The sequence below is a fragment of the Aestuariibaculum suncheonense genome, assembly GCF_014596935.1.
Lineage (GTDB): Bacteria > Bacteroidota > Bacteroidia > Flavobacteriales > Flavobacteriaceae > Aestuariibaculum > Aestuariibaculum suncheonense.
On record NZ_JACVXC010000005.1, the window covers coordinates 18621 to 133963 of the forward strand.

The window sequence follows — 115343 nt, forward strand, 5'->3', positions numbered from 1 at the left end:
AGTGGTACCTCCAGGAATCGAACCAGGGACACAAGGATTTTCAGTCCTTTGCTCTACCAACTGAGCTAAGGTACCTCTGTTAAGCGGTTGCAAATATATATGCTTTTTAGATTTCTACCAAAAGAAAAGTGAAAAGATAATGGACTTTATTTTAATCTAAGATAGGATATGGTTGGTGCTATGGTAAATCAACTGTATTTAAAATAATAACTTCAATTTGGTTTAAAGGTTTTAATGTTAGTTAATGTCCCGTGTGGAGTAATGTGTAAAATAACTAAATGAAGATTGAAATGTTAGCATAAATTAGCTTTTAATAGATTGTTGTGAGATGGAGTTCATGTTGACCTGATTAGTTTTTAAAAAGTAAGAGTAATAGCTTTAAAACAAAAAATCCCGAAACTAAAGTTTCAGGATTTTTGTAGTGGTACCTCCAGGAATCGAACCAGGGACACAAGGATTTTCAGTCCTTTGCTCTACCAACTGAGCTAAGGTACCTCTGTTAAGCGGATGCAAATTTATGTTCTTTTTAGGTTTTCACCAAATGAAATGTGATAAAAATGTGATTTTTTTCCGCTGTTGTTTTTATTTCATTAATAATCAATTGAGTACTAAAAATAAAATTTTATTAATTCTTGTTTTGTAAATTTACAGCTTTAATAAAAAGGATGAATTTAGTCATAGATGTTGGGAATACGCTAGTTAAACTGGCCGTTTTTAGTGAAAACAAGCTGATAGAAAAGCAGACTGTTGAGTTGAGTAATATTATTGAAGCGATTAAAGGTTTAAAGGCTGTTTATAAAAGCATTAAGCAAGCCATAGTATCATCGGTAGGGAAGTTAGACGATAAGACATTAGAGGAGATTAAAAATCTATTCAGTTTGTTCGTTGTAGACGCTAATACCAGGTTGCCCTTTATAAATAAATACCAAACCCCAAAAACTTTGGGAGTCGATCGCATAGGATTGGTATGTGCAGCCGTAAATCAGTTTCCAAAAACCAATACTTTAATTATAGATGCAGGCACTTGTATTACCTACGATTTTGTAACCAGTAGTGAGGAGTATCTGGGTGGTGCCATTTCTCCAGGTCTAAGAATGCGTTATAAAGCTTTAAATAATTTAACCGCCAAGTTACCGTTATTAGATACAGAGATGCCAGAAAGTATTATTGGAGACTCGACAATAACCTCAATACATTCCGGTGTTGTTTACGGTGTTTTAAAGGAAATGGAAGGAATTATTCTTAATTATCAAGAAAAATATTCAGATTTAACAGTTATTTTAACAGGCGGTGATTGTAATTTCTTGTCTAAACAATTAAAAAGTACCATATTTGTCAACCTGAATTTTCTTTTAGAAGGTTTAAATCAAATATTACAATTTAATTCAAACGAATGATCAAAAAACTTGTATTAATTTTTATTGCAGTTATTGCAATTAAAAGTTACGGGCAAGAGGGAACAGCCTCGCCATATTCATTTTACGGTATTGGTAGCTTAAAATTTAAAGGTACTGTAGAAAACCGTAGCATGGGAGGTCTTAGTATTTATTCAGATAGTATACATGTGAATTTAAGAAACCCTGCATCTTATGCCGGGAATAATTTTAAAGGACTTAACGATGGGAGCAGTCTGGTGAAGTATACTGTGGGGGGGACTTATTCTAACATAAACTTAAAAAGTGATTCTGGGAGCGATAAAGCATCGTCTACAACTTTCGATTACTTGGCGATGAATATCCCTATGGGGAAATTTGGTGTTGGTTTCGGGTTGATGCCTTATACTTCTGTAGGCTATAAATTAGAATCTTTAAATGATTCTGGAAATTTATCTCATCGATTTACCGGAAAAGGTGGGTTAAATAAAGTGTTTATGGGCTTAGGTTATCAAATTGTGGATGGATTAAGTATTGGGGTTGATTTTCAATACAACTTTGGGAATATTCAGAACAGTACTGTTGCCTTTAATTACGACGATGATGGTATCCCGACACAATACCAGTCCAGAGAAAATAACCGATCAGATTTAAGCGGATTGAATGTGAATTTAGGTGTGAACTATAAAACCATGTTAACTGAAAAACTGGAATTTGTTTCAGCATTAACGTATACACCACAAAGCGATTTAGCATCAGAAAACGAACGTTCGTACTCTACAATTACATTGTCTAGTACCGGACAAGAATTTGTAGTAGATACTATAGATGAAGATTTAGAGGCTGAAGGCTTACAACAAACCGATTTAATCATGCCTTCAAAATTATCTTTTGGTGCAGGTATCGGGCAACCATTAAAGTGGTTTGTAGGTGTTGAAACAGAGTTTTTAAGCTCCAGTAAATTTTCAAACGAATTATACAGAACAGGAACTTCAGCTTACGAAGATTCTAAGAAATATACCATTGGAGGATTTTTTATTCCGCAGTATAACTCCTTCAATAATTACTTTAAACGTGTAACTTACAGAGCCGGAATGCATTTTGAAAATACAGGTTTACAGTTTGAAGATGAGTCTATAAACGAGTTTGGCATATCTTTTGGAGTAGGATTACCAGTTGGTACATTTTTCTCTAATGCAAACTTAGGTCTAGAACTAGGAAAAAGAGGTACAACTAACAGCAATTTAATACAAGAGAATTTTATTAATTTCCAATTAAGTTTATCTTTGAACGATAGATGGTTTCAGAAAAGGAAATATGACTAACAGAAAAAGAGAAAAATTAAGAAACATGAAAACGAAAATTACATTTTTATTTGCTTTATTATTTGTTGGCTTCGCAGGATTTGCACAACAAGATGAGGAATGTATGACTAAGCTTTCTATATTCCATGAGTATGTAAAAGCAAAAAATTATGACGCTGCTTACGAACCTTGGAAGGCTGTAAGAGAAAAATGCCCGAAATTTAATATAGCTATCTATATTGATGGAGAGAAAATTTTAGAGGATAAATTATATAAAGTTGAAGGTGACGAAAAAGTAGCAGTAATAAACGATTTATTAAAGCTTTGGGAGCAACGTGTTGAATATTTCCCAAGTAAAACGCCTAAAGGAGAATTTGCTGCACAGGCTTGTCAATTACAATATGACAACTATAAGTTATTAAATAAATCTGCAGAAGATTTATATGCTTGTTTTGATGCAGCTTATAAATTAGATAAAGCAACATTTACAAACCCAAAAAGTTTATATACTTATTTTTCTTTAATGGTGGATTTATATGATGCTAAAAAGAAAACTGATGCGGAGTTATTTGATAAGTATGATGATGTTGCAGAAAAGATAGAAAGCGAGGTTAAAAACTACTCTGAAAAGTTAAACCCAATTATCGAAAAAGAAGAGGCAGGAACTGAGTTATCAAGTAAAGACAAGCAGTATAAAAAATACTACGAAAGTTATTTAGGAGCTTACGATCAGGTATCTGGTGCTATGGATAAAAAATTAGGTGACCGTGCAAACTGCGAAAACTTAATTCCTTTATATGAAAAAGATTTTGAAGCTAACAAAACAAACATTACTTGGGTGCGTAGAGCTGTAGCTAAAATGTATGAGAAAGAATGTACAGATAGCCCGCTATTTGTTAAATTGGTAAATGCTCAGCATGAATTAAATCCTTCAGCAAACTCTGCTTACTATTTAGGAGTATTAAAAGATAAGGAAGGAAAATCTGACGAGGCACTTACTTTCTATAAAGAAGCAATCAGTTTAGAAACTGATAATTTTGAGAAATCTAAAATAACTTATAAATTAGGTAGATCTTTCCAAAAGAAAGGAAGTTTTGGTACCGCAAGAGATTATTACAGACAAACACTTAGATTGAACCCTTCAAATGGTCGCCCTCACTTAGCAATTGCAGCAATGTATGCAGCAAGTGCTAACAGTTGTGGAGATACGCCATTTAATAAAAGAGCGGTATATTGGTTAGCAGCTCAGGAAGCAGCTAAGGCTGGGAATGTTGATGCTACGTTAAAGAAATCTGCTGCACAATCGGTAGCGAGTTACAATGCTAAAGCACCGCAAAGATCTGAAATTTTTAGTTCAGGTAGTGCAGGGAAAGTAATCAATATTGGATGTTGGATTAATGGTTCTGTAACAGTTCCAAGTATTTAATGAATACAAGAATAGTAAATAATATTTTCTACATAGTCACCGCATTTACGGTGACTATGTTTTTTTCATGTAACAACAGTTATAATGAGGTGCAGCAATTGGGAATGTCTGAAAACGAACCTATAGGTGTTGCCGAGCATATCAATTTAAAGTATACCGATTCTGGTCGAGTAACCGCCAATTTGCTGAGCGCGAAAATGCTGGATTATAGCAATCGTGATTTTCCGTTTAATGAATTTCAGGATGGTATTACCTTGTATCTGTATGACGAAAATAACAAACGAAGTACCGTTGTGGCTGATTATGCCATAGTATACAATAAAACCGATTTAATCGATTTACAAGGAAATGTTGTGATTACTACTGTTGATAACCGTGAACTAAAAACCGATCAGTTGTATTACGATCAAAAAAAAGAATGGTTGTTTACCAACAAACCCGTAGTTTTTGCTTCAGAAACGGATATTATTAATGGTAACGGTTTTGATTCGAATTCAAAATTCACAAATGCCGAAGTATTAGAAGTAACGGGGATCATCACCGTTGAAGATTAGATTTAGTTTTAATCTTCTGAAATTAAAATTCGGCTTACTTCAAATTTAATTATCTTTACATTATAAAAATTAACAATTACTCCAATGTATTTTTTATAAAAAGGACGCATTTGAGAATTAATATACGTTTATGACATACTCTAAAATTTTTCAATACGCTTATCTGGTTTTCGCCGTGTTATTTCTTTACGATGGTTTAACTAAACTAGGTAAAGGTACCGGTGCTTATGTATCGTTCGCTTTGGCAGGATTAGCTGTTTTTATCTTTTTCTTTAGAAGAAAGTTTGCAAACAAATACAATAACAAAAACGATAAGAAATAGATGAGCATTTATGTTGTAATCATAATTGTATCATTATTATTGTCTGCTTTTTTCTCAGGAATGGAGATTGCTTATGTGTCTTCAAATAAAATTCATATTGAAATAGAAAAAAAGCAGGAAGGTTTACTTTCCAATGTATTAAAAAAACTTACCGCAAAACCTTCTAAGTTTATAGCGACCATGCTTATTGGTAACAATATAGCTTTGGTTATTTACGGGTTTTTTATGGGCGATTTGTTGGTGGAGTGGTTCCAGTCTTTATTGCCATCACCATACAATTTTGTCAACATTATGTTAGACGATTTTAGTTTGTTAGCCCAAACCATTATCTCAACACTGGTGATTTTAATTACGGCGGAATTTTTGCCTAAAGTGTTTTTTCAGATTTATGCGAACACTTTAATTAAAACCTTAGCTGTTCCGGCTTATGTGTTTTACCTTTTATTCAGTGTCATTTCAGAATTTGTGATCTGGATTTCCGATTTTGTGTTGAAATATGTTTTTAAAACCGAAGGCGATCAAATTCAGCTAGCTTTTACAAAGTTAGAGCTTGGTAATTACATCAGTGAGCAAATGGAATCGGTAGAGGCACATGAAGAAGTCGATTCTGAAATTCAGATTTTTCAAAATGCACTGGAATTTTCAGAAGTCAAAGCTCGTGAGGTGATGGTGCCGCGTACCGAAATTACCGCAATTGAAATAAAAGATTCGCTGAAAAATTTAAACGCCTTATTTACTGAAACCGGTTTTACCAAAATTTTGGTTTATAAAGAAACCATAGACGATATTGTAGGCTATGTACACTCGTTCGAGTTGTTTAAAAAACCAAAGGATATTAAAGCCATGGTGTTGCCGGTAGAGTTTGTACCTGAAACGGTTTTAATTAAGGATGTGCTGAGTTTACTTATTAAAAAACGCAAAAGTATCGCGGTGGTTTTAGATGAATACGGTGGAACATCAGGAATTATGTCGGTTGAAGATATTGTTGAAGAATTATTTGGTGAAATTGAAGACGAACACGATACGATAGATTTAATAGAAGAAAAGCATGAAGATGATACTTACACGTTTTCAGCGCGTCTGGAAGTCGATTATATTAATGAAACCTATAAATTAAACTTGCCGGAAGGTGATAATTACGAGACTTTAGGCGGACTTATTGTGAATCACACTCAGGAAATTCCTTCACAGGACGAGGTTGTCAAAATCGATTCTTTTCAATTCTCTATTCTGGAAGTATCGAACACCAAAATAGACCTTATTCAGCTTAAAATAATAGATGAAGATTAATGCTTAATTAAAACATCTAACTCCTTTTATTATTAAATAGAAAATAGTATTTTCGCCCACGATGTATGTGCGAGAGTTACATATGTAGAACTTAACAAGCTAAATCCCAACAAGGATTTTTTAAAAATTTTTAATTACAGATGGCAGTTTTAAATAAGATTAGACAACGCTCACTATTTTTAATAGTGGTCATAGCATTAGCGTTATTTTCTTTTGTATTAGCAGATTTATTTAAAAGCGGAAGTGCTTTAACAGGTAGCGAAAATGTAGTAGCGACAATTAATGGAAAAGAGATTACCCGTGAAGATTTTCTTCAAAAAGTAGAAATAGCACAACGTCAGTTAGGACCAAATGCAACAACTACGCAGGTTATGAACCGTGTTTGGGAACAAGAAGTGAGAAAAGCAGTGATGGAAACTCAATTTGAAGAGTTAGGGATTACTGTAGAAAAAGATCAAATGCGTGATTTATTAAGAACGGCATTGGCGAATAGCCCTGAATTTTTAAATGAAGCTGGTTTATTTGATGAAAACAAGTTAAATGAGTACATCGCTAACTTAAAAGAAACCTCTCCGGAAGGATACGCTCAGTGGATCGAGTATGAGAAAACTGTAGCATCTAATGCCTTACAACAAAACTACTTTAACATGGTTAAAGCTGGTTTAACAGGAACTTTAGCTGAAGGTGAGTTGGAATATAAATTAGAAGGAAACAAAGTTGATATTAAATATGTACAACTGCCATACAGTTCTATTGCTGATAGCTTGGTTGAAGTATCGAAATCTGATATTTCAAGCTACATTAGTAAAAACAAAAAGAAATACGAGGTTGAAGCTTCTAGAGATATCAAATTTGTTCAGTTTAATGAAGTAGCATCTGTTGAAGATGAAAACGAAATTAAAGCAGAATTAACAGATCTTTTAAAAGACAGCGAAGAGTATAACAGCGTAACGAAAGCTAATGAAACTAGAAAAGGCTTTTTAAATACAACCGATAATGAAGGGTTTGTGAATTCAAACTCAGATATTAAGTTCGACGATCGTTTTCTATTCAAATCAAGTTTACCATCTACAATTGCTGATAGTATTTTTAAACGAAATGTAGGTGACGTTTACGGTCCTTATAAAGATAACGGATATTATAAAATTTCAAAAGTAGTAGCAGTTAAGCAAGTACCAGATTCAGCAAAAGTAAGACACATTTTAGTTCCGTTTATCGGAGCGCAAAGCGCACAACCTGATGTTACTCAAACTGATGCACAGGCTAAAGCAACAGCCGATAGTTTATTAACAGTAATTAAAGGAGATCGTTCTAGATTTGAATCTTTAGTAACTGAGTTTTCTTCAGATCAGGGAAGTGTAGAAAACGGAGGTCGTTATGACTGGCACCCATACAACACTATGGTTCCAGAATTTAATGATTTCGAATTCGAAGGTAATGTAGGTGATTTAGGTGTTGTTAAAACCGTATTCGGTTACCACATCATCGAGATTGAAGGGCTTAAAGAAAAGCAAAAAGCGGTTCAAGTAGGAACTATTGCTAGAAAGATTGAGCCTTCTGAAGCTACAGTTGATAAAGTGTTCAGAGATGCATCAAGTTTTGAGTTAGCGGTTTTAGCCGATAAAGATTTCGAAACTGAAGCAAAAGACAAAAACTTTGTAGTTAGACCAGTTAACGGTATTAAAGTTTTAGACGAAAATATTCCAGGTGTTGGAAACCAAAGAGCAATTGTGCGTTGGGCATTTGAAGAAGGTAGCGAAGTTGGAGCTATCAAACGTTTCTCTATTCCTAACGGATATGTAATTGCTCAGTTAGTAGCTAAACATGAAAAAGGGTTAATGTCTGTTGAAGAAGCAACAGCTAGCGTTTTACCAATTGTTCGTAAAGAGAAAAAAGCAGAAATGCTTAGAGATAAAGTATCTGCAACTAACTTAGATGATTTAGCCGCAAGTCAGAATACATCAGTTAGAACGGCATCTGCGATTAATATGAAGAACCCAACAATTTCTGGTGCTGGTAGAGAGCCTTTAGTGGTTGGAGCTGCTTTTGGATTAAACGAAGGTGAAACTTCAGAATTAATTGATGGAAATAATGGTGTTTACATGATTCAGGTGACTAAAATAGAACCTGCTGTAGCTTTAGATAATTATCAAGGTGCTGCTAATCGTGTTGAACAGCAAAAAGTAAATGTGGTAACTTCTAAGTTATATAACGCATTAAAAGAAGCTGCTGATATTGAAGATAACCGAGTAGAAACTCAGATTCAATAAGAAGCTTATAGATAAGTTAAAAAGCGGGACAATTACTTGTCCCGCTTTTTTTTTGTGCCTGTTTGAGATTTATAGAATTGACCGTAGTTTAATATTGGCAGTGTTTTGTTGAGATATTCTTAATTTTAAAAAATCAGTTATTCGAGATTTTAAAGAATCATTTCTCTGTATGGGAGTATGGTATAATAGCCTTTGTCTTTAAAATATACTGTTGGATCATTTTCACTAGTCACTAAAATAAAATCGCCGCCCCAAGCACCTAGACTTTTTACAGAGCCATTAAAGTCAGGAAACAAACGGTCTTTAACAGGTTGCTGTTTAATAACTTTTGAAATAATCGATTCATGTTGCGTTAATAAGTCTTCAAATTCTGATAGTGAAGTACAATTAATTAATAGAGAAGTAATGGTGTTTATTTCAGAAATAACAGGTTGAATATTCGATTTGTTATTGTTATATATTGCAATGCCTTCACGGCTGTTTTGCTTTTCATTTAAATACACAAAATAAATATGTTCTTTAAAGTCAGGATTGAAAATTAAAGTGTTCACTTCAATATAATCTTCAGTTCTATGAAAAAGGAGTGGTTGGTTGTTTTGCGCACAGGCAATATCGTAGCCGCTACCGCCAAAGGTGTTTTTTAACAAGTCGTAAGCATCAACCCTTGCCCAGTCTGCAATGTTATTAATTAATGTGGATGATGTTCCTAATCCCCAGTTTTTAGGAAAAGTTAACTCTGTTGAAATATTGTACCCTTGGTTCGTGCTTAAAAAATCAGGGTTTAAGGTTTTGGCGATATTTATAATTTGAACAATTCTATTGGACGTGTCATTATTCTGTAGCGGTTTGATGTTGTCGTTTTCAAAATAAAAATGTCCTTCAAACCATAACGATTTATCACTATTGTAACTTCTCCAAATGAGTTTAGGTTCATCGATAGGTGTAATGGTTAAAGACTGTCCGAACTTTGTTGGTAAAGCTAATGCTTTCGCACCGTCAAGCACAACATATTCTCCCGAAACTAAAAGTTTACCATTACTATAGAATTCCTGCATGGTTTAGTTACTTTTAGAACGTAAAGTTTCAATAGCTTCCACTACCGCGCTATGCGAAACTGTTTGGTTTTTAAACTGCTCGGTCAAAATCAGTTTTTCATCATTAGTAGCTTCAAACTGATTTAAAATATTCATTAAGTGCATTTTCATATGTCCTTGTTGAATACCTGTAGTCGTAAGTGAACGAAGAGCAGCAAAGTTTTGTGCCAATCCTGCAACAGCAACAATCTGCATCAATTCTTTAGCACTTGGATGATGTAATAACTCTAATGATAATTTTACCAAGGGATGTAATCCTGTTAAACCGCCAACAGTTCCTAAAGCCAGTGGCATTTCAATCCAAAAGGTAAATATACCATCTTCTACTTTAGCATGCGATAAGCTACTGTATTTTCCGTTTCGTGAAGCGTAGGCATGCGCACAGGCTTCAATAGCTCTAAAATCGTTCCCAGTAGCCAACACAACTGCGTCGATACCGTTCATAATACCTTTGTTGTGGGTTACAGCACGATAAGGTTCAATTTCAGCAATGTTAACCGCCTGAACGAATTTAGTAGCAAACTCATTTGCTGAAATGTTGTCGTTTTCGGTTAAGTCTTCAACTTTACAACTCACTTCGGCACGAACCAAACATTCCGGAACGTAATTCGATAAAATACTCATCACAATTTGAATGTCTTTTTCTGTTTCAGAAAAGGCATCAAAAGTTAAAGCTTCAGTTTTAAAGGTTTTTGCAAATTGCTCTAAACAGGAATTGATAAAGTTCGCACCCATAGCGTCCAACGTTTCAAAAGAGGCGTGTAATTGGTAGTAGCCTTCAATATCGTTGGTTTTATCACGAAGCTCAATATCTAAAATGCCACCCCCGCGTTTTTGCATATTTTTGGTAATCGGGTTGGCATCCTGGATTAGTTTAGGTTTTATATGAGAAAAATACTGTTGTAAAGTTTCTGTATTTCCTTGATACATAAAGTGCACTTGACCAATTTTAGTGGTCGAAATCACCCGAGTTTTAAATCCGCCACGATCCAGCCAGAATTTAGCAGCTTTACTGGCTGCAGCCACTACCGAACTTTCTTCGATAGCCATAGGAATGGTATATAATTTATCGTTTATTAAAAAGTTAGGAGCCACTCCAAGCGGTAAATAGTAATTGGTGATGGTGTTTTCAATAAACTCGTCGTGTAGGTTTTGCAATTTTTCGTTGGTATTCCAGTACTGTTTTAACACCGTTTTAGCTTGTTCGGCATTAGAAAAATAGGTTTCAACCATCCAATCAATTTTCTTTGATTTCGATAATTTTGAAAAACCGGCGATAGATTTACTCATAGAATGTTTATTAACTCGATAACCGAGATTTAAACTTTCGAGATTTCCCTCGAAAGTTGTATTATTAATCATATCCGTCCTCGTGCGTTTAAAGCATCTGGTTTGTTTCGCAAAGATACTACTCTTAAATGCAATATTGAAACATGTTTATTTTATTTGAAGACGTTATTAAAGTGTTAATAAAAAGGGTGTTTTGTATTATTTTTAGTAAAATTGGGCTCTCTTTACGAAATAAATATTTTTTTTAATGAAATACTTACAATTATCGTTTTATGTCTGCGTACTGTTCGTGGCTAGTTTAACTGCTCAAAATAAGCAAATTACCCTTGAAGAAATATGGAATGGTACGTTTAGAACAGAGCGTATGGATGTCCTTCATTCTATGGCAAATGGTCAGCAGTATTCTGTTTTTAACTTCGATAGATCCACCCGTTCAACTTCAGTAGATATCTACGATTACAAAACACTTGAAAAAGTTAAGACTTTAGTCGATTCCAGAGATATTCAGGAATTAAATTACTTTACCAATTACACCTTCAGTAAAGACGAAACCAAAGTGCTTTTAGCAACCAATGAAGAATCTATTTATCGTCATTCGGTATTAGGAAATTATTTTGTTTACAATGTAGTCGATAAATCGGTGGTTTCAATTTCAGATGAACGTATTCAGGAACCAACATTCTCGCCAGATGGTTCGAAAGTTGCTTATGTTTTTAACAATAATATTTACGTAAAAGATTTAACCTCTGGTGCTACAACTCAGGTAACGAAAGATGGAGAAAAGAATAAAATTATAAACGGTGTGACCGACTGGGTTTACGAAGAAGAATTTGCTTTTGTTCGCGCTTTCGAATGGAATGTTGATGGAACTAAAATTGCCTTTATCCGTTTTGATGAAACCAATGTACCTGAATTTTCTATGGATGTTTACGGAGAAAGTCTGTACCCAACACAACAAGTATTTAAATATCCTAAAGCAGGTGAGACTAACTCAGCTGTATCGCTTCATTTATATGATTTAAATTCAAACGCTATTGAAGCTGTTAAGGTAGGTAAAGATTACAACGATTTTTACATTCCAAGAATCAAGTGGACAAACGATGCTAATGTATTAAGTGCACATTATTTAAATAGAAAGCAAAACGCGTTGGATTTATGGTTGATTGATGCTTCTAAAAACACATCGTCTCTAGTGTTAGCAGAAACCGATAAAGCTTATGTAGACGTTACAGATAACTTAACTTTTTTAGAAGACAACAGTTTTATTTGGACAAGTGAAAAGGACGGCTACAACCATATTTATCACTATTCAAAAAAAGGAGAGTTAATCAATCAGGTAACAACTGGAAACTGGGAAGTGACAGCATATTATGGTTACGATGAAAAGAGCGATAGAATTTTTTATCAGTCGGTAGAAAATGGTTCAATTAATCGTGATGTGTATTCTGTGAAATTAAACGGGCGAAGCAAAAAACGTTTATCACAAGCTGTAGGTACAAATAATGCCGATTTTAGTGCAGATTTCTCATATTTCATCAATACATTTTCAAACACAACAACACCACCGGTATATACTTTAAACAAAGCGTCGACTGGAGATGTTATTAAAAATATAAAAGACAATAAAGCACTTGTTAATCAATTAGCAAACTATACAATTTCAGAAAAGGAATTCAGTACTATTAATGTTAATGGGAATGACTTAAACATGTGGATGATTAAACCGGCTAAATTCGATGCGAACAAAGAATATCCGGTTTTAATGTTTCAGTATTCAGGACCGGGTTCTCAGCAGGTAGCTAATACATGGAATGCATCTAACGATTACTGGTATCAGCATTTAGCACAAGAGGGATATATTATTGTTTGTGTTGATGGTCGTGGAACAGGATATAAGGGGGCTGCCTTTAAAAAAGTGACTTATGAGCAATTAGGGAAATATGAAGTTGAAGATCAGATTTCCGCAGCAAAACAATTAGCAGAATTACCATATGTAGATGAAACCCGAATTGGAATCTGGGGATGGAGTTTTGGTGGTTTCATGAGTAGTAACTGTTTGTTTAAAGGTAATGATGTATTTAAAATGGCAATAGCAGTTGCTCCGGTAACTAGCTGGCGTTTTTACGATTCAGTATATACTGAGCGTTACAACGGATTACCTCAAGAGAATGCAAGTGGCTATGATGATAACTCTCCTATTAATCATGTTAGCAAATTAAAAGGTGATTTTCTTCTAGTTCATGGTACTGCCGATGATAATGTACACGTGCAAAACACAATGCGTTTGGTAGAGAGTTTGGTGCAGGCCGATAAGCAGTTTGACTGGGCGATTTACCCGGATAAAAATCATGGCATTTATGGAGGTAACACGAGGTTACATCTTTACAAAAAAATGACTAACTTCCTGAACGAAAATTTAGGAGATAAATTAAAATAAATCAACTAAGCTGTATTCGTACAGCTTAGTTTGTATAAATAACTAACACAAAATTTATGTCAGACACAATCACTACAACTAAACACAAAGAATTATTTGGACATCCAATAGGACTGTATGTTCTGTTTTTTACCGAAATGTGGGAACGTTTCTCTTACTATGGAATGCGAGCTATTTTGGTATTGTATTTAGTAGCTGAAGCTCAAGGTGCTAATGCAGGTTTAGGCTGGTCTAATGGAGAAGCTTTAGCTTTATATGGCTGGTATACGATGCTAGTTTACGTAGCATCTATTCCTGGAGGATGGATTGCTGATAAAATTCTTGGGCAAAAGAAAGCAGTGCTTTACGGAGGTATTCTGTTAGTGGCAGGACACAGTATTTTAGCTATTGAACAAATGTGGGCATTTTACACTGGTTTAGGATTAATTATAGCTGGTGTAGGAATGCTAAAACCAAATATTTCAACTATGGTTGGAGGACTTTATAAACAAGGTGATGTAAGACGTGACAAAGGTTTTACTATTTTTTATATCGGAATTAACGTTGGAGCTTTCTTAGCCAGTTTAATTGTTGGTTATGTAGGTGAAGTTTACGGATGGCATTATGGATTTGGTTTAGCTGGTATTGGAATGGCTTTAGGGCTTATTCAATATTTAGCGGGACAAAAGCATTTAAAGCATGTTGGAAACTTTTTAGGAGGTTCTGAAAATTCTTCTGATAATGAAAGCATGAATAAACCGCTTACTAAAGTGGAAAAAGACAGAGTTGTGGTTTTGTTCATTTCGTTCTTACTAGTAATAGTATTCTGGGGTGCTTTTGAGCAAGCCGGAGGATTAATGAATATTTATGCGATGGATAATACCAATAGAAATTTATTAGGTTGGGAAGTGCCAGCATCTTGGTTCCAGTCGTTAAACGCAATGTTTATTATTTTCCTAGGAACAACTGTTGCAGGATTTTGGGCTAAGCGTAAATTAAAGGGTAAAGTAGCTACCTCTCTTTTCAAAATGATTATTGGATTAATTATTATGGGAACAGGATTTTTCTTCATGACGGCTGCAGCAGCGCAATACCAAACAACCGGAAGTTCTGCTATGTATTGGTTGGTGTTAGCTTATTTATTTCATACAGTTGGAGAACTTTGTATTTCGCCTGTGGCATTATCTTATATTACAAAATTAGCGCCGGTTAAGTATGCGTCTTTAATGATGGGTATTTATTTTGCAATGACCGGTTTTGGTAATAAGTTAGCTGGATTGTTAGGGGAAGCTTCTGAGAGTTTAGGTGAGTACGCCATTTTTACAGGTATTGCCGTGTTTTGTGTAATATTTGGTTCTCTGGTTATGATGTTTAGAAATAAATTAGAAGCCTTAACACACGGAGCCGAAGACAACGAGCGTGAAATGCATGATGAATAAGAGATAAATATTAAGAAAGAATTAAATTATAATTTTATTAAATGAGTACTGAGAACTTTAGATTTGAAGGTTCAGATATGAACCGTAAGTTATTAATGGGGCATCCATCTGGATTGTTTGTGTTGTTTTTTACTGAAATGTGGGAGCGTTTTTCATATTATGGAATGCGTGCTATTTTGGTTCTATTTTTAACTTCAGCTATTATTGATGGTGGTTGGGCTTGGAGTAGAGAAGATGCTTTAGGACTTTATGGAACTTATACGATGCTAGTTTACTTCTCCCCAATTTTGGGAGGTTTTCTGGCAGACAAAATATTTGGATACCGTAGAGCAGTAGCTTTAGGTGCATTAATTATGACACTTGGGCATGCAGCAATGGCACTTGATACGCCTTGGAGTTTGTATCTTGGTATAGGACTTTTAGTCGCAGGTAATGGTCTGTTCAAGCCAAATATTACTTCTATTATTAATGGAGTTTATAAAAATGCTCAAGATAAAAAAGATGGTGCGTTCACTATTTTTTACATGGGTGTAAATGCAGGAGCATTCTTAGGAATATTACTTTGTGGATACATTGGTGAATCTGTCGGATGGCATTATGGATTTGGTCTAGCTGGAGTGTTCATGTTTTTAGGAATGATTCAGTTTTGGTTAGCTCAAAGTATTTTTGGCAGAATTGGTTTATCTCCTAAAGCAACAATAGGATTTGATGAGGAAAATAAACAATTAGGGAATTCAGAAGATTCAGAAGAAGTTGTGCCAGCTAATGTTCAAAGAGATCGCTATATTGTGGTAGGGGTCTTAGCCTTTTTTACCATTTTCTTTTGGGCAGCTTTTGAACAAGCCGGGGGATCTATGACTATTTTTGCCTCAGATTATACGAATAGAGTCTTGGAAGGTAATGCAGCTACAGCTTTTAGAATAGCCAATACGCTTTTAACAGTCGTTCCATTGTTAATTATTACATATGTGTTATTTCAATTATTTAAAATAACGTTTAGCAAGTATAAATTTTCGAACATAGCTTTAGCATCCAGTTTTGCTATTATTTGGGCTATTGTAATTTATATGTTAAAAGAACAATTTGCACAAGAAGATACTGAAATCCCTGCATCATGGTTCGGTATTTTAAATTCCTTTTATATTATTGCTTTTGCTCCTTTAGTATCAAAAATTTGGGAAAGTAAGTTTAATCCCCCAGCAACCGTTAAGTTTGGAGTTGGCTTAGTACTTTTAGGCTTAGGTTTCGGAGTTTTAGCTTATGGTTCAGCGAGTATTCCTCAGGGAGCTCAAACGGCTTCAGTAAGTATAATCTGGTTGATTTTAGCTTATTTGCTACACACTCTAGGGGAATTATCATTATCACCAGTAGGGTTGTCTTATGTTAGTAAATTAGTGCCAGCAGCTAAAATAGGTATGATGTTTGGTTTATGGTATATTGCTATTGGTTTAGGAAATAAAGCAGCAGGAACTATGGGAGGACTTATCGATAAAATTACTGCAGCTTACGATATGAGTACATTCTTTTTAATTTTTACAATTGTACCTATTGTTGCGGGGCTTATAGTAATGAGTTTAACACCCGTTATGAAAAAACTAATGCACGGTGTACGTTAAGCGAATATAATCGTTAAAAACATTGAAAAAGCTCCAGTTTTGGAGCTTTTTTTGTAAGTTAGGCATACGTTTTGATATTTAGTAGTTATGAAAAAAATAGGATTTATAATGCTTTTAGCTGTTTTAACATCGGTTGGCAGCATAGCTCAGGAAATAAAATGGGTGACTTTAGAGCAGGCACTGGAGCTGCAAAAGAAAACCCCGAAAAAGATTATGATGGATGTCTATACCAGCTGGTGTGGCCCTTGTAAAATGTTAGATAAAAACACGTTTCAAAATCCAGATGTTGCCGACTATGTGAACAAAAATTATTATGCGGTTAAATTTAATGCCGAAGGTAGCGATGAGGTTAGTTATAAAGGGAAAACCTTTTCTAATCCAGGATATAAACCAGAATTGGCAAGCAGACGAAATTCAGCTCACGAATTAACCAGATACTTTCAGGTGAGTGCGTACCCAACTATTATTTTTATGGATGAAAAAGGGGAGTTGATAGCTCCAATTCGTGGATATCAACAACCGAATCAGTTGGAGCTTTATTTAAAATTGTTTAAAAATGATGACCATAAGACTATGGATTCTCAGGAAAAATTCAACGAATATTATAAAGCATTCAAGCCGGAATTTAAAAGTTAGAAATTAATAACGAATACTATAAGCTCCCTTTTCGCCTGTGTAGTGAAAAGGGAGTTTTCTTTTTGAACAAACATTTCCCCATTGTTCTATATACGATTTGTAATTGCTGCCATCAGCGATAATGGTTTTGGGTTTAATAGAATCTATAAGTCGGTTTAAGTTTAGTTGTGGTGATTGCCGGAGTAAAACATAATCTGGTTGAACTGATTTTATATTATAAATTCCTAAGCTGTCTATTATCAAAATTGTTTTGGTGTCAAGTAAATAAATAGGTTTTAAGCTATCTCTTTTAGTCGTTTCAATATGTTTTGAAATCTGATAATTATTAACAATGTTTTGGAATAAAGGCATGCTATCTACATCAGTTGCAAAAGTTAGTTGATGATTTATTGTATTCCCAATTAAAGTATGTCTGCTTTTATGAAAAATGATAAATTCCTGGTGGGGTTTATTGTAAGATATAAAAATGAAGGCCAATTGTATAACTATAATACCAGATAGAAGTAATTTAAAAGAAGTGTAGTTTCTTTTTTTGAACAGTAGAACGCTAGCTATAATTAAAATATAAGCCGCTAAGGTTTGTGACAAGCTAAAAGCAATAGTTTCATATATAAATTGACTTTGCTGAGCCACCCAGGAAATAAATGTATTCATGGAAGTAATAATATAACCAAAGCAACTGTTTAAAACATTTGAAGGTATATTTAGCAATGCCTGAATGAGTATTAGAATACCAAATCCAAGAATAAAGCCAAGTGGCGGAATGATGACTAAGTTGGATATAAAAAACAGACCAGAGAATTGATGAAAGTAATATAAACTTATGGGAAAAATTCCAAGTTGGGCAGAAATGGTAACGGTGAGCGTGTGCCAATAAAAATTTAAAATTTTATTCTTCGGTATCCATAGTTTGTAGAGTATCGGGTCAATGGTTACAATAGAAAAAACGGCCAGATAACTCAATTGAAAACCCACATCGAATAGAAACAAGGGTTTAACCAGCAATATGGCGAGCATACTTAAGGCAAGAGTATTGTAAATATTGGTTGGGCGTTTTAAATTCATAGCAATGGCCAAAACACTAAACATGGTAACGGCTCTGGTTACCGAGGCTGATAACCCAGCGATAACAGCAAAGCTCCATAATAGAAGCACAAGTAAAATGATTTTACAGGTCTTGCCATGCTTTATGGACTCCATAGGTTTTAAAATGAAGTTTAAAAACATCAGGATGATGCCTACATGCAGACCCGAAACAGCCAGAATATGAATAACTCCAGCATTTACATAGCTGGAGTAAATGTCTTCACTAATATCTTGGCGTTGTCCAAGTAAGAGAGCATTTATTATCGCAAGTTCGTCAGGTTTGAAATGGTAGACTTTTAGTTTGTTGTTAATGTGTTTTCTAAGGCCATCGGCAAGTCCTAAAAGTGTTTTTGTATTTGATTTTATTTTGAAAAGTTCATTGTAATTTGAAGTGATTTGATGATAAATATATTTCTTCTTTAAATAAGCTTTGTAATCAAATTGTCCCGGGTTTAAAGGTGCCGATATACTTTGAAAATACCCTTTACTAATGTAAACGTCATCGATATGAAGTTCTGTGTTCGTAGAGTCTTTTGAGATATTCAATAGTGTTTTTCCAGAAGCTATGGAGTCATCTATTTCAAGAATATCTACAATGTATTTATTGTAATAGGTATTGGGTTTTAAAATCTCCCGAATTCTAAAAGTGGTTGTAGGTACTGAATCTGTATTGAGAATTTTTGTATAATGATTTTTAAAAAGACTTTGATCATGCAGACTAACCGTTAGGATTCCAATACAAATCATGCAGAAGTGGCTAATCAGTCCAAACCAAATGGTTTTCATGAATTGTTTTCTGGCAATAAGATAACTGATGAATAGTAAAAACAGGCTAGCAAGTGTTAAAAACAGACTTGATGAAGCAGAGAATGTATAAAAATAAGCCATTGTTATACCTGTAGTCAGGCATAAGGTTAGCTTAATTATTGTGAAATTGAGTACATTCATACTCAATAAATATAAGAAATATCTTATAGAATTCTACGGGCTTCTACAAAACTATCTGTCCAGTAGTCCTCAGAGAGTCTCGAAACAATCACTCCGGCACGTGTTGTGGCATGAATAAATTGAATATCATCTTCGGTAGTGATGATTAATCCAACATGATTAATATCATTTCTTCGGTTTTGAGTTCTAAAGAAAAGCAGGTCGCCTTCCTGAACTTTTTTCAAGGGAATTTTGTCTCCCTGTTTAGCCATATCTCTGGAAATGCGCGGTAAAATAATGTCGTGCGCTCTGAAGGATTCAAAAACCAAACCTGAGCAATCCATGCCAGCGTTAGTGGTACCTCCCCATTTATAACGCACGCCTTCAAATTGTAAAGCATAGTGGGTTATGGCATCAGCTTTACTTTTTTCTTCGTTATCTTCTTCAACAGGCTTAGCAGGTTCTTCAGCGTATTCTATTTCGGCAGTTTTACTATCGTAAGTATTTAATGCACGCTTGGCATCAATAATAACCTGTGAATCGTTAGAGGTTTTATGTTTAGCATGTTTTGATGATTTACAACTGCTAAGACCAAGAGTTAAAATAAGTAGGGTGCAAATACTCCTCATAAAGTATTTTAGTTTTTTAATGAATTGTAAATTAATTGCGCTGTTTTTTTACTCGCTCCTTTTCCGCCAAGGGTCTTTTCTAGCTCGTAATAATTTAAGAACATTTTTTTACGTTCTGTTTCGTCCAAAATACGAGTTAATTCTTGTTTTAGCCTTTTCTTGTTGAAATCATTCTGAATTAATTCGGTTACCACTTCTTTATCCATAATTAAGTTTACTAACGAAATAAACTTTAAAGTTATTATTCGTTTTGCAATATGATAGGAAATGGCACTGGCTTTATAACACACCACTTGAGGAATTTTGAATAAAGCGGTTTCCAAAGTAGCTGTCCCTGAAGTCACTAAAGCGGCAGTTGAAATGCTCAATAAATCGTAGGTTTTATTCGCTATGTATTTTACGTTGTTTGATTTAATGAAGGTTTCATAAAAACTGTAATCCTGACTAGGAGCACCGGCAATAACGAATTGATAATCTTTAAAATCATCAACCATTTCTAACATAACCGAAAGCATATTTTTAATTTCTTGTTTTCGGCTGCCGGGTAATAAGGCAATGATAGGTTTGTTTCCCAGATCATGCGTTTTTCTGAAATTACTTTCGTTTACCTGTTCGCGATTAGCAATGGCATCAATTAGCGGATGCCCAACAAAGTTGACTTTAAAATCATACTTTTTATAAAAATCTTCAACAAAAGGTAAAATGACATACATGGCGTCGATATCGCGTTTAATATCGAAAACACGTTTCGCGCGCGAAGCCCAAACCTGCGGAGAAATGTAATAGTTTGTTCGAATGCCTTCCTGTTTTGCCCATTTGGCTATGCGGAGATTGAATCCGGAATTATCGATAAAAATAAGCACATCCGGTTTATAAGATTTAATATCTTCCTTGCAAAAAGCAATCAGTTTGAAGATTTTATTTAAATTCATAATCACTTCAGCGAAGCCCATGAATGCGCGTTCTTTGTAGTGTTTTACTAAAGTACCTCCAACAGCCTGCATAAGATCGCCACCCCAAAACCTGATTTCAGCATTAGAATCTACTTCTAATAAAGCTTTCATTAGGTTTGAGCCGTGTAAATCGCCCGATGCTTCTCCTGCTAAAATATAATACTTCATTTAAAACAGTTTAAAAATAAAGGTAGATACCGCTATAAAAATGGTAATAACCAACACACCTCGTGCCCTGTAATCCTGACGCTTTCTTATAAAGATAAAAAATGCAATTAAGTTTAAAACAGCACCTAAACTAATTAGTTTTCCTAAAAAGCCTTCTCTGTATGCTGCTTTTATTACGGTTGTAAAATCTTGGCCTTGCCCTAAAAGGGTTGCAATTAATATGAGGCCAACAACGTTAGCGATTAGTCCAACGGCGATGCCAATAAAAAGTTCTTTTTTAATCATTTAAATTCCAGGAGTTTAAATTTTGAATGTAATGGTGTGCCGTTAAATCGAATTGTACGGGCACGACAGAAACATAACCGTGCTCTAAAGCCCACTCATCTGTATCTTCTCCGCCATCTAAATTCACAAAACGACCGGTAAGCCAGTAGTAATCTTTGCCTTGGGGCGTTTTGCGTTTGTCGAATTCTTCAACCCAATTGGCTCTGGCTTGCCTGCAAACTTTAATACCTTTAATACCTTCTTTCGGTAAATTTGGCAGATTGACATTTAATACAACACCTGTGGGTAAACCGTGTTTTAATACATTTTCGGCAATAGTTTTTACAAAACTTTTAGCGGCTTCAAAGTTGGCGCTCCATTTGTAATCCAATAGTGAAAAACCAATGGCAGGAATCCCTTCAATGCCAGCTTCAATAGCAGCGCTCATAGTGCCTGAATAAATTACGTTTATAGAAGAGTTTGAGCCGTGATTGATTCCGGAAACGCATATGTCGGGTTTTCGGTCTAATTTTTCACGGATGGCTAGCTTTACGCAGTCGGCAGGAGTTCCTGAGCAGCTGTATTCTGTTTGTGGGCCATCATCAACTTTTACCTGTTCCACATACAAAGTCGAATCGATGGTAATGGCATGTCCCATACCGCTTTGCGGACTGTCTGGAGCTACAACTACCACATCTCCAATGGTATTCATAATTGAAATAAGTGTGCGAATACCGGGAGCTGTTATGCCGTCGTCATTCGTTACAAGTATAAGAGGTCGTTCTGTCATTTTCATTCTTAAAATTGTAGTGCTAAAATACATAATTTCCGCAGGATACGCTTTATTTATTCGGTTTAACAAAAAATTAGTAGCAAATGCCGGTGTTGGCATAGTTTTTTCTTTATTTTAGTAAAAAAATGTCGGGCATGCTATGTGTCGTTGAATATTAACCGAATGAAAAATATTATGAGAAGGAAATATAAAGTGCTGTTGCTAGCGTTACTTTTAGGGTTTGCATCTTGCAGTTTTACTACGAAAAAGTTTGATAATCCTGATAAAGATAAATTACTAATTCAAGTAATCACTTTTGTTTTAGAAAATGGACATTACGATCCTGTGGTGTTTGATGATGCGTTTTCAGAAGAATTTTTTAAAGATTATTTAGATGTTTTAGATCCTGTAAAACGTTATTTTTATCAATCGGATTATGAGGATTTCGCGAAATATAAACTAACGATAGACGATCAGATTAAAGCGACCGATATTACTTTTTTTAATGTCGTACACGAACGTTTGGTAAAACGTATTGCTGAAGCTAAAGAAATTTATACCGAAGTATTGTCTAAGCCATTTGATTACGGTAAAGATGAATCTTTTAATACGGATTATGAGCAAATAGGATTTGTGAAAAATAAGTCTGAAATGAAAGATCGATGGAGAAAGCAACTTAAATTTTCAGCCCTTTCAAATTACGATGATATTTATGAGGAAGAGTTAAGAGCTAAAGAAAAGGATCCTTCTTATGTAATGAAAACTGATGTTGAAATTGAGAAGGAAGCTCGCGAATCGACCTTGCGCTCTATTGAAATTTATTTCAATGATAACTTAGATGATTTTCAGCGTGAAGACTGGTTTGCTATTTATGTGAATACGATTGTTGAGGAGTTCGATCCGCATACGTATTATTTGGCTCCAAATAGTAAAGAGGATTTCGATCAACGAATGTCTGGTAAGTTAGAAGGTATTGGTGCGCAGCTTCAAAAGCGTAACGATTATATTAAAGTTGTGGCTTTAATTTCTGGAGGGCCGGCTTGGAGAAGTCAGGAACTGGAAGTTGAGGATTTAATTTTAAAAGTAAAGCAGGAAGACGAAGACCAACCGGTAAATATTGTTGGTATGCGTATTAACGATGCAATAAAATATATTAAAGGTCCTAAAGGCACAAAAGTAACCTTAACGGTTAAAAAAGTTGATGGTACCATTAAAGATATAACTTTAACCAGAGACGTGATTGAGTTAGTAGATACCTATGCGAAATCATCAGTAGTTAAAAAAGACGGGATGACGTTTGGAGTTATCGATTTACCTTCGTTTTATGTCGATTTCAAAGATTACAAAAATATCAACGCTGCAAAAGATGTTAAAACGGAAATTGCTCGTTTAAAATCGGAAGGTATTGAAGGTCTGGTTTTAGATTTACGTAATAATGGCGGAGGCTCTTTGCCTACCGTTGTAGAAATGGCCGGATTGTTTATTAAAGAAGGACCTGTAGTACAGGTGCGTTCTACAGGGAAAGCTAAAGAGGTTTTAGAAGATCGCGATAGTTCTATTTCTTGGGATGGGCCGCTTGTAATTTTAGTTAATGAAATATCAGCTTCAGCTTCAGAAATTATGGCTGCTGCGATGCAGGATTATAAGCGAGCGATTATTATCGGAGGCAAACAGACCTATGGAAAAGGAACTGTTCAGAATGTAATTAATCTGAATACGATGTTACGAAATAATACCAGTGGCGATTTAGGAGCTTTAGCTTTAACAACGCAAAAGTATTACAGAATTAACGGAGGTTCCGTGCAGTTGGAAGGAGTAAAGAGTGATGTAAAAGTGCCAGGACGTTTTAGTTTTATTGAAGTAGGAGAGAAGGATAAAGAAAATCCGTTACCTTGGGATGAAATTGATTCGGCTAAATACACACCTTGGAATTATTTTGATTACGATCTTGTTGTGAAAAACAGCGAAAATCGCATGAAAAACAATCAGCAATTAAAATTAATTGAAGAAAACGCCAAATGGGTTAAAGGTAAAATTGATGAGACTCAGGTGTCTTTAAACTTTAAAAAATATAAAGCTGAGTTAGATTTAAATGAAGAAGAAGCGAAGCGTTTTGAATCCATTTCAGATTACAAAACAAACTTAACTTTTAATTCAACATCTTACGAAAGATCATTATTTGAAAAAGATACAACCGATTTAAAAGAAAAGCGCAGACGCTGGCATGAAAGCTTAAGTCAGGATGTTTATGTGGAAGAAGCACTAAATGTTCTAGAAGACATGAAAGCATCACAACGTCTTAAAAAAATAGCTACAGCCAACGCAGAGGTTAAAAAATAATTCATGTATGAGTTATAAATCAAACTCGTTGAAATACTTAGCGCTCCAAAAGTTTAAAAAGAACTTTTGGGGCGTTTTTAGTTTTGGTTTTGTTGTTTTTGTGGGGATTATTTCTGTGTTTGCTTATGTATTTGCACCAGACAATTCCCAGTACGCAAATCAAATGCATCTGTCAATTCATTCTAAACAACCTGGATTTAAAGTATTGATGTTGATTATTCCATCACAGTTAAAAATCGAGCAAAGTCTTGTTGATAAAATATTCTTTGGAACAAAAATAACCGATACCGAAACTCCTATTTCAGAATATAATGTAGTTGAAAGAAAGCTTACCTATACTGAATATGCCTCTGATGGTTTAAAAGGTGTTGAAAAGAGTGTGGATTTAGAGGTGTTTCCGAACCAATCTGTAGATGGCTTTATCAAAGAAAGGACATTTTTGTTTGGGACTGATAAATACGGCCGCGATTTATTAAGTCGTATTTTAGTTGGGGCTAGAATTTCCTTTTTTATTGGTTTTGTAGCCGTATTTATTTCTCTGCTTTTAGGAATACTTATGGGAAGTATTGCAGGCTATTTTGGAGGTAAAATCGATGCGATGATTATGTGGATAATAAATGTTACCTGGTCCATTCCGACTCTACTCCTAGTGATAGCTATTACACTGGCATTAGGCAAAGGCTTCTGGCAGGTGTTTATAGCTGTTGGATTAACCATGTGGGTTGAAGTTGCCAGAGTTGTCAGAGGGCAGGTAATAAGTGTTAAGGAACAACAATACGTTACGGCTGCGAGAGCGCTAGGATTTAATGATTTTAGAATCATTACAAAGCATATTTTACCTAATATCATGGCGCCGGTTATCGTGATTTCGGCTGCTAATTTTGCTTCAGCAATTCTAATAGAAAGCGGATTGAGCTTTTTAGGTATTGGAGCGCAACCACCTATGGCAAGCTGGGGAGCTATGATTAAAGATCACTATAATTATATTATCTTGGGAAAACCTTATTTAGCAATTATACCTGGACTTTGTATTATGAGTTTGGTTATGGCGTTTATGTTAATTGGTAATGCCCTTCGAGATGCTTTAGATGTAAAGAGTTAATTAGAACTTAATTGCATGTTTTCGTTAAGCTGATCGATGTAATTTAAAACGTCATCTTTACCAATTTCTTTACTAGATGAAGTTACGAAGTAATTAGGCATATCTTCCCAGGTTTCCAGAAGGATGTTTTGGTAAGCTTCAACATGATTTTCAATGGCTTTAGGTTTTAATTTATCTGCTTTTGTAAATATGATTGAAAACGGAATGCCATTCTCGCCAAGCCATTGCATGAATTCTAAATCGATAGATTGAGGTTCGTGTCGAATATCAACTAAAACAAAGGCGGTAACCAATTGTTCTCTTTTACTGAAGTATTCGGTAATGAATTTTTGGAATACTTTTTTTGTGCTTTTAGAAACACGTGCATAACCGTATCCGGGTAAATCCACCAAATGCCAGTTTTTGTTAATTAAAAAGTGATTAATTAATTGAGTTTTTCCTGGTCTTCCTGATGTTTTTGCTAAACTTTTTCGATTGGTTAGCATGTTAATAAGCGATGATTTTCCAACGTTACTTCTTCCAATAAAAGCGTATTCGGGTAACATGCTTTTTGGACATTTAGCAACATCAGAGTTGCTCATAACAAATTCTGCTGTTTTTATTTGCATGAGAGTAATTTATATTAGTCTACACCTTGTCGTGTTAAATCTAAGTCTTTTTTTAAGGCTATAACTTTTTATCGTTTAGCCATGCTTCCAGAATACTGTTGAATTCTTCCGGATGCTCCATCATGGCAGCATGTCCGCATTTGTCAATCCAGAATAATTCAGAATTTGGTAGTAATTCATTAAATTCTTCGGCAACATCAGGAGGTGTAACCGTGTCGTTTTTACCCCAAATAATGCAGGTTGGTGTTTGCATTTTAGGTAAATCTTTAGCCATGTTGTGTCGTATGGCACTTTTAGCAATAGCTAAAGTTTTAATTAATTTGTTGCGGTCGTTTACTGTAGCGTAAACCTCGTCTACAATCTCTTTAGTAGCGACTTCAGGGTCGTAAAATACGTCCTGAGCTTTTTTCTTAATCACTTCGTAATCACTACGCTTGGTGTAGCCACTACCCATGGCGCTTTCATATAATCCAGAGCTTCCGGTTATAATCAAAGCTTTAACTTTTTTCGGGAATAGTTTGGTGTAGTATAAGCCAATATGTCCGCCCAGAGAATTTCCAAGTAAAATAACTTCATCGTAGCCTTTAAACTCAATAAAATCATTCAGGTAACTTGCAAAACTTTTTACATTGGTTTTAAGCAGGGGTTTAGTATAAATTGGTAATTCAGGGATGATTACTTTATAGCTTTTTTGGCTGAAATGTTTAGTTACCGAATTAAAATTACTTAATCCGCCCATTAAGCCGTGTAAAACAATAATTGGCGTACCTTCGCCGGCTTCAATATAGCTGTAGTTCTTTTCTTTTTTTAAACGATGCGTCATTAATCAGGTGTCGTTACTTTAGAAACAAATATAGTTATTTCATCTATACTTACGACGTTTTTCAGCAATTCTAAACAATAATAGTTTTAGAGAAAGATGTTAACAAATAATACTGCGTTGTATGAATTTGTCTAACGTGCTGATTATAAGTGGGCATTGGGTTTTCGGCTACATGAAAACGTTTTTTAGTTTCATTTCGTCAAAAAATTATCAACAAAGTGGTAAAATGTGGTAAAATGTGGTAAAATTTTCAATATATTTGAAACACAAACCGTTAACGTATTTGTAAACCACAGTGGACTTATTGACAGGAACATACGATTGTAAAGTAGACGCCAAAGGTAGATTGATGATGCCTGCGCCGTTGAAAAAGCAGTTGTCTTCTATCTTAGAAGACGGTTTTGTGCTGCGTCGTTCGGTGTTTCAAAAATGTTTAGAGTTGTATCCTATGGCTGAATGGCAACTGCTAATGCAGAAGATGAACAAGTTAAACCGGTTTAAAAAACGCAATAACGATTTTATTCGTCGTTTTACGGCCGGGGTTAAAGTTGTTGAAATAGATGCTAACGGGCGTTTATTAATTCCAAAAGACTTAACGGTGTTTGCAAATATTTCAAAAGATATTGTGGTGGCTTCGGCGATAAACATTGTTGAAATATGGGATAAAGATTTATATGAACAAGCCATTGATGATGCAGCTGATGATTTTGCTGATTTAGCTGAAGAGGTAATGGGACAAGATGATGAAGATTATGGAATATCATAACCCAGTATTGTTAAAGGAAACGGTTGATGGATTAAATATTAATCCGGATGGTATCTATGTGGATGTGACTTTTGGAGGTGGCGGACATAGTAGAGAAATATTAAGCAGACTGAGCGAGAAAGGAAAGTTATTTGCTTTCGATCAGGATTTGGACGCTCTTGAAAATAAAATTGATGATCCGAGATTTACATTGATTAATGAGAATTTCAGACATATTAAACGCTTTTTAAGATTTCATGGTGTAAGAAAGGTTGATGGAATCTTGGCGGACTTCGGCGTGTCATCTCATCAGTTTGATGTGGCAGAACGTGGGTTTTCAACACGTTTTGATGCGGATTTGGATATGCGAATGAATCAGAAGAATGCATTGTCTGCGTATCATGTGGTAAATGAATATGATGAAGAACAATTAAGAGCGGTGTTGGCTCAATATGGTGAGTTGCGTTCGGCACCGACCATGGCGAGGTTGATTATTGAAAAACGAGAAGAAGCACCAATCGTAACTAGTGAGCAGTTAAAAACGGTGTTGAAAAAGTTTTTATCGCCTAAACATGAGAATAAAATTCTGGCACAAATCTATCAGGCCATTCGAATTGAAGTGAATCAGGAGATTGAAGTAATAAAAGAATTGTTGTTGCAGGCGCCGGAAATATTAAATGAAAAAGGGCGATTAAGTTTGATTTCGTACCACTCGTTAGAGGATCGTTTAGTAAAACGCTTTATAAGAAACGGGATGTTTGAAGGGGAGCCGGAGCGCGATATGTTTGGAAATTTCGAAGTGCCTTTTAAAAAAGTAGGCGGTTTAATTGTTCCGACAAAAGAAGAAATAAAAATTAATAGTAGAGCTAGAAGTGCAAAATTAAGAATAGCCGAAAAGATATAAATGAAAAAAAATATCTATAGAATATTAAAAGGAACATTTTTAGTTAGTGATGATGCTTTTAAAAACTGGAGGTTCATCATTTTTGTTTCCGTTTTAGCTATAGTAATGATTGCAAGTTCGCATAGTGCAGATAAAAAGGTATATGAAATTGCACGGTTGAAAAATGAAGTTAACGAAATGCGTTCAGCGTTTATAGATGGCCGATCGAGGTTGATGAAACTTAAAATGGAATCGGCAGTAATTAATGTAATGAAAGATAAAGGAATTGCGCCATCGGTAATTCCGCCAAAAAAAATAAGAATTAAATCACAAAACTAACCAACACTTGGCAGTAAACGAGAAAAACATATTAAACCGCTTGTATTTCATATCAGGATGTATGTTCGTCTTTGGTGTTGCTGTGTTGTTCAAATTGTTTAGCATACAGTTTCTTCAGGGAGAAAAATATCGTGCGCTTGCCGATACCCGAGTGGTTAAAAATGTTAAGATTCCAGCGAATAGAGGTAATGTATATTCTGTTAAAGGAAACTTATTAGCGACATCGGTGCCTAAATACGATGTACGTATTGATTTATTGACGCCAACCACATCGACGTTCGAGGAGTATCTTATTCCGCTTAGTGATTCCTTAGCAAAGTATTCCGGACGTTCTTCAGGTTATTATCAAAAAACCTTACGGAAAGAGCGTGCCAATAGAAACCGGTATTTTTTACTGGCCAGAAATGTGGGATATGGCGATTATATACGTTTAAGAAATTTTCCGCTGTTGCGATTAGGTGCATTTAAAGGCGGTCTGATTGTGGAGCAAACCACCAAACGGGAACATCCTATGGGGGCTATTGCACAACGTTCTATAGGTTATGAAAGATTTGATGAAGATGGAAATGTAACTCGCGCCGGAATTGATGGCGCTTTTGGCGTTAAATACCTGAGAGGAACTGACGGGCAACGAAGAAAGCAGAAAATAGGAAAAGGACAGTGGAAACCACTAAGTGATGCCAACGAAATAGAGCCTAAAGATGGCTATGATGTGTATACGACTATCGATGTGAATATTCAGGATATAGCGCATCATGCTTTATTGAAGCAGTTAGAAGAATACGAGGCTGATCATGGTTGTGTAGTTGTTATGGAGGCGAAAACCGGTGAAATTCGTGCGATTTCTAATTTAGGTAGAAATGAAAATGGTAAATATTACGAGCGCTTAAACTATGCGGTTGGTGAGGCGCACGAACCAGGTTCAACCTTCAAAGTGATGGCTTTAATGGCGGCTTTAGAAGATAAAGTGGTTGATACATCAACGGTTATTAATACAGGGCTAGGGTATAAACAGTTTTATGGTCGAGGTATTTATGATACCCACGGTCACGGAAAAATCTCTGTAGCAAGGACTTTAGAAGTGTCTTCTAATATTGGTTTGGCAACAATTGTTGATCAAGGGTACGCTAAGCAGCCACAAAAATTTGTGAATCATCTTCAGGATTGGGGTTTAGATAAACCTCTTGGTTTGCCAATTCTTGGCGAAGGCGAGCCTGTGATTCCGAAACCGGGAGATAAACTATGGAGTAGAAATGCACTGCCATCTATGGCATATGGCTATAATTTAAAATTAACGCCATTACAAACCTTAACATTTTATAATGCCATTGCAAATAATGGGGTCATGGTAAAACCTAGATTTATTCGTGAAGTGAAGGAATTAGATCAGGTGGTGGAATCGTTTGATGAGGTTGAAGAAGGTGATAAAATTTGTTCGGAAAAAACGCTGAAAGAAATTCAAAATATTTTGAAGCATGTTGTTGAACGGGGAACCGGACGTTCCTTATATTCGCCGTATTTTTCTATGGCGGGTAAAACGGGTACAGCACAGACGGAATATTGGATGAAAGACTGGAAAGAAAATAGAAGATATATTTCTTCGTTTGCCGGATATTTTCCTGCCGATAATCCTAAATATTCCTGCATTGTAGTGATTCATAAGCCTAGTGTGAAAAAAGGGTATTATGGAGCCGATGTTACTGGGCCTGTATTCAAAAGAATTGCGCAAAAGATTCATACCGACACACCAATAATTGATGAAGTGCAGACTTTAGAAGTAAAGCGTGCTTCGGTAGAAAAAGAATTTAATAGTTTCTATGAAACGGCACAAACCTACAAAACCATAATGCCTAATGTAGTTGGTTTACCAGCTATGGATGCTGTGGCGCTGTTAGAAAATATGCAGGTAAGTATAAAAGTGAAATTGCAAGGTAGCGGCGTTGTAAAAAGTCAGTCTATCGATAAAAATATAAAGTTAAAGGATAATCAAACCATTGTGTTAACAGCTTCATGATAGCTTTAAAAGACATATTATATAAAGTAACTATAAACGCAGTAGTGGGTAACACGGCTGTGAATGTTGCGGCTATTGATTTTGATTCTCGAAGCATCAAAAGTGGTGATGTGTTTGTGGCTATAGCAGGAAGTGTAGTTGATGGACATCAATATATAGATGTTGCTATCAAGCAAGGCGCAGTTGCGGTTATTTGTGAAACTTTACCGGATAATTTAGAGGAAGGCGTGACTTATGTTGAGGTTGATAATTCGCATAAGGCTTTGGCAATTATGGCATCGAATTATTACGGTGTACCATCCGAAAATTTAAAATTGGTTGGTGTTACCGGAACCAACGGAAAGACAACCGTAACCAGTTTGTTGTATCAGCTATTTAAAAAAGCGGGGTATAAAGTTGGATTGTTATCAACGGTGAAAATTATGGTTGATGAAAAGGAATATAAAGCGACACATACCACGCCAGATTCCTTAACAATCAACAAATATTTAAAAATGATGAATGATGAAGGTGTTGAGTTTTGCTTTATGGAAGTGAGCTCACATGGTATTCATCAGCATAGAACCACCGGATTGCATTTTGAAGGAGGCGTGTTTACTAACTTATCACACGACCATTTAGATTATCACAACACCTTTGCAGAATATCGCGATGTGAAAAAGTCGTTTTTCGATAACCTGCCAAAAGAAGCTTTTGCTTTAGTAAATATTGATGATAAAAATGGCTTGGTGATGTTACAAAACACAAAAGCGAGAAAACAAACCTACGCCCTAAAAAGCTACGCCGATTATAAAGCACAGATTTTGGAGAATCAGTTAGGTGGATTATTGTTAAAAATTAATGAAGCTGAGGTTTGGACACGTCTAATTGGTAGCTTCAATGCGTATAACGTATTATCCATCTATGCGACTGCAGAGTTGTTAGGCTTAGAAAAAGTAGAAGTGCTTCGATTAATCAGTGAACTGGAAAGTGTTAGCGGACGCTTTCAGTATATGATTTCCAAAGATAAAATCACGGCTATTGTAGATTACGCTCATACACCTGATGCGCTTAAAAACGTATTAGAAACCATTAATAGTATCCGTACTAAAAATGAAGAGTTAATTACGGTTGTAGGCTGCGGTGGGGATCGCGATAAGACCAAACGTCCTAAAATGGGGCATATTGCTTCGGCTTTAAGTACAAAAGTGATATTTACAAGCGATAATCCAAGAAGTGAAGAACCGGAAGCCATATTGGAAGATATTGAAAAAGGTGTCGAGCCTCAAAATTTTAAAAAGACTTTGACGATTGTAGATCGCGCTCAGGCTATTAAAGCGGCTTGCCAGATGGCACAGCCCAATGATATTATTTTAATTGCAGGCAAAGGACACGAAACCTATCAGGAAATAAAAGGTGTGCGTTCAGACTTTGACGATTTTAAAAAGGTGAACGAATTTTTAAAACAATTACAGAAATAAAAGAATAGTAGATGCTGTATTATTTATTTGAATATTTAGAACAACAATTCCAAATTCCGGGAGCTTCACTTTTTGGGTTTATCACCTTCAGAGCGGCTTTGGCTATGATTTTGTCATTGTTAATATCTACTATTTACGGAAAGCGAATCATTCGTTTTTTACAAAAAAAACAAATGGGTGAAACCATTAGAGATTTAGGTCTTGAAGGGCAAAGTGAAAAAGCAGGAACGCCTACTATGGGAGGAATCATCATCATTTTGGCAACCTTAATACCAGTTTTATTACTTGCTAAACTCGAAAATATATATATCATACTGCTAATCATAACGACCGTTTGGATGGGTGTAATTGGTTTTATTGATGATTATTTAAAGAAATTCAAACAAGATAAAGAAGGTTTAAAAGGACGTTTTAAAGTTCTCGGGCAGATTGGTTTGGGAGTAATTGTAGGAGCAACATTATACTTTCATAACGATGTAACCATAAAAGAAAAAGTATCGGTTGAACAACAGCAAGAAATTGTTGCTCAAGAGGCTAATGTGTCTCCAGCCAAATTGTTTAATAACGAAGAAAAGTCAACAAAAACAACTATTCCATTTGTTAAAGGAAACGAGTTTGATTACGCCGATTTAATCACATGGATTAGTCCTGGTTTAGAAAAGTACGCATGGGTGGTATTTATTCTTGCTACGATTTTTATCATCACAGCCGTTTCAAATGGTGCAAATTTAACTGATGGTATCGATGGGCTGGCAGCAGGAACATCAGCGATTATTGTGTTAACATTAGGGATTTTTGCTTTCGTTTCGGGACATATCGTATTCTCTGAATATTTGAACATTATGTATATTCCTCGCATTGAGGAAATCACCATTTATATCACGGCTTTTGTTGGAGCTTTAATAGGGTTTTTATGGTATAATACCTATCCAGCACAAGTATTTATGGGAGATACAGGGAGTTTAACCATTGGCGGAATTATTGCTGTTATTGCCATTGCTGTTCGTAAAGAATGGTTAATTCCGGTGTTGTGTGGTATTTTCCTGGCTGAGAATTTATCGGTGGTAATGCAGGTAAGCTGGTTTAAATATACCAAAAAGAAATATGGTCAAGGACGTCGCATTTTCAAAATGTCGCCGTTGCACCACCATTATCAGAAATCAGGATATCACGAGAGTAAAATAGTAACACGATTCTGGATTGTTGGCATTTTGTTGGCCATCCTTTCCATCGTGACCTTGAAAATTAGATAAAAATTGTCATTTCTGCGGAGGCAGGAATCTTATGAATTGAAAACGAAATGGCAAAACAGAGAATAGTAATATTGGGCGGAGGAGAAAGTGGAGTAGGAACTGCACTTCTGGCGAAGGTGAAAGGGTACGAGGTTTTTGTATCAGATAAGGGAAAAATAAAAGATAAATATAGACAGGTTCTTATACATAATGAGATTGAATGGGAAGATGAAATGCATTCGGAAGCTAAAATTTTAAATGCTGATATCGTGATGAAAAGTCCAGGTATTCCTGATAAGGCGCCTTTGGTAATGCAAATTCGAGAAAAGGGAATTCAGGTGGTTTCAGAAATCGAGTTCGCATCAAAATTTACCAAAGCAACCATTGTCGGAATTACCGGAAGTAACGGTAAAACTACAACGTCAACCTTAACACATTACATTTTGAAGCAAGAGCTGAATGTGGGTTTAGGAGGGAATATCGGTGATAGCTTTGCGAAGCAGGTTTTAGAACACAATTATCCGAATTATGTTTTAGAAATCAGTAGTTTTCAGTTAGACGATATCGAAACCTTTAAACCGAAAATTGCAGTATTGCTTAACGTGACGCCTGATCATTTAGATCGCTATGATTATAAGTTTGAAAATTATATCGCATCAAAATTCAGGATTGCAGAAAATCAGACGAAAGAAGATTATTTGATTTATGATGCAGATGATGAAGTGATCACCAATTGGTTAAAAAGACACCCAGTTCAATCAACATTATTACCGTTTTCAATAACAAAAAAAGTAGAGAAGGGCGCGTATTTAGAAGAGGAAAAGATGATTATAGCAATCGATAATAACCAGATACATATGTCAACAAACAATCTTGCATTAGAAGGAAAGCATAATATTAAAAATGCTATGGCGGCCTCAACCGTAGCGCATTTGCTTAAAATTAGAAAGCAGACGATTCGTGAGAGCTTAGAAAGTTTTCAGGGCGTTGAACATCGTTTAGAGCAGGTACTTAAAATTAATAAAGTGCAATATATAAACGATTCTAAAGCAACGAATGTTAATGCAACTTACTATGCATTAGAAAGTATGGATGCGCCAACGGTTTGGATTGTAGGCGGAGTTGATAAAGGTAATAATTATGAGGAGTTATTCGCTTTTGTAAATGAAAAGGTAAAGGCTATAATTTGTTTGGGTGTTGATAACGAAAAGTTAATTGAAACCTTCGGGGGTATGGTTGACACCATGGTGGAAACACAAAGCATGAGCGATGCTGTGAAAATGGCTTATAAGTTATCTGAATCTGGGGATAACGTGTTGTTGTCTCCGGCATGTGCAAGTTTTGATTTGTTTGAGAATTATGAAGACCGCGGTCGTCAGTTTAAAGAGGCGGTTAGAAATTTATAACTGTTAAGAGCTAAATAGAATTTTAAATATATAAGTAAAAAGTGCAGGAACTATTTAAAAACATAAAAGGCGATAGATTAATCTGGGCGATAGTAGCTTTATTGGCTATCCTGTCGTTTTTGCCGGTGTATAGTGCTGCGAGTAATTTAGCATATAAAGGTGAAAACAGTAATACCTTTGCCTTTTTTATAAAGCATTTTATGCACTTGTTTTTAGGTTTTGCAATCATGTACGGGGTGCATAAAATACCGTATCGATATTTTAGAGGCTTGTCGCTAATTATGATTCCTGTAGTTTTGGTTTTATTGGGAATTACGATGCTTCAAGGTACGACTATCGATGGTGCAAATGCGAGTCGATGGATTCAGATTCCTATTGTAGGGATGTCGTTTCAAACATCAACATTTGCTGCGGTGGTACTTTTAGTTTATGTGGCACGATACATGTCTAAAATAAAAGATGAGACCATAACTTTTAAAGAATCAATTTTACCACTTTGGACACCGGTATTTTTAGTATTAGCATTAATTTTGCCGGCTAACTTATCAACGGCAGCCATCATATTTTTAATGGTGTTGATGTTGGTGTTCTTAGGCGGGTATCCTATTCGGTATTTAGCGGTCATTGTAGGTTCTGGAGTGTTGGCGTTAACCATGTTTGTTCTAATAGCTAAAGCATTTCCGGGAGCAATGCCAAACCGTGTGGATACTTGGATGAGTCGTATTGAGAATTTTTCGAATGATGAAGATACCGAAGCCGATTATCAAATTGAAAAAGCAAAGATAGCCATTGCCTCAGGTGGGATTCAGGGTGTTGGACCAGGAAAAAGTATTCAGAAGAACTTTTTGCCACAGTCGTCATCCGATTTCATTTTTGCCATCATTGTAGAAGAATATGGCTCTATCGGTGGTGTGTTCATTATGGTCATGTACATGTGGTTACTGTTCAGAATTGTAATCGTAGCTCAAAAGGCCGATACGGTTTTTGGTAAGTTACTGGCGCTTGGTGTCGGTTTGCCTATCGTATTTCAGGCATTAATAAATATGGCGGTAGCTGTAGAATTGTTTCCGGTTACGGGGCAGACCCTACCACTAATTAGTAGTGGAGGAACATCGATTTGGATGACCTGTCTGGCTATTGGAATTGTATTGAGTGTAAGCGCACAGCGCGAAGAAATAAAAGAACAAGAAGAAGTGCTAACGGAAGAAGAAAACCCGTTGGAAATTTTATCTGAAACGATATAAATAGGATTAATTAGTGGCGACAAAAAAAACTTATAAAATTGTATTGTCTGGCGGCGGAACAGGAGGGCATATTTATCCTGCTATAGCTATTGCAAATGAATTGAAGCGTCGTTTTGAAGATGCTGAATTTTTATTTGTGGGAGCAAAAGATAGAATGGAAATGGAAAAAATACCACAGGCCGGGTATAAAATTGAAGGTCTGTGGATTTCCGGAATTCAGCGTCAGTTAACGATGAAGAATTTAATGTTTCCATTTAAATTAATGAGTAGTTTATATAACGCTCGAAAAATAGTGAAGTCGTTTAAGCCTGATGTGGCTATTGGAACAGGAGGTTTTGCCAGCGGACCATTATTGTACATGGCGTCTAAACATGGTATTCCGAGTTTAATACAGGAGCAGAATTCCTTTCCGGGAATTACTAACAAGTTGTTAGCAAAACACGTTCAGAAAATATGTGTGGCCTACGATGGTTTAGAGCGCTTTTTTCCAGCAGATAAAATTGTAAAAACAGGAAATCCTGTGCGAAGAAGCTTGTTAGATATTAATTCCAAAACAGAAGAAGCTAAAAAGTTATTTGATTTGAAGGAAGGCAAATTAACGCTTTTGGTTTTGGGAGGAAGTTTAGGAGCAAGACGTATTAATGAGCTTATCGAAAAAGAACTTGATTTCTTAGATACACAAAATGTTCAGGTGATCTGGCAGTGTGGTAAGTTGTATTACCAACAGTATAAAATTTATAATAATACTTTGAATGTACAGGTGCATGAGTTTTTGAATAATATGGATTTCGCTTATGCAGCAGCCGATATTGTCATATCTAGAGCGGGGGCGAGTTCGGTGTCAGAACTGTGTATTGTTGGTAAGCCGGTTATTTTTATTCCGTCGCCAAATGTGGCTGAAGATCATCAAACTAAAAATGCCATGGCTATTGTAGATCACAATGCAGCTATGATAATTAAAGAAGATGAGCTGGTTGTAGATTTTAAAAACAAGTTCTCACAGTTGGTCGCTTCGCCACAAAGACAAAAAGAATTAGGTGAAAATATAAAGAAAATAGCATTGGTTAATGCTACAAACGATATCGTAGACGAGGTTGAAAAGCTTCTAAAGGTTAAAAATTAAATGAATTTAAACAGCATACATAACGTTTATTTTGTAGGCATCGGAGGTATCGGTATGAGTGCTTTAGCTCGTTATTTTGTGGCTAATGGTAAATCTGTCGCAGGTTACGATAAAACACCAACCGATATAACTGCTAGTCTTGAAGACTTAGGTGTGGCTGTTCATTTTGAAGACGGAACAACAAATATTCCTTCCGAGTTTAAAAATGCTGAAACGACTTTAGTGGTGTTTACTCCGGCAATTCCTAAAGATCATGCCGAATTAAATTATTTTAAAGCTGGAGGTTTTCAGGTTTTAAAGCGTTCTCAAATTCTGGGTTTAATTACAGAAAACACTTTCTGCTTAGCTGTTGCGGGAACGCACGGAAAGACTACGACAACTAGTATTCTAGGACATTTAATGAATTCATGTAATGTGTCGGTTACGGCCTTTTTAGGAGGTATTAGCGAGAATTACAATTCAAATTTAATTTTGAATGGCACAGAAGTTTCCGTTGTGGAAGCCGATGAATTTGATCGTTCCTTTTTAACCTTATCACCAGACTTAGCATGTATCACCTCTATGGATGCCGATCATTTAGATATTTATGGTGATGCCTCGGAATTGAAAAAGTCGTTTGAAGATTTTTCAAAGCGGGTAAAGCTGAATGGGAAATTGTTTGTTAAAAATGGATTACCTATTTCTGGGATTACTTACGGCATTGAAGACGACGCTGATTACAGCGCAAAAAATATAAAAATAGTAAACGGTGCTTATGTGTTTGATGTAAAAACACCGACCACAGTACTAGAAAATTTAGAATTTAACCTGCCCGGTAGACATAATTTGTCGAATGCATTAATAGCCTTGGCGATGGCTGTAGAATATGGTTGCCCTAACCAGCAGCTCGCCAAAGCTTTAGCATCTTACAAAGGTGTAAAACGTCGATTTACTTATCAGATCAAATCTGAAAATCTGGTGTTTATCGATGATTATGCACATCACCCGGAAGAAATTAATGCAGTACATCAAGCGGTAAGGGAGATGTATCCTGATAAGAAAGTGTTGGCTGTTTTTCAACCACATTTATTTAGTAGAACACGCGATTTTGCCGATGAATTTGCGGCAAGTTTAGCGCAGTTTGATGAATTGTTATTATTAGATATTTACCCGGCACGCGAGTTGCCTATTCAAGGCGTAACATCGCAGTGGCTATTAGAAAAAGTAAATAGCAGTAATAAGAAATTGGTAAGTAAAGATAATCTGTTAACCGAAATCCATAAAAGTGAGGCACAAGTCATTCTTACTATAGGAGCAGGTGACATAGGAGAAGAAGTAAAACGAATAAAAAAAGAATTTAACGTTGCGAATTAATTGGCATTACATAAAAATGGGCGTATTAATCATTCTGGTTGGGTTTCTGTTTGCGTTTGCATCTAACAGAAATGCCTCTAGGGTAGTTATGTCTCCCAACGTTAAATTTATTGGAGAAAATAATTTATACATTACAGATGAGGCTGTTAGTAAATTGTTAATACAAAATTTTGGTGAAGTAAAAAATGTTGCTAAAGAAACTTTAGATTTGAGTGAGTTAGAGAATGCCCTAAAATCTAATCCAATGATCAAAAATGCAGAAGTGTATCTTGCTGTAAACGGTACACTTAATGCAGAAGTAGAACAAAAAACACCTATTGCAAGAGTTAGCACTAATGCATCGTATTACATAGATAGTGATGGCAAATACATGCCTTTATCTGGTAATTACTCTGCGCGTGTGCCGCTGGTTACTGGTTTTATTGAAAAAAATAATTTAGCAAAGGTTTACACTGTAGCCAAAAAGATTATAACCGATGACTTTCTAAAAAAACATGTTATAGAAATTCATCAAAGCAAAGACGAGATTATATTTTTAAAACTCAGACAATGCAACTTTTTAGTACAGTTAGGCGATACTAAATTTTTAAATAAGAAGATTAATAATCTTAAAGCGTTTTATCAGAAGAATTTAAAAGAAAACACGCTTAAGAATTATAGTAAGGTCAATTTGCAGTTTGACAACCAAGTAGTATGTACCAAAATTTAAGCAATGGAGCATAATTTAGCAGTAGGATTAGACATTGGAACCACAAAAATTGTGGCCATGATTGGGCGTAAAAACGAATACGGCAAAGTCGAAATTTTAGGCATTGGTAGGTCTAAAAGTTTGGGCGTGCACCGAGGTGTAGTCAATAACATTACGCAAACTATTCAATCTATTCAGCAGGCAGTTCAGGAAGCCGAAGCTGCTGCCGGTATGAAAATAGAAAATGTTACTGTTGGCATTGCAGGACAACACATTCGAAGCTTACAACACAGCGATTATATTACCCGAGCCAATTCTGAAACGGTTATCGACGATGATGATATCGATCGATTAATCAATCAGGTACATAAATTAGTGATGCTTCCAGGTGAAGAAATCATTCACGTGTTGCCACAGGAATACAAAGTCGATGGTCAGGCGGAAATTAAAGAGCCTATCGGAATGTATGGCGGTCGTTTAGAAGCCAATTTCCATGTGGTTGTTGGTCAGGTGTCTTCTATTAGAAATATCGGACGTTGCGTGAAAAGTTCTGGTTTAAATTTAGAAGGCATCACCTTAGAGCCGTTGGCGTCTGCCAATGCGGTGTTAAGTCAGGAAGAGAAAGAAGCGGGCGTAGCACTTATCGATATCGGTGGTGGTACGACCGATTTAGCCATTTTCAGAGACGGTATCATTCGTCATACAGCGGTTATTCCTTTTGGGGGAAATGTGATTACTGAAGATATCAAGGAAGGCTGTTCCATTATTGAAAAGCAAGCCGAATTGTTGAAAATCAAATTTGGTTCGGCATGGCCGGGGGAAAATAAAGACAACGAGATTGTTTCTATTCCGGGTTTACGTGGTCGTGAACCAAAAGAAATCACATTAAAAAACTTATCTAAAATCATTCACGCGCGCGTGGTTGAAATTGTCGAACAGGTTTACGTAGAAATTAAAAACTACGGACACGAAGAACAGAAAAAGAAACTTATTGCTGGAATTGTTTTAACAGGAGGGGGCGCTCAGTTAAAACATTTGAAGCAATTAGTAGAATATATAACAGGTATGGATACCAGAATAGGATATCCTAACGAGCATTTAGCAGGCGATAGTGATGATGAGATTACAAGCCCTCTATATGCTACGGCCGTAGGTTTGGTATTAGATGGGTTAAAACGCCATGAAAGAAGACGCGTAGAGCAACAGGAAGAAGTTATTGAAGAAGAAACACCTGTAGTTGAAGATGCAGCGGAAATACTAACTGAAGAACAACAAGAACAACCAGAACCACAACCTGTAAAAGAACGCCGTTCGTTTTTAGATAAGTTAACAGAACGTGTCAAAGATTTTTTAGATAACGCCGAATAAATCACTCAAAGAAAGCCCAATGGGTTTTCAAGAGCAAATAAGTATAGAACCCGAGAGCAATCTCGATATTTTAAAACTCGATTATCGAGGATAAAAAATAGAAAAACGAATAAAGAAAGATTAAAATTATACCAGTAAAACAGAATTTATGAGCAGCAAAAAAGAATTCGAAAGCATCGCATTTGATTTACCAAAAAATCAATCAAATGTTATTAAAGTTATTGGTGTTGGTGGTGGCGGTAGCAACGCTATCAATCACATGTTCCAACAAGGTATTAAAGGAGTAGATTTTTACATTTGTAATACTGATGCCCAGGCCCTTCAAAACAGTGGTGTACCAAACAAAATCCAGTTAGGTGTGAACTTAACCGAAGGATTAGGTGCAGGTGCCAATCCGGAAGTTGGTAAAAATTCAGCCGTTGAAAGTTTTGAAGACATTGCAACGATGTTGGATACCAATACAAAAATGGTATTCATTACTGCCGGAATGGGTGGAGGTACCGGTACAGGTGCAGCGCCTATTATTGCTAAGATGTCTAAAGATTTAGATATTTTAACAGTAGGTATTGTTACTATGCCATTCCAGTTCGAAGGTAAAATGCGTATCGAACAAGCACAAAAAGGTATTGAAGAATTGCGAGATGTAGTCGATTCGTTAATTGTAATAAACAATAATAAACTACGTGAAGTTTATGGGAATCTTGGGTTTAAAGCCGGGTTCTCTAAAGCCGACGAAGTGTTATCCACAGCTGCTCGTGGTATAGCCGAAGTTATTACACACCACTACACTCAAAATATCGATTTACGTGATGCTAAAACCGTATTAAGTAACAGTGGAACCGCTATCATGGGATCGGCAATTGCTGCTGGACAAAACCGCGCTCAAGATGCTATTCGAAAAGCTTTAGATTCTCCATTATTAAACGATAACAAGATTACAGGGGCAAAAAACGTATTATTATTAATCGTTTCAGGTTCGCATGAAATCACCATTGACGAGATTGGAGAAATCAACGATCACATTCAAAATGAAGCAGGTCACGGTGCCAACATCATTATGGGGGTTGGTGAAGACGACGCTTTAGAAGAGTCAATCGCTGTAACCATTATAGCTACGGGTTTTAACGTAGAACAACAGGATGAGATTTCCAATACCGAAACTAAAAAAGTAGTACACTCTTTGGGGAGTGACGATGTAGAGTCAAAGCCGGTGGCTAAAGTAAAAGATCCGGTTATTATTGAGCCTATAATTGAGTTAGAGGAAAAGAAAGTGCCGCCGGTTGTTAGACATACTTTAGATTTTGATATGGAAGAGGAGGAGCCCGTTTTTGAAAAAAAGCCGGAAACCAACCAAAAACCTACTAACGATTTTGATTTCGTTCCAACATCTCAGTTTATAAGAAATATTAATGTGCAGTACGAAGAAGTAAAAGCACATATTGAAGAAGACGACGATTTTGTTATCAAACCGGTCACCAGAATGTCTAAGCCAGAACCGATTGTGGATGTTGAGGAAGAAAAACAAATTACCTTAACGTTCGATTTACCAATTTCTAACGAAGAAAAAGCTCAGCCAAAACAAGCGCAGGAACCAAAACATTTTGAGTTAGATGAAGATGTAAAACACATTCAGGTTAATGATTATGTAGAGCTCATTCCGGTAAACGAGACCAACGAAAAAGGTGATATTCGTTATGCTCTGGAAGATTACGCTGAGCCTGAAACTTCTTCCAAAGCTAAAAAGCAAACCAATGTATTAGAAGACTATGATCAAGATGTAGTATTCGAGAAAAAGGTGTTAAGAAGTGAAGTTTCAGAAGCTACTCCAGCTGAAGAAATTGATCCTATGAACAGTCCGATTTCAGATATGTTGAAAGAACGTGCCGAAGAACGCAGACGTAAAATGAAAGACTTTAACTATAAGTTTAATAATGCCAAAATAGACGATATAGAAAAAGTACCGGCTTACAAGCGTCAGGGAGTAAATTTAAATGAAGCAAGACATTCATCAGAAACCAATATGTCAAGAACCAGTGTAGGTTTAGACGATAATGATGATATTCAGTTAAGAAGTAATAATTCATTTTTACATGACAATGTAGATTAATTTAGTACACTACCCTTTTCTATGTTATGGATCCCGTAAAGTCCCTCTCTCAGCTTTACGGGTTTTTTTATGCATTCAAATTTTATAATGCACATCAGGAATGAATCTATTTTTCTTATTATATTCGCAATCAAATAAAATATACCAATGAGTTTACAACAAGATATCATGACGGCGTTAAAAGAAGCCATGAAAGCTAAAGATCAAACAGCTTTAACGGCTTTAAGAGCAGTAAAATCAGCTATTTTATTAGCGCAAACCGAAACTGGAGGTCAGGACGAGTTAACCGAAGAGCAAGAGCTTAAAATGCTTCAGAAATTGGTAAAGCAACGTAAAGACAGCGCTGCGATTTATTTAGAGCAGGGACGAGAGGATTTAGCGGCTCCTGAATTGGCAGAAGCTGAAGTAATTAGTCAGTTTTTACCAGAAGCCTTATCGGAAGAGGAAATTGCAAAGGTTATAGAAAGAGTTATTGCTGAAACCGGAGCACAAGGTATGAAAGATATGGGTAAAGTTATGGGGGTTGTATCTCAGGAATTGACAGGTAAAGCCGATGGTAAAACCATTTCAACTATTGTTAGACAAAAACTAGCATAATAATATTATCTCTTTTAAAGAGATTTAGGCTGCGTAGTTCAATTGGATAGAATATCAGATTTCGGCTCTGAGGGTTGGGGGTTCGAATCCCTTCGCGGTCACTAAAACACTATTTAACTTATTGTTTTATAGTGTTTTTTAGGTTTTTAAAGGTGGTTTTAGTCCACATGTAGTCCATTTTAGCCTTTAATAAAAAAAAATGTAGACTTCTTATGTATTGTTTTAGTACAATATAGCCCGTTAACATTATGTAGTAAAAGTAGTAGCATAGCCTTCTGCTTTACTAAAAGAATCTTTTATGTTGTTAAATATGTTAAATGGGTTTAAATGAATTTTTTTGAGTACTGCTTAGAAAACGGATTAAATGTGTGTTCGTTCCGCAGAGGAGTTCCTAAAGGGTATACAGAACAGGATTTTATTAAAGAGCTTAAATTGTTAGCTCAGAGTGTTTCGGAAGACAATGCATTAAGCTTTGACAGCCAGTTGGCGAACATTATTTTAAAAACACCTACTCAGCCTGCTTTATCTTTTATATTGAGTTTTTTTTATGATGAAGGTTTTGAGCCAAATATAGATATTGAAGAATTTGAAAAAACATGTCAAAGGCTGTTTTCTTGTGGCGATTACTCGGAATATGAGAAAATTAGAATACAGGCTATTGTCCTTAGTTGTACCATTGAATATGTTTCAGCTAAAGAACGTTTTGAGGTAATTGGTAGAAAATGTACGTTGCCATTTTTTATTGATGTAAAAGGAAAGTATGTGGTTAATAATATCACTGCAATTTTAGAGGACTACTGTAAGCAGGTCATAATTTATCTTATCGAAGAGGTACAGGGTTTACCACCAATTATTCAAGTCGAGACTCTTGAAAAATTTATTAGGGGTGTGTATACTCTAAATATTCCACAAGATAGCCCCGTTTGTAAAGCTGATATACGAAGATTAAACGACTTTATTGAGTCTATGCCTTCGTTGAGGTATGCTGCTGTCAAAAGGGCTGAAATGGAGTGTCTTTCGCCTGAAGTTATTCAGCATGTCAATCCATATCCACATATTTTTACCAATAAAGGTTATCAGGTATTTAAAGCTTTCTTAGATGAAAAGCAATTATTAACCCCTACAGATTACGCTTTTGTTTTTAGAGCTTTGGAGCGTGAAGACTTATTACTTGATGTTAAACATGCTGTTTACTTAGAAGTTTTATGTAATGATTTTAATGTAGAACTAACAAAAATACATGCGTATAGTAAGATAGCGTCATCAGAGCGATTGTTAATTTTTAATGCTGTAAAATAGGGTAACAGTTTGTAGTTAAGCGCTTTGGTTTGTTGTACTTGAGAAAGTACTAAATCGTACTGTTCTTAGTACTCTTTAGATTAGACTTTCGCACCATAATTCAAATACGTTTAAAATAATATGAAACAGACGATGATTTATGGTGTTACACCTGAAGAGTTAAACGAAACCGTTCAAAAAGGTATTGAAGCTCGTTTAGATGATTTAAAAGAGTATTTTCAACCTAAAACTCCTGAAGAACTACTAACGAAAAAAGAAACCTGTGAGCTTTTAAAAATAAAGCTTACGTGCCTGCACAACTGGGCGGAAAACGGAATTCTAAAGAAATATGGTTTAGGGGGTAAGGTTTACTTTAAAAGAAGTGAGATTGAAAGTGCTTTAGTTGAATTAAAAAGTGCTAAAGCATGATTTCTCTAATGGTTGATTTTATAAAGGTATCAGTTGATAAAAGCTTTGAAAAACGTTTGTTGGAGAACCAAAAGTTAGAATTCAATTGTAAGATATGTTATAGTACAGGAGTTGTGGATAGTAACTTTTTGTATGCCGAATATAAAGGGCTACGGTTTAACATAATAAATTCTGAAAACGACTGCAAACAAACGGTTATTACGCTCGAAGGGAGCTTACACAAGTTTTGGAACGATGGAAAGCATAACCATAACGACTTCACGAATACCAATCTGGATGAGGTGTTGAACGAATTAGTTCATCAGTTTGGGTTATGGCCGTCGGACATGCGTTTAAGGCAAATTGAATTTGGCGTTAATATTAGATATCCCGAATGTGTAGATGAAATTATGAATGGTTGTTTAGAGCATAAGGCAAAACCGTTTAAATATACTTTTGTTAGGGATGAAGGCAAGTATATACAGGCAAAGCATGAAAATTATATTGTTAAGCTTTACGACAAACAGTTACAAAATTGTAAACGTTACCCTGATTTAGAGCCAATCATGCGTTTTGAAGTAGGGTATAAGAGAATGTATTCACTTAATAAAAAAGGCATCTATACACTCCAAGACTTAGTGAATTACGGTTTGGAAGAGTTTGGCGAAGAGCTTGTTTGCTATTGGGAGGCTATTCTTTTTTATGATGCTAAGGTTTTCGATGGCTCTGATAAGCAATATATCTATAGTAATCCTAAGTATTGGAGGGAGCTTAGCTCAACGAATTTTAATTACCACAGAGGTCAAATGAGAAAAGCGTTAAGTAAAAGCTCAAAAAGTATAAAAAGAACGATTAGGGCATTGATTAAAGAAAAGAGTGAGCAGTTAGTAAGTCATACTGTGTGAATTCACACTTATTATATCTGTTGGTATTAACATAGTAACTGTAGTTTTAATGATGTCTTTTAGCTTTAGTATTTACTCGTGTAAAAGTTTATAGAGTTAAGCCGTAATGAGCTAAAAAAAAAAGGCTTTTATAGGCTCTTTCTTTATGAGACTAAATTTTTTAAAAATATAGACATCTTTTATATGTGTTTTACCCCCTCCGTCAATAAAATTCGTTTTTCCAAAAGAGGGGGTGTTGTGTTGAGGTGTATAAGAAAGTCACATTCAAGACCAGATAAAATTTTTTGTATAGTAGAAATATTTAGTTGTTTATAGGCTCTTTAATGCTACTTATGCTCTGAAAGTGTAATGTAGGGTTGTAATGATGTTCTATGATGCTTTTTATCTAGGTTTAACGGATAATGGAGTTATTCGATTAGTACTTTATTGTTTGCGTGTAAGTGTTTTTTTGTGGGAAATAATGATTCAAGCTTACTTATACAAAAGAATTTGAAAATTGTTAATTATATTAAAGTCGAGTTATTAAGGGGTGCTTTATTGTATAAATGGAGGTTTCAGTATAATTTTTTAAAAAATTAGTATTAGTCTATGCTACGGTAGTAATAATTATCTATTTTGGTAAGAAAAGGCTTATTTGCTTAAAAAAGGGTATATTGGTCATTCTAAATCACTAAAGCAGCTCTGGTTAAGTGTATAGACTGAATATAAGCTGCATAGGAGGATGTTTGTATTTAGGTAAAAGGAAACACTAATTAATGAAATTATATTTGAAATACGAATAAGAAGTGTAATATGGCTGTAGAAAAAGACTTTATAAAAAGAGAGGTTGAAAAATTAATTTTATTATTAACGAGCTTAATTGAAAAAGTTAGTGGGATTAATTCTAGCAACGCCCAAAGAGGGATTGAGGAGGTAAATCAAGTTCTTAAAATTCAATTCGACTTGACCCTTAAAGATTTTACTTTATTGGATGACGAAGATATATTGAAAAGAATAACTAACATGCACGACTCTCACATCGATAAAACAATTGAGTTAATATATGCGTTTGTTCAAAATTCTGAACTCGATGGGGTAAGTGAAGTTTATGATAAAGGCACACTTTCGGCTAAGGCAATTTTGCTTATAGACTACCTAAATGAAAAGTCAAATACTTTTTCAATGAAAAGGATGAGCTTAAAAAAAACATTACAATATCGTATATAAAATTGCGAATTGAGGCTTCTTACCTACGAGTTTTATTTCGATGTGTTTTTTAAAGTAATTATTGTATAAAATTAAATTAAACTTAAAAATGATAAAAATAATTTTAACCACAACACTGTTATTAGTATTAAGTCCGCTCGGATTTTCGCAAAATTTTGATAAGGTAAAGTTAGATAATTATTTAAATACACTTGAACAAAACAATAAGTTTATGGGGAGTGTTGCTGTTTCAAAAAACGGAGAAATCATTTACACGAAAGCAATTGGGTATGCAGACATTGAAAATAGAATTAAGGCAACTGAAAACACAAAGTACAGAATAGGTTCAATTTCTAAATCGTTTACAGCGGTTTTAGTTTTAAAAGCAGCTGAAGATATGAAATTAGACTTAAATCAAACTATAGATAAATGGTTTCCTGTAATCGTAAATGCTGATAGAATAACGGTAAAACACTTATTGAGTCATAGAAGCGGGATACACAATTTTACGAATAACAAGGACTATTTAAGTTGGAACACTCAGTTAAAAACAGAGGCTGAAATGCTTGAAATTATCGTAGAAGGAGGTAGTGTTTTTACACCAGATAGTAAAGCTGAATACAGTAATTCGAATTATGTTCTACTATCATACATTCTTGAAAAGGTATTTGAAAAATCTTATTCTGAGCTGCTAAATGAGGTTATTGTTAAACCAATTGGTTTGGTGCATACTTATGTTTTTGGGAAAATCGATTCAAGTAAAAACGAATGTAAATCATACAGTTTTGTGGGAGCTTGGAATGTCGAAGCTGAAACACACTTTACAGTTCCGTTAGGAGCAGGAGCTATTCTTTCTACACCAAGCGACTTGACGAAATTTTCGGATGCTTTGTTTAGTGGAAAGCTTTTGAAGCCTGAAAGCCTTGCAATAATGAAAACCGTAAAAGATGGATACGGAATGGGGGTGTTTAAAATTCCTTTTTATTCAAGTGTGGGTTATGGTCACACAGGCGGTATTGATGGGTTTAGCTCTGTTTTTTCATGTTTTCCTGACGACAATATTTCATATGCTTTAATTTCAAACGGAACAAATTTTAACAATAACGATATATCAATTGCTGTTCTTAGTGCAGTTTATGGTAAAACTTTCGAAGTGCCTGTTTTTACATCTTATAACTTAACTTCAGGTGACTTAGATAAGTATTTAGGGGTTTATGCATCTAAACAAATTCCCTTGAAAATTATAGTTACAAAAGACCGAAATACATTAAAGGCACAGGCAACAGGTCAGCCAGTTTTTGCACTTGAAGCAACAGACAAGGATAAATTTAAGCTTAATCAGGTCGGTGCAAAATTTGAATTTAACCCATCAGAAGAAACAATGATATTATTTCAAGGTGGCGGACAAATTAAATTTATGAAAGAGTAAAGAAAGTGTTTAAATATGCCCTTTTGTAATGTTTATCCTCTATGTATGCGCAATTAAGAGATTTTAATTTAACATAAAAACAAACGGTTTCGATTTTTATCGAAGCCGTTTTTTATAGTTTAAGAGTTGTGTTTTATACGGCCTTTAGTTTTCTTTTTTTTTGTTGCTTTTTCATTTCTTCTTTTTCAATCTGTAGCATCATTGAGCCTAAGAATTCCGAGTTACTTGAGCCTGTTCTTCCTACGTATCGTAAAAACTGAGATTCTGAAGCGTGGCCAGTTGCGGAGCGTAGGAGTGAGGTGGGGATTATACCGTAATAGTTAGTAGCATAAGAACGTCTGCCAATATGAGTGCTTATAGCGTCGTATTTAGGGACTTCTTTTTCTTCATACCTGTTGGTTTCTTTGTTTTTAAAGTGGTGTATTACAGCTGTGTTAATGCCAGCTTCTTTACATACCTTTTTAATGAGTTTGTTGTAAATAGCCTTATTGCTGTCTACATTTTTAGAAAAGTTAGGAGGGAAGTTGCCGTTTCTCTTGTCAAGTATGTTTATTACTGTTGAAATTAATGGTATCTCTACAGGTTGTTCTGTTTTTTCTTGCTTCACGAAGAGATAATAACCTCCCTTAATATGCTTTATCGAGTCTTTTGTGAACCGCATAAAGTCAGATACCCTTTGAGCTGTGTAGCAACTTATAACTAACCAGTCTCTTGCAGCGTCTAAGGTTTCGTCTGTAATTACAGCTTCTTGTATTTTGTTGATTTCTTCAAAGCTGAGGTGAATGTGCTCTCTTTTTGTGTATTTGTAGCCGTTGGTTAAAAACTGTAAATCTGGGTGGGTTTTAATGCCACTTTCCATAGCATGCGTACAAACCGTTTTAATCATTTTAAGCGTTTTTAAGGCTGTATTGTTGTTATATCCGTCTTCAATACACCAAGCGTAAAAGCGTCTGCTAAAAAGCTTATTTACTTCTTGTATAAGTGTTCTGCCGTTAGCTTTTTCATATTTTTCTATTCGAGCCTTAATACTTTTGTTTCTTTTGTAAGTGCTATGTTTAAGCGAGCCTTGTTTAAACTCTAAGTACTTGTCGAAATAAGCCGTTAAAGTGTTAGGAAGCTCTTGTTTACTTTTTGGTGGGAATATAATTTCTTGTAACCATTTCGAGTCTATAACCTCGTAATCTTTCTTATCGTTAAACCTGTCAGTTATTATTGATTGTAGGCTGTCAAGTTCCTGTTGTAGATTGATAAGGGTTTTGTTGTGTTTTTGAGCTTGTTCTTTCTTGTCCGCCGATATTCTGCCCGAAGTACTTTTTAGCTTTACTTTTCCTTTCTCGAAGTCTTCGGTATTTACAGAGTAGCCACTTTTCGATTTGGCATCAATAGATTTACCCTCCCTGAGTCTAACGTAAATGGTAGCAGGGTTCTTGTTGGATTGTAGAAAGAATTTTATTGTCATCGTGGTCTTTTTTCGGCTAAGTTAAAATTTTAGTCCATATGTAGTCCATGTTTTTAAGTTTTTTATGAATAATTTTGAATGAATTTGAAATGTTTTAATGGTTATTAAGCTCTTGTTTTATTGGTGTTTTGGTGTTTTTTTTGTTGGGGTTTAGTAAATTCGATTTTTTAAGTATTCACAAATTCGAATCCCTTCGCGGTCACTAAAACGCTATGTAATTCTAAGGAATTATGTGGCGTTTTTGTTTAAACAATATTCAGCGCAATATTAACCATGTTGTCAAACGTACTTTCACGGTCTTTAGTACTTGTTGTTTCTTCCGATACTAATGAGTCGGAAATGGTTAAAATAGACAGTGCATTCACTTTATGTTTTGCCGCAATCGAATAAAGTCCTGCGGTTTCCATCTCTACACAAAGTACACCGTAATCGGCCCAGGTTTTATAAAACTCCGGGTTATCATCATAAAACACATCGGCTGTTAATACATTTCCGGCATGAATAGGAATATTCTTTGATTTCGCGTAATCAACAGCTTTTTCAAATAGATTATAACTGGCTGTAGGCGCATAAGTGTAATGACCGAATTTAGAGCTGTTAATAGCTGAGGTTGATGAAGCAGCCATGGCAATAATAACATCTTTTAGTTTTACATGCTTTTGGTAAGAACCGGCTGTTCCAACGCGTATCAGGTTTTTAACACTGTAATCATTAATGAGTTCATGGTAATAAATTAAAGCAGAAGGTACACCCATACCACTGGCTTGAACCGATATACGTTTCCCTTTGTAATATCCTGTAAAACCAAGCATGCCACGAACCTGATTATAGCAAACAACATCATCTAAAAAGGTATTGGCAATCCATTGGGCACGGAGAGGGTCTCCAGGTAATAAAACGGTCTCTGCAATGGCTCCTTTTTCAGCTTCAATATGAACACTCATTCTTAATAAAGATTAAATTGTAATGATCTTTAAAGTTAACAATTATCGCTTAACCAAAAGCTGACAATATTCAGAAAGCTAGGTTTTAATGAAGATCAGATTGAAGATTATCTTAATAAATATGTGGTAACTGATATTTATCATATTATAAGGTGGTGATATATGTTATTTTTAGAAAAGTAAATTAATAATCAAAATTAATGGTCATGTCACTCACAAAGTTTAACAACCGAAACAGATTATTTCCTTGGAATAATCTTGACTTAAAGAGCTTTTTAAGCTCTGATGACTTTTTTAATTCAGATTTTTTTGCAGAAGAAGGCTTGATGCCCGCTATGAACGTAAAAGAACATCATACCGATTTTGAAATTGAATTCGCCGCCCCGGGATTCAATAAAAAAGATTTTGAAGTGACTATTGAAGACAATGTCTTGTATGTAAGTGGTGAAAAACACATGGAAAAAGAAGAGAAAGAAGATGACTTTACACGTAAAGAGTTTAGTTATAATTCATTTAAACGCTCTTTAAGACTTCCAGAATCTGTTGACGTAAACAAAGAAATTGATGCAACTTACAAAAATGGCATTCTTAAATTAAATCTTTTAAAAAAAGAACCTGTAAATGAGATTCCTAAAAAGGTAGTAGAAATTAATTAAAGCATTAAACGGTAGAAAGCCTTCGGGCTTTCTGCTTAACTTTTTAAAATCACATTGTTGAATTAATACCATAACATATGGGAAAGGACTTCTAAAATTAAATACGCAGTATAATCTCATCTATTTGTTAAGGAGAGGAAGAGTTTTTTAACAAATAGCAATTTTTTTTTTTTTTTAGCCTTGCTGTTCGCAGCGAGGCTTTTTACTTGGTCTTTATAACAGGTTTTTAAAAAATGTTTAAAAAACAACCCTTTTTTTAACTAAGTTTATCCATTAGTAACCCAAATATATTAGTCATTTTATGTTAAATCTGATTCTAGCAAAAGATATGGAAATAGGTAGCATTGTGCTACTCGGATTTTTATTAGTAGCTCTTACAGCTATCATTTTTAATTATATCTTTAAAATGATTGAAATGGCTTATGTAATGCGTTACCGAAAACCTATGTACAATCATGTATATCTTTATCTAAAACGTTTAAATAAGAGTCAGAAATTAATTCTGGAAAAGCAATTTACCTTTTATAATAAGTTGCCTGAAAAGTCTAAACGCTATTTTGAGCATCGTGTGTTTTGCTTTATCGAAGATAAAGAGTTTATTGGCAGAGCAGGTGTAGAGATTAACGATGAAATTAAAGTGCTTATTTCAGCCACAGCCATTATGCTAACTTTTGGTTTCAGAGATTTCTACATTGGTCTTATTTCTAAAATTGTAGTATATCCTAGTAAGTTTTATTCTAAAACGAATGAAGCCTACCATAAAGGTGAGTTTAATCCAAAATTGGAGACTTTGGTGGTGTCGTGGGAAGATTTTAAAGAAGGTTATAAAACTAATCAAGATAATTTGAATTTGGGTATTCACGAGTTAACTCATGCCATTCATATTAATAGTATAAAAGAACGTGATGTAAGTTCGACCATTTTTAGTGATACATTTAAAGAATTATCTGATTTGTTGGTAAATGATGAAGCCTTGCGAACGCGTTTAATGACCTCGGGATACTTTAGGAAATATGCATTTACCAACCAGTTTGAATTTTTAGCTGTAGTTATTGAAAATTTTATTGAAACTCCATTAGAATTTAAAAGGCAATTTCCGGAGGTGTATGTAAAAGTGAAGCAAATGCTAAATTTTAGAATAGCCAATTATTAAGGTGTTAAAAATCAGCACCGCATGCTAAATACAGGAGTGCTGATTTTTAGAAATAATTAGAGTTGACCTCTTATTTCTCCTGAGCCAATTTGTTGTGTGTGTACATTTACGTATATGAGCCCAGTTCTAATGGCTTCGATAAGCTCAGACATAGTTGATAGGTTTCCTGTTATATCTGATTCAATAATATCTCCTTCAGCTAAAACACCGTTTGAAACACCAGAAGGTTGTCCATTTCTATTATCATAGAGCCAAACGACAATTCCTCCATTTGTACCGGCTTCCCCTAGGTGAAAGTGAGACATGGTCACATTTTCAATATTAGCCACAATAAGTTTATAATGAATCATATTCTCCTCTTTATTGATGTCAACTATGGCTTGACCAACAGCCTTCGAGTCGTTTGGAGAGGTTTCATTGTTAGCTTTCAAGGTTGTTGTAAAGTGTAGTTTTTTACTTGTGTCAGTATGCTTTTTAATAGTCATTTTACTATTAATTTCTGAAAGGCTGATAGAGCTGTTTTCCGAAATAGTGATGGGGTCGTTCGAGCAGGAGTACAGAATAAAGGTCATTGCAAAAAGTAAAACTTTACTTTTCGTAAAATAATTAGTTGTTTTCATAATAAGTTATTTAGTATTTAGTTTTACCAGCTAAAACATAAAATCTGGGGAAGTTTAGTATGTGTCACTAAATGAGTTAGATATCTATTAAGTTAATGAAATTTTTTTGTTCTACGAAAATTAATCGACAACCGTTTTTTTTTACGCCCTGTAGTTGAGGAATTAATCCCCTTTTTTAGTGGACATGACATTTGTCATGAAACAAAAGGGTGTTCTTTATTAACTTTATTAAGTAAAACAGTAAAGAAGATGATACGTACAACACCAGTTTCGATGATAATGACAACACCTGTTATTACATTAAAAGAGAATGATAATTTAGACATTGCGGAGCACCTTTTTAAAGCCAACCACATTAGACATATACCGGTGGTTTCTGGTTTTTATGTGAAAGGTATGTTAAGCTACAGTGATTTACTGAGACTTAGTTTTGCTGATTTAGCAGAGAATCAGGACGATGATACAGATATTTTGGTATATAAAATGTTTAAAGTTAAACAGGTAATGACCAAAAATGTATTGACCGTATCCTCTACAAGTACAATAAAAGAAGTTGCTGAGATATTTACAGAACATGAATTTCATGCGTTGCCGGTTGTAGATAGTAATAGACTAGTAGGGATTGTTACAACAACCGATCTTATAAAGTATTTATTAAATCATTTTTGATAAATACTCTGAACTTAAACTAACCTTTTTTTATATGTCATTTAAAACCAATAAACTATGAATGCTTTAATTCCTGTTTCAGATATTATGACTCAAAATGTCGTAGCGCTGAATAGAACCGACGATTTAGAACGTGCCGAGGCCTTGTTTAATCAATATCGAATTAAACATATTCCGGTTGTGTGTAAAGATGTTGTAATTGGTATGCTAAGTTTTACAGATCTTCAAAAAATAAGTTTAGCAGAAGCTACCAATGATGAACACGATATTAATACCGTAGTTTATAATAGTTATACCATAGAACAGGTCATGACTAAACGTGTAGTAACCATAACACCAGACACCTCTATAAAAGAGGCTGCTACTATTTTGTCAACCAGTTCGTTTCATGCCTTGCCTGTTGTAGAGGAAGGTATGTTAATAGGTATTGTTACAACAAGAGACTTGTTGAGATTTTATGTGAAAAACTTTTAAGAGTTAGCAATTCCTCTTAAGTCTTTAATCGTTTCAATAGGGTTATCACTTTTAAATACGTAACTACCAGCAACTAAAACATCGGCACCGGCATCTACAAGTGCTTTTGCATTTTTGTTGGTTACGCCACCATCAATTTCAATGATGGTAGAAGCTTCTTTGCGCTCGATTAAAGCTTTCAATTGTTTTACTTTTTCGTATGTGTTTTCAATAAAACTTTGTCCACCAAAACCAGGGTTAACACTCATAATTAATACTAAATCGATATCATTAATCGTGTCTTCCAAAAGGTTAACGTTAGTATGCGGGTTTAACGATACACCTGCTTTCATGCCTTCTGCTTTTATAGCCTGAATTGTACGGTGTAAATGAGTACAAGCTTCGTAGTGCACAGTTAAAACATCACTGCCTAAATCGGCAAAAGTTTTAATATAACGGTCAGGATCTACGATCATTAAATGTACATCCAAAGTTTTTTTAGCATGTCTGCCTATGGCTTCTAAAACAGGCATACCAAAAGAAATGTTAGGAACAAAAACACCATCCATAATGTCTATATGAAACCAATCGGCATCACTTTGATTAACCATTTCGATATCGCGTTGAAGGTTAGCAAAATCTGCAGCTAGTAATGATGGGGCAATTAATTTAGAACTCATGTTGTGTGTTTTTGTAAATTTTTTGCAAATATAGAAAAGGCTTATCATTAAAAGGTTAAATATTGCATAAAATAAACCCCCGGTAATCAGCCGGGGGTTCTTTCATCAATCAAAAAACGAACAGTTATGTTGTAACTGTTGTTACGGTTATTTAGTCGTAAAAAGTTTACTAACCTAAATATGTTTTTAATATTTTACTTCTAGACGTATGTTTTAATCTACGAATAGCTTTTTCTTTAATTTGTCTAACACGCTCACGAGTTAAATCGAAGGTTTCTCCAATTTCCTCAAGTGTCATTGGGTGTTGGTTTCCTAAACCAAAATACAGGCGAATTACGTCGGCTTCACGAGGCGTTAAAGTTTCTAGAGCACGTTCAATCTCGGTACGAAGCGATTCGTGTAATAATTCTCTGTCTGGGTTTGGCGACTCACCACTGTTTAAAACATCGTATAAGTTAGAATCTTCACCTTCAACTAAAGGCGCATCCATACTTACGTGACGACCTGAGTTTTTCATAGACTCTTTAACATCGTTAATGGTCATGTCTAACTCTTTAGCAATCTCTTCCGCACTTGGTGGACGCTCATGGCTTTGTTCTAAGAACGCGAAGGTTTTATTAATTTTATTAATAGAACCAATTTTGTTAAGCGGTAAACGCACAATACGTGACTGCTCTGCTAATGCTTGTAAAATGGATTGACGAATCCACCAAACAGCATATGAGATGAATTTAAAACCACGAGTTTCATCGAAACGCTGAGCGGCTTTAATTAATCCTAGGTTACCTTCGTTAATTAAATCGGGAAGGGTTAAACCTTGGTTTTGGTATTGTTTAGCTACCGATACAACGAAACGTAAATTAGCTTTAGTTAATTTTTCTAAAGCTACCTGATCTCCAGCTTTAATGCGTTGTGCTAATTCTACTTCTTCGTCGGCTGTAATTAAGTCAACTTTACCAATTTCTTGTAAATACTTATCTAGCGAAGCTGTTTCTCTGTTGGTAACCTGCTTCGTAATTTTAAGTTGTCTCATTTAAAAAGTGCTCCTGTGAATAATTATATGAATATTACTTTTGTATATAGTTATACGTAAAAAGACAAAAAAATGTTACAAAAATTATTAAATTCTTTTTTTTGTCCGCTTTTTAAGACACTCAACCTATATGCAAGTCACATGGTTTAAGCAGGTTCAGCCAATTAAAGTTTAATTAAATTTTTATTGTTGAGGTTTATGGAGTCTAGCATTTCCTGAGTGAATGCATAATGACCTCGTGCAGTAATTAACCTAAACCTCGACGATTTCATTGCACTTAAGGTGTTTAGAAAAATCCATTTAGATTTTAATAAATTAGGTTTTTCAGATTTTAAACTAATATCGAAATAATACTTTCGCCCCTCTTTAGTAGCTACTACATCTGGTGTGATAGATATGTTGCTACCGGCTTTGGTGTAGGATTTTGGGGTTTCGTAGCCGTCAATATCGGCTTTGATGTGTTCAAAACCGTGGTTCTCTAAATACTGAATGGAATCTTTTAGAATGTCTGAATATTTTGCTTTGTCTTCGTAAATCATAATCCGTAAGATAATGAAAATGAGAGTTAAATGAAAATAAAGTTAGAGGTTTAACGAATTTTTAGTTAAATGTAAGTCATTTTATCTCCCATATTGATGCGTTCTTTTGCAATGGAAATTTTTTGGTGAACTTTCTTAAAAAATATGGTTCTGTCTCTTTCTCCTGTTGTTGTTAATAATTTAGAGTTTGACATTAGTTTTTGCAAAAACTCGTACATCATTTCGCAGGTTTCCTTGTGTTCCACTTTAAAATAACTCAATACAGTAAAAGGAGAAAAGAATATTTTGCCGTACGGAGTTATTACCATTATGGTGTTAGAAAGTGTTTGTAAATCACATTTATATAACATAAATGAGTTTGAGGAATTTTGTACCCCTATACTTTGGTTGATGGTTTTATCTTCAACATGATTGATAACATCTCTAATGTCGTCGCAAATTTGTAAGGCATATTCTTTAGATACTAGTCCAGCCTCAAAATAATATAAGACCTGCTGAATAGAACCGTTAACAGTATTGTCGCTCCAAAGTTCTATTATGTTTGTGTGTTTATAAATTTCTCCTAAATCAAAAGCACTTGTTAGTAAAGATTTAGGGATGGTTTGTACCCAGTCATCAAACGAAATTTTACTTTTTGCCATTTCTACGTTTAAATCCTTGAGCCAGACATACATTTTGTATCTCGTGAGAAGCGAGTCTGTGAGGGTATGAAATATTGGAATGTCTTTACTGGAATAAATAAATTGAGCGTTTTTTATTTTTTTTACAGTAATTACATGTTTTGTAGATTCTCGAATCCAATGTTCAAGCCCTTTAACATCGTTTATTGGAGGGGATAGTTCGGTAACGATGGAGTTTTTATTTCCTATTTCAAAGAGTTTGTTTAAAGAAATATTAAAGTGTTTGGCAAGTTTTACACTTTCATCTAAAGTTAAACTTGTTTTCAGGTTTATTCGTCTGTACGCAGCATCGTAACCAATATCAAGTATCTCTGCAATTTCATTAACGAAAGAATTGGTATTATTGGTTTTGTTTTTTAAAGATTGAATGAATAGTTCTTGCATTTTTTAAAAATTGCAAGTAGGTTGGCGTTAGGTCTTGTAAAAATTACAAAAAATAAATGAATTTAACGCTAAAAGTATAAATGTTTTGTGAAATATATCGCATAATTTTATATCTATATAGGCTAATATGTGAATAATGAGCGGATAATGTTTGTTTTCATGAAAAGCATGTTACCGATTAGAATTACAGAAAGTATTGTCAGGAATTATGAAAAATGTCTTTGTCAGCTAAAAAAGAAAGGTTATGTTAAAGTTGAAACCAAAATTTAATCACTGTTTACATTTAATTAATAGCGTTTTAGATGCATATTTGTATTATATAATAATTAAAAAGGAATGCAGAGAGAGCAGTGAAAATCGTAAAGTAACTTACCAGTATTGATTTGACACGTCAGAGTATTCCGTTTACAATTTAAAAATCCTTCCCTTTTATTGAAATTTTTAGATTATTTATAATCATTTGTGTGGGTTTGATAATCAGAGATTGTAATGTTGTATAAGTCTAACTTTAATTAAGTGTTAAACAGGCTTTTTTGTTATCTTAGTTATTATTTTTTATCAAATATGCATTTGATAACCATTAATTAATTGGTTTAGAAGTCTTTTAAGTATTGGGTTATGGATTTTAAATCTGTTATAAATTTTTTTCTTATTGCTGGAGTTGTACAAGGCTTTGGTTTTAATTTGGTGACCCTTTTGGTAAAGAAAAAATTTAACAAGGCCATAATCTTTTTAAATTTCACTGTACTTTTTATTTCCCTGAATAATCTGCAGCGCTGGCTTATTGACAATGGTTATATCTGTGAATTATTTTTAATTCAAGAACTTGAAGTGCCATGGTACGTACTGATTTTTCCGATGTTTTATGCTTTTACAACGCATTTCTTGAAGATTCAAGATAAGGTAAACGATTTTATTAAAGTTACCACAGGTATTTTTGTTTTAGAAATTATTATCAGACTTTGTCTGATATCTTATGTTTATCATTCGATTCCAGACAGGGATGATACATTAATAGAATTCTACACTAAGATTGAGGAAATAATCAATCTTATTTACTGTATATTTTTGTTTGTAACCACTTGTTTAATTATTTATAAAAGGCATCATTTACTTTTTTACATCAGTTCATTTGATGATTTAAATTGGTTAAAGTGGTTTATAAAACTAGGAGTTATAGTTATTGCATTCTGGGTTATTGCCGTTATTGTTAAAGGGTTTACAGGAAATGAAGAAGCTTATAAGTTTTTAAGGTTAAGTTCTTCTTTGTTAATTTACTGGATATGTTACCAAGGTTTTTTTAAGTATAATGTGGTTCGTGATCGAATTTCTTTGAGGAGTTCTATTGAAACAGATATGGCCTTGATTGATGATGATCAAAAAAATCAGAATTCAGGTTTGAATGACGATTTTTTTAATGAAAAACATCAAGCCGATTTTGAAAAAATAAAAACTCATATTGTAAAAGGAAAGCTCTATCTCGACCCATTGTTAAGTATGGAGTCGGTGGCTTCAGATTTAGGAATGAGTAAAAGCTATTTTTCAAAATTAATCAATTCCTACAGCGATTATAATTTTTCAGATTTTATTAATTCATTGCGTGTAAAACAGGCTAAAAAGTTCTTATCTAACGATGAGTTCAGCGAATACACCATTGTGGCTATTGGTTTAGAATGCGGTTTCAATTCAAAATCTACCTTTTATTCAGCATTTAAAAAATTCACTTCGGTTACTCCAACCATTTACAGAAACCAGTTTTAGATAATTTTATGTCCGAAATTATCTTTGGACATCCCAATATGTACGGTATAGAATTTATTGGATAGAGAATGTAAAAGGCTCTCTTAATTTTACGATTAGAATTATTAATCTAAAATTTAAGAGTCATGATACCAGCATTAATTTTATATCTCATACGACGAATGAAGTATGGTTCAGATGCTTCAACCGATTTTAATAAGTTTAGGGATATTGTACTTAAAATCAAGTCTTTTTTATTCTTCTTTATAGTAAGTTCTTCTTTTGGGTATAGTATGGTAAACACTTCAGAAGCCATATCCTATAAAATTGTAAAAAATAACACAACCATTGGCTTTATAAACATTAAAAAACAGGTTGAAAGTAATGTTACAACTTATGTTTTAAAAAGTCATGTTGAAGCAAAGTTTCTTGTTAACATCAGTGTTTTATGTAATGAAAAAACGATTTATAGAAATGGCATTTTAATCTATTCGTCGGTATATCGAAAAGTAAACGGCAAGGTGAAAGCAAATCATAAATTATTACGCGAGTCTGGTCGATATACCTTGTTTTATGATAATAAAAAACAGTTTTTAGAACTGGATGAATTGACTCAGAATTTAATCACGTTATATTTCAACGAACCTAAAACAGTTCGAAAAATATACTGCGATAATTTAAAGCAGGAAGTAGTTGTAAAATCAATTAACCCAGGAAGCTACAGAGTTGATTTTGAAAAAGGCAAATACAATGTGTTTCACTATAAAAATGGACAATGCATAAAAATTGATGCTGTGAGTAAAATGTTTAGCGTGTCTTTAATACCAGTGTCGTCATGAATTTAGATGTTGTCATATGGGTATTGGTTATTGGCTTTTTGGCATATTTTATAATTAGCAGGGTGTTTAAAAAGCTTAACTTGAATAATCTTATAGCTGCCTTGCAGGTGACCAATGGTTTACGGTTGTTGAATTTAAAGCACTTATTAGGGATTATATTTTTTGGCATTTTGCCTTTTGTGCTTATTCCTGATTTAAGGTTTTTAGTTTTTAATATTGAAATACTTAGGTTACACTTATTAATAATCTTTCTATTTCTGGTGTTTTTTTGTGTGTATATCGCATGTTTGGGAGTTCGAAACGAGTCAGAAATTTTAGAAGCAGATTCAGTTTGTTTTTATCACTTTAGAGAAGCTGGGTATTACTTCGTAGTTCGCTTTGTCTTTTTATTGTGTTACGAATTCTTTTTCAGAGGTATTATGCTTTTCTTTTTTTTAGAGTTTTCTAGCTTGTGGCTAGCAATCTGTTGTGTGACAGTGTTCTATGTGCTTATTCATTTTTTTGATTCAAAAAAGGAAATGCTTGGGGCTATTCCTTTCGGAATAGTATTATGCTTGCTTGCCTTTTATACCGATAGTATTTGGTACCCTTTTATTTTACACTTAACGCTATCGGCCGTTTACGAGATTTCTATTTTCTATCAATTAACCTTAAAAAATAAATCGGAGTCATGAAAGTATTAGTTACAGGAGCAACAGGATATATAGGTCATCAATTGGCAATGTCCTTAGCCAGTAAGGATGTTGTTGTGCATGCTTTATGCAGGGATATCCATTCCTTTAAAGTGCCTACTCACAAAAATATCATGGTTTTTGAGGGGGATCTTTGTGAAAAGTCTTCTATTGAAGAAGCAATTAAAGGTTGTGATTATGTGTTTCATACGGCAGCTTTTACCAATTTGACTTGTAAAAACATTCACAATTTTTATCAGGCTAATGTCGTTGGAACTGAGCATTTATTAGAAGCTTCATTAGAACAAGGGGTTAAAAAATTTGTGTTTACAAGTACTTTGTCGGTTTATGGTCCGTCTTATAAAGATATACCTATAACTGAAAAGCAACCTCGGTTAGCATCGTATTCAAATGATTATGAACTGACCAAAAGTATGGCAGAAGAGAAGATTTTAGCCTATTCAAAACGCGGGTTGCCATATGTTATTTTGAATGTGTCAAAGGTATACGGACCCGGTATTAAAACATTTTCAAATGGAGTAAGTCGGTTAATAGAACTCATGGCAAAAAAAGACATCCTGTTTGTGCCAGACAGAACCGAGGTTATGTGCAATTATGTTTATATAAAGGATGTTGTTAAAGCTCATATTAAAGTGATGAGGCTTGACGTAAGTAATGAAAGATATATAATAGGCGGAGACAATATTAGTTACAATGTGTTATTCCAAAAAATAAAGCGACTTACAAATAGTAAAATCAGGATTATAAAATTCAACTATAGTCTGGTGAAATTAGGGGTGGTATTAGGTAATGTTTTCAGAACTACTTTGGGATGGCCTGGGGGATTAACACCGAGCGTTTTAGATGCATTGTTTGTGAATCGAAGTTCCATGTCAGATAAAGCCAGAAAAGATTTAAAATACAAAGCAACGTCTTTAGAAAAAGGGTTGAACCAAACTATAAAAACATTAAAACTAGTGTCATGAAACCATATGCATTAATAACAGGAGCAAGTCAAGGTTTTGGAAAGGCAATGGCTTTAGAATTTGCACAAAGAAACATGAACCTTGTTTTGGTTGCATTACCAAATTCAGGGTTATCAGAGCTATCTATATTTATAAAGCAAATTCTTATTGTAGATGTACATTATTTAGAATTAGATTTAAGTTCAATAGAAAGCAGCTATAAGATTTCTAGTTATTTAGAAAACAATAATTTATCTATAAAATATTTGGTAAATAATGCAGGAGTTTTAAGTCGTGGTTTTTTTACAGAATTAGATGATAACTATATTTTAAAACAGATCGAGGTTAACGTTACCACACCAACCTTGCTCACAAAGTTATTATTGAATAATCTCAGAAATAACGCTCCTTCAGGCATATTAAATATAAGCAGTATGGCTAGTTTTTTTGCCTTGCCAAAGAAACAAGTGTATGGAGGGACTAAGGCATATTTAACATCCTTTTCAAGGAGTTTAGCCAAAGAACTGAAGCAAGATGGTGTGTCGGTGACAATCATCTGTCCGGGGGGCTTAAATACCACCACAAGATTGTGTTATCAAAACAGATTGATGGGTTGGATTACACGACAATCGGTATTGAATCCTGAAGATGCGGCGACCATTGCCGTAGATGCTTTACTTAAAAGAAAAACTATGGTGGTGCCGGGGTTTATAAATAAATGTCTTATGATTTTAGATAAGTTATTGCCCGAAATTATAAAAGATAAACTCGCGGAAAGAGAGATTAATAAATTGCCGGCCTCGACCTAGATTAAGATAAATGTTTTTATTGATGGCTTTTTTGAGGAAGATATGAAGTGTAGCCTAATCTGAAATTTTAGTGATGTTAAATGGAATTACAGTTTTGGTAACAGGAGCAAGTGGATTATTAGGAACTAATACAATTCTTGAATTATTAACATACTGGTATCAGGTAGTTGGTTTGGTAAGATCGAAGAGTAGGTTTAAAGGATGGGAACATCAAAATTTAAAATTGATAGAAGGGGAACTGCCAGAGGACCCTGAAATAATTTTTGAAGGAAGAACCATTTTGTTTGAAGGTGTTCTTAACGAGACAGGTACATTTAAGTTTAAAGTATTTTTGGATGTAGTTCCATATTATCCTGAACCTACCGTTTGTAGAGAATATAATACAAGTAAGTCCTGCGAAATGATTATTGATCTTAATTAAAGAAGATCTCAAAAGATTGTCCGACTTTTTCTTCAATATATCATTCAGGACATACAAAAGGTTAGCGGATTATAGTTTTACAGAACAATTAATTATTTAATCTATAAACGAGTAGTCATGAAAATATTTCAGCATTTTATATTGGTTTTTGTATTGTCTGCTCATTGTAATGCACAAAAGGAACAAATAGTATTTCCTGAAATGCGATTAAATAGTCTATTTAAGCAACAAGTAAAATTTAATTCAGAAATCACAATTAATGAAAGCTTTAAGTTTTGTGCCGAACCTCAGTTTGGAGGTTTGTTTGAAAAATCATTTAAATATATCGAAGGTGTAGCTAACTTCAATCAGTTTTATAATTATTTCGATTTTGGGTTGAATTTAGGTATAAAGCATAAGATAAACAGTGACTTAAAGTTAAAAGGAATTTGTAACTTAGGTATGTTGAGGTTTAGGAGTTTTGATGTGGTTAAACCAGATAATTATCTGGTAAAAATATCTCTGAGTTATGTTTTTTAATTAACGAACTATTTATGAAGTGTTTTGGAATAATACATCCGAATTGCATGGTTTTAAAGCTGGTGTCAATTCTGTTGTGTGTTTTGTTTATAAGCTGTGAAAGTATAGATTTTACGGATTGTATTATAAAAAAGAGTGCCGAACTACAAGATAAACAATTAAAAAGAGGATATGCCAAGCAATACTATTATGATGAAATCAGGGCTTCAGTTAACAATGATTCTGATGACGATGGTTATGATTATACTTTTTATGTAAAAGGACGATTACCCGAAGGTATTGAGGAAAGCCAGGATGGTCGTTTTTTAGTGTTTGAAGGCGTAACACTAGAAACAGGAAGTTTTATACTTGAGGTTAGTGTCAGTGCTGTAGCATATGAAACAGATGACGAAAATGGTATTAGTTTGTGCGGTGTTAAATCAACAAGTAAATCTTATACTTTAATTTTTTCAGATTAATATTTAATCAAATGAATTATGGGTGTTATAAAAAAATATTTGAAGAAAAAGATAGGATCCATTTTGATGTTATTTCTCCTTGTTCAATCGTGTACAGTTTATCGAGCAGCTCCAGTTAATTTAGAAAAGGCTTATAAAAGTAATCTTAAAACAAGAGTTGTAACGAACCAAAACCATGTAATTAAATTTAAAAGAATAGATTATGAAGATGGTAAATATTATGGCGTAAAAAAGAAAAGAGGAAAAATTTTGAAGGTAATGATAAACGAGGATAACATTGAGAAAGTGAATATAAAGGATAAAGCAAAGTCCACTTTAGTATCTATACTTGTGCCAATAGTTATAGCTGTTCCTGTTTATTATATTTTAAAACCAAGTTTTGAATGGAAATCAGATAAATTGTTGTCTTTTGAAGGTAGTTTATAATCGATAATAAGTTATAATAAAAAAAAGCTTACCGGTTTTTAGGTAAGCTTTTTTTGTATTCGTGAGTCGATTAAGAATTAATCTCTGTTCTCTCTAGATTTTCTGTCATCACGACGGTTATCGCGATCACGGTTGTCTCTGTTTCCACCTTTGTTATTATTGTCTCTTGGTGGACGAGCTACATAACCTTCTGGTTTTGGTAAAATCGCTTTACGAGATACTTTTTCTTTACGTGTTTTAGGATCTGTACCAAAGTATTTCACTTCAAATATATCTCCCATGTTAACAACGTCTGATACGTTTTCAGTACGCTCCCAAGCTAATTCGCTTACGTGTAATAAAACTTCGTTTCCTGGTGCTTTTGTATATTCTACAACCGCTCCGAAGTCTAACATTTTTACAACTTTTACTTCGTAAACTTCGCCAACTTGAGGCTTAAACATTAATGAATCAATTTTAGCTAAAACAGCGTCAATACCGTTTTGGTCTGTACCTAAAATTTCAACAATACCTTCTTCAGTAACCGGATCTTCGTTAATAACGATGGTAGTTTTGGTTTCTTTTTGTAATTCTTGAATTACTTTTCCACCAGGACCAATTAAGGCTCCGATAAACTGATTAGGAATAGTTGTAGTAACCATTTTAGGAGCATGAGCTTTAACACTATCGTTAGGTGTAGCGATTGTATCAGTGATTTTTCCTAAGATGTGTAAACGACCATCACGTGCTTGTTTTAAAGCTTGTACAAGAATTTCATAAGATAATCCTTTTACTTTAATATCCATTTGACAAGCTGTAATACCATCAGCAGTACCTGTTACTTTAAAGTCCATATCACCTAAGTGGTCTTCATCTCCTAAAATATCTGATAATACGGCGTATTTACCTGTTTCGGTATCAGTAATTAATCCCATGGCAATTCCTGAAACTGGTTTTACCATTTGTACACCGGCATCCATTAGAGCCATAGTACCAGCACAAACAGTTGCCATAGATGATGAACCGTTAGATTCTAAAATTTCAGAAACAACACGAACAGTGTATGGGCAATCTGCAGGAATCATGCCTTTCAGGGCACGTTGTGCCAAGTTTCCGTGTCCTACCTCACGACGAGACGTTCCACGAATTGGACGCGCCTCTCCTGTTGAGAAAGGAGGGAAGTTGTAGTGTAAGTAGAAACGCTCTTCAGTTTCCTGAGAAGGCATATCAATCATATTAGCTTCTCTGGAAGTACCTAATGTAACTGTTGCTAGTGCTTGTGTTTCACCACGTGTAAAGATTGATGATCCGTGTGTTGAAGGTAAATAATTAACTTCACACCAGATTGGTCTGATATCTGTAGTTTTACGTCCGTCTAAACGTAAACCTTCGTTTAATGTTAAATCTCTAACAGCATTCTTTTCAGCTTTGCTGTAGTATTTTGAAATTAAATCACCGTATTCTTCTTGCTCTTCTTCAGAGAAAGTAGCGATAATTTCTTCTTTAATAGCAGCGAATGCAGCGCCTCTTTCGTGTTTAGAAGATCCTGCTTTTGCAACAGCATACACTTTGTCGTATGCCATATCGTGAATCTTTTTAGCTAATGTTTCGTCAGCGCGTTCTGGTTCGTACTCACGAGTTTCTTTTTTACCGAAAGCTTCAGCTAATTTAAGCTGTGCCTCACATTGTACTTTAATGGCTTCGTGAGCAAACTTAATCGCTTCGGTCATTTCTTCTTCAGAGATCTCTTTCATCTCACCTTCAACCATCATAACAGAGTCTGAAGACGCGCCGATAACCATATCGATATCACTTTCTTCTAACTGGGCTAAAGACGGGTTAATGATAAATTCACCATTAATACGACCAACTCTAACTTCAGAAATTGGAGTTTCGAAAGGAATGTCACTTAATTGAATAGCGGCAGAAGCAGCTAATCCAGCCAAAGCATCAGGCATAACTTCAGGATCGTGAGACATTAATTGAATCATGATTTGAGTTTCGCTGTGATAATCTTTTGGGAATAAAGGGCGTAACACACGGTCTACTAAACGCATAGTTAGAACCTCTCCGTCACTAGGTCTTGCTTCTCTTTTGAAGAATCCACCTGGGTAACGACCGGCAGCAGCAAATTTTTCACGGTAATCAACTGTTAATGGTAAAAAATCTACATCAGAAGATTGATAGTTTGAAACTACGGTACATAATAACATACAGTTTCCAGATTGTACCACAACGCTACCATGCGCTTGCTTTGCTAATTTTCCGGTTTCGATAGAGATTTCTCTGCCATCACCAAGGTTTATAACCTCTTTAAATGTTTTTGGAATCATAAATTTTTTAATTCTAATTAAACAATGGTCGTTGTGTTGTTGTGTGTAGTTGTTGTGTGTTTGACCAATGAAAAACTGTAATTAGCTTCTTATTTTGTGCGGTTTAGACTCCTGCACATGAGTAGTGTATAAACAAAAAAGAGGCTGTAAAAGCCTCTTTTTGAATTATTTTCTTAAACCTAGTTCTTTAACTATAGCACGGTATCTTAAGATATCTTTCTTAGTTAAGTAATCTAGTAAAGCACGACGCTTACCTACTAATTTTACTAATGAACGCTCAGTGTTAAAATCTTTACGATTCTTTTTTAAGTGTTCAGTTAAGTGATTAATTCTGTGCGTAAATAACGCGATTTGTCCTTCAGCAGAACCAGTATCATTAGATCCTTTACCGTGTTTTGTGAAGATTTCTTCTTTTACTTCTTTTGATAAATACATGCTAATATTATTGTAAATAATTGTTATGTAAACGAAAGGCTATCTTTCGAGCGGCAAATATAGTAATTAAAAATGATTTACAAGCGAATATATGAAAAAGAAAAGCAACTAATTATTAGTTGCTTTTCTTTCGTTTTATATCAAAAAGTTACTGTTAATTAAGCTCTTAATGGTTGATTTAAAATTAAATCTAAGTATTGATTCACTTTGTTTTTAAGCTCTTTTCTAACAGTAATAAAATCTAAAAAGCCGTGTTCTAATAAGAATTCTGCTGTTTGGAAACCTTCTGGTAATTCTTTTCCAGTAGTATCTCTTACAATTCTAGGTCCAGCAAAACCAATTAAAGCTCCGGGCTCACTAATGTTAATGTCTCCTAACATTGCAAAAGAAGCAGTGGTTCCTCCTGTAGTAGGGTCGGTACAAAGTGAGATGTAAGGAATTTGGGCATCTGCCAATTGTGCTAACTTAACTGAAGTTTTTGCTAACTGCATTAACGATAAGGCGGCTTCCATCATACGAGCACCTCCAGATTTAGAGATGACCATTAACGGAATATTGTGTTTTAAAGAATAATCGGCTGCACGAGCAATTTTTTCACCTACAACACTTCCCATAGAACCACCAATAAACGCGAAATCCATACAAGCTACGACTAAATCTTTTCCTTTAGATTTACCAACACCAACTCGAACAGCATCTTTTAGTTTGGTTTTGTCCTGAGCCGATTTTAAACGCTCCGGATATTTTTTAGTATCCTCGAACTTTAATGGATCTTTAGATTCTAGGTTAGCATCTAATTCTGTGAATTTATTATCGTCGAAAAGAATTTCGAAGTATTCTTTACTTCCTATTCTTACGTGGTAACCATCTTCAGGGCTTACGTAAAAATTTCTTTCTAATTCTTCGGCATCTACAATTTTACCGGTTGGAGATTTGTACCATAATCCTCTGGGGGTGTCTTTTTTCTCTTCGGTAGTTGTGGTTATTCCTTTTGTTTTTCTTTTAAACCAAGACATAATGATTTATGATTTTTTAGATTTTAATCTGAAACATTTCTGTTTACATTACGGATTATTCATCCTTTTATTTAGCTCTGTTTGAAGTATTTTGTTGGTAAAAATAACAAGACTACTTTACAAAGCAGTGCACAAAATTAAGTCTTTTTTTAATTTTGAAGTAATGCCACGTCTCTTTTATTGCTTAAAATCTTCTTTTTTATTGTGTAAATGGTTGTTTTATAAATATCTGTCTACAAAAAAAGACCCTACCAAAGTAGAGTCTTTTTTAATATTTAGCAGAAACACATTATAATGTGTTCACATTGTTTAAGTCTTCAAAAGCTTTTTTCAAGCGCTCAACGAATGTTTTTTCACCTTCACGTAACCAAACACGTGGGTCGTAGTATTTTTTGTTTGGAGAATCGTCACCTTCTGGGTTACCAATTTGCGCTTTTAGGTACTCAGATTTTGAGCCCATATAATCACGGATACCTTCCATGAATGCATATTGTAAATCAGTATCGATGTTCATTTTGATAACACCATAACTTATCCCTTCACGAATTTCTTCAACAGTTGATCCAGAACCACCATGGAATACAAAATCGATATGGTTGTTACCAACACCATATTTTTCAGAAATGTATTCTTGAGAATTCTTTAAAATTTTTGGAGTAAGTTTTACGTTACCTGGTTTGTAAACACCGTGAACGTTACCAAAAGCAGCTGCGATGGTAAATTGGTCACTTACTTTGCTTAATTCTTCGTAAGCATAAGCTACTTCTTCTGGTTGGGTGTATAATTTAGAATCGTCAACATCAGAGTTATCAACACCATCTTCTTCACCACCTGTAATACCTAATTCAATTTCTAAAGTCATACCCATTTTGCTCATGCGCTCTAAGTAGGTTTTACAGATTTCGATATTTTCTTCAAGAGGTTCTTCCGAAAGGTCAATCATATGTGAACTGAAAAGAGATTTACCAGTTTCGGCGAAGTGTTTTTCGCTGGCATCTAATAAACCATCAATCCAAGGTAATAACTTTTTAGCACAATGGTCTGTATGTAAAATAACCGGAACACCATAAGCCTCGGCTAAAGTGTGTACGTGTTTCGCACCAGCAATAGCACCAGCAATAGCTGCTTTTTGTCCGTCGTTATTTAGGCCTTTACCAGCATTAAATTGGGCACCACCATTAGAAAACTGAATGATCACCGGAGCGTTTAAAGCAGCAGCAGTTTCTAAAACACCGTTAATGGTGTCTGAACCGATAACGTTAACTGCTGGTAAAGCAAATCCTTTTTCTTTGGCAAGTTTAAAAATTGCTTGAACTTCTTGTCCGGTAGCAACTCCTGGTTTAATATTGTGTCCCATTTTATAAAATTTTGTTTTTTTAGTTTGTAAGAGCCAAAAGTAATCAATTTTTATCTAAAGCAGGTTTGTTTTTGCTGGGTAAAATGCTAAAAACAAACTAAAACGTTGTAGTTTTTTTATAGAAAATAAGGTTGGGTAAAAGGATGCAAAATGTTTGGAATTAGCTGTTAGAAAGGGTAGTTAATACCAATGTTATAAACAGCATTCGAGAAATTGTAGTCGTTAAACCAACGGTTTTGATCCTGGTATGATGGGTCGTAAGTTTTAAAACCAATATCGAAACGGAATACGAAAAAACTAAAGTCGTAGCGTAAACCGAAACCAGAACCAATGGCAATATCTTTTAAGGAGTTAAAACTTGAAAACACCGCATTTTCATCTTCAACATCATCTAAAACATTCCAGATGTTTCCTGCATCTATGAAGAAGGCGCCGTTAAGGTCTTCAAAAATATTAAAACGTTGCTCTAAGCCTAAAGCGATTTTTAAGTTGGCTTCATTAAAATCGTTGCTTGTTCTTGAACTTCCAGGTCCCAAGCTGTAGGCAGTCCAAGCCCTGTTGTCGTTAGCTCCACCGGCGAAGAAACTTTTTGAAAACGGAATGTTGGTTGAATTTCCATAAGGAATGGCAATCCCCAGAAAAGTTCGAGCAGCCAAAATATTTTTCTTGCCTAAATCCCAGTGTTTCACATAGTCTAATTCTGTTTTTACGTATTGAGAATAGGCTACATTGAATAATTCGTAACGGTTGTTGTCGTCTTTTTTAAGGCCCAGAATATCTGACATTGCGGAAATAAGATTTCCTGCGGTTTCTATTTTAAAGCGGAAAATGGAGAAGTCCTCATCAAACAAATTGGTGCGTTCGTCGTTAGTTAAACTGAAGCTTGATGATAAAATCAAGTTGTTTTCAGTAAGCCTTTGCTTACGTTCGTTGATGTTGTTAACTTGTTTATATTCGTTTGGGTTACTGTTTTGGTAACCGTTGTCAGATAGAACGAGATCAATGAACTCATCTGATTTTTCAACGATCAAATATTCTTTACCATTTTTTTTCTCCTCTATAAATTCTGGCGGGGTGTTGTATGAGTTTAGCGCAATATTTTCAAGATTATCGAAGGAACTAGTATAAATGTTAAAATAATTTTCAGCATTCAAATTCCGAACATATTGAATGTTGAAGGCGTCCAGACGATCGGTTACTTTTCGGGACGGTGACCAGTTATAGTTAAACACACCGCTCAAAGTTTGTTTGTCTAAACCAATGTTGGTTTGACTGGTCGTAGATAAGGAAATTTTTGTGCTCGGCGACATGTCTTTTGCGATAATTCTATTCGTGTTAAACGGAAAAAAGAATCGCGGAATGGTTAATTTTAAGTCGGCACCTATTTCATTAATATCGAAAAAAGGATCGCCAACTTTCTGGTCTTTAGAGGAGCCAATAGATCCAATGGCAGAAATTTCAAGAGTTTCGGCACCTCTGAAAATATTACGCATCATCAAACTTGGGTTTAATGAAAATCCGATAGTTTGAATATTGCTCTGTGAAACATCCGCACTAAAACCAAGACTGAATTTCTTTAAAGGTGTTAAACGTATGGTGTCTGTTAACGTGTAATCCTCATTTTCTATATACTCAATATTTGGGTATTTAAAGGTTCGTAGGCCGTTAATATGTCTGTAAGTTAGGGTGCGGTCATTGTCTTTAAAAATACTTCCGGGCTGAATGAAAATGGCATCGGTCAAAGCTTTTGGGCGATAACGCATTTTACCGTAACTATAAAGTTTAAACCCATCGTAAGTTATAGAGTCTTGAAAGGGTTTGTTGCGATCTTCAAAGGTGTAATCGGTAATAATACTAACATCTTTAATTTTATAAACATGGAAAGGGACACGATATAAGGAATCCTGTGTTCTTATGGCGCGATCCTGAATTTGTATATCGACATTTACCTTTTTATTGGTGCCAATCGTATCAATTTCAAAAGCGACATAATCCTGATTAAAGTAATATAAACCAGAATTTCTTAATTCGTTAGAAATTCTATCACGTTCCTGTTCAAAATTTGATGTTTTGTATTGCTCGTTAGTTTTTATTAAACTGTTTCTTAATATTTTTTTATGGTAGATAGAATCGACTATTGGCGATTTTATTTTTGTGGTAATCGTATCTAACATAAAGGGCTGTCCTGTTTCTACGGAATATTCAACATCGGCGCGTTTATTGTCTTTTCTGTTGATGGCATAGCTGGCTTCAACATCAAACCACCCATTGTTAATATGGTAATCTTCAAGGCGCTTTACCGACTTTTCGGTTCTTTGTTCATTAATAATCACTGGTGCTTCCCCTGTGGTTTTTAACCACTTATTGAAACCAATACGGTTATTTACATCTTTATCTAATTGCTTTCGAGATAAAAGCTTTGTTTTACGTGCCAGTTTTTTAGGATTATTATAGATTTTTTCGTTTAGAATGGAATCTATATCTGGTCTGGCTAAATTGTAAATTTGTAAGCGTAAAGGCGTGCCCAAAACCGGAATTTTACTGTTTGGTTTTTGATACAGTAAATTTGTAATGGTTTCGGTACTATTTTTTTTGCCGTTAATAATAACTGTATTATTGGTTAATAAATGTTCATTTTCACCAACTCGTTTTACAGCGTCGCACGAAAATAAATGACTGGCAATTGCTGTTAGTATTGATATTTTTAAAAAGTGTTGTTTCAAATGAAAATTAAAATTAATTGTAGGTTATTGATATTCTTTGGTTAACTGAATTAAATAGTACCATATTATAGGCTCAAAAATACATTATTTCAATTGTTTATTTTTATTTTTTTCGACGGTTATTTAACGGTTTCCTTTCTAAAATTCTGAAATATAGACCTATTAAAAAAGTTTTAAATAAATTAAGACTTCGATAAGGGTATTTTTTTATTTCTTTACACCTTAAAAATTAGATTTAAAGTCATAATAATTACATGCTTTCCAAAAGTCAAATAAAGTTAATAACCAGTTTAAAACAAAAAAAATACCGTCAACAGCATGGTTTGTTCGTTGTTGAAGGCATTAAAACCATTAAGGAATTGTTGGCATCTTCACTAACACTTCATGCTTTATATACGACTGAAAGCTTCAATATTGATGCCAAACTGGAAACCATTATTTCTGCTGCCGACTTAAAACGCATCAGCTTTTTAACTACCCCGAATACTGCTTTGGCGGTTTTTGAAATGCCGAAATCACAATCAGTTAAAACCGATAAATTAATCGTGGCTTTAGATAGTGTGCGCGATCCCGGAAATCTGGGAACGATTATCAGACTTTGTGATTGGTTTGGAATTCAAGATTTAGTGTGTAATAATGAAACAGTCGATTGCTTTAACCCGAAAGTAATTCAGGCGACTATGGGGTCTATTACACGAGTAAATATTAGTTATGTAAATCTTGAAGCATTTATTCGTTCTGTAAATATACCGGTGTATGGTGCCTTTATGGAAGGGGATAATGTTTATAGTTCAGACTTACCTGAAAACGGAGTTTTAGTGATGGGTAATGAAGCCAACGGAATTTCTAAAGACATTGAAAATCTGGTGACAGATAAAATTTCAATTCCAAGATTTGGTGATTTACAAGCTACCGAAAGTTTAAATGTGGCTACCGCAACAGCAATTTTATTAAGCGAATTTAAACGCAGATTCTAGTCTTAACAGAAATAAAATATTTCAGTTTTTTTACTGAAAGGTGAAGTTTATAAACACACCGCGTGTTTGCATGCTGTGAATATTACTCGTCCAGGGACTATTCGGGTCTTTGTCTCTAATTAATTCGTCATTCATTGCAAAGACACCCTTTATAGAAGGAGTGAACTTAAAGTTGTGCAAATAGAAATCGATACCGAAACCTAATTCGTAAAACAACATGTTCTTCTTTGTTCTAAACTGTCCGTTACTGTTGTCGTTAGGGTTGGTTTCGTTAGCCGATAAGTTTAATGCTGTTGAAAATCCGCCGGTAATAAATGGCTTAAAGTTGTTGATGCGCTTGGTGGAAACTTTAAGTAATAATGGCACATAAATGTAAGTCGATTTTACTTCTCTAACTAAATCAGAGCCATTAGGTGTTTCATTTACAAAGTATGATTCGCTGTAATGCAATTCGCGACTCGAAATTAATAACCCAGGTTCTAAACGCAAATCTAAAAAGTCATTAACGCGTAAGTTTCCTATTAATCCCACATTAAATCCCGGGCTACGCTTTACATAAATGTCGCGTAAATCCTGATTGTAGTCAAAGTTAAAATCTAGATAGTTAAATCCTAAAAAATACCCCCAACGTAGTAAGTCATTGTCGGTAGAGCCACGTCCTTGGTTGGCATCATAAATAACTTTGTCTCTTCTGAAAAGCTGCGCGTTGGCAGCCTGAACTAAGCATAAAAATGATATGGCAACAAGGATACGTTTCATATAAATGGTTTACTTTGACGATTTATAAATGGTAGCTACCCCAAACGTTTGTGGATAATCTTCAACATTAATAAACCCAACTTTACGTAAAATATTGTTTAAAGCTTCACCATAGGGAAAAGCAGAAGCCGATTCGCTTAAGTATTTGTAAGCACTGCGGTCTTTAGAAAATATTTTACCAATAAGCGGTAAGATGTTTTTTGAGTAAAAATTATAGCCTTGTTTGTAAGGTGTTTTTGTAGGAATCGAGGTTTCAAGAATCACAAATGTGCCTCCCGGTTTTAAAACACGTAAAATTTCTTTTAGTCCGCTTTCAAGTGTTTCAAAGTTTCTCACTCCAAACGATACGGTAATGGCATCAAAAGTATGGTCTTCAAAAGGCATATTTTCGCTATCGCCAAGAATCATTTCAATGCGGTTGTCAAGACCTTTTTTCTTTACTTTTTCTTTGCCAATTTCCAGCATGCCGCTACTAATGTCTAAACCAACAATTTTAGTTGCGTTAGTTTCAGCTAAATTAATGGCTAAATCTCCGGTTCCAGTAGCGATATCTAAAATAGTGTCCGGATTGTTTTCCTTGACCATTTTAACCACTTTGTTACGCCATTTAATATCTATTCCAAAGGAAATAACACGATTTAAGCCATCGTAATCACCAGAAATGGTGTCGAACATTTGAGTTACCTGCTCTTTTTTTCCTAAATCGCTATTCTTGTATGGTTTAATTTTTGACAATGCTTTAAATTTTTGACAAACCTACATAATTTATTTCGAGAATAAAATATGAAATAAAGTCTAAATAAGTTAAAAACTAAATTTAGGACGAACCATTGAAATGAAATGTAACAGCTCTTTTAATTTCACAATTGTAAATTATACTATCTTTGTACTACTTTTTACAAAAAAAAACATATTATGAAGCATTCTTTATTGAAGATAAATAAACAGTTTATGTCTGTTAAGAATGTGTCATGTATCCTTTAAAATGAAAATTAGCAAATGAAAATAATTATTGCTGGTGCTGGAGAAGTTGGATTTCATTTGGCAAAATTATTATCCTACGAGTCTCAGGAAATTACCTTAATCGACCCCGATAAAGAACGTATAGCGTATGCCGATGCTCATCTTGATATTCGAGTGGTGCGTGGCGATGCAACTTCTATTTCTATTTTAAAAGAAGCTCGAGTTGGTATTTGCGATTTGTTTATCGCGGTAACATCTAGTGAAACGACTAATATAACTGTAAGTGCCTTGGCCAAACAGCTGGGCGCCAAGCAAACTATTGCTAGGATTTCAAATACCGAGTTTATTCATCATAAAGAAGAATTAGGATTCGACCGTTTTGGAGTTGATGAGTTGATTTCCCCAGAAGCTTTAGCAGCGGCAGAGATAGAATTATCTTTAAAACAATCGTCATTTAACGATACTTACGAGTTTGAAAATGGAGCTTTAACCATGGTTGGTTTAACATTATCCAGATCGGCGTCGTTTGTTGGGAAAACCGTTAAGGAAGCTGCTGAGATTTTTCCGGAGTTACATTTTGTGCCAATCGCGATTCAGCGTTTCGGAACGCAGTTTACCATAATACCCCGTGGTGATACTAAGTTTGAACGTGGCGATAATGTGGTGTTTATAACATCGGAAGGTGGCGCTGAAGAATTATGCCGATTAACAGGAAAAGTTAACCGAGAAATTAAAGATGTGATGATTCTTGGGGCTAGCCAGATTGGTTTTAAAGCGGCCAGAGATTTGTGTAAAAAGAAATTCAATATAAAACTAGTTGAACAAAATAAAGAGCATGCTTTTTATATAGCTGATTTGTTACCCGAAGTACTGGTTGTGCATGGCGATGGTAGAAATGTAGATTTACTGGATGAAGAGAATATTAGCGATATGGATGCTTATATTGCGGTTACCGAAAATTCAGAAACCAACATCATGTCTTGTTTAGTAGCAAAGTCAAAAGGCGTTAAAAAAACGATTGCTTTAGTCGAAAATATGGATTATTTTGAGTTGTCGCAATCCGTTGGAATCGATACACTTATCAATAAAAAGCTTTTGGCTGCAAACAATATTTTCAGATATATTCGAAAAGGAGAAGTGGTTGCCATGACAAAATTGAGTAACTTAAATGCCGAGTTACTGGAGTTTCAGGTAAAGGCAACTTCAGTGGTTTGTAATAAAGTGATTCGAACTATCGATTTTCCCCGTTCAGCTATCATTGGAGGTGTTATTAGAGATGGGGTTGGAATGATTGCTCTCGGGAATTTTAAAATTCAGGAAGGCGATAGAGTAGTTGTTTGTTGTTTGTTACAATCCATCAAACGCGTAGAAAAACTATTTCTTTAATCACTTTCTAAAAGCATCATATATTGAGACTTAATTATAAAATCATCTTTCATTTTTTAGGCTTATTGCTTTTGTTTAACGGAGGCTTTATGTTGTTGTCGGCACTAGTCAGTCTAATTTATAAAGATGGTGTTACCTCTCAAATTTTTACAGCAGGTATTTTAACACTTTTGATTGGGGTGATTTCTATGTTTTTAACTCGAAATCATATCAAGGAAATGAATAAACGTGAAGGGTACATTGTTGTGTCTTTCGGGTGGATTATTATGTCTTTGTCTGGAACTTTACCTTATGTGTTTACGGAAAGTATTTCGAATTTCACTAATGCGTTCTTCGAGACCATGTCTGGTTATACGACTACAGGAGCTTCTATTTTAAATGATATTGAAGCAGTTCCTAAAGGGGTGTTGTTCTGGCGAAGTACTACACATTGGATTGGTGGTATGGGAATTATCGTTTTGGCTATTGCTATTTTACCTTTATTAGGAATTGGTGGTATGCAGCTTTTTGCAGCTGAAGCTCCAGGGCCAAGTGCCGACAAATTACACCCAAGAATTACTGATACAGCCAAGCGTTTATGGCTAATTTACTTTGGATATACCGTAGCAGAAACTTTGTTTTTGAAATTGGCTGGCATGTCTTTTTTCGATGCGATTAACCATTCTATGGCGACGGTTTCTACTGGCGGATTTTCTACTAAAAATGCGAGTTTAGCCTATTGGAATGATCAACCTATCATTCAATATATTGTGATACTTTTTATGTTTTTAGCAGGCGCCAACTTTGTGTTGAGTTATTTTGCTTTTAAAGGAAAAGTACAGAAGGTGATTAAAGACGAAGAGTTTAAGTTATATTTCCGTTTCATATTAGTGTTTTCAATCATTGCGGCGGTTATCATTTACTTTAAAGCCGATCATTCGATATCTACCATTCATCACCCCATGGTTTGGGGAAGAGGCGAAAGTGCGTTTAGGCACGCTTTATTTCAGGTGTTAACAGTAATTACAACAACCGGATTCATTTCAGCCGATTATACCCTATGGACGCCATTTTTAGTCGTGTTCTTTTTCGGAATTATGTTTTTAGGAGGTTCAGCTGGAAGTACTTCAGGAGGTGTGAAGGTAGTTCGACATTTAATATTGATAAAAAACGGATTTCTGGAATTTAAACGCGCCTTGCATCCTAATGCCATTTTACCGGTTCGTTATAATACTAAAGCCATTTCTGGAGATATCGTATTTAATATTCTGGCGTTTTTTATTTTGTATATGTTGTCGTTTATTGTCGGTGCTTTAGTTTTTTCTATGTTTGGTATCGATTATACATCGGCTGTCGGGTTATCGGCATCAAGTTTGGGTAATATCGGTCCGGCACTGGGTAGTTTTGGCCCGGTGAATAACTATGCTGCTTTACCTCCTTTAGCACAGTGGTGGTCTTCGTTTTTAATGCTTATTGGTCGTTTAGAATTGTTTACAGTTCTTATCTTATTTACGCCATTTTTCTGGAGAAATAGGTAAGTTTTGATTTGTCATCGTTTTAAGCTAAAGTGTCCCGTTTTATACAATGTCTCGTTGTTTATGTCTGTTAAAACGCCTCTAAACCAGTAGTCACTTGAAATTAGAGGTTGACCATTGCATGTGCCGTCCCATCCAACTAGATTTTGTTCAATATTCATGGTATAAAGGATTTTACCATATCTGTTGTAGATTTCAATAGAAGCCGATTGATAAAAATCGAAATCAATCCCTTCAATTTTCCAATAGTCATTTATACCATCATTGTTCGGTGTGAAATATTTAGGAAATCCTATAAAGGAAACTTTTTGTAAAACTGAAAATTTACAATTATCAATGTCTCTTATGTGTACGTTGTGAATACCGGCTTCAACGTTATTAAATTTATATTCTGTTCCGTTTCCATAATAGTTTATCTCGTCTATTGAAAACTCATAATTGCCTACGCCTTTTACAGAAACAAATATCTGATAGTCATTAGCAATTATCTCATTAATCTCAATTTGAATTGCTCTTTGAATTGTAAAATCTTCTGTTTTTATACAGGTTATGTTATTTTCGGTTTTGTAAGTAGTTAATGAGTATATGCCAGGTGTATTTAGATTTATAGTTTGGTTCGTTGAAAAGATATTGCCGTTGGCATCTTTCCATTCCCATTGGTCGTTATCCTTACCGCCATCTAAATTAAACATGATGTCTTCGTTATTAGAACAAATGGTATAGAGCTCGTCTATATGAGTTTCGATAGGTGAGTTTACAGTAACATTAAAAAATCCAATACCAGCACAAGTATTATCGGGGGGTTCTATTCTAACGTAAAGTTTTGTGGCTCCTGTTTTATAGATGTAGGCAGATAGCGGTTGCGTTTTTCTTTGCGCGTCTTCTAACGAAGAGTAGAAATTTATGATGGATGAATCAGGAATATTAAAACTATTTCTAATTTCATTTTTTTTAATATCCAGATTAAATAACCCTGTATTATTGTTCTTTATATTATCAGAGTCTCCACAGGCGTACATTGTTTCGATGTAAGGTAGTGTATTATAGAGCGTTTCAATAAAAAAATCACTTATAGTGTAGCATCCGTTACGTGTTGTGATTTTTACAAAAAGTTTTTCAGGGTTATTTGTGTTAACATAATTTTCAGGGTCTTCAATTAAATTCGTGTTATTTTCTGCATCTGTATAAGTATGGTAGAAATATAATTTAAAAGTAATATGGAAATTGGTTATTGCATCTCTAATATGATTTAGGTTAAAAAAAGATATTCCATCTTCATCGATATCACATTGAGTCAGTTTTGCGTTATCGCTTAGTTTAGGAACTTCATAGACTTCTATGTTTTTATCGACATAAAAAGGTTCGCCATTATATAAAATGGTTGCCTTAACCGTATAATTTCCCGACCTTGTATAGGTATGAGTTGGATTTATTTTATTAGAAGTGGTATTGTCTCCAAAATCCCATAAAATAGAATCTACCGGTATGTAGGAGTCTGTGGTAAAACTAAAAGGATCTCCTTCACATTGATTTTCGGTAATGATTCTGTTTCTTAAAAATGAAGAGACAAAAATAGGCATCCCTTTAAACGAAGCGCCACCATTTAGGTTTATGATTTGTGGAGAAAAACCAGAGTTTCCTTCTTCCATTTCGGGAGTGTTAATGACACTGATACTTGAAACAGTAGAGGGCGGGCTTGTTGGTACGTAGTTAGCCATATATATTTTCCCATCTTTAGCTAATTGTAAATCACCAAAGCTTTGTTCGGCAGAACTCGATATATATATTTTATCATTAAAAATACTCGTGTTATATAGTAAATATTTGTACAGAAAACTCACATTCCTACTATTATTCCCCGTGAAATATAATATTCTGGAATCTTGTGAAAATTCCACACTATAAGGGTTTAAAGGATTCATTAATAAATTCGGATTGACAGTATTGTAATATTTTACTTCAGATGTGGCGCTGTTAAAATTATATAAATAAATATAATTGCCACCATAATCAGCCAGAGCAATGATTTTACCATCAGGAGAAATTTTCATGCCTCCAGCCGATGATTTAATGATTCTTTCTTTACTTTTAACAGGTGTTGTGTTCAGTCCAGCTGTCGTAACATCATAAACAAAAAAAGTGTCTTTTGGAGCCTCTTCTTGCGCATATTCGCTACCAAACGTAATAACTTTTATACTGTTGGTGCTAATATCATGAATAGCTGTTAATCGCTGGGTAGTGCTGCTGGTAAGTCTTGAGTTTTTTGTAGTAATTTCTCCTAGAGGAGATTGAGCTGTAAATCTTACCGTAGAATAAAACAGTCCAGAGGTAACTAAAGGTGTACTCGAAGGAGTTTCGCGGGTAGTAAAAATATAATATGTACTTGGGTCTAATGGTTTAGGAATAATTAAGGCAGATTGCGAATTATTAATATCTCCAGCCAGGTTAGTGCCATTTACCATAATGTCATGATTACTATTCCATACCGTTTGCCCATTGGTATAAAACAATAAATTACCATCATTATCTGAAATACTAGAGCATCCTGCAGGAGCAAGTATGGCACCATCATTCAGTACAATGGGTTCAACGTTAGCGAAGTTTAAACCTGCATTTTCACCGAAGTACCAGTTGTTTGTTTCATTTTGTGCTATTATTTGAAAACAAGAAAAGAGTAAAAGGTATAGAAAAGCATTTCTAAGTTTAAACATAAGATAGAGTTGAAGAGTTTAATTAAATGTCTAATTTACTTTATATTATTGTATAAAGGCAATATAGTAGGAGTTTTAACATAACTGATTGAAAATTAATGCTTATTGTGGTTTTTTCTTTAAGATGTAGGTTAAGTAATTTTTCTAGACAGACAGCTAGTTTCTTGTTGGGTTTAATGCTTAAAATTTAAAACATGTAACAATTGAAGTTGTTTTACTACTTATAAGTGAAGTAGCTTTTTTTATTTAAAGATGGGTGTATGTTAGAACTTCAGAAGAGCATCCATTAATTTTTGTTTCACTTTTAAATTTTAGAAATTATGGGAGGCGAAGGCGCAATGCTTGCTGCAAGCAATTCACTTAAAAATAATAGAAATTTAGTTTCAAAACGCAAGGAAAATAAAGCTTTGGAAGGCAGTTATGCCAATGTCAAAATGAAAACATTTCCTAAAGCCATTGAAACAGATTTGATCCGTATACGAGAGAAGGTACAGTTAGCGAATAGGAAAGCCAGAATACAATTGTTAGTAGTATATTTGGTTGTTTTGACTGTGTTAATTCTACTGAGTATTTATCATTTGAGATAAAAAAAGCCACTTTTTAAGTGGCTTTTTTTATATAATGTTAGCTTAAAGCTTCTTTAATACGTCTCATCGCTTCAATAATTTGTTCTTGAGAAGCCGCATAAGAAATACGTAAACAGTTTGGGTTACCAAAAGCAGCACCATCAACTGTGGCTACTAAAGCTTCTTCTAAGAAGAACATAGAAAGATCGGAAGCATTGTTGATTGTTTTTCCTTTAAATGTTTTTCCGAAGAACGCAGATACGTTAGGGAATACATAAAAAGCACCTTGAGGTGTATTGCATTCAAAACCATCAATGTCTTTTAATAATCCTAAGATTAAATCACGACGCACTTTAAATTCATCGATCATGTATTTAACACGTTCAGGAGATTCGTTAAGTGCAGTAATAGTAGCGCGTTGTGCAATACTGTTAGTGCCACTTGTCATTTGTCCTTGGATTTTGTTACACGCACGAGCAATTTTTTCAGGAGCTCCTATGTAACCAATACGCCATCCGGTCATAGCGAATGCTTTTGATACTCCATTTACTGTGATGGTACGATCGTACATGTCTTCAAACTGAGCCATAGAAGCATGACCACCAACGTAGTTGATGTGCTCGTAAATTTCATCAGATACCACATAAATGTTTGGGTATTTTACCAAAACATCGGCTAAAGCTCTTAACTCTTCAGTACTGTAGATAGACCCACTAGGATTACAAGGCGAGCTAAACCAAATCATTTTAGTTTTGGGAGTAATAGCCGCTTCTAATTGTTCTGGTGTCATTTTAAAATCTGTATCGATAGAAGTCTCAACTTCAACAGGAATACCGTCGTATAATTTTACGATATCTGCATAACTAACCCAATACGGACAAGGTACAATCACTTCATCACCAGCATTTGTTAAAACGGCTGCAACGTTGGCTAAAGATTGTTTAGCTCCTGTTGAAACTACAATTTGAGCAGGCGTATAAGTTAAGTTGTTATCGCGTTTGAATTTAGTGATAATGGCATCTTTCAATTCAGGATAACCATCAACTGGAGAGTATGAATTATAATTGTCATGAATGGCTTGAATAGCGGCATCTTTAATGAAATCTGGTGTATTAAAGTCAGGCTCTCCTAAACTTAAACCAATAATATCTTTGCCTTCATTTCTTAGTTCTCTTGCTTTTGCAGCCATAGCTAACGTCGCAGATGTAGCCATGTTTAGAACTCTATCGGATAGTAGTTGCATTTAATTAATTAATAATTGTTAGACTTGTAAAGCAGGTTTCATTCCCATTTCTCTTAAATGTTTGAAATGCGCAATGATGGCTTTACGTGTGGTTTTATATTCGTTATATGGTAAGTTAAACTCTTTAGCGGTTTCCTTTACGATTTTTCCGATTTTATCATAGTGAATATGACTAATATGAGGGAAAATGTGATGTTCAATCTGGTGATTTAATCCACCGGTAAACCAGTTAATGATTCGGCTTTTTGCACCAAAATTAACTGTTGTTTTTAACTGATGAATCGCCCAAGTGTTTTTCATGGTACCGTCTTTTTCAGGGAGTGGCATCTCAGCCTCTTCCATAACATGTGCTAACTGAAAAACAACACTTAAAATTAATCCGGCTGTATAGTGCATGATAAAGAAACCGATTAAAATTTTCCACCAGGCAATCTCTAAAACAAGCATTGGTAAAATAATCCAAATAGCTATATATATGACTTTAGAGATCACTAATTTACTCCAGTTCCAAACCGGATTAGGGAATTTTCCGTAAGACAATTTGCGTTTCATGTAACGTCTCATCTGTTGCCAGTCGGTAGTGATGGCCCAGTTAAGCGTTAATAAACCGTAAAGGAGTACTGAGTAGTAGTGTTGAAATCTGTGGTGCCAACGCCACTCAGAGTGTTCCGTAAAACGTAAAATACGTCCGGCTTCTAAATCTTCATCGTGGCCGTGAATGTTGGTATATGTGTGATGAAGTACATTGTGTTGTACCTGCCAGTTATATACATTTCCAGCAAGTATGTAAATACTGCTACCCATAAGGCGGTTAACCCATTCTTTATTAGAAAAAGCACCGTGGTTACCGTCGTGCATAACATTCATACCAACTCCAGCCATACCAATTCCCATAACAATGGTTAATAGTAATTGTGCCCAGCCAGGGATGTTTAATGTTAGTAATAAAAAGTAAGGCGTTAAAAATATTGAAAACATAACAATAGTTTTAAGCCAAAGTTTCCAATTCCCCGTACGTTTTACATTATTTTCCTTAAAGTATTCATTCACACGTTTGTTAAGTGTTCTGAAAAACTTTGCAGAATCTGTTCTTGAAAAGGAAAGCGTTTGTTTTGACATTCTTTAAATTTTAATATGATTACTGATAATAATTTGCCCATCATACCTGCAGCAAAGATAGGTATAAACCAACTGAACTTATAACGTTTTTTTGTAAAAATATGTGTTTAAAAAGCATATTTTTGTTGAAAATTTAACACGAATGGAACTTATACTGAAATACTTCCCAAACCTGACAGAAGATCAAATTAATAAATTCAAATTACTGGAAACCCTATATCAAGATTGGAATTTAAAAATCAATGTGGTGTCTCGCAAAGATATTGATGAGTTGTATTTACGTCATGTGTTACATTCTTTAGGAATTGCTAAAGTGATGCAGTTTAAAGATGGAAGTAAAATTATGGATGTTGGAACAGGGGGAGGGTTTCCCGGTATTCCGTTAGCAATTTTATATCCAGAGTGTTCGTTCCATTTGGTTGATAGTATCGCTAAAAAACTGAAGGTGGTTAATGAGGTTGTTGAAGGCTTAGGACTTACCAATGTAAAAACGACGCATTGCCGTGTTGAGGAAATTGATGATACTTACGATTTTATTGTCAGCCGTGCCGTTGCTGCTATGCCAACTTTTGTACATTGGGTAAAAGGCAAAATAGCCAAGGAACAAAGACATGATTTTAAAAACGGTATATTGTATTTAAAAGGAGGCGATTTAACTGAAGAACTTCAGGATTACAAAACCGCTACCATTTATGATTTAACCGAGTATTACACAGAAGACTTTTTTGAAACTAAAAAGATGGTGCATTTACCTCTGAAGTATAAAGGGTAAATTTATAATTTAACCAATTCATTATAAATTTCACTGAAATAGTAGTACTGCTTATTAAACCAGTAGGTGTCTTTAAAATGGTTAATACTTTCTATAGAACGGTCTGGATCTATAATATGACCTGCTTTTTCAAAGAAAAGTTTGGCATTTTGTAAGTCGTTCATTTTGTAATTAGAAATGGCCAGGCCAAGCATGGCATCAAAATCAAGTGCATCGTATTTAAGAACTGTATTATAGTCGGCAGAAGCTTTGGTGAAATCACCTAGGAATAACTGAGCCGTTCCTTTAAAAAAGTAGGCGTAGGAGTTGGTGTTATCACGCCTTATGGCTTTTTCAAAGTCGCTAAGAGCATCTTTGTAATAGTTAATGCTCATCAGGAAAACACCACGATTATAAAATGCTGTTGAGGTTCTATCTATGGTTACCGCCAGAGTGTAATTGTTAAGCGCATTTCGGTATTGTTTTAAAGCGTTATAACTTTCAGCTAGTCGGTAAATCGCTTTGGTGTCTGAAGGGTAGTTTATCACAATTTTGTGAAAGGTTTTGGCGGCATCTTCATATTGACCCAAATCGTATTCTGCACAACCTTGGCTGTAAAGCGCATCAATAAAATTAGGATCTAATTCATAAGCTTTTTTGTAATCTTGCTTGGCATTTTCAAAATCACCTAAAGCATATCTTGAATTTCCACGGTTGTAATATGTGTCAGGGTCTGGTTGTAAAACAATGATTTTAGAATAATCAACTATGGCGCCATAGAAATCTCCTAAGTCATTTTTTGTTAAACCTCTTAAAAAATAAGCATCCAGATTTTTGGGGTCTAAACCTATAACCTGATTGCATAATTCGATGCGTTCCTGTAGATCTGTACTGCGTTCGGCCTGACGCATGAGTTTATTGGCTTGAGCAAAAGTTGTAAAACTGGATATAAGTAAAGCGGTAATGATTAGTTGTTTTTTCATAATTAAGGGTCGTCAAAAAATGTGCCTTTCTTATATGTAGAAAAGCATACTGAAAGATAATTAATTTTCTACAGAAAAAATAAAGCCCATCAAATTTGATAGGCTTTATTTCAATAATCATAATTTAAACTTCTATTCTCCTAAAAATGGATAACGGTAATCTGTTGGAGTTACAAAAGTTTCTTTTATTAAACGAGGTGACACCCAACGTAATAAGTTTTGTGGGCTACCTGCCTTATCGTTGGTTCCAGAAGCACGGGCACCACCAAATGGTTGCTGTCCTACAACGGCTCCAGTACATTTATCGTTAATGTAGAAGTTACCAGCACAATTTTGTAATGCTGTAGTCGCTTCAGTAATGGCGTATCTGTCTTGAGATAAAATAGCGCCAGTTAAAGCGTATTCACTTGTAGCATCAACTAATTTCAAAGTTTCAGCGTAAGCATCGGCTTCATAAACATAAATAGTAATCACAGGTCCGAACAACTCCGTTTCCATTGTGGTATAGTTTGGGTTAGTTGTTACAATTACAGTAGGTTCAATAAAGTATCCTTTACTCTTATCGTAACCACCACCAATAATGATTTCAGCGTCAGCATCAGCTTTCGCTTGCTCGATGTATTTTACTAATTTATTGAATGATCCTTCGTGAATTACAGCAGTAATGAAGTTACTCATATCTTCAGGAGATCCCATTTTGAAAGAGTTAACATCTTCTATAAGTTGTGCTTTAACAGCATCCCAAAGGTTTGATGGGATGTATGCACGAGATGCTGCACTACACTTCTGACCTTGGTACTCAAAAGCACCACGAACAATAGCAGTTGCTACTTGTTTAGGGTTGGCCGATTTATGTGCCATGATGAAATCTTTACCACCAGTTTCACCTACAATTCTAGGGTAAGTTTTGTAATTGTGAATGTTATTTCCAATTTGTTTCCAAAGTTCTTTAAAAATAAAGGTAGAACCTGTGAAATGTAATCCTGAGAAATCTGGGTGTGATAACACCGTTTCAGAAATCATTACCGGATCACCAAATACAACGTTAATAACACCCGCAGGTACACCAGCTTCTTCAAAAATATCCATAATCACTTTTGCTGAATAAACCTGGCTGTCACTTGGTTTCCATACCACTACGTTACCCATTAATGCCATACATGCTGGTAAGTTTCCTGCAATAGCGGTAAAGTTAAAAGGTGTAACCGCATAAGTGAACCCTTCAAGAGGTCTGTACTCTACACGGTTCCAGGCATCGCTTGTGCTTTTTGGTTGCTCGCTGTAAATTTCAGTCATGTACTGAACATTGAAACGTAAAAAGTCTACAAGCTCACAAGCTGAGTCAATTTCTGCTTGGAAAATATTTTTAGACTGCGCCATCATAGTCGCAGCATTAATTTTATAACGGTAAGGACCAGCAACAAGTTCAGCAGCCTTTAAAAAGATAGCAGCACGTTGTTCCCATGGCATTAATGCCCATGTTTTTCTGGCTTCTAAAGCTGTAGCGATAGCATCTTCTACATGCGATTTTTCAGCTAAGTGGTATGTTCCAACTACATGTTGGTGATCGTGTGGAGGTGACATTGTTCTGGTATTACCAGTTTCAATGTTTTTTCCGTTTATATATAAAGGTACATCAACAGTACTGTTATACATGTTTTTGTATTCGGCTAATACAGCATCACGTTCCGGAGTTCCGGGAGCGTAAGACTTTACAGGTTCATTGACTGCAACAGGTACATTAAAGAATCCTTTTCCCATATTACGAGTGTTTTAGTTTTGTTTGTTTTTGTTCCTTGCAAATTTACGTTTTTTAAAACAGTTTATGGGTGAGGGAATTGTCAAAAACCTGTTAAAATTTCACGGAATTTTGTAAGTTGCAAATGAGTTACAAGACTATAATCCACATGTGTACAGTTACTTTGATTCCTAAAGAGGGAAATGATTTTGTATTAACCTCTAATCGCGATGAAGCACCTGATAGGGGTTCGTCGTTTCCTGAAATTTATATTGTCGATGACACGAAAGTTCTGTTTCCAAAAGATGAGATTTCCGGTGGTACATGGATTGGTATTAGTGAACAAAATCGAGTGGTTTGTTTGTTGAATGGCGGTTTTGAAAGGCATGAGCGTAAAGTGTCGTACAGATTAAGTCGCGGTGTGGTTGCAACAGATTTTATGACATTTAAAGATGTAGAAGGGGAAATAAGTGTTTTTAATTTTTCGAATATCGAACCCTTTACTATGGTGATTGTTGATTGGAATACGCATTTGAAATTTTTTGAATTGGTTTGGGATGGAGAAACTAAACATTTTAAGCAATTGCCTTTAAAAGAGCATATTTGGTCCTCAACAACCTTGTACACAAAAGCAATGAAAACGGAGCGTCAATCTTGGTTTGAAGATTTTAAAACAGAACATGAATTAACGGCAGAAACACTCCTGCAATTTCATAAAACAGCAGGACAGGGTAATTTGGATTATGGTGTAATTATGGATCGTGGTTTTGTGAAAACGACGAGTATCACACAAATAGAAAAGTCGAATCGACAGCTAGGTATGCGTTACAAAAACTTATTTAAAGGAGAGACGTCTTATAAAGCATTAGAACTTCCTCAAACAGTCAATGAATAACAATACTGGCATTATTTTAACCTTGGCCTATCCAGAAACTATAGTTATGGTTTCTAAAGAATGGTTTTCTCCGTTTTTAAGATTTTTGGGGATTGGCAAGAAGAATTATTTACGCGCAGGACATGCGGCTTTGGTGTTGATAAACAAACGAACAGGTGTTTTAGAGTATCACGATTTCGGACGTTATATTACACCGGAGCCTACAGGTCGTGTTCGCGGAAAGGATACCGATAACGAATTAGATTTTCCGTTGAAGGCTGAAATTGATGGTGATACCATTTTGAATCTGGATACCATTTTGAAATTTCTTGCAACACATCCGAAACTAACGCATGGTGATGGTAAATTAATAGCATCAGTTTGCAATGCTGTGGATTATCATAAAGCCCGAAATCATATTACCGAAATGCAAAACAAGCATTTTATTCGGTATGCGGCATTTGTAAAAAATGCCTGTAATTGTGCGCGATTTGTAACCGATACTTTAATAGCTTCGGTGACGGATGTAGGGATTAAAAGTAAACTGAAACAATCAAAATGGTTTACGCCAAGTACAGTTGGGAATGTAGTGTTGGCGAATACGGAATCTCAGGTTTTTGAAGTATCGGAAGAAGGTGAAATTAGTATTTTTAAAGGGTCGCAGACTAGTGAAAATATACGCTGTTTTCTGGATAAATTGGAATGGCATGAACCGAATTTTGTAGGAACGCTGCATCCTAAATCGGTTGGTGTATTACATGATAAAGCGCAGTGGTTGCCCGGTATTGCTGCAGGGGCTTGGTTTGAGTTGCATGATTTAGAGGAGGTATTGCTTTTTAAATTTAGACGAATTTCACCTTATGGTAATGTTGATATTGATGCCGTATTTAAAAGTGAAAATTCAGGCTTCGATTATGATAGCCATTTTGAATTTGTACATTATTCGAATTGTAAATTCTTTCATGTTAAACAGAAAGGAGAACTATTCAGGTTTGAAAAGGTGCACTAATCAATTGTTAATTATTTTCTATTTCCAACATTAGGCTTTGAACTTGATCTAAATCTTTTTCTAAAACTTGTAATTCAACCTCGAAGGTGGGCATGTAGTTCATTGTTTGAGTGGTATATTGATTTTTTAAAAAGCAAACAATGCCTTCTGATTCTAATCTACCTTTAAGAATAAGTAAATCGGTTTCAAAATGAGATTTTTTAATGGTGATAAACTTCATGGTTTTAGGGTTTTAATTAATCGCAAACGGAGCGCTTAATTTAAATGTAGGAATGGTTACTTTAAATATGCTGTTGGTTGAAAAGTTAAGCATGCTGTAAAATCCTTTCATAGCGCCGAATGGTGAGGAAAGCAGGCATCCTGAAGAGTAGGTATGTGATTCTCCGGGTTGAATAATCGGAGTTTTACCAATAACACCTTCACCTGTAACGATTTCCACATTGTTTAACGCATCGAAAATATCCCAATGTCTTGAATTAAGTTGGACAATATCCTTACTTTGGTTTTCTATAGTTACGGTATAGCCAAAAGCATACTGTATTTTGTAGTCTCTGTAAAATGAGCCTTCGTAGGTAGTTTCTACCGAGATTTTTATGCCTCTTGTTACTAATTGAACCATGTTAGCTTTTGGTGAATGGGAATAGATATACTGCTAAAATAATAAATATTAGTAGTTCTTGGTAAAATTTAATCAAATGTGTCAAAAAAAAAAGACATTGAAACGTAAATTTAATTTGAAATATTTACCGAGCTACCTTCGCCAATCCCTACTATTTTATCGTAACGTGCACCTAAATCTCTGTAATATACAATAACCTTGTAGTTGTTTTCGGTTTGATAAAAATTACCGCTAATGGCACCTTCGTTAATCGATTTATCGTTGTTAGCCACAATAAATTTATAGTTGTAAAATCCTTGTTTTAGCAGTAGAGATGTAGAGAACGTATCTCTGTTTTCATCGTAAATTAACTGGGTGCTTTCATCAATGACGTAATTGTTGAAATTACCATAAACATGTATGTTTTTGTTTCTAAAGGTGTCGTCGGCTAAAAGTGAGAAATGAATCCAAACGTAGTCAGCTTCAATGTCCGGGTTTTCGGCATCAATGTTGGTTATTACGTAATTGCCATTGATATCCGGATTGTAAGTGTAAGGCTTGTTATAGCGAGCTACATTCGTGAAAAGATAGTTGTGATACAGCTCTTTTAAATCGATGAATTGTACACCAGTATTAGCAGCGCGTACATCTTTATTTTCGAAATATAAATATTCGTTGCCTCCCCAGAAACTAGTTTCGGTATCATACTTGTAAATAAGTTGCTTTCCAACTGTATATAGAGGTCTTAAATCTTTAATAGCTGTGTTTAAATTGTTATTTTGAACAATGACAATTTTTACGGTTTGCATCGGGTTGTTGAAGGCGGTGCCGTTAGGAGAAATGGTGACATCAACACGTTGTTTTTGTTCAATAAATTCTATGTTTCTAGCACGTTTAAGGGAAACACCTACCGAGGCTTCATCTTCATAAATCATAAATTTTCTCGAGAATACCAGTTCGTTATAACTGTTGAAAATAGAAAGCATATAATTACCGGAAACCTTTAAGCCTTTTGTGAATTGATTAGGAATGGTTAGTTTGTAATGCGAATAGATTTGATAGGTGTTGTATGAGTTTTGGTAGTTACGAATACGCTGATTATCGAAGCCGTTTAAATACTCTGATTTGAATAAAACTGAAGGCGTCCAGTCATGATTAAAATGCTCAATTTTATAATAGTAATCATCTTCATTTCCGTTTAAGGCATCAAACTCTAAATTTACATATTCCCCAAGTTTTAAAATAGGAAGTTGGGTTTCTGGTGTATTGCCTTTAAAATTTATGGTTTTTATGTAATCGGGTGGGTTTACTTCCTCAACCTGAGCAAAGCTAAAATGAGAAAAAAGACAAAAATATAAGAAGAGCTGTGTATTAATTTTCATTTAATTACGAATAATATATTGTAAAGATATGCAAAATTCATGCCCGGGCAATATTTGGTTATTTAGAATTAGTACAAATAACAAACTAAGCCAATACATTAATATTTATTACTGAAGAAATTCAGTAAATTTGCGACGCTTTTTAGACAACAAAATTCAATTATATAGCGTATGTCAAACGACATTAAGATTAAGAAAGGTCTGAATATAAAACTTAAGGGTGAGGCTGAAAAAACTGTAGAACAGGCAGTTGTAAGTAAGTATTGCACCATTAGACCTGAAGATTTCCACAGCGTAATTCCAAAACTTGTAGCTAAAGAAGGGACCACATTAAAAGCAGGTGAAACGATTTTTTATGACAAATCGAATGAGTCTGTAAAATTTGTGTCTCCTGTATCTGGAACTGTAGTAGAGGTAGTTCGTGGACCAAAACGTAGAGTAGATGCTGTTAAAATAGAAGTTGATAGCGAACAAGTGTATCAAGACAACGGTAAGTTTGATGTCAATGCGGCTAACCCAGGAATGGTTAAGGCGCATTTTTTGGCTTCAGGCTGTTGGCCGTTTATCAAACAACGTCCGTATGATGTTGTTGCTAATCCGTCTAAAACACCAAAAGCTATTTTTATTTCTGGTTACGCAAGTGCACCACTAGCAGCCGATTTAGATTTTACTTTAAAAGGTAAAGAAGCAGAATTACAAGCTGCCGTAATAGCCCTTGGTAAATTAACCGAAGGAAAAGTACATGTATCGGTAGGTGCTAATTCTAATTCACCTTTAGCAAGTTTATCTGGAATAACTCTCCACAAAGTATCAGGACCACACCCGGCAGGGAATGTAGGGACACTTATCAACAGAGTAGATCCTGTGAATAAAGGTGAAGTGGTTTGGACGGTAAACGCGCAAGATCTTGTTATTATAGGAGAATTGTTATTAACCGGTAAATTTAACGCAGAACGTATTGTGGCGTTAGCAGGTTCTGAAATCGAAAAACCACGTTACTTTAAAACCAAAATAGGTAGTGAAGTAGCCACCATGATTTACGATAAAGGTATTGTGCAAGATACTAATGCTCGTATTATTTCAGGTAACGTTTTAAGTGGGAAACAAGTAAAACCAGATGGCGCTTTAGATTATTACAGTAATGTAATAACCGTTATTCCAGAAGGTGACGATTACGATTTCTTCGGATGGAACAAACCGGTATTCAATAAAATCTCTACTTCGAGAGCATTAACCTTCTCATGGTTAAATCCTAAAAAAGAGTACGATTTAAATACTAATACAAATGGTGAGCACCGTGCTTTTGTAGTAACTGGTGGTTACGAAGAAGTATTTCCGCTGGATATTTATCCATTACAAATTTTAAAAGCTTGTATGTATAAAGATTTAGATGAAATGGAAGCTTTAGGAATGTATGAAGTAGCTCCTGAGGATTTTGCATTAACAGAATTCGTTTGTGTGTCTAAGCAACCGCATCAAAAAATTATTAGAGAGGGTTTAGATTTAATGCTTAAAGAGATTGGATAATAGTCGTTTTGTTTAGCAAAATGAAAATAAACTTTATTCATTTTTCCAATTAAAATGAAAACTATAAAAAATGAGTTTAAAAAATAAATTACATGTTTTAAAAGAAAAGTATAAAAGCACGAAGTATGCTCCGGCATTCAATGCGCTTCATACTTTCTTATACTTGCCAAACGAGACCACCCATGGTGGAACACACGTTAAGGCAGCCGATGATTTAAAGCGTACCATGAACACTGTTATCATGGCTATGATTCCGTGTTTAATTTTTGGAATGTTTAATGCAGGGTATCAACACAATTTAGCTGTTGGAGAAATTCAAGCAGTTTCAAGTGGTTTCTTTAGTTCAGAATTCTGGACTTTAGCAAACTTCGCTATTGGATTCTGGAAAATCCTTCCATTAGTTATTGTGTCTTACGGTGTTGGATTAGGAATTGAGTTCTTATTCGCAATTATTAAAAAACACGAAGTTGAAGAAGGATATTTAGTAACAGGTATGTTAGTGCCGCTTATTGTTCCTATCGATATTCCACTTTGGATGCTTGCTGTAGCAGTAGCTTTCGGTGTAGTAATTGGTAAAGAAGTTTTTGGAGGTACAGGGATGAACATCCTTAATCCTGCTTTAACTATTCGTGCATTCTTATTCTTCGCATATCCAACCTGGATGTCTGGAGATAAAGTATGGGTTGAAAGCGCTGTTGAAAGAACAAACGAGATTGCAGCCGGAGCTAATTTAGATGCTATTTCTGGTGAAACTATTTTAGGTAGCTTAGCGCAAGGAAAAGAATTCGCATTTTCTGTTTCAGACATGTTCTTAGGATTTATTCCTGGTTCAGTTGGTGAAACATCTACATTATTAATTCTTTTAGGAGGTTTATTTTTAATCTTTACGAAAATCGGAAGTTGGAGAATCATGTTGTCTTCTGCTTTAGGAGCGATCGTTATGGGCTTAATCTTCAATCAGGTTGTTGATGCCGGTATTATTGCTGAAGGAAGTAAGTTTTACGGATTAATGAACACACCATTCTGGCACCACTTATTAATTGGAGGTTTTGCTTTTGGTACCGTGTTTATGGCTACAGATCCTGTAACGGCTTCACAAACCAATAAAGGAAAATGGATTTATGGATTTTTAATAGGATTTATTTCTATTTTAATTCGTGTATTCAACCCGGCATATCCGGAAGGTGTGATGTTAGCGATTCTATTAATGAACGTATTTGCGCCAACTATCGACCATTACGTAGTACAAGGTAATGTGAAGAAAAGAATGAAACGTTTAAAAGCTAAAGTTGCATAACGATGGAAAATAGAACAGACAAGAATTCATATACTATTCTATTTGCGATAGCAATGGTAGTAATTGTAGGAGCCTTATTAGCATTTACGGCTTCTTCATTAAGTCCGAAGATTTCAGAAAACATGCGTATAGAGAAACAACAAAACATTCTATATGCTATGGGAGTAAATAATAATGATGCTGGAAGTGCTGTGTTTGTTGACACTAAAGAAGCTTCAGAATTATTTGCTAAATATATTACTAAGCAAGAGGTTATTAAAAACGGAAGCGTTGAAGAAAATGACCAGGCTTATTTAATCGATCTTAAAAAAGATAAAGCTGCTGCTGGTGGAGATACTGCTAAACGTAACTTACCTCTTTTTGTTGGAGAGAAAGACGGAAAAACATTTTACATCGTGCCTATCTACGGAAAAGGACTTTGGGATGCCATCTGGGGATATGTTTCAATGGATGAGAATATGGTTATTCAAGGTGCATATTTCGATCATAAAGGAGAAACTCCTGGTTTAGGAGCGAACATTAAAGAGCGTTTCTTTATGGACGATTTTATTGGAGAGCATTTATTAGATGCTAACGGAAACTTTAAAGGGGTGGAAGTGGCTAAAGGAAATGCAGATCCAACAAATGAAGATAAAACAGACAATGAGGTTGATGCTATTGCAGGAGCAACTATTACAGGTAATGGGGTTGCAGCAATGATTAAAAGCGATTTAAAGCTTTACAAACCTTATTTTGATAATTTAAAAACTAATTAATCGTATGGGACTTTTATCAAAAAAAGACGCAAAGTTAATTACAGACCCGTTAGCAGATAATAACCCGATTACTATTCAGGTTTTAGGTATTTGTTCGGCATTAGCAATTACAGCACAATTAAAAGCATCAATTGTAATGGCTGTATCTGTAATGTTTGTATTAGGTATAGGTAACGTTGTTATCTCTTTAATGAGAAACATTATTCCTTCAAAAATTAGAATTATAGTTCAGTTAGTTGTTGTTGCAGCTCTAGTAATTATAGTAGACCAGGTATTAAAAGCATTCTCATACGAGTTAAGTAAAACCTTATCGGTGTTCGTTGGGTTAATCATTACCAACTGTATTATTATGGGACGTTTCGAGGCCTTTGCTTTAGGTAACGGACCATGGAAGTCGTTCTTAGATGGAATTGGTAATGCTTTAGGTTATGGTATTATTCTTATTATCGTTGGTTTCTTTAGAGAATTATTAGGTTCTGGTACCTTATTAGGATTTAAAGTTTTAGGAGATCCAATCGAAAAAACTGGATTATATGCCATAGGATATGAAAATAATGGTTTCATGTTATTATCGCCAATGGCGTTAATCGTGGTAGGTATCATTATTTGGGTACAACGTTCTAGAAACAAAGCATTAATCGAAGACTAGTCTCTAATTTAGGATTCTGATTTCAGAATTCATAATTGAAAACATATGGAACATTTAGAATTATTTTTAAAATCAATATTTATAGATAACATGGTATTTGCTACGTTCTTAGGAATGTGTTCTTACCTTGCAGTATCTAAAAAAGTTTCAACAGCTGTTGGTTTAGGGGCTGCCGTTATTTTCGTAATGCTTATAACAGTACCTTTAAACTGGTTGTTAGATCAGTATATTTTACAACCTGGTGCCTTAAAATGGTTAGGTGAAGAATATGCAGCTTACGATTTAAGCTTCTTATCATTCATCTTATTTATTGCTACTATTGCAACTATGGTACAGTTAGTAGAAATCGTGGTTGAGAAGTTCTCTCCATCATTATACAACTCACTTGGTATTTTCTTACCACTTATCGCTGTAAACTGTGCGATTTTAGGAGGGTCATTATTCATGCAATCTCGTGAAATTCCAAGCTTAGGTTTAGCAACAGTATATGGTGTAGGTTCTGGAATTGGATGGTTTTTAGCAATTCTTGCTATTGCTGCTATCCGTGAGAAAATCAGATATTCAAACGTGCCACCTGCATTACGTGGTTTAGGGATTACCTTCATCATTACAGGGTTAATGGCTATTGGATTTATGAGTTTTGGTGGTATGTTAACTGGTGGTGATGATGAGGCTAAGAAAGAAGAAAAAACAGCTTCTGTTCAAGAGGAAACTCCAACCAACGACCATGTTGCTTTAAATGCAGCTGAAATAGAAAAAGAAGAGTTAGCTAACAATACAAATAATTAAGATGATTTTATTAGCAGCAGGTACAACAGGAACAATAGTAGCAACGGTAGTCGCGTTCTTAATTATTACGCTTTTACTGGTGACCTTACTATTAGTAGTAAAACAAAAATTATCACCTTCAGGGCCGGTAAAAATTACTATTAACGGTGAAAAGGAAATTGAAGTTGCTTCAGGAGGTAGTTTATTATCTACTTTAGGAAATCAAAAAATATTTTTACCATCGGCTTGTGGTGGAGGTGGAACATGTATTCAGTGTGAGTGTCACGTAAATTCTGGTGGTGGTTCAGCACTTCCTACCGAAACACCTCACTTTACACGTAAAGAATTACAGCACGGTGCGCGTTTAGCTTGTCAGGTAAAAGTAAAACAAGATATGGATATCACCATACCAGAAGAGGTATTTGGTATCAAAAAGTGGGAAGCAGAAGTAGTGCGTAACTACAACGTAGCATCCTTCATTAAAGAGTTCGTAGTACGTATCCCAGAAGATATGAACTATAAAGCGGGTGGGTATATTCAAATTGAAATCCCTAAGTGTGAGATTAAATATTCAGATATTGATATTACAGCACACCCTGAAGAGCATGAAACTCCAGATAAATTCCAGGCAGAATGGGATAAATTCGGATTATGGCCGTTAGTAATGAAAAATGACGATACGGTAGAAAGAGCTTACTCTATGGCTTCTTACCCTGCAGAAGGTCGTGATATCATGCTTAACGTGCGTATTGCCACGCCGCCATGGGATAGAAACAAAAATGGATGGATGGATGTAAACCCGGGGGTTGCTTCATCTTACATTTTCTCAAGAAAACCAGGAGATAAAGTAATCATCTCAGGTCCTTATGGAGAATTCTTTATCAATGAGTCTGAAGCAGAAATGCTTTATGTTGGTGGTGGAGCAGGTATGGCACCAATGCGTTCACACTTATACCACTTATTTAAAACATTAAAAACAGGTCGTAAAGTAACGTATTGGTACGGTGGACGTTCTAAGCGTGAGTTATTCTACTTAGATCATTTCTACCAGTTAGAGAAAGAATTCCCTAATTTCCGTTTCTTCTTAGCGCTTTCTGAGCCATTACCAGAAGATAACTGGAAAGTTAAAGCGGATATCGATTCTCCAGGAGATGGTTTCGTAGGTTTTATTCATAACTGTGTTATTGATAACTACTTAAGTAAACACGATGCTCCGGAAGATATTGAATTATACTTCTGTGGACCACCGTTAATGAATAAAGCGGTACAAAAAATGGGAGAAGATTTTGGTCTTCCAGATGAAAACATCAGATTCGATGATTTCGGAGGATAAACCAAAACTTATAATACACAAAAAGCCAACTGTATCAGTTGGCTTTTTTTATGGTTAATTTTAATACAATTAATTTAATAAAAGACGAATACTTGTTATGTTCCAGATAATAACAATTCATGGTTTAATTTAAAGATGATTTAATAATATTATTCTTTACTTAAAAACTAGAAATCATTAATTATTAATCAAGTCAAAATGTATTTTTGTCCAAAAAAGGTGATTTCATTTTATGTTTAAACTATCAATAATAAATTCTAAGGTACTGCTTGTTTTATTGTTTTATTCTTACCAGTTTCAAGGGCAAACAGGAAATTTGACTTTCAGTGAGTCAATTTCTACCATTATGGAAACTGCATCTGATTCTGTACGAATAAATAGTCAGATTAAACTAGTAAAGTATTTACTTAACAGAAATATAGACTCAGCCAAAGTTTTGGCTAATGACGTATTGAAAAAATTAGAAGAAGATAATTACAGTAGCTTATCTTTTCGATGTAATAAAGCTGAAATTATTAATTATTTAGGAATTATAGATGCTAAGCAGGGAAAAATGGAAAAAGCCTTGTCTAAATATCTACGTGCCTTGAATATTTCTAGGGATGTTAAGGATTCCACGTTAACCGGATTAACACTTCACAATCTTGGTATGTTCTATAGAAGGCAAAACCAGTACCAAAAGGCTAAACAGTATTTTAATGAAGCTATTGCTATTAAGGAAAGTATTAACGATGAGCCGGATAATATAGCCATGTCCTACAACATGCTTGGCGTTACTTATTTTTACGAAAAGCAATATGATTCTGCATTAGTTAATTATATAAAAGCGAAAAACTTATACACAACTGAACTAGGTAGAACCAAAGTTAATGGAAATATGGCATTATTGTTTTCTTCATTAAAAGAATTCAAAAAGGCCATAAATGTGTTTCAAGAGAATATTAGAATATTTGAAAGATTAGGTGTACAAAATGAATTAAGTACTGCCTATTTAAATCTCGCTGCATCATATAATGGAATAGGAGATTTTAAAAGCGCAATTTCTCGGTTGGATAGTGCTATATCTATATCAAAAAAAAGGGGGTATAAAGAATTGTTACAAAAGCAGTATTTATGTCGAAGTTTAGCCCAAAAAAGTTTAAATAATTTCGAACAAGCGCTAAATGATTATACTACATATAAGTTATATAATGATTCTCTAAACGATATTAATCAGGCAAAACGAATTACAACTTTAGAGATAACCAATAAATTTGAGCGTGAGAAATTGCAAAGTGAATTAGAATTACAAGCAGAAAGAGTTGAAAAGAGATGGTATTTTTCATTGTTAATAGTAACCTTAGCATTGGGAACATGCATATTTGTGTTAATTAGAAAAAACACCAAAATTCAATTGGCTATTACAGCAAGAAAATTACAAAATGAGGAGTTGCAAAGAAAAACAACCGAACAAATATTAGAGTTTAAAGAAGCAGAACTTAAAAATGAATTTTTAAAAAGTCAGATTAGGCAAGAATATCAGGTTGTTCTCGTAAATGAACTGAAAAATATTTTAAATATAGAACAACAACAATGTAGAGATAAAGCCATTAAATCGCTTATAGCATCTTTACACTCAAAGAAAATCGATAATCAAACCGATAATAGTTTAAATGCATATTTAGATAAGGTTAGTCCGGATTTTAGGATTAAGTTAAATAATCATTTCTTGATTCTTAATGAAAAGGAAAAGAATTTGTTGTGTTTAATGAAGCTAGGTTTGTCCACTAATGAAATTAAAGATTTGCAAAATATAAGTCTGGCATCGGTAAAATCGACAAGATATCGAATCAGGAAAAAACTACAAATTAATTCTGAAGATGATATTGTTGCGTGGATCGATGATTTTAATACTGATAAATAATTATGAAAATTAGTGGGTGCTACCTAATTGCTACCCTGTTTATTAAGTTAGTTTGAAGGATTTTTTTTCTTTTGCGGTTGAAAATTTAACCCTAAAAGAAATATTTACTTATGACAAAAAAACTACTTTCGACTTTTGCTTTATTTTTTTCATTAATTATTTATGGACAAACAACGGCAATTCCAGATGCCAATTTCGAACAGGCGCTAATAGATTTGAATATAGATTCTGACGGTGTTGTTAATGGCGTAGTACTTACATCAGACATTTCAACCTTAACGACTTTAGATGTTAGAAACAAAAATATTCAGGATTTATCTGGTATAGAAGGATTTGTTGCCTTAGAAGTACTTAAAATTAGAAGTAATCAAATCACTGAATTAGATATATCTAAAAATACAGAACTGTTAACGTTGCAGTTTGGAGCGAACTTAATTTCAAGATTGGATTTAACGTATAATACTAAGCTTGAAACTTTGATAGGCGAAAATAATAACATTACAAGAATTATCCCAAACATTTTACCTGCTAGCATAAAATACATCAATCTTAGTGGTAATGAAATATCTTCGTTAGATATTAGTAATTTGACAGGTTTAGGTGCATTGTGGTTAAGTAACTGCTCGAAATTAAATTATCTAAACGTAAAAAATGGCAATAATTTAACTATAACTGATACCAATAATTTTGATATTCGATCTAATCCGTTATTGGAATGTGTTTTGGTGGATGACCCTGATTTTAGTAATGCAAATTGGACCAACAAAGATATGAGTACGAATTTTAATACGTCTTGTCAGGAATATGTATACATTCCAGATGATAAATTTGAACAGGCACTTATTGATTTGGGTTATGATGATACATTAGACGATTATGTATTAAAATCAAACATAAACACAATAACATCTTTGGATATTGAAGATATGAATATTTCAGACCTAACCGGTATTGAAGGTTTTGTAGCTTTGGTGGATTTAAGAGTTAGGAATAATAATTTGTCTGAACTTGATCTTTATAATAATACCGAGTTAAAAACGATATATACAGGTTATAATTTTTTAACCTCTTTAGATCTATCTACTAATACAAAACTTTTGCGTTTGGCTATTGAAGGAAATGGCATTGAAGAATTAATTGTTTCCGATATAGCGGTAAATTTATATGAATTTAATGTAGCAGATAACAATTTAACCGAGCTTGATTTAAGTAACTATCCAGATTTATTAGGGTTAATAGTGAAGAATAATCCTTCACTGGAGAAATTATCAGTAAAAAGTGGTAATAATGCAGGGTTGAAAAGTTTTCAGGCAACAAATACTCCTAAACTGTATTGTATTGAGGTTGATGATCCTTCTTACAGTACTGCAAATTGGACGGATATAGATGCTCATGCCAGTTTTAATACTGATTGCGTGGCACCAGTTATTACTTTAATGGGGGCAAACCCTCAGATTATTGATTTAGGAGTAGGGTATTCAGAGTTAGGAGCAACTTCTGACGACGGATCGAATGTGGTGATTGATGCTTCAGAATTTTTAGATGAAGTAGGTACTTATACAATTTATTATAATGCTACCGATGCTTCAGGAAATGCTGCGCAACAAATAACGAGAATAGTAAGAGTTGAAAATAAGGCCTTAAGTACGGAAGAATACAACTATTTAAACATTTCAATCTACCCCAATCCAACAAGTGGAAAAGTTTATTTTAGCAAGGAGTTACAACGTGTTGAAATTTTTAATGTTTCAGGACAAAAAGTAAAACAAGGATCTGGAGTGGAAATTGATTTGGATGAATTGACACCGGGTATTTATTTTGCTCATCTTTCTAATGATGAAGGTACCAGAGTATTAAAATTAATTAAAAAGTAATTTTCTACAACAGAATTTCAAAATACGGAAAAGTCAACTCATATGAGTTGACTTTTTTTATACGCTATATTTTATTAATTCATTTTAGGAGGAATATTACTTGGTACCAGATTTTCAATCGGTCTAATGGTTTTTAAATAGGCAAAAATCGCTTTTAAATCATCGTCGGGTAAGTTTTTATATGATTGCCATGGCATAGGCGGTAAAAGCGGTCGGCTGCCTTCCATGCCTTTATATAATCCTTTTTTTATGGCTGTTAAAAACTGGGTTTCTGTCCAGGAACCTATTCCGGTTTCATCGGGCGTTAAATTGGCACCAAATGATGTTCCCCAAGGTCCGGTAGCTGCCGTTAGTCCCATATTAAATAATAAGTACGACTTTGCTGTGGTTTCATCGTAAGGAGGTAGGACTTCATCAGCAGGATGACCAGAGAGCAAACGCTCAAAATCGAGTTCCATACCGTTTTCTGTAAATTTTTTGGGTGTATGGCAATCGTGGCAACCAATCGCATTTACTAAATGTTCACCGCGTTTTACTGGATCTACTGCTTCCTCTTTTACAACGGCAGGTTCATAAACTTCTGTGGTTTCCTTTTTCTCTTTTGAGATGCAGGCCAAAAGCAAGGCGCTACAAAGTGTGGTTAAAATGAATGACTTTGTTTTCATATAATATTGGTTAGTTGTTAATTATGTGAAAACTAAAAGTAAGAAAATTGCTGTAATTGGCTGATTTAAATCTATTTATGGTAATAATATCAGATGAAATTAAAAATGATGAGTTACTCCGAATCCGAAATATCGATATTAACATAATATGCTTCTTGGTTTCTTGCATTTGTTGTGTCAGGATAAGGTAACACATCAACTAAAGAAAATGTTATACCATTAATTATAGTGTCTTGTTTAAAATTACTAAATGTATTTAATGTAAAAGGAATGTCTTCATGTTTTGAACTTAAGGTGAAGTATACGGCTGCATTACCTTCCCATACACAATTGACATTAATTGGACATCTGGAATCTGAAACGGAATCAACGCACAGCTTATATTCTGAAGGGCTAAGTTTATAACAATTGGTGTTTTTTAGTTTATAATTACCATAAGTTAAAGCATTATCAGTATAACAAGTAATAAACAAGAAACATAGAATCAGAGACAGGAAGATTTTCATAAATAGACCATTTCATATAAGACGTATGATTGTTTAATTGGTTGCGTGATTTTTTAATTTAAAATCCAGATATACGTTCTATTAACCAAAATGCTGATATCGAACCAATGGCATAAGGCACTAATTTATAAAGCCAGGTTTGTTGTGGAATAAAATATTTAATTAATTTGATGAGGGCTAACACAATAATTACGAAAATAATTTGTCCTAGTTCAACACCTATATTAAATGTGGCTAAAGCTAAAGGGATTTCGTTTTGAGGAAGTCCAATGTCCTGCAAAGCACCGGCGAATCCGAAGCCATGTAAAAGTCCGAATGTAAAGGCAACAAGCCAAGGTTTTTGACTAGTGATTGTAGATTTTCCTTGCTGTAATTTTAAAATTTCAATAGCTAAGAATACAATACTTAAAGCGATGACAGCTTCAACTGGGGGGCCAGGCAGATTGGCTATACCTAATGCAGAAAAACTTAAAGTGATACTATGCGCAATGGTAAATGCTGTAATGGTTTTTAATAGTTTTTTAAATCCAACAGTAATAATTAACAATGCCAAGACAAATAAAAGATGGTCGAAGCCTAAAAGAATATGTTCAACACCTAAAATAATATAGGTTTTTGCTACGGTCCATTTATTTGGAGTTTCAGGAATTAAGACGGTTTTTTTGGTGGGTTGTAATAGAAAAGTATGATGTATGTCACTTAATAAACGAATATCAACCAAAACGTCAATACCTGTTGTATTTAGTTTATGTATAGAAATTTCTGTATTTGTTAAACTTTTAGAGCCTTTTAGTTGATAGGAGTAAAGCACAAAGGCATCTAAAATTCTTGGAGGTGTTGTTTCTTTTAAATCAAATGTTTTTTCAAATTTGGGTTGAATGTCTAAAACTTTATCAACAGTGCGCGGAACCTTCCATAAAACTGTGTACACGTTTTCAGATACTTGATTGATTTGTAAATACGCGGGACGAACTTCGTGAGCAAAACAGGAATAAGCTGTTAGTCCGAATAAAAATACCGCAATAGTCTTAAATAAAACGCTCATTAGTTTTGGTAGCTTTTTTTAATGTCTGAAGGGATTTTATCTGATGTTAGTTTTATCTGGTATTTCTTCATTAAATCTTCAAAGACTTTATTTTGCATTTCTAATTCAGTTTGGTACTGGTATTCCTTTTCAATGTAAGGTTTAATGTCTTTAAAGTTAGCAATCTGAGATAGCTCTTTTTTTGATAGATACACTAAATGTTGACCGAATCCAGAAGGAATTGGACCAACCCATTTTTTTTGGGGTAAGGAATCTAAAACGGAGGTAAAGTAATCTCCGAAGGTTTTATAAATGTCTGTCGCTTCTTTACTCGTCCAAACATTTGGAATAGATAGTTTTGTCTTGCGGTCTTTAGGAATTTCTAGGCCTTTGTTTAAATTGTCTTTAACTTCTTTAATTGTATTATCAAGATTATTTTCGTCATTTAGAAAAAGAACTTGATGAAATGTATATGCAGGAGGAAGCTTAAAAAGATCTTTATTTTTGTTATAAAAAGCTTTCAATTCTTCATCTGTTGGTGGTTGAATCATGGCGCTTAAATCGTTAGATACAGCTTCCATTTTTTGAGATAGACGACGTTTCACAATAATATCGTTGTGATCTAAATTCATAGCTAAGGCTTCTTTGTAGAATACTTCCTGACGAAGATACTGGTCTAAAAATGCCTTTATTTCCTGTTCGTTAGGTTCGCGTTGCCATTGGTTTTTCCATAAATTAAGTAAATAGTCATATTCGGTATTATCAATAATTATACTATTGTCTTCAAGCTTTGTATCCTTATTTTTTAAATAGTAATAGCCAAAAATTAAGAACCCTAAGAGCAAAAAATGCACCAAGGGTTCCTTTAAAATGTTTTTCATAAATAGATTCTATTTCTTAGGCTCAATCCAGATTGGAGAAGCCCATGCGCGTTCTTGAATGGTTTTTTGTGTGTCGTCTGGGTATTTTACATCCGGGTTGCGAATCTCGTCAAATAAATTGTAACGTCCCGTAGGTAATTGAATAACTCTAACATAGTAATAGGCGTTTTGACTAAGATTAAATTCAGGGTCTTTCCAAACTGCCATTAGTTCCGGGTCACCTTTTTCTCTGTTAAATTCTCCGGTTTTTAAATTTACTGGAGCATCAATAGGTGTAACAGTACCATCAGCTTTTAATCGGTCATCTGAAGCTGCAACGTTATAAATTTTATCTTTCATTTCGCCGTTTTCTACCCATCCTTTTATAATTTGAATACGGTCTAAATTTGGTCCGATAGGATCTTTCACCGCCCAAACTAAGAAATCCGGAGATTCACTTCCCTCATAGTTTTGTCCCATTGGTACACCTTTTGCGTAACCGTCCTTAACCATATCTTCATAAGAACTGTATGAAGGACTATAACCGTTACCCGCAAAAAAGCGAACTTTTATTCTTGGGCCTGAAGTTGCGAAAGATTCGCGGTTGTGCATACCATCCCATATGGCTTCTCGGGTGTTAGATGTTGCCCACACACCAGTTAAACCACCAGGATTCATGTCTCGGTTATACATTTCACCATCTTGCTCATTTCTTGAACGGTCTAAAGCTGTTTGATCAGCCATACCGTGATGCCCCACATAATTAAATTCTTCAACATTAGACATGGCAGCATTATGACTATCAGTACCACCTACAAATCCATATTTAAAAGGATTGACACCTAATTCTTCGTGATATTTTACGCCTCGGGTTAAACCGTAGCGCACAAAATTGTGTTTTTCAAATACTCGACCGTTATATTTTTGAAGTGAAACAGCATTTTCAAAATCGGCAAATTCATCGTTTGGCCAGAATTGCGGCACAACTTCAGAATTTCCTTTAGTTTGCATCATTTCCAGGTTTCTTTCGAAATGTTGTCTGGTTTTAGCATATGTTTCATCTATTGGCTTGTTATTCATGGCAACTTCAGGGAATAACATACCTTTACTTTCGTTTGAATTATGAGGATTACAGAATACTTTTACACCATTGGCTTCCTGAATTTTCATCCAGTCCCAAAGTTCTTGAGGTGAAGCACCTTCATTAGCTGAAAAAGGCATGTCAGGTAAATTGGTATCTCTAAAGAAGACATTTCTATGGAGATTGGCCGTATTTGGTGCCGAGCTCCATTCGTAAGCATGTATGGTCGTAAATTTTCCAGGCTTATAATTATCTTCTGTAGCTTCTATATTCTTTTTCCATTGAGACTTAACGGCTTCATAACCTTGCCAGAAGTCAGGATGTGCATTTCCTCCGGCTAAAGCATCTAATACATATTTTTTATAAACGGTAAGTGCTGTAACTAAATCGGGAGCTTCACGCATCGATTTTGCTGCTTCACTGTCGTAACCAGGGGTACCTGGATTCATTAGTGTATAAGCTTCTCCTAAAAATTCAGCATGGTCGGTTACGGCAGCCCAATCTAAAGGTCTGTTAATGGTGTGTGGTTTCCCGTTAATCATAACTTCTGCACCCTGAGCAAAACGATAAGCATCGGCGGGAGTTAGTCTTGTTCCTGCAATAAAAGCATCCATAGATGCGGCAGTGTGTAAATGCTGTTCTCCAAAGTAAGCTTCTTTTAAAGGGTCTTCAATGATGTTGTAAGAAATCCCGTTATGTGTGTACTGACCTTCACTAGTGGTCTGAGGTTCTGGATTAGCTTCATGTTTTTCTTCTTTTTTCTGATTACATGAAATTAGAATGATAGCGCATAATAAAAGAAATTGTTTCATATGGGTTAGATTTAAAAATCTTTGTTATAGATGAGTTAGTTTTGGTTGACAAGTTTTTGTTTTGAGATTTTCAAAAAGTTTGGTGTAATCCATCACATCTGGGCTGTTATCTAACTTACAAAGTAGTTCTATTACAGCTTGCAGACCGTTAAAAAGTACATCTTTATCTGTGGGGTTTTCAGGTTTTTTATTTTTGAAATCCAATGGCAATTGATAGCCACAGGCCTGTAAAAATGTTTTTTCTATAAATAATAATTCCGAAGGTGTATAGCCATTAAATCGTTTTCCGAAGGCTTCATTAACCCTGCCTACATAATTAAGGGTTGTTGAACCGTGTTCATCTGAAAAATGTTTCCAAGCATCTGAATGGTCTAAAATATTACCCACAGCACATTGCTTACAGCACTCCGGATGCAGAGTATTATTGTTAAAAGCAATATACAGTTTCTTTATAGCAGTATCTAAGCGGTTAATGGGTGTTTTCATAATTACAGAAACTTCCTTCTAAATTACTGAAAAACAATTTATTTCCCAAAAGTTTTGTGTTAAAATACTAATGGTAAGCCTATTTTGAATAGGAGGATGAGCAGGATTACTGATATAAGATTTAGAACAAAACCTACTCTAGCCATTTCACTCACTTTAATATAGCCGCTGGCAAACACAATGGCATTGGGTGGTGTTGCCATAGGGAGCATAAAGGCACAACTACTAGCAATGGTTACAGGAATAAGTAAATACAACATCGGGATATCTAATCCTATGGCAATACCGGCTACTACGGGAGCAAGAACGGCAGTGAGAGCTACGTTGCTCATTAATTCTGTCATAAATAACATTAGAATGATAAGTAAAGACGCCATAAGCAGAATGCTAATATTACTGGTGGCAATCTCGCTTGCAACAACATCAACAATGCCGGTTGCAGACATGCCTTTGGCTAAGGCTAAACCACCCCCAAATAATATAAGAATACCCCAGGCTAATTTTTGCGTGTCACTCCATTCTAAAATAAAGTCACCTTGTTTTAAGTTATGAGGAACAGTAAAAAGCATTAAAGCTCCAAACATACTTATCATAGTATCCGATAATTCTAAATTTGGAATAAGGTTATTAATAACAGTTCTAAAAATCCATAAGAAGACCGTAATTCCAAAAATGATAAGTACCTGTTTTTCTTTTGGGCTTGCTTTTCCCAGTTTTTTAAGTTCATTATCGATAAAGTGTTTTTCGGTATTAAATACTAATCCTTCACAGGGGAAAAACCATTTTACGATAACCAGATAAATGATTCCTATTAAAATAATTGAAAATGGTAAGCCAATAATCATCCATTTTAAAAATGAAATTTCGATGTGATATTCGTTTTCTAATAAACCAATTAAAACCGAATTTGGAGGTGTACCAATAACGGTAGCAATACCTCCTGCGTTGGCAGAAAAAGCAATGCCTAGCATCACACTTAAAGCAAAATTCTTATCCTGTTTTGTAAATCCGTCTTCGTCGTTAATCAGTAATTTAATAACCGAAAGCGCTATGGGTAGCATCACAACCGTACTTGCTGTATTGCTAATCCACATACTCATAAATCCGGTGGCAATCATAAATCCCAGAATAACACGATTGGGTGTAGAGCCTGTTTTTTTTATGATGGTTAAGGCAATACGTTTGTGAAGGTTTACTTTTTCTAAAGCTAAGGCTAAAACAAAGCCACCGAAGAATAAGAAAATAATAGGACTTCCATAATTAGCGCCTACATCGGCTATGGGCATAATTTTAAACAGAGGAAATAAAAGTAGTGGTAATAGGGCGGTGACCGAAATAGATACAGCTTCGGTAATCCACCAGCAAATCATCCAGCCGGCTATTGCAATTACTGTACAGGCATGTTCTGAAATAGATTCAAAAGTTATAGATTGAAGACAAATAAAAATAATGGGGCCTAAAAAAAGTCCGACTTTTTTAGAAAGAGGATGTGGTGTCATATATTGATTTTAATTACAAAAATGAACCCTCAATATGGTAAGGATTGATAAGTAAGAGCTTTAAAGTTAAACATTTTTTAATTTTAGGGTAGGCGAAATTTTAATATTATTTTTGCAGTATGAGTAAACCACTTACAGAACAGGAATTACATAATTTGGCTATGAATCACGTTGGAAAGGATTTAGAACAACGCGGTTTTGAATTTATAGCGGTTAATAGTAAACTTAAAAAGCATCCGCAATTTGTGTGTATCGATAAGAATAGTCAATACTATTTTGTGATTGTTAGAGCAGTTATTTTACCCGATAATCCAAATAATTATGATGTGGTTTGGATGGAAACCTTTAAAAAACACGCCAGAGAAAAAAATGCTAAAGTACTTTATGCAGGCGTAGGTATTGGTAATGTGGAAGGTGAAAAAATGCCTATTTACTTAAATCAGGAATATTTAATGGAATACAACGGTATTCAGGTTATTGAAACAAATCTTAATTAAGATGAAATTTGTTCTAGCGTCAGCTTTATTGCTGTTAATGGTTTCTTGTGAAACAGTAGTGAAAAATACCAAGTTGTCAGGTCCTGTTTTCGGAACCAGTTATTCCGTGCTGTATGACTCGGAAGTGAATTATCAACCACAGTTTGATAGTTTGTTTGCAGTGCTTAACAAGTCGATGTCCACTTATATTCCAACGTCTGATATTTCAAAAATCAACAGAAATGAAGATAGTCTGGTTGATGGGCATTTTGAGAATGTTTTTAATACATCTAAAACTATTTATAAAGCTACCCAAGGCGCTTTCGATCCAACCATAGGGGCTTTAGTGAATGCCTGGGATTTTGGTCCGGGAGGCAAAATAATGAATCTTGATAGCTTGAAAATTGATAGTTTAATGTTGTCTGTTGGTTTTGATAAAGTCACTTTAAAAAATCATATTATAAATAAGCCAAAAGAGGCTTTTATTGATTTTAATGCGATAGCTAAAGGCTACGGAGTTGATGTGATTGGTCGGTTTTTAGAAAGTAAAAAGATTAAGAATTATTTAGTTGAAATTGGAGGAGAGATAAGAATTCGTGGTATTAATGCTGAAAAACAAGCCCCTTGGAAAGTAGGGGTAGAACAACCTCATTTTGATGGTACGCAATCTATTTTAAAAGGGATAACAGTAAAAGATGAAGCGATGGCAACTTCCGGAACTTACAGAAAATTTAAGGTCGATGAAAACGGGAATAAGTACGCACATATTATTAATACCCAAACCGGATATCCAAGTAAAACCAATTTGTTAAGTATTTCAGTCATTGCATCAGACTGTATGACTGCAGATGCCTATGCGACAGCTTTTAAAGCCATGGGTCTTGACAAGATTAAAACCTTTTTAGAATCGCATCCTGAACTTAAAGTATTCTTGATTTTTGAAAATGATCAACATGAATTTGAAACTTTAAGTCTGAACGGGTTTCCTGAAGCGTAGACTATATTACTTCTAAAAGTATAAATAACCATCCTAAAATTAAAAGTAAACCTCCAAGGGGCGTGATTGGTCCTAAAAATTTTAGCTTTTTATCTTTCGCACTGCTTAAAACCAAGCCATAAATACTAAAGGAAAATAACATTACACCAATGGTGAAACACCAGTAAATGCTTGCATTATTAAAGTGGTTTAAGCCTAAAACAAGCAGAACAATAGCATGATACATTTGGTATTTAACGCCTGTTTCAAAACTTTTTAAAAGGTCACTGTCCGATATTATTTTTTTTAGGGCATGGGCGCCAAAAGCACCAAATATTACAGATAGCATACCGTACAAAGCGCCTGTAATTATAAAATATTGCTGAGCCATTTCATTTTAGTTTTATTTCCTAACCACAGGTATGATTTCGCCTTTGGCTAAACAGTAGGTTTTAATATTTTGTTCAGAGAATGTTTTTGTGTAGTCGGCTTCTTCGACAGTAAAACCCATAGAGCGTAATTTGTTGAAATAATCACGGCCATACACACGAACATGATCATATTGTCCGAAGATTTTAGCACGTTCTTTTTTATCGGTAATACTATCGTCTTCAAACGTAACTTCTCTATTTAAATCCTGCGGAATCTGGAATATACCCCAGCCGCCAGGTTTCATAACACGATATAATTCCTGGATGGCCTTGGTGTCGTCTGGAATATGTTCTAACACGTGATTACACAAAATAACATCGAATTCATCATCTTGAAAAGGTAAATCGCAGATGTCTGCTTTTACATCGGCAATGGGCGATAATAAATCGGTAGTGGTGTAATTTAGGTTTTTTAAACCTTTAAAACGTTTTAAAAAACACTGCTCCGGGGCAAAGTGTAAAACTTTTAGGTTATCTCTAAAAAAGTTAGTTTCATTTTTAAGATATAACCACAATAATCGGTGGCGCTCCAAACTTAAGGTTGATGGCGATAAAACGTTGTTGCGTTGCGTGCCGTAACCATAGGGTAAAAAAGTTCTGAAGCCTTTTCCATCTATGGGATCAATAAAGTTTTTCCCTTTTAAAAAGAAAGCCAGAACAGGACGAATAATATAACTTAACCTGATTAATAAAGGCCTCGGGATAACATTCAGAATTATTTTAAAAAGCTTTTTCAAAGGCGTTAGGCTTCAACTAAACGATTCGATTGAATTAAGGATGCGATACTATCCCAAAGAGCGATGCGGTGTTCTAAAGCTTGTTTTGCCGTTGTCAAAGCTTCCTCCCACTTTTTATCATCTTCCTGACATAATTCTTCAATCATTTTTAAAGATAACGGACCGTGTTCATCACCATCTAATTCAATATGACGGTTTAAATAGTATGTTAGTTTGCTGTAGGTGTTATTTTCGGTTTTTGACTGATTTATAATCTGGAAAAACATATCAGGAATCACATCTTCACGACCAAAGGTAAATGCCGAAGCAATCACATGTGGTTTTTTAGTATCAATCACATCGAATGAAAACTGAATGAAATTAAGAGTTTCAGCTTCCAGTTTTGCTTTCAAGCCAGCATCAGTAATGGAAAGCCCTTCTTTAATATAATCGATAAACGTATGAATCTGTTTTGTTTTGGCACCAATTTGCACCATGGCGTCTAAATACATTTCGTAATGGCTCTTGGGTTCGCCAAGCTCGTTAACATCGCTTTCTTCGCCTAATACAATCTCGTTGATGAATCTAGAGGTTGCCGGATTAGCCACAGGAACCCAAGGAAGGGTGGTGGTAGTTAACTGGTTTTGAAGTGCTTTTAATAGCGACATAAAATCCCAAACCGCGAAAACATGTTGTTCCATAAAGGTTTTAACATCGTCAATAGCGCTTAGGGCACTGTATAAGTTATGATTGTTTAATTGAGCTCTTAAAGGTTCAAGCTCTTGTTCAATACGTTGAATTTGGTTCATGTTACAGAACTAAGGCGTTTTGTCTAAATTCGTCTTCCTCGTTTGATTTGATACCTAAAGCATCGTAGATATATGCAAAAGTTGAAAGTAATTCTGGTTTACCGTCAACAATAGCCACATCGTGCTCGAAATGTGCACTTGGTTTGTTGTCTAAAGTAGTGATGGTCCAACCATCGTTGTGTTGTTGAATACGATGCGTTCCCATATTAATCATAGGTTCGATAGCTACAACCATACCTTCAACAAACTTTTTGCCTCGACCACGTTTTCCGTAGTTTGGCATTTCAGGATCTTCGTGCATTTTTTTACCTAATCCGTGACCTACTAACTCACGAACCACACCATAACCGTGATCTTCACAGTATTTCTGAATGGCGTAACCCACATCACCAACACGATTATTTATTTTGAATTCACGAATACCAACATAAAGCGATTCTTTAGTGACCTGAAGTAACTTTTCGGTTTCAGAATCAATCTCTCCAACGGCAAAGGTATAGGCATGATCGCCATAAAATCCATTTTTTAAAGCCCCACAGTCAATTGAAATAATATCACCTTCCTTTAGCGGATCGTTATTGGGAATCCCGTGAACCACCTGTGAGTTAGGACTCATACAAAGGGTGTTTGGGAAATCATATAATCCTAAAAATCCAGGTATAGCTCCGTGGTCTCGAATGCATTCTTCTGCAATTTTATCAAGTTGTAGTGTGGTTACACCGGGTTTAACGGCTTTAGCTATTTCTCCTAAAGTTTTAGATACGATTAAGGCACTTTCGCGCATTAATTCAATTTCTTCTCTGGTTTTAATATGAATCATGTGTCAAAAAAAATATGGGCAAAGATACTTAAAATAGTGGGAATGCCTTTTAAATGAAAGCAATAATTAACATGGATTTTAAACGAAGACTATTTGAAAAGTTTGAAAAATCCTTTCTTTTTTTCTTCTACCTGAGGTTTGGTATTGGTAATCATTTGATAAATTTCTCCCCAGCCAGGAAATCCGCCAATATTTCTATCGTCTATAAATACATCGGCATGAATTTTTCGACTTGACGAATGGTTGAATACTTCCTCAGGATAACTTTTGTTAACAGCGTAAAACGAAATACCATGTTCTTTACAAAAATTAACAGCGTCGTCTAATTTACTGCCATGGCGGTACGTCCATAAAATAAGCCGATGTCCCTTGTTTTGAAGCATTTTTAAAGTTTCAAAAGCAAAAAGCATCGGCTTTCCTATATTTGGATAAGCATCTTCAACTATGGTGCCGTCAAAATCGACAGCGATTATAAGTTGTTCGTTTAAATTCATTAAGATTATAGACTTGTTGTTTAAAACAAATGTACAATTTTAATTAAAGAATTTAAACTAAGGCATGCTGTGTCATTGCAGCTGGCTGCTTAACACCCATAAGTTTTAAAATGGTAGGAGCAACATCTCCTAAAATACCATCTTTAATAGATTTTAATTCATCATCTATTAAAATTACAGGAACCGGGTTGGTGGTGTGCGCTGTATTTGGCGTACCGTCTGGGTTAATCATCGTTTCACAGTTTCCGTGATCGGCAATTAAAATAGTGGTGTAACCGTTATCAAGCGCGGTTGTAACCACATCTTTAACACATTCGTCAACCGCTTCACAAGCTTTAATGGCAGCTTCCATAACACCGGTATGTCCAACCATATCGCCATTAGCAAAGTTTAAACAAACGAAATCTACATCGCCTTTTTGTAATTCAGGAACTAAGGCATCTCGTAATTCGTAAGCACTCATTTCCGGCTGTAAATCGTAAGTCGCTACTTTAGGGGAATTTCTTAAAATACGTGTTTCACCTTCAAATTCTTTTTCCTGACCACCAGAGAAGAAGAAGGTAACGTGCGGATATTTTTCAGTCTCAGCAATACGAATTTGCTTTTTACCATTCTTAGCTAAAACTTCACCTAAAGTTTCCGATAAATTGTCTTTGTTGAAGATGACGTTAACGTTTTTATAGGTGTCGTCATAATTAGTAAGCGTTACATAATGCAAGTTTAATTTGTGCATGTTTTGCTCGTGGAAATCGGTTTGCGATAAAGCTTCGGTTAACTCACGACCACGGTCGGTTCTAAAGTTAAAGAAGATTACCACATCACCATCTTTTATTTTTGTAACAGGCTCACCATCTGCACCAGTCATAATAATAGGCTTGATGAACTCATCGGTAATATCGTCGTTGTAATTTTTCTGAACCGTGTCGGTAACGTTAGTCGATTTCTCTCCAATGCTGTTAACCATGGCATCGTAAGCTAACTTAACACGCTCCCAACGCTTGTCTCTATCCATTGCATAATATCTGCCAGTAACTGTTGCTAACTTGGCATGCGATTTTTCAAGGTGAGATTCCAATTCGGTTAAAAAGCCAAATCCAGATTTAGGGTCTACATCACGACCATCGGTAAAGGCGTGGATGTAGGTGTGTTCTAAACCGTATTCGTCGGCAGCATCAATTAATCCGAATAAATGTTTAATATGCGAGTGTACACCACCATCACTTAACAGACCTAAAAAGTGAACGTCTTTATTGTTTGTTTTAGCATATTCGAAAGCATCAACCAACACTTTTTCGGTATTTAAGGTTTTGTTTTCAACAGCTAAATTAACTTTTACTAAATCTTGATATACAATGCGGCCTGCACCTAAATTCATGTGTCCAACCTCACTGTTTCCCATTTGGCCTTCAGGTAAACCTACATGTAAACCATCGGTACGTAAGGTGGCGTAAGGGTATTTTGTGTAAAGAGAATCTATGAAAGGAGTATTAGCATTGTCGATTGCAGAAACTTTAGGATCTGGAGAATTTCCCCAGCCATCAAGTATCATTAAGATAACTTTTTTGTTCATTATATGTGTCATTTTTTCAGCTATCAAATATACTGAAGTTTGTTAAAAAATGGATGGCAAAACCTTGTAAAAACATCTTGTTTTAGTGCTTTTTGAAGGATATTTAAAAAAAAGGACTTCCGTTAAAGAAATGTGAATGATATGTTAAAAAAGGAGAAAAGATTCATTTTGATGTAACATATGTTAATTCGTGTCGTCTATTTAATACATCAAAAAACGAAATCATTAATCAAATCAAAATTCTTTCATCATGAAAAAAACAATCATTCTTTCCGCTATTGCATTATGTTTATCAGTAGTAAGTGTAAATGCAAAAACTAATGAGTCTCATGTTTCTCCAAACAAAGTAAAAATTTATTTTAAAGTCAATTCATTCTGTGTGTCGATTGCTAAAGGCGATATCGTTACCGTGAAAAAATTAATTGCCAGAGGTGAAGATGTGAATCAAAAGTCTAACGGCATGACACCGGCGATGTATGCAGCAAAATATAACCGTGTGGAAATTTTACAACTGTTAATTGCTGAAGGCGCTGACTTAAAAGTAAAATGCGGTAAAGGCTATACAGCAAAAAAATATGCCGAATTGCATGGCGCGAAAGATGCTCAGCAAGTTATAGAAATGGCATTGTCGAAAAAATAATTATAACACTTAATTAGTTGAGTTAGTCACTTAAAAAATGCCCTGTGAAAACAGGGTTTTTTTATGCTTCATCATTTCTGTATTTTTCAATGGCTTCACGTATTTTTTCAATGCGATTATCGGGGTCGGGATGCGTGCTTTGAAATTCAGGAATGCGGTTTGGTCCGGCAGCTGCTTTTAAAATTGTCATTACGCCAATCATTTCTTCAGGATTATAGCCAGAATCCATCATAAATTTAACACCCAATTCGTCACTTTCCAATTCATCACTACGACCGTTGGTAAGTAGAGTGTTTTGACCTATGCCTCCAATGACATCGCCAATATCGGCACCTACCGATCCGGCTGTGGCCAGACCTTGCCAATATTCGG

The 115343-nt window shown here is 34.8% G+C and carries 108 protein-coding genes and 3 tRNA genes (1 of these 111 only partly in view); 64 read left to right on the plus strand and 47 right to left on the minus strand.

The window, feature by feature from the left end; genetic code table 11:
- Positions 1–2 precede the first annotated feature (2 nt).
- Positions 3–75, minus strand: a tRNA-Phe gene (locus tag ICJ84_RS12730).
- A gap of 347 nt (positions 76–422) precedes the next feature.
- Positions 423–495: transfer RNA gene (locus ICJ84_RS12735), tRNA-Phe, on the minus strand.
- 170 nt (positions 496–665) lie between these two features.
- Between ICJ84_RS12735 and ICJ84_RS12740 the strand changes: the two genes are divergently transcribed.
- From ICJ84_RS12740 to ICJ84_RS12770, 7 genes are all read left to right on the plus strand, one after another.
- Entirely contained in the window at positions 666–1397 is a 732-nt protein-coding gene (locus ICJ84_RS12740) for a type III pantothenate kinase (protein ID WP_188216798.1), read from the plus strand.
- Positions 1394–2698 (plus strand): hypothetical protein, encoded by a 1305-nt coding sequence (locus tag ICJ84_RS12745; RefSeq protein ID WP_188216799.1) that lies wholly within the window; start codon positions 1394–1396, stop codon positions 2696–2698. The genes ICJ84_RS12740 and ICJ84_RS12745 overlap by 4 nt, the downstream gene beginning before the upstream one ends.
- Before the next feature lie 25 nt (positions 2699–2723).
- Positions 2724–4103: a hypothetical protein gene (locus tag ICJ84_RS12750; RefSeq protein WP_241748759.1), complete on the plus strand. Its 1380-nt coding sequence runs from the start codon at positions 2724–2726 to the stop codon at positions 4101–4103.
- Positions 4103–4657, plus strand: coding sequence for an LPS export ABC transporter periplasmic protein LptC (gene lptC / locus ICJ84_RS12755; protein WP_188216801.1), 555 nt, complete (start codon positions 4103–4105; stop codon positions 4655–4657). Before ICJ84_RS12750 ends, lptC begins: the two co-directional genes overlap by 1 nt.
- Before the next feature lie 130 nt (positions 4658–4787).
- Positions 4788–4979, plus strand: a complete 192-nt coding sequence (locus ICJ84_RS12760; RefSeq protein WP_188216802.1) for a hypothetical protein — start codon at positions 4788–4790, stop codon at positions 4977–4979.
- Complete coding sequence (locus ICJ84_RS12765; RefSeq protein ID WP_188216803.1) at positions 4980–6269, plus strand: hemolysin family protein; 1290 nt, start codon at positions 4980–4982, stop codon at positions 6267–6269.
- A 140-nt stretch (positions 6270–6409) separates the two neighbouring features.
- Positions 6410–8539, plus strand: coding sequence for a peptidylprolyl isomerase (locus tag ICJ84_RS12770; protein ID WP_188216804.1), 2130 nt, complete (start codon positions 6410–6412; stop codon positions 8537–8539).
- 149 nt (positions 8540–8688) lie between these two features.
- On the opposite strand, the gene ICJ84_RS12775 is transcribed toward ICJ84_RS12770, so the two are convergent.
- Positions 8689–9594, minus strand: a complete 906-nt coding sequence (locus tag ICJ84_RS12775) for a GYDIA family GHMP kinase (RefSeq protein WP_188216805.1) — start codon at positions 9592–9594, stop codon at positions 8689–8691.
- Positions 9595–9597: 3 nt separating this feature from the next.
- Positions 9598–10923, minus strand: a complete 1326-nt coding sequence (locus ICJ84_RS12780; protein WP_188216806.1) for a hydroxymethylglutaryl-CoA reductase, degradative — start codon at positions 10921–10923, stop codon at positions 9598–9600.
- 247 nt (positions 10924–11170) lie between these two features.
- Between ICJ84_RS12780 and ICJ84_RS12785 the strand changes: the two genes are divergently transcribed.
- The 4 genes from ICJ84_RS12785 (at position 11171) to ICJ84_RS12800 (ending at position 17030) form a co-directional block, all read left to right on the plus strand.
- Entirely contained in the window at positions 11171–13360 is a 2190-nt protein-coding gene (locus tag ICJ84_RS12785) for a S9 family peptidase (protein ID WP_188216807.1), read from the plus strand.
- Positions 13361–13416: 56 nt separating this feature from the next.
- Positions 13417–14778, plus strand: a complete 1362-nt coding sequence (locus ICJ84_RS12790; protein ID WP_188216808.1) for a peptide MFS transporter — start codon at positions 13417–13419, stop codon at positions 14776–14778.
- A 41-nt stretch (positions 14779–14819) separates the two neighbouring features.
- Positions 14820–16394, plus strand: a complete 1575-nt coding sequence (locus ICJ84_RS12795) for a peptide MFS transporter (RefSeq protein WP_188216809.1) — start codon at positions 14820–14822, stop codon at positions 16392–16394.
- A gap of 87 nt (positions 16395–16481) precedes the next feature.
- Positions 16482–17030 carry a thioredoxin family protein gene (locus ICJ84_RS12800; protein WP_188216810.1) on the plus strand — a complete coding sequence of 183 codons (549 nt, stop codon included), beginning with the start codon at positions 16482–16484 and terminating at the stop codon, positions 17028–17030.
- A gap of 3 nt (positions 17031–17033) precedes the next feature.
- Here ICJ84_RS12800 and ICJ84_RS12805 read toward each other — a convergent pair whose 3' ends face one another.
- The 5 genes from ICJ84_RS12805 to surE all read right to left on the minus strand — a co-directional run bounded on the left by ICJ84_RS12805 (position 17034) and on the right by surE (position 21847).
- Complete coding sequence (locus ICJ84_RS12805) at positions 17034–19004, minus strand: ComEC/Rec2 family competence protein (RefSeq protein WP_241748760.1); 1971 nt, start codon at positions 19002–19004, stop codon at positions 17034–17036.
- Positions 19005–19087: 83 nt separating this feature from the next.
- Complete coding sequence (locus ICJ84_RS12810) at positions 19088–19672, minus strand: C40 family peptidase (RefSeq protein WP_188216812.1); 585 nt, start codon at positions 19670–19672, stop codon at positions 19088–19090.
- An 8-nt stretch (positions 19673–19680) separates the two neighbouring features.
- Positions 19681–20793, minus strand: coding sequence for a lipid-A-disaccharide synthase (gene lpxB, locus ICJ84_RS12815; RefSeq protein ID WP_188216813.1), 1113 nt, complete (start codon positions 20791–20793; stop codon positions 19681–19683).
- Positions 20794–21078: a hypothetical protein gene (locus ICJ84_RS12820; RefSeq protein WP_188216814.1), complete on the minus strand. Its 285-nt coding sequence runs from the start codon at positions 21076–21078 to the stop codon at positions 20794–20796.
- On the minus strand, positions 21071–21847 hold the full coding sequence (gene surE, locus ICJ84_RS12825; protein ID WP_188217004.1) for a 5'/3'-nucleotidase SurE: 777 nt from the start codon (positions 21845–21847) through the stop codon (positions 21071–21073). Before surE ends, ICJ84_RS12820 begins: the two co-directional genes overlap by 8 nt.
- Positions 21848–22024: 177 nt before the next feature.
- Between surE and ICJ84_RS12830 the strand changes: the two genes are divergently transcribed.
- Positions 22025–24169: a carboxy terminal-processing peptidase gene (locus ICJ84_RS12830; RefSeq protein WP_188216815.1), complete on the plus strand. Its 2145-nt coding sequence runs from the start codon at positions 22025–22027 to the stop codon at positions 24167–24169.
- 7 nt (positions 24170–24176) lie between these two features.
- The gene (locus tag ICJ84_RS12835) at positions 24177–25271 is read left to right on the plus strand and encodes an ABC transporter permease (RefSeq protein ID WP_188216816.1); all 1095 of its coding nucleotides are present in this window, start codon (positions 24177–24179) and stop codon (positions 25269–25271) included.
- Here ICJ84_RS12835 and yihA read toward each other — a convergent pair.
- Together yihA and ICJ84_RS12845 are read right to left on the minus strand one after the other, a co-directional pair.
- Entirely contained in the window at positions 25268–25879 is a 612-nt protein-coding gene (yihA, locus tag ICJ84_RS12840; RefSeq protein WP_188216817.1) for a ribosome biogenesis GTP-binding protein YihA/YsxC, read from the minus strand. The two genes, ICJ84_RS12835 and yihA, sit on opposite strands and share 4 nt — an antisense overlap.
- 58 nt (positions 25880–25937) lie before the next feature.
- Entirely contained in the window at positions 25938–26702 is a 765-nt protein-coding gene (locus tag ICJ84_RS12845; protein ID WP_188216818.1) for an alpha/beta fold hydrolase, read from the minus strand.
- Between the two features lie 295 nt (positions 26703–26997).
- Here ICJ84_RS12845 and mraZ point away from each other — a divergent pair, with 295 nt between their 5' ends.
- The 20 genes from mraZ to ICJ84_RS12945 all read left to right on the plus strand — a co-directional run bounded on the left by mraZ (position 26998) and on the right by ICJ84_RS12945 (position 48466).
- On the plus strand, positions 26998–27468 hold the full coding sequence (gene mraZ, locus ICJ84_RS12850; RefSeq protein WP_188216819.1) for a division/cell wall cluster transcriptional repressor MraZ: 471 nt from the start codon (positions 26998–27000) through the stop codon (positions 27466–27468).
- Positions 27455–28351 (plus strand): 16S rRNA (cytosine(1402)-N(4))-methyltransferase RsmH, encoded by an 897-nt coding sequence (gene rsmH / locus ICJ84_RS12855; RefSeq protein ID WP_188216820.1) that lies wholly within the window; start codon positions 27455–27457, stop codon positions 28349–28351. Before mraZ ends, rsmH begins: the two co-directional genes overlap by 14 nt.
- Positions 28352–28669, plus strand: a complete 318-nt coding sequence (locus ICJ84_RS12860; RefSeq protein ID WP_188216821.1) for an FtsL-like putative cell division protein — start codon at positions 28352–28354, stop codon at positions 28667–28669.
- 61 nt (positions 28670–28730) lie between these two features.
- A complete protein-coding gene (locus ICJ84_RS12865) occupies positions 28731–30683 on the plus strand; it encodes a penicillin-binding protein (RefSeq protein WP_188217005.1) in 1953 nt (650 codons plus the stop codon).
- A complete protein-coding gene (locus ICJ84_RS12870; protein ID WP_188216822.1) occupies positions 30680–32143 on the plus strand; it encodes a UDP-N-acetylmuramoyl-L-alanyl-D-glutamate--2,6-diaminopimelate ligase in 1464 nt (487 codons plus the stop codon). The genes ICJ84_RS12865 and ICJ84_RS12870 overlap by 4 nt, the downstream gene beginning before the upstream one ends.
- Positions 32144–32154: 11 nt before the next feature.
- Positions 32155–33396 carry a phospho-N-acetylmuramoyl-pentapeptide-transferase gene (gene mraY / locus ICJ84_RS12875; protein ID WP_188216823.1) on the plus strand — a complete coding sequence of 414 codons (1242 nt, stop codon included), beginning with the start codon at positions 32155–32157 and terminating at the stop codon, positions 33394–33396.
- Between the two features lie 47 nt (positions 33397–33443).
- On the plus strand, positions 33444–34781 hold the full coding sequence (gene murD / locus ICJ84_RS12880) for a UDP-N-acetylmuramoyl-L-alanine--D-glutamate ligase (RefSeq protein WP_188216824.1): 1338 nt from the start codon (positions 33444–33446) through the stop codon (positions 34779–34781).
- Positions 34782–34822: 41 nt separating this feature from the next.
- On the plus strand, positions 34823–36025 hold the full coding sequence (locus ICJ84_RS12885) for an FtsW/RodA/SpoVE family cell cycle protein (RefSeq protein ID WP_188216825.1): 1203 nt from the start codon (positions 34823–34825) through the stop codon (positions 36023–36025).
- Positions 36026–36038: 13 nt separating this feature from the next.
- Positions 36039–37148: an undecaprenyldiphospho-muramoylpentapeptide beta-N-acetylglucosaminyltransferase gene (murG, locus tag ICJ84_RS12890; RefSeq protein WP_188216826.1), complete on the plus strand. Its 1110-nt coding sequence runs from the start codon at positions 36039–36041 to the stop codon at positions 37146–37148.
- Positions 37149–38501 carry a UDP-N-acetylmuramate--L-alanine ligase gene (gene murC, locus ICJ84_RS12895; RefSeq protein ID WP_188216827.1) on the plus strand — a complete coding sequence of 451 codons (1353 nt, stop codon included), beginning with the start codon at positions 37149–37151 and terminating at the stop codon, positions 38499–38501.
- Between the two features lie 16 nt (positions 38502–38517).
- A complete protein-coding gene (locus ICJ84_RS12900) occupies positions 38518–39210 on the plus strand; it encodes a cell division protein FtsQ/DivIB (RefSeq protein WP_317173667.1) in 693 nt (230 codons plus the stop codon).
- Between the two features lie 3 nt (positions 39211–39213).
- A complete protein-coding gene (gene ftsA, locus ICJ84_RS12905; protein WP_188216829.1) occupies positions 39214–40557 on the plus strand; it encodes a cell division protein FtsA in 1344 nt (447 codons plus the stop codon).
- Between the two features lie 148 nt (positions 40558–40705).
- The gene (ftsZ, locus tag ICJ84_RS12910) at positions 40706–42664 is read left to right on the plus strand and encodes a cell division protein FtsZ (RefSeq protein WP_188216830.1); all 1959 of its coding nucleotides are present in this window, start codon (positions 40706–40708) and stop codon (positions 42662–42664) included.
- Positions 42665–42811: 147 nt separating this feature from the next.
- Positions 42812–43261, plus strand: a complete 450-nt coding sequence (locus ICJ84_RS12915) for a GatB/YqeY domain-containing protein (protein ID WP_188216831.1) — start codon at positions 42812–42814, stop codon at positions 43259–43261.
- Positions 43262–43288: 27 nt separating this feature from the next.
- A tRNA-Arg gene (locus tag ICJ84_RS12920) sits at positions 43289–43362 on the plus strand.
- Positions 43363–43588: 226 nt separating this feature from the next.
- Positions 43589–44560, plus strand: a complete 972-nt coding sequence (locus ICJ84_RS12925; RefSeq protein ID WP_188216832.1) for a hypothetical protein — start codon at positions 43589–43591, stop codon at positions 44558–44560.
- A 120-nt stretch (positions 44561–44680) separates the two neighbouring features.
- On the plus strand, positions 44681–44968 hold the full coding sequence (locus tag ICJ84_RS12930; RefSeq protein ID WP_188216833.1) for a helix-turn-helix domain-containing protein: 288 nt from the start codon (positions 44681–44683) through the stop codon (positions 44966–44968).
- Complete coding sequence (locus tag ICJ84_RS12935) at positions 44965–45852, plus strand: M14 family metallopeptidase (RefSeq protein ID WP_188216834.1); 888 nt, start codon at positions 44965–44967, stop codon at positions 45850–45852. The genes ICJ84_RS12930 and ICJ84_RS12935 overlap by 4 nt, the downstream gene beginning before the upstream one ends.
- 792 nt (positions 45853–46644) lie before the next feature.
- Complete coding sequence (locus ICJ84_RS12940; protein ID WP_188216835.1) at positions 46645–47058, plus strand: hypothetical protein; 414 nt, start codon at positions 46645–46647, stop codon at positions 47056–47058.
- Between the two features lie 88 nt (positions 47059–47146).
- Positions 47147–48466, plus strand: coding sequence for a serine hydrolase domain-containing protein (locus tag ICJ84_RS12945; protein WP_188216836.1), 1320 nt, complete (start codon positions 47147–47149; stop codon positions 48464–48466).
- A gap of 133 nt (positions 48467–48599) precedes the next feature.
- Here ICJ84_RS12945 and ICJ84_RS12950 read toward each other — a convergent pair whose 3' ends face one another.
- Both ICJ84_RS12950 and deoD read right to left on the minus strand, forming a co-directional pair.
- Entirely contained in the window at positions 48600–49925 is a 1326-nt protein-coding gene (locus tag ICJ84_RS12950; RefSeq protein WP_188216837.1) for a phage integrase SAM-like domain-containing protein, read from the minus strand.
- 245 nt (positions 49926–50170) lie between these two features.
- On the minus strand, positions 50171–50869 hold the full coding sequence (deoD, locus tag ICJ84_RS12955; RefSeq protein WP_188216838.1) for a purine-nucleoside phosphorylase: 699 nt from the start codon (positions 50867–50869) through the stop codon (positions 50171–50173).
- 206 nt (positions 50870–51075) lie between these two features.
- Here deoD and ICJ84_RS12960 point away from each other — a divergent pair, with 206 nt between their 5' ends.
- Both ICJ84_RS12960 and ICJ84_RS12965 read left to right on the plus strand, forming a co-directional pair.
- Positions 51076–51525, plus strand: coding sequence for an Hsp20/alpha crystallin family protein (locus ICJ84_RS12960; protein WP_188216839.1), 450 nt, complete (start codon positions 51076–51078; stop codon positions 51523–51525).
- 301 nt (positions 51526–51826) lie between these two features.
- The gene (locus ICJ84_RS12965; RefSeq protein WP_241748761.1) at positions 51827–52678 is read left to right on the plus strand and encodes a zinc-dependent peptidase; all 852 of its coding nucleotides are present in this window, start codon (positions 51827–51829) and stop codon (positions 52676–52678) included.
- 56 nt (positions 52679–52734) lie between these two features.
- Here the strand turns inward: ICJ84_RS12965 and ICJ84_RS12970 are convergent, their stop codons facing one another.
- On the minus strand, positions 52735–53298 hold the full coding sequence (locus ICJ84_RS12970; protein WP_188216841.1) for a CHRD domain-containing protein: 564 nt from the start codon (positions 53296–53298) through the stop codon (positions 52735–52737).
- Positions 53299–53547: 249 nt separating this feature from the next.
- Between ICJ84_RS12970 and ICJ84_RS12975 the strand changes: the two genes are divergently transcribed.
- Both ICJ84_RS12975 and ICJ84_RS12980 read left to right on the plus strand, forming a co-directional pair.
- Positions 53548–53967, plus strand: a complete 420-nt coding sequence (locus ICJ84_RS12975; RefSeq protein ID WP_188216842.1) for a CBS domain-containing protein — start codon at positions 53548–53550, stop codon at positions 53965–53967.
- 57 nt (positions 53968–54024) lie between these two features.
- Positions 54025–54441 carry a CBS domain-containing protein gene (locus tag ICJ84_RS12980; RefSeq protein ID WP_241748762.1) on the plus strand — a complete coding sequence of 139 codons (417 nt, stop codon included), beginning with the start codon at positions 54025–54027 and terminating at the stop codon, positions 54439–54441.
- Here ICJ84_RS12980 and rpe read toward each other — a convergent pair.
- From rpe to ICJ84_RS13000, 4 genes are all read right to left on the minus strand, one after another.
- Positions 54438–55100: a ribulose-phosphate 3-epimerase gene (gene rpe / locus ICJ84_RS12985; RefSeq protein ID WP_188216843.1), complete on the minus strand. Its 663-nt coding sequence runs from the start codon at positions 55098–55100 to the stop codon at positions 54438–54440. The two genes, ICJ84_RS12980 and rpe, sit on opposite strands and share 4 nt — an antisense overlap.
- Before the next feature lie 169 nt (positions 55101–55269).
- Positions 55270–56133, minus strand: coding sequence for a sigma-70 family RNA polymerase sigma factor (locus tag ICJ84_RS12990; RefSeq protein WP_042497104.1), 864 nt, complete (start codon positions 56131–56133; stop codon positions 55270–55272).
- A 164-nt stretch (positions 56134–56297) separates the two neighbouring features.
- Positions 56298–56672, minus strand: coding sequence for a hypothetical protein (locus ICJ84_RS12995; protein ID WP_188216844.1), 375 nt, complete (start codon positions 56670–56672; stop codon positions 56298–56300).
- A 65-nt stretch (positions 56673–56737) separates the two neighbouring features.
- A complete protein-coding gene (locus ICJ84_RS13000) occupies positions 56738–57736 on the minus strand; it encodes a hypothetical protein (protein WP_188216845.1) in 999 nt (332 codons plus the stop codon).
- 618 nt (positions 57737–58354) lie between these two features.
- Here ICJ84_RS13000 and ICJ84_RS13005 point away from each other — a divergent pair.
- The 9 genes from ICJ84_RS13005 (at position 58355) to ICJ84_RS13040 (ending at position 64584) form a co-directional block, all read left to right on the plus strand.
- The gene (locus ICJ84_RS13005; protein WP_188216846.1) at positions 58355–59497 is read left to right on the plus strand and encodes a helix-turn-helix domain-containing protein; all 1143 of its coding nucleotides are present in this window, start codon (positions 58355–58357) and stop codon (positions 59495–59497) included.
- A 125-nt stretch (positions 59498–59622) separates the two neighbouring features.
- The gene (locus ICJ84_RS13010; protein WP_188216847.1) at positions 59623–60315 is read left to right on the plus strand and encodes a DUF6134 family protein; all 693 of its coding nucleotides are present in this window, start codon (positions 59623–59625) and stop codon (positions 60313–60315) included.
- On the plus strand, positions 60312–60989 hold the full coding sequence (locus ICJ84_RS17125; protein WP_394367626.1) for a CPBP family intramembrane glutamic endopeptidase: 678 nt from the start codon (positions 60312–60314) through the stop codon (positions 60987–60989). Before ICJ84_RS13010 ends, ICJ84_RS17125 begins: the two co-directional genes overlap by 4 nt.
- Positions 60986–61972, plus strand: a complete 987-nt coding sequence (locus ICJ84_RS13015; protein ID WP_188216848.1) for an NAD-dependent epimerase/dehydratase family protein — start codon at positions 60986–60988, stop codon at positions 61970–61972. Before ICJ84_RS17125 ends, ICJ84_RS13015 begins: the two co-directional genes overlap by 4 nt.
- The gene (locus ICJ84_RS13020) at positions 61969–62760 is read left to right on the plus strand and encodes an SDR family NAD(P)-dependent oxidoreductase (protein WP_188216849.1); all 792 of its coding nucleotides are present in this window, start codon (positions 61969–61971) and stop codon (positions 62758–62760) included. Before ICJ84_RS13015 ends, ICJ84_RS13020 begins: the two co-directional genes overlap by 4 nt.
- A 73-nt stretch (positions 62761–62833) precedes the next feature.
- A complete protein-coding gene (locus ICJ84_RS13025; RefSeq protein ID WP_188216850.1) occupies positions 62834–63181 on the plus strand; it encodes an NAD-dependent epimerase/dehydratase family protein in 348 nt (115 codons plus the stop codon).
- Between the two features lie 117 nt (positions 63182–63298).
- Complete coding sequence (locus ICJ84_RS13030; RefSeq protein ID WP_188216851.1) at positions 63299–63700, plus strand: hypothetical protein; 402 nt, start codon at positions 63299–63301, stop codon at positions 63698–63700.
- 14 nt (positions 63701–63714) lie between these two features.
- Positions 63715–64158 (plus strand): hypothetical protein, encoded by a 444-nt coding sequence (locus ICJ84_RS13035; protein WP_188216852.1) that lies wholly within the window; start codon positions 63715–63717, stop codon positions 64156–64158.
- Between the two features lie 18 nt (positions 64159–64176).
- A complete protein-coding gene (locus ICJ84_RS13040) occupies positions 64177–64584 on the plus strand; it encodes a hypothetical protein (RefSeq protein ID WP_188216853.1) in 408 nt (135 codons plus the stop codon).
- Between the two features lie 77 nt (positions 64585–64661).
- On the opposite strand, the gene ICJ84_RS13045 is transcribed toward ICJ84_RS13040, so the two are convergent.
- The 5 genes from ICJ84_RS13045 to tamL form a co-directional block, all read right to left on the minus strand.
- Entirely contained in the window at positions 64662–66896 is a 2235-nt protein-coding gene (locus ICJ84_RS13045) for a polyribonucleotide nucleotidyltransferase (protein ID WP_188216854.1), read from the minus strand.
- Positions 66897–67061: 165 nt separating this feature from the next.
- Positions 67062–67331, minus strand: coding sequence for a 30S ribosomal protein S15 (gene rpsO / locus ICJ84_RS13050; RefSeq protein ID WP_188216855.1), 270 nt, complete (start codon positions 67329–67331; stop codon positions 67062–67064).
- A gap of 158 nt (positions 67332–67489) precedes the next feature.
- Entirely contained in the window at positions 67490–68347 is an 858-nt protein-coding gene (gene accD, locus ICJ84_RS13055; RefSeq protein WP_188216856.1) for an acetyl-CoA carboxylase, carboxyltransferase subunit beta, read from the minus strand.
- A gap of 289 nt (positions 68348–68636) precedes the next feature.
- The gene (gene fbaA / locus ICJ84_RS13060; RefSeq protein WP_188216857.1) at positions 68637–69704 is read right to left on the minus strand and encodes a class II fructose-bisphosphate aldolase; all 1068 of its coding nucleotides are present in this window, start codon (positions 69702–69704) and stop codon (positions 68637–68639) included.
- A gap of 167 nt (positions 69705–69871) precedes the next feature.
- Positions 69872–72427, minus strand: coding sequence for a translocation and assembly module lipoprotein TamL (tamL, locus tag ICJ84_RS13065; protein ID WP_188216858.1), 2556 nt, complete (start codon positions 72425–72427; stop codon positions 69872–69874).
- Between the two features lie 254 nt (positions 72428–72681).
- On the opposite strand from tamL, the gene ICJ84_RS13070 reads away from it, so the two are divergent.
- Positions 72682–73404, plus strand: a complete 723-nt coding sequence (locus ICJ84_RS13070) for a TrmH family RNA methyltransferase (RefSeq protein WP_188216859.1) — start codon at positions 72682–72684, stop codon at positions 73402–73404.
- A gap of 30 nt (positions 73405–73434) precedes the next feature.
- Here the strand turns inward: ICJ84_RS13070 and porT are convergent, their stop codons facing one another.
- On the minus strand, positions 73435–74163 hold the full coding sequence (gene porT, locus ICJ84_RS13075) for a type IX secretion/gliding motility protein PorT/SprT (protein ID WP_188216860.1): 729 nt from the start codon (positions 74161–74163) through the stop codon (positions 73435–73437).
- A 9-nt stretch (positions 74164–74172) separates the two neighbouring features.
- Positions 74173–74898, minus strand: coding sequence for a bifunctional demethylmenaquinone methyltransferase/2-methoxy-6-polyprenyl-1,4-benzoquinol methylase UbiE (gene ubiE / locus ICJ84_RS13080; protein ID WP_188216861.1), 726 nt, complete (start codon positions 74896–74898; stop codon positions 74173–74175).
- Positions 74899–75162: 264 nt separating this feature from the next.
- Here ubiE and trkA point away from each other — a divergent pair, with 264 nt between their 5' ends.
- Together trkA and ICJ84_RS13090 are read left to right on the plus strand one after the other, a co-directional pair.
- Positions 75163–76512: a Trk system potassium transporter TrkA gene (trkA, locus tag ICJ84_RS13085; protein WP_188216862.1), complete on the plus strand. Its 1350-nt coding sequence runs from the start codon at positions 75163–75165 to the stop codon at positions 76510–76512.
- Between the two features lie 20 nt (positions 76513–76532).
- Complete coding sequence (locus ICJ84_RS13090) at positions 76533–78029, plus strand: TrkH family potassium uptake protein (RefSeq protein ID WP_188217007.1); 1497 nt, start codon at positions 76533–76535, stop codon at positions 78027–78029.
- 11 nt (positions 78030–78040) lie between these two features.
- Here the strand turns inward: ICJ84_RS13090 and ICJ84_RS13095 are convergent, their stop codons facing one another.
- The gene (locus tag ICJ84_RS13095; protein WP_188216863.1) at positions 78041–80737 is read right to left on the minus strand and encodes a T9SS type B sorting domain-containing protein; all 2697 of its coding nucleotides are present in this window, start codon (positions 80735–80737) and stop codon (positions 78041–78043) included.
- 320 nt (positions 80738–81057) lie between these two features.
- Between ICJ84_RS13095 and ICJ84_RS13100 the strand changes: the two genes are divergently transcribed.
- Positions 81058–81324, plus strand: a complete 267-nt coding sequence (locus ICJ84_RS13100) for a hypothetical protein (protein WP_188216864.1) — start codon at positions 81058–81060, stop codon at positions 81322–81324.
- 37 nt (positions 81325–81361) lie between these two features.
- Here ICJ84_RS13100 and ICJ84_RS13105 read toward each other — a convergent pair whose 3' ends face one another.
- The gene (locus ICJ84_RS13105; RefSeq protein ID WP_188216865.1) at positions 81362–82546 is read right to left on the minus strand and encodes a pyridoxal phosphate-dependent aminotransferase; all 1185 of its coding nucleotides are present in this window, start codon (positions 82544–82546) and stop codon (positions 81362–81364) included.
- An 18-nt stretch (positions 82547–82564) separates the two neighbouring features.
- Positions 82565–83665 carry a fatty acid desaturase family protein gene (locus ICJ84_RS13110; RefSeq protein WP_188216866.1) on the minus strand — a complete coding sequence of 367 codons (1101 nt, stop codon included), beginning with the start codon at positions 83663–83665 and terminating at the stop codon, positions 82565–82567.
- A 142-nt stretch (positions 83666–83807) separates the two neighbouring features.
- Between ICJ84_RS13110 and rsmG the strand changes: the two genes are divergently transcribed.
- Positions 83808–84437 carry a 16S rRNA (guanine(527)-N(7))-methyltransferase RsmG gene (gene rsmG, locus ICJ84_RS13115; protein ID WP_188216867.1) on the plus strand — a complete coding sequence of 210 codons (630 nt, stop codon included), beginning with the start codon at positions 83808–83810 and terminating at the stop codon, positions 84435–84437.
- 2 nt (positions 84438–84439) lie between these two features.
- Here rsmG and ICJ84_RS13120 read toward each other — a convergent pair whose 3' ends face one another.
- Positions 84440–85399 (minus strand): tetratricopeptide repeat protein, encoded by a 960-nt coding sequence (locus ICJ84_RS13120; protein WP_188216868.1) that lies wholly within the window; start codon positions 85397–85399, stop codon positions 84440–84442.
- Positions 85400–85531: 132 nt separating this feature from the next.
- Positions 85532–87160, minus strand: a complete 1629-nt coding sequence (gene pruA, locus ICJ84_RS13125; protein WP_188216869.1) for an L-glutamate gamma-semialdehyde dehydrogenase — start codon at positions 87158–87160, stop codon at positions 85532–85534.
- Positions 87161–87306: 146 nt separating this feature from the next.
- Between pruA and ICJ84_RS13130 the strand changes: the two genes are divergently transcribed.
- Both ICJ84_RS13130 and ICJ84_RS13135 read left to right on the plus strand, forming a co-directional pair.
- On the plus strand, positions 87307–88032 hold the full coding sequence (locus ICJ84_RS13130) for an NRDE family protein (protein WP_188216870.1): 726 nt from the start codon (positions 87307–87309) through the stop codon (positions 88030–88032).
- The gene (locus ICJ84_RS13135; protein ID WP_188216871.1) at positions 88025–89020 is read left to right on the plus strand and encodes a DUF6695 family protein; all 996 of its coding nucleotides are present in this window, start codon (positions 88025–88027) and stop codon (positions 89018–89020) included. The genes ICJ84_RS13130 and ICJ84_RS13135 overlap by 8 nt, the downstream gene beginning before the upstream one ends.
- A gap of 7 nt (positions 89021–89027) precedes the next feature.
- Here ICJ84_RS13135 and ICJ84_RS13140 read toward each other — a convergent pair whose 3' ends face one another.
- The 3 genes from ICJ84_RS13140 to ICJ84_RS13150 all read right to left on the minus strand — a co-directional run bounded on the left by ICJ84_RS13140 (position 89028) and on the right by ICJ84_RS13150 (position 91000).
- Positions 89028–89240: a putative signal transducing protein gene (locus ICJ84_RS13140; RefSeq protein WP_188216872.1), complete on the minus strand. Its 213-nt coding sequence runs from the start codon at positions 89238–89240 to the stop codon at positions 89028–89030.
- A 12-nt stretch (positions 89241–89252) separates the two neighbouring features.
- Positions 89253–89639 carry a Co2+/Mg2+ efflux protein ApaG gene (apaG, locus tag ICJ84_RS13145; RefSeq protein WP_188216873.1) on the minus strand — a complete coding sequence of 129 codons (387 nt, stop codon included), beginning with the start codon at positions 89637–89639 and terminating at the stop codon, positions 89253–89255.
- Between the two features lie 110 nt (positions 89640–89749).
- Positions 89750–91000, minus strand: coding sequence for a type IX secretion system plug protein (locus ICJ84_RS13150; protein WP_188216874.1), 1251 nt, complete (start codon positions 90998–91000; stop codon positions 89750–89752).
- 171 nt (positions 91001–91171) lie between these two features.
- On the opposite strand from ICJ84_RS13150, the gene ICJ84_RS13155 reads away from it, so the two are divergent.
- The 8 genes from ICJ84_RS13155 to ICJ84_RS13190 all read left to right on the plus strand — a co-directional run bounded on the left by ICJ84_RS13155 (position 91172) and on the right by ICJ84_RS13190 (position 101106).
- Positions 91172–92527, plus strand: coding sequence for a Na(+)-translocating NADH-quinone reductase subunit A (locus ICJ84_RS13155; protein WP_188216875.1), 1356 nt, complete (start codon positions 91172–91174; stop codon positions 92525–92527).
- 70 nt (positions 92528–92597) lie between these two features.
- Complete coding sequence (locus ICJ84_RS13160) at positions 92598–93824, plus strand: NADH:ubiquinone reductase (Na(+)-transporting) subunit B (protein ID WP_188216876.1); 1227 nt, start codon at positions 92598–92600, stop codon at positions 93822–93824.
- Positions 93825–93826: 2 nt separating this feature from the next.
- Positions 93827–94579 (plus strand): Na(+)-translocating NADH-quinone reductase subunit C, encoded by a 753-nt coding sequence (locus tag ICJ84_RS13165; protein WP_188216877.1) that lies wholly within the window; start codon positions 93827–93829, stop codon positions 94577–94579.
- A gap of 4 nt (positions 94580–94583) precedes the next feature.
- The gene (locus tag ICJ84_RS13170) at positions 94584–95228 is read left to right on the plus strand and encodes an NADH:ubiquinone reductase (Na(+)-transporting) subunit D (protein WP_188216878.1); all 645 of its coding nucleotides are present in this window, start codon (positions 94584–94586) and stop codon (positions 95226–95228) included.
- Between the two features lie 45 nt (positions 95229–95273).
- Positions 95274–96017, plus strand: coding sequence for an NADH:ubiquinone reductase (Na(+)-transporting) subunit E (gene nqrE, locus ICJ84_RS13175; protein WP_188216879.1), 744 nt, complete (start codon positions 95274–95276; stop codon positions 96015–96017).
- Positions 96018–96021: 4 nt separating this feature from the next.
- On the plus strand, positions 96022–97329 hold the full coding sequence (gene nqrF, locus ICJ84_RS13180) for an NADH:ubiquinone reductase (Na(+)-transporting) subunit F (RefSeq protein WP_188217008.1): 1308 nt from the start codon (positions 96022–96024) through the stop codon (positions 97327–97329).
- A gap of 232 nt (positions 97330–97561) precedes the next feature.
- Complete coding sequence (locus ICJ84_RS13185; RefSeq protein WP_188216880.1) at positions 97562–99232, plus strand: tetratricopeptide repeat protein; 1671 nt, start codon at positions 97562–97564, stop codon at positions 99230–99232.
- A gap of 110 nt (positions 99233–99342) precedes the next feature.
- Entirely contained in the window at positions 99343–101106 is a 1764-nt protein-coding gene (locus tag ICJ84_RS13190) for a T9SS type A sorting domain-containing protein (RefSeq protein WP_188216881.1), read from the plus strand.
- 74 nt (positions 101107–101180) lie between these two features.
- Here ICJ84_RS13190 and ICJ84_RS13195 read toward each other — a convergent pair whose 3' ends face one another.
- The 7 genes from ICJ84_RS13195 to ICJ84_RS13225 form a co-directional block, all read right to left on the minus strand.
- Positions 101181–101771, minus strand: coding sequence for a diheme cytochrome c-553 (locus tag ICJ84_RS13195; RefSeq protein WP_188216882.1), 591 nt, complete (start codon positions 101769–101771; stop codon positions 101181–101183).
- A 113-nt stretch (positions 101772–101884) separates the two neighbouring features.
- The gene (locus tag ICJ84_RS13200) at positions 101885–102277 is read right to left on the minus strand and encodes a hypothetical protein (protein WP_188216883.1); all 393 of its coding nucleotides are present in this window, start codon (positions 102275–102277) and stop codon (positions 101885–101887) included.
- 58 nt (positions 102278–102335) lie between these two features.
- A complete protein-coding gene (locus ICJ84_RS13205; protein WP_188216884.1) occupies positions 102336–103322 on the minus strand; it encodes a HupE/UreJ family protein in 987 nt (328 codons plus the stop codon).
- Positions 103322–104182, minus strand: coding sequence for a peptidyl-prolyl cis-trans isomerase (locus ICJ84_RS13210; RefSeq protein WP_188216885.1), 861 nt, complete (start codon positions 104180–104182; stop codon positions 103322–103324). Before ICJ84_RS13210 ends, ICJ84_RS13205 begins: the two co-directional genes overlap by 1 nt.
- A 9-nt stretch (positions 104183–104191) precedes the next feature.
- A complete protein-coding gene (locus ICJ84_RS13215) occupies positions 104192–106054 on the minus strand; it encodes a DUF3604 domain-containing protein (protein WP_188216886.1) in 1863 nt (620 codons plus the stop codon).
- Positions 106055–106078: 24 nt separating this feature from the next.
- A complete protein-coding gene (locus tag ICJ84_RS13220) occupies positions 106079–106540 on the minus strand; it encodes a Na(+)-translocating NADH-quinone reductase subunit F (RefSeq protein ID WP_188216887.1) in 462 nt (153 codons plus the stop codon).
- Between the two features lie 59 nt (positions 106541–106599).
- Positions 106600–108039, minus strand: a complete 1440-nt coding sequence (locus ICJ84_RS13225; RefSeq protein ID WP_188216888.1) for an SLC13 family permease — start codon at positions 108037–108039, stop codon at positions 106600–106602.
- Between the two features lie 119 nt (positions 108040–108158).
- On the opposite strand from ICJ84_RS13225, the gene ICJ84_RS13230 reads away from it, so the two are divergent.
- Positions 108159–108536, plus strand: a complete 378-nt coding sequence (locus ICJ84_RS13230; RefSeq protein WP_188216889.1) for a Na(+)-translocating NADH-quinone reductase subunit F — start codon at positions 108159–108161, stop codon at positions 108534–108536.
- Between the two features lies 1 nt (position 108537).
- The gene (locus ICJ84_RS13235) at positions 108538–109512 is read left to right on the plus strand and encodes an FAD:protein FMN transferase (protein WP_188216890.1); all 975 of its coding nucleotides are present in this window, start codon (positions 108538–108540) and stop codon (positions 109510–109512) included.
- 1 nt (position 109513) lies between these two features.
- Here the strand turns inward: ICJ84_RS13235 and ICJ84_RS13240 are convergent, their stop codons facing one another.
- The 6 genes from ICJ84_RS13240 to gpmI all read right to left on the minus strand — a co-directional run bounded on the left by ICJ84_RS13240 (position 109514) and on the right by gpmI (position 114331).
- The gene (locus ICJ84_RS13240) at positions 109514–109882 is read right to left on the minus strand and encodes a DUF423 domain-containing protein (RefSeq protein ID WP_188216891.1); all 369 of its coding nucleotides are present in this window, start codon (positions 109880–109882) and stop codon (positions 109514–109516) included.
- 12 nt (positions 109883–109894) lie between these two features.
- Complete coding sequence (locus ICJ84_RS13245) at positions 109895–110659, minus strand: class I SAM-dependent methyltransferase (RefSeq protein WP_188216892.1); 765 nt, start codon at positions 110657–110659, stop codon at positions 109895–109897.
- A 5-nt stretch (positions 110660–110664) separates the two neighbouring features.
- Positions 110665–111447, minus strand: a complete 783-nt coding sequence (locus ICJ84_RS13250) for a DUF3050 domain-containing protein (RefSeq protein ID WP_188216893.1) — start codon at positions 111445–111447, stop codon at positions 110665–110667.
- A 1-nt stretch (position 111448) separates the two neighbouring features.
- On the minus strand, positions 111449–112267 hold the full coding sequence (gene map, locus ICJ84_RS13255; RefSeq protein WP_188216894.1) for a type I methionyl aminopeptidase: 819 nt from the start codon (positions 112265–112267) through the stop codon (positions 111449–111451).
- A gap of 89 nt (positions 112268–112356) precedes the next feature.
- The gene (locus ICJ84_RS13260; protein WP_188216895.1) at positions 112357–112761 is read right to left on the minus strand and encodes a BT0820 family HAD-type phosphatase; all 405 of its coding nucleotides are present in this window, start codon (positions 112759–112761) and stop codon (positions 112357–112359) included.
- A gap of 52 nt (positions 112762–112813) precedes the next feature.
- Positions 112814–114331 (minus strand): 2,3-bisphosphoglycerate-independent phosphoglycerate mutase, encoded by a 1518-nt coding sequence (gene gpmI, locus ICJ84_RS13265; RefSeq protein ID WP_188216896.1) that lies wholly within the window; start codon positions 114329–114331, stop codon positions 112814–112816.
- 250 nt (positions 114332–114581) lie between these two features.
- On the opposite strand from gpmI, the gene ICJ84_RS13270 reads away from it, so the two are divergent.
- On the plus strand, positions 114582–114971 hold the full coding sequence (locus ICJ84_RS13270) for an ankyrin repeat domain-containing protein (RefSeq protein ID WP_188216897.1): 390 nt from the start codon (positions 114582–114584) through the stop codon (positions 114969–114971).
- A gap of 61 nt (positions 114972–115032) precedes the next feature.
- Here ICJ84_RS13270 and ICJ84_RS13275 read toward each other — a convergent pair whose 3' ends face one another.
- Positions 115033–115343, minus strand: the 3' end of a protein-coding gene (locus ICJ84_RS13275; RefSeq protein WP_188216898.1) for a M48 family metalloprotease. The gene runs 463 nt beyond the window's last position; 311 of the gene's 774 nt are visible here — the last part of the coding sequence; its start codon lies beyond the right edge, outside the window — the gene reads right to left on this strand; the stop codon is at positions 115033–115035.

Bases quoted from the DNA above. Each gene is read 5' to 3' on its own strand.
- ICJ84_RS12740 (WP_188216798.1), top strand. From the start codon at position 666: ATGAATTTAGTCATAGATGTTGGGAATACGCTAGTTAAACTGGCCGTT.
- ICJ84_RS12745 (WP_188216799.1), top strand. From the start codon at position 1,394: ATGATCAAAAAACTTGTATTAATTTTTATTGCAGTTATTGCAATTAAA.
- ICJ84_RS12750 (WP_241748759.1), top strand. From the start codon at position 2,724: ATGAAAACGAAAATTACATTTTTATTTGCTTTATTATTTGTTGGCTTC.
- lptC (WP_188216801.1), top strand. From the start codon at position 4,103: ATGAATACAAGAATAGTAAATAATATTTTCTACATAGTCACCGCATTT.
- ICJ84_RS12760 (WP_188216802.1), top strand. From the start codon at position 4,788: ATGACATACTCTAAAATTTTTCAATACGCTTATCTGGTTTTCGCCGTG.
- ICJ84_RS12765 (WP_188216803.1), top strand. From the start codon at position 4,980: ATGAGCATTTATGTTGTAATCATAATTGTATCATTATTATTGTCTGCT.
- ICJ84_RS12770 (WP_188216804.1), top strand. From the start codon at position 6,410: ATGGCAGTTTTAAATAAGATTAGACAACGCTCACTATTTTTAATAGTG.
- ICJ84_RS12775 (WP_188216805.1), bottom strand. From the start codon at position 9,594: ATGCAGGAATTCTATAGTAATGGTAAACTTTTAGTTTCGGGAGAATAT.
- ICJ84_RS12780 (WP_188216806.1), bottom strand. From the start codon at position 10,923: ATGAGTAAATCTATCGCCGGTTTTTCAAAATTATCGAAATCAAAGAAA.
- ICJ84_RS12785 (WP_188216807.1), top strand. From the start codon at position 11,171: ATGAAATACTTACAATTATCGTTTTATGTCTGCGTACTGTTCGTGGCT.
- ICJ84_RS12790 (WP_188216808.1), top strand. From the start codon at position 13,417: ATGTCAGACACAATCACTACAACTAAACACAAAGAATTATTTGGACAT.
- ICJ84_RS12795 (WP_188216809.1), top strand. From the start codon at position 14,820: ATGAGTACTGAGAACTTTAGATTTGAAGGTTCAGATATGAACCGTAAG.
- ICJ84_RS12800 (WP_188216810.1), top strand. From the start codon at position 16,482: ATGAAAAAAATAGGATTTATAATGCTTTTAGCTGTTTTAACATCGGTT.
- ICJ84_RS12805 (WP_241748760.1), bottom strand. From the start codon at position 19,004: ATGGCTTATTTTTATACATTCTCTGCTTCATCAAGTCTGTTTTTAACA.
- ICJ84_RS12810 (WP_188216812.1), bottom strand. From the start codon at position 19,672: ATGAGGAGTATTTGCACCCTACTTATTTTAACTCTTGGTCTTAGCAGT.
- lpxB (WP_188216813.1), bottom strand. From the start codon at position 20,793: ATGAAGTATTATATTTTAGCAGGAGAAGCATCGGGCGATTTACACGGC.
- ICJ84_RS12820 (WP_188216814.1), bottom strand. From the start codon at position 21,078: ATGATTAAAAAAGAACTTTTTATTGGCATCGCCGTTGGACTAATCGCT.
- surE (WP_188217004.1), bottom strand. From the start codon at position 21,847: ATGACAGAACGACCTCTTATACTTGTAACGAATGACGACGGCATAACA.
- ICJ84_RS12830 (WP_188216815.1), top strand. From the start codon at position 22,025: ATGAGAAGGAAATATAAAGTGCTGTTGCTAGCGTTACTTTTAGGGTTT.
- ICJ84_RS12835 (WP_188216816.1), top strand. From the start codon at position 24,177: ATGAGTTATAAATCAAACTCGTTGAAATACTTAGCGCTCCAAAAGTTT.
- yihA (WP_188216817.1), bottom strand. From the start codon at position 25,879: ATGCAAATAAAAACAGCAGAATTTGTTATGAGCAACTCTGATGTTGCT.
- ICJ84_RS12845 (WP_188216818.1), bottom strand. From the start codon at position 26,702: ATGACGCATCGTTTAAAAAAAGAAAAGAACTACAGCTATATTGAAGCC.
- rsmH (WP_188216820.1), top strand. From the start codon at position 27,455: ATGGAATATCATAACCCAGTATTGTTAAAGGAAACGGTTGATGGATTA.
- ICJ84_RS12860 (WP_188216821.1), top strand. From the start codon at position 28,352: ATGAAAAAAAATATCTATAGAATATTAAAAGGAACATTTTTAGTTAGT.
- ICJ84_RS12865 (WP_188217005.1), top strand. From the start codon at position 28,731: ATGTTCGTCTTTGGTGTTGCTGTGTTGTTCAAATTGTTTAGCATACAG.
- ICJ84_RS12870 (WP_188216822.1), top strand. From the start codon at position 30,680: ATGATAGCTTTAAAAGACATATTATATAAAGTAACTATAAACGCAGTA.
- mraY (WP_188216823.1), top strand. From the start codon at position 32,155: ATGCTGTATTATTTATTTGAATATTTAGAACAACAATTCCAAATTCCG.
- murD (WP_188216824.1), top strand. From the start codon at position 33,444: ATGGCAAAACAGAGAATAGTAATATTGGGCGGAGGAGAAAGTGGAGTA.
- murC (WP_188216827.1), top strand. From the start codon at position 37,149: ATGAATTTAAACAGCATACATAACGTTTATTTTGTAGGCATCGGAGGT.
- ICJ84_RS12900 (WP_317173667.1), top strand. From the start codon at position 38,518: ATGGGCGTATTAATCATTCTGGTTGGGTTTCTGTTTGCGTTTGCATCT.
- ftsA (WP_188216829.1), top strand. From the start codon at position 39,214: ATGGAGCATAATTTAGCAGTAGGATTAGACATTGGAACCACAAAAATT.
- ftsZ (WP_188216830.1), top strand. From the start codon at position 40,706: ATGAGCAGCAAAAAAGAATTCGAAAGCATCGCATTTGATTTACCAAAA.
- ICJ84_RS12915 (WP_188216831.1), top strand. From the start codon at position 42,812: ATGAGTTTACAACAAGATATCATGACGGCGTTAAAAGAAGCCATGAAA.
- ICJ84_RS12925 (WP_188216832.1), top strand. From the start codon at position 43,589: ATGAATTTTTTTGAGTACTGCTTAGAAAACGGATTAAATGTGTGTTCG.
- ICJ84_RS12930 (WP_188216833.1), top strand. From the start codon at position 44,681: ATGAAACAGACGATGATTTATGGTGTTACACCTGAAGAGTTAAACGAA.
- ICJ84_RS12935 (WP_188216834.1), top strand. From the start codon at position 44,965: ATGATTTCTCTAATGGTTGATTTTATAAAGGTATCAGTTGATAAAAGC.
- ICJ84_RS12940 (WP_188216835.1), top strand. From the start codon at position 46,645: ATGGCTGTAGAAAAAGACTTTATAAAAAGAGAGGTTGAAAAATTAATT.
- ICJ84_RS12945 (WP_188216836.1), top strand. From the start codon at position 47,147: ATGATAAAAATAATTTTAACCACAACACTGTTATTAGTATTAAGTCCG.
- ICJ84_RS12950 (WP_188216837.1), bottom strand. From the start codon at position 49,925: ATGACAATAAAATTCTTTCTACAATCCAACAAGAACCCTGCTACCATT.
- deoD (WP_188216838.1), bottom strand. From the start codon at position 50,869: ATGAGTGTTCATATTGAAGCTGAAAAAGGAGCCATTGCAGAGACCGTT.
- ICJ84_RS12960 (WP_188216839.1), top strand. From the start codon at position 51,076: ATGTCACTCACAAAGTTTAACAACCGAAACAGATTATTTCCTTGGAAT.
- ICJ84_RS12965 (WP_241748761.1), top strand. From the start codon at position 51,827: ATGTTAAATCTGATTCTAGCAAAAGATATGGAAATAGGTAGCATTGTG.
- ICJ84_RS12970 (WP_188216841.1), bottom strand. From the start codon at position 53,298: ATGAAAACAACTAATTATTTTACGAAAAGTAAAGTTTTACTTTTTGCA.
- ICJ84_RS12975 (WP_188216842.1), top strand. From the start codon at position 53,548: ATGATACGTACAACACCAGTTTCGATGATAATGACAACACCTGTTATT.
- ICJ84_RS12980 (WP_241748762.1), top strand. From the start codon at position 54,025: ATGAATGCTTTAATTCCTGTTTCAGATATTATGACTCAAAATGTCGTA.
- rpe (WP_188216843.1), bottom strand. From the start codon at position 55,100: ATGAGTTCTAAATTAATTGCCCCATCATTACTAGCTGCAGATTTTGCT.
- ICJ84_RS12990 (WP_042497104.1), bottom strand. From the start codon at position 56,133: ATGAGACAACTTAAAATTACGAAGCAGGTTACCAACAGAGAAACAGCT.
- ICJ84_RS12995 (WP_188216844.1), bottom strand. From the start codon at position 56,672: ATGATTTACGAAGACAAAGCAAAATATTCAGACATTCTAAAAGATTCC.
- ICJ84_RS13000 (WP_188216845.1), bottom strand. From the start codon at position 57,736: ATGCAAGAACTATTCATTCAATCTTTAAAAAACAAAACCAATAATACC.
- ICJ84_RS13005 (WP_188216846.1), top strand. From the start codon at position 58,355: ATGGATTTTAAATCTGTTATAAATTTTTTTCTTATTGCTGGAGTTGTA.
- ICJ84_RS13010 (WP_188216847.1), top strand. From the start codon at position 59,623: ATGATACCAGCATTAATTTTATATCTCATACGACGAATGAAGTATGGT.
- ICJ84_RS17125 (WP_394367626.1), top strand. From the start codon at position 60,312: ATGAATTTAGATGTTGTCATATGGGTATTGGTTATTGGCTTTTTGGCA.
- ICJ84_RS13015 (WP_188216848.1), top strand. From the start codon at position 60,986: ATGAAAGTATTAGTTACAGGAGCAACAGGATATATAGGTCATCAATTG.
- ICJ84_RS13020 (WP_188216849.1), top strand. From the start codon at position 61,969: ATGAAACCATATGCATTAATAACAGGAGCAAGTCAAGGTTTTGGAAAG.
- ICJ84_RS13025 (WP_188216850.1), top strand. From the start codon at position 62,834: ATGTTAAATGGAATTACAGTTTTGGTAACAGGAGCAAGTGGATTATTA.
- ICJ84_RS13030 (WP_188216851.1), top strand. From the start codon at position 63,299: ATGAAAATATTTCAGCATTTTATATTGGTTTTTGTATTGTCTGCTCAT.
- ICJ84_RS13035 (WP_188216852.1), top strand. From the start codon at position 63,715: ATGAAGTGTTTTGGAATAATACATCCGAATTGCATGGTTTTAAAGCTG.
- ICJ84_RS13040 (WP_188216853.1), top strand. From the start codon at position 64,177: ATGGGTGTTATAAAAAAATATTTGAAGAAAAAGATAGGATCCATTTTG.
- ICJ84_RS13045 (WP_188216854.1), bottom strand. From the start codon at position 66,896: ATGATTCCAAAAACATTTAAAGAGGTTATAAACCTTGGTGATGGCAGA.
- rpsO (WP_188216855.1), bottom strand. From the start codon at position 67,331: ATGTATTTATCAAAAGAAGTAAAAGAAGAAATCTTCACAAAACACGGT.
- accD (WP_188216856.1), bottom strand. From the start codon at position 68,347: ATGTCTTGGTTTAAAAGAAAAACAAAAGGAATAACCACAACTACCGAA.
- fbaA (WP_188216857.1), bottom strand. From the start codon at position 69,704: ATGGGACACAATATTAAACCAGGAGTTGCTACCGGACAAGAAGTTCAA.
- ICJ84_RS13070 (WP_188216859.1), top strand. From the start codon at position 72,682: ATGCTTTCCAAAAGTCAAATAAAGTTAATAACCAGTTTAAAACAAAAA.
- porT (WP_188216860.1), bottom strand. From the start codon at position 74,163: ATGAAACGTATCCTTGTTGCCATATCATTTTTATGCTTAGTTCAGGCT.
- trkA (WP_188216862.1), top strand. From the start codon at position 75,163: ATGAAAATAATTATTGCTGGTGCTGGAGAAGTTGGATTTCATTTGGCA.
- ICJ84_RS13095 (WP_188216863.1), bottom strand. From the start codon at position 80,737: ATGTTTAAACTTAGAAATGCTTTTCTATACCTTTTACTCTTTTCTTGT.
- ICJ84_RS13100 (WP_188216864.1), top strand. From the start codon at position 81,058: ATGGGAGGCGAAGGCGCAATGCTTGCTGCAAGCAATTCACTTAAAAAT.
- ICJ84_RS13105 (WP_188216865.1), bottom strand. From the start codon at position 82,546: ATGCAACTACTATCCGATAGAGTTCTAAACATGGCTACATCTGCGACG.
- ICJ84_RS13110 (WP_188216866.1), bottom strand. From the start codon at position 83,665: ATGTCAAAACAAACGCTTTCCTTTTCAAGAACAGATTCTGCAAAGTTT.
- rsmG (WP_188216867.1), top strand. From the start codon at position 83,808: ATGGAACTTATACTGAAATACTTCCCAAACCTGACAGAAGATCAAATT.
- ICJ84_RS13120 (WP_188216868.1), bottom strand. From the start codon at position 85,399: ATGAAAAAACAACTAATCATTACCGCTTTACTTATATCCAGTTTTACA.
- pruA (WP_188216869.1), bottom strand. From the start codon at position 87,160: ATGGGAAAAGGATTCTTTAATGTACCTGTTGCAGTCAATGAACCTGTA.
- ICJ84_RS13130 (WP_188216870.1), top strand. From the start codon at position 87,307: ATGTGTACAGTTACTTTGATTCCTAAAGAGGGAAATGATTTTGTATTA.
- ICJ84_RS13135 (WP_188216871.1), top strand. From the start codon at position 88,025: ATGAATAACAATACTGGCATTATTTTAACCTTGGCCTATCCAGAAACT.
- ICJ84_RS13140 (WP_188216872.1), bottom strand. From the start codon at position 89,240: ATGAAGTTTATCACCATTAAAAAATCTCATTTTGAAACCGATTTACTT.
- apaG (WP_188216873.1), bottom strand. From the start codon at position 89,639: ATGGTTCAATTAGTAACAAGAGGCATAAAAATCTCGGTAGAAACTACC.
- ICJ84_RS13150 (WP_188216874.1), bottom strand. From the start codon at position 91,000: ATGAAAATTAATACACAGCTCTTCTTATATTTTTGTCTTTTTTCTCAT.
- ICJ84_RS13155 (WP_188216875.1), top strand. From the start codon at position 91,172: ATGTCAAACGACATTAAGATTAAGAAAGGTCTGAATATAAAACTTAAG.
- ICJ84_RS13160 (WP_188216876.1), top strand. From the start codon at position 92,598: ATGAGTTTAAAAAATAAATTACATGTTTTAAAAGAAAAGTATAAAAGC.
- ICJ84_RS13165 (WP_188216877.1), top strand. From the start codon at position 93,827: ATGGAAAATAGAACAGACAAGAATTCATATACTATTCTATTTGCGATA.
- ICJ84_RS13170 (WP_188216878.1), top strand. From the start codon at position 94,584: ATGGGACTTTTATCAAAAAAAGACGCAAAGTTAATTACAGACCCGTTA.
- nqrE (WP_188216879.1), top strand. From the start codon at position 95,274: ATGGAACATTTAGAATTATTTTTAAAATCAATATTTATAGATAACATG.
- ICJ84_RS13185 (WP_188216880.1), top strand. From the start codon at position 97,562: ATGTTTAAACTATCAATAATAAATTCTAAGGTACTGCTTGTTTTATTG.
- ICJ84_RS13190 (WP_188216881.1), top strand. From the start codon at position 99,343: ATGACAAAAAAACTACTTTCGACTTTTGCTTTATTTTTTTCATTAATT.
- ICJ84_RS13195 (WP_188216882.1), bottom strand. From the start codon at position 101,771: ATGAAAACAAAGTCATTCATTTTAACCACACTTTGTAGCGCCTTGCTT.
- ICJ84_RS13200 (WP_188216883.1), bottom strand. From the start codon at position 102,277: ATGAAAATCTTCCTGTCTCTGATTCTATGTTTCTTGTTTATTACTTGT.
- ICJ84_RS13205 (WP_188216884.1), bottom strand. From the start codon at position 103,322: ATGAGCGTTTTATTTAAGACTATTGCGGTATTTTTATTCGGACTAACA.
- ICJ84_RS13210 (WP_188216885.1), bottom strand. From the start codon at position 104,182: ATGAAAAACATTTTAAAGGAACCCTTGGTGCATTTTTTGCTCTTAGGG.
- ICJ84_RS13215 (WP_188216886.1), bottom strand. From the start codon at position 106,054: ATGAAACAATTTCTTTTATTATGCGCTATCATTCTAATTTCATGTAAT.
- ICJ84_RS13220 (WP_188216887.1), bottom strand. From the start codon at position 106,540: ATGAAAACACCCATTAACCGCTTAGATACTGCTATAAAGAAACTGTAT.
- ICJ84_RS13225 (WP_188216888.1), bottom strand. From the start codon at position 108,039: ATGACACCACATCCTCTTTCTAAAAAAGTCGGACTTTTTTTAGGCCCC.
- ICJ84_RS13230 (WP_188216889.1), top strand. From the start codon at position 108,159: ATGAGTAAACCACTTACAGAACAGGAATTACATAATTTGGCTATGAAT.
- ICJ84_RS13235 (WP_188216890.1), top strand. From the start codon at position 108,538: ATGAAATTTGTTCTAGCGTCAGCTTTATTGCTGTTAATGGTTTCTTGT.
- ICJ84_RS13240 (WP_188216891.1), bottom strand. From the start codon at position 109,882: ATGGCTCAGCAATATTTTATAATTACAGGCGCTTTGTACGGTATGCTA.
- ICJ84_RS13250 (WP_188216893.1), bottom strand. From the start codon at position 111,447: ATGAACCAAATTCAACGTATTGAACAAGAGCTTGAACCTTTAAGAGCT.
- map (WP_188216894.1), bottom strand. From the start codon at position 112,267: ATGATTCATATTAAAACCAGAGAAGAAATTGAATTAATGCGCGAAAGT.
- ICJ84_RS13260 (WP_188216895.1), bottom strand. From the start codon at position 112,761: ATGAATTTAAACGAACAACTTATAATCGCTGTCGATTTTGACGGCACC.
- gpmI (WP_188216896.1), bottom strand. From the start codon at position 114,331: ATGAACAAAAAAGTTATCTTAATGATACTTGATGGCTGGGGAAATTCT.
- ICJ84_RS13270 (WP_188216897.1), top strand. From the start codon at position 114,582: ATGAAAAAAACAATCATTCTTTCCGCTATTGCATTATGTTTATCAGTA.